Source organism: Lysinibacillus phoenicis (assembly GCF_047238325.1).
Lineage (GTDB): Bacteria > Bacillota > Bacilli > Bacillales_A > Planococcaceae > Lysinibacillus > Lysinibacillus irui.
This window is the reverse complement of the sequence record NZ_JBDFMP010000002.1, coordinates 4124728-4240070: the sequence shown is the minus strand read 5'-3', so window position 1 is coordinate 4240070 and position 115343 is coordinate 4124728. Positions and strand designations below refer to the sequence as shown.

Sequence of the window (115343 nt, the reverse complement as noted above, 5' to 3'; positions counted from 1 at the left end):
TACTCGGCTGTTACAAGGTAGTTGCCATCCTCATCTTTCTTACCATAGCCGCGAATACGTGTCGAAAGATTATTTGTATTCACGTACTTTTCTAGAGTCTTAATATTGTATCCATAACGTATTTGAATTTCAGTATCTGTACCAATTTGGCGGTAAAATTTTAAATGTTTATTATTAATTTGCACCTCTGCCCCAAATACATTTAACGCTTTTTGTAAAAGGCTTAAAGAATTATCTTCACCAAACTTTTCAAAGACTGCACTAGAAAATGAATCGACTATTTCAAATGTGTAACCTGTTCCATCTAAAATGAATGATAAACATGTCTGTAGATACTGCGTATTTTCTAAGTAATCATATTTATACGTATCAACCAAATCAAAAAAGATGTGAGAGGCTTGTACTGTTTTGATAGGCGTAATACCTGACAATACTTCCGTCACATCTTTTATTCGATATTGCTGTCCATCGTATTCAATAATGCTTTCTTCTTCAACAAGTGGATAAGCATGTTGATTTTTCTCGGTTTTTAAAAGAGCGAATGATAATGAATAATCGCCGTTAACCTGCCTAGTTCTTTTTAAACTATTACTAATGAAATCGACAAGTAATTCAGTTTCGCCAGCCAAATTTGTGACAATCATCATTTCACCCCACTTCTTCTTAATTCAGAATTAAAATTATTGCCCATGATGTTTGTTACGAAAGGTGTGACAGCTCTAGCTACCTGTTGCCCTTCCATAGTGATAATTGTTTCAACTGGTCTTGAAGCTAATTGAGTAATAGCAGCTACTAAATTTGATAAATCAATATTGTTTGATTGATTAATAATTTGTTGTTGTGCGATCTGATTTGCTTTAGATTTATTTGCGCTGCTTGCTAATGAACCATACACAGTGTTCATAGCATTGTTTAATCTGTTTTGTGATTGTTCAATACCTTTAATAAGGCCCTCGTTAATATTGACACCAAATCCCATCATGACACGTGAAGGACTGTGGATGTCCAATGCTGATTGAATAGTCTTTTTAACTGAATTAGCAATATCTAAAGCCTTACTTTTAATTGCATTAGATGTGGAAGACAAACCTTTTAATAATCCGTTACCTGCATCCATACCGATTTGTTCAAGTGAAGATAGTTGTGTAGATGTATCTGTTGTAATGGATTTAATCTTAGCATTCCATTCTTTTTGCAATGTATCTAATTGTTTATTAGCGTTTTCTCGTAAACCTTTGATTTGCTTTTCAGTATCGTTTTTCATGCCAATATGTTCTTTTTCCGCAACTTCTCGAGCCCATTTGGACTTAGTTCGGTACAACTCACTGTATTGAGTAAGTTGTGAATCAGTCATGCTGTTTAAAGCAACAATTTCTGCTAATGCATTAGGACCCATTTCACGTAATTCTGCTAAAAGACCATCATCTATCGCTCTAGTTGCTAATTGCTCAATCTCTCTTTGCCAACCTTCGAAATGTACAATTTGGGATTGGAGATTTCGCATGAGCTCTTCACCAGAACGACTTAAATCCACTGTAAATTCATCAAATAAACCCTTTGTATTTTTCAAAGAATTTTCACGTTTAGAAACCGCATCTTCATAAGCCTTATTTAAAGCATCTTCACTCTTGATTAAATCCTCATTTATCTTTATAACTTGGCTTGAGTATTCAGAGTTAATTGCTGTAATCTCTTTACTCACTGCTTCTACAGCTTTTTTGTATTCCTGTTGAGCTTTAATGCGTTCGTTTGTGCCTTCAGAGAACAATTCCATTGATTGCTCCCAGATTTTCGCTTCTTCTAATATAGACAATTGATCTAAGGACTTTTTGTCATCCACATACTTTTTAATGACATCGAGATATTCCTTTTCAGATTTCTCTACGAGCGCTTTGTACTTCTTGTTAAAGTCTTGATCTGCTTTTAACTTAGAATCCTTGTACGATGCTTCTAATAAAGCAATATCTTGCAACTCTTTTTGAGTTAATTTGCGTTTCTTTTTAGCAGCATTATTTTGGATCTATAGATTTTTTCTAAAGTTTTATCGTTTTTGTCCTCATTCTTTTTATTAAATTCATCAAGCAAATTTGAGTACTCTTTTTGATAACTTTTAGAAACACTTAGAATGCCATCACCAATATCAGACATAGCTTTGTTGACTTTAGCACTAGAATCATCCAAACCAATAGCCATACCCTCACCAGTCCATAAACCAATTTGCTTGAATACTCGCGAAGGTGAATGAATACCTAATAAGGATTTTGCCTTGTTAACTACGCCATCCACAACACCAGTGATGGATTGGATTGCATTAGCTGTCATTGCAGTAATACCTTTGATCAAACCGTTAATTATGTCCTTACCAATTGAAATAAATTGAGCTGGTAACGATTTTACCTTCTCTACCATTCCATCCTTTAATTCATTCATTTTGTTAACTACATTAGTTTTCATTGTAGAAATTGTATTAACAAAATTAGTGCCAAGATTCTTCACAAAGTTGATTACTGATGTAACCATGCTTGAAACAATAGATTTTGCTGAATTCCCTAAATTAGTGAAAAATGAAACTGAACTAGTCCAAGTATTTTTAACTGAATTTATTGCGTTAGTAGCTAGATTTTTAAAGAAATTGATAACACCTGATGCGAATCCAGATACTGTGGAAGACACCTGCGAACCCATTGAGGTAAAGAATTTAGCTATGTCATCCCACATGCCTTTTAATAAGCTAACACCTGTTTTAGCAAGGTTGGTAACGACTGTTTTAATACCACCAAAGAATGATAGAGTCATCCAACCAACAACAAGATCAATGGCCCCTTTAAATATTTGTTTAACACCTTCCCACATTTTCGAAAAGTCACCTGTAAAAAGACCAGTGAAGACTTTAATTGCACCCATAATCACATTTAAAGCACCGTCAATGACTTGTTTAATGGCGTTCCACACAGTTTCAATAACAAACTTAACAGCTGGCATTACAAACTCAATAACAGCCTTTATGCCATTAAATACGTTCTCAACAGCTTGTAATATTTGAGTACCGTTTTGGTCCCAGAACTGTTTAATCTGTGCTATTTTTTCACCAATAAAAGAAGCCACTGTTTCAAATACAGTGACTGCTACATCCTTTATTGCTTGAAAAACGTTATTTACATTTTCTCTAAACGTTTCAGAGTTTTTATATGCAGCTACAAGGGCAAGACCTAGTCCTGCTATTGCGGCAACTAACAACGTAATAGGTGCTGATATAGCTCCAATTGCTGCAGCTAAGGCAGGCCATGCAGTGACAAGTCCTCCAACTGCTGGCATTAATGCGGCAAACAATCCAACTAATATTCCTATTACAGCAACAATTGCTACTATTGCTGATGCTAATCCAGCATTATTTGATACCCATTCAGAAATTTTTGCAACAAATTGTGCTAAGCTATCTAATAAAGGTGCAAGTGCTTCTTTAATGCTTCCCATCGCTGTCGAGAGGGCATAAGCAGGATCAGCATTGATTTTAGCAACATCATCGTTTAACTTTTTCTGCATATCATCAGCTGATTGTAAATGTTTATCCATGTTGAGAATAGTGTTAGCAATATTCTCTCCTTGGTCTTCCCACATTGTTCCGAAAAGTTCTACTCCTAGGGCATTTCGTGCAACGTCATCTTCCACATTCATTAAGTATTGAGTCATATCTTGGAATGCTTTATTACCTTTTTCGCCACCTTGGGCAATCGCTACACCCCAGAGACGAAACTGTTCTTCTGAACCACCAATAATTTGCAATGCGTCTGCCATCGATGCGGATAACCCTGCACCCATTTCTGCAGCCTTTATACGACCTTCTTTAAGACCATCTAAAAGGTTGTCGATGTTCCAAGTACCAGTTTCAACACCTGCAGCCATGATTCCTTGAACTTGCTTTGCATCAAAACCTGCTCTTTGAAGTTGTCCACCATATTCAGCAATAATATCTAATTGTTCTGGGGGAAAGCCAACACTTAACAATTGATTAGTTAATGCTAATGCTTCTTTTTGAGATACTTTTAATTCTTTACCGATTTCAAACGATTCTTGGATTAACTCTTTAAAATCGACCTCTTTATAAGCACTTGAAATCATAGCTGCGCCTTTGATTATCTCTTGGTTAGATTCCATAGAAGCATTTTTATTAAGAGTTATTTGTCTTCGGACACCTTCATATGCTGCTTCTTCATCTCCAATTGCAGCAGTTGTTTCCATAATTGATTGACGTACTGCTTGCGCATCTTCTTCATTAAGTGTCATGGAAATATCAATATTAGTATTAAGTTTAGAAACATCTAAAGCTTGTTGTACAGCTCCTGCAATACCGCCACCTGCTGCTAATCCCGCAACAACACCTGATAATTCTTGCCCAAAGCCATTAACAGCTTCCTCGGCTTGATTAGCTTCTTGAGTTATTCTCGCTAAGTCTTGTCTTACTCTATTTAAATCAGCACCTTCAGCAGCTCTTCGTAGTGCTTCCCGCATTTGGTCAATATCAACGCCAGCACCTAAAGCATGTTGACCCATTAAACGTAATGCCCGGTTCATTTGGTCAGTTGTGGCCGAACCATCACGAATTGCATTTGTTAAACGTGTACCTAACAGGTCAGCAAATTGGTTAACATCGGTGCCAGTAGCTTGGAAAAACGCTGATAGTTCACCAGTAGTACGAGCCAATCGGTCTTGTTCATTAGCTGTACTAGCCATTTGAGCATTGTACTGTTGTAACTGTGCTTCAGTAGTAGCTAGTTCACGTTGAAATGCTCGGTATTGCTCTGCTCCGATATCACCACGTTGGAATTGAGCTTCAACCTGTGATTGAGCAGTTCTTAGCACATCTAACTTTTGACTAGTGTTCTGAATTTGCTCTGCTAAAAGCTGCTGTTTTTGTGCAATCAACTCGGTATTACCTGGATCGAATTTTAAAGCTCGTTCAACTTCTCTTAATTCGCTAGTAACTTTACTACTTTCTTTATTTACATCCTTTAATGCATCCGTCAGCCCTGTTGTATCACCGTTTAATTCAATCGTAATCCCTTTAATACGCCCGTTTGCCATTACCCTCACCTACCTTTTGAACAAAAATAAAAAGCCACTCAAAAAATGAGTGACTTATAACCAAGGAACTTCCTCTGCGTATTCAACAATTTTACTATTCATCTTGTTATCTGGATTTTTCGTTTTTAAGTATTCGTCAATGTAATCTAAACACATTCCAAAAGTCATTGTTTCAAGATCATCATGTGTTAGACCACATTCTTTACATAAAACTAAAAATTGTTCCGTGCTAATTTCACCAGATGGATTATTAGCACCATTATTTGTTATTTTTTTTTAGAACCTATCGTCTTTTCAAGTAAACCTTGTAATGGCTCGATAATTTCTAGGATTGGGAATTCATCAAATGTTTCTAGCCAAGACAATGGATCTGGAATCGTATTGTTTGCAGTTTTTGCAAACACCCATGCAATATCGTAAAACATATTAAAATCGATGTTATCTCGCATCCAAACAACTTTTTCGCTTTCTGTCATGTCATCGAACTTTTTCTCTGTGACCCCTAAACTTAAAATATCTTTCAGCATATCACGTTGAAATTGCATCATATAACGTTTTGCAACTGCACCATTTGATTTAAACGGTATTTCTTTACCATCTATAGTTAATGTAATTTCCATCTATTTGTCCTCCACAATTCATTTTAATTAAGGTGTTGGTACCGTTGGAGCTTCTTGAACGTTTTGGAACCAAGCATCAATCACACTACTATTTGTTTCATTAGAGTCCAAACGGTATCTCCATTTACCATCTGCACGTGGCAAGAACTTAGCTGAAATGGTTGGTGTTTGGTATTCTGTAGTTCCTTGTTTCGTTGTATGTTCACTTGATGGAATACTAAATTTGCCTTTATAGTACCAATACATTCTCTTACGACCGCGTGTTAAAGGAACTTCGAATCCTAATGCCACATAAGGTGCTACATTATCGACACTGTCCGTTACACCACCATTTGAATCAACAGTAGCTCCCAATAGAAATGCGTAATCCTCCGCAGATAAATCCGTTACATTAATTTCTACATCAATATCACCTAATGTTTCATCTGACTCAACAGCACGATCATCCCCGTATAAAACTGCGCTCTCAACGTTTGGTGTAATATTTGCTGTAATAGCTTCTGCAATTTTCCGAGGGGCTTCGTACGTTATAACCTCACCTGTTTCTGTGTACTTTGCTACATGAATATTTTTTAAACCAACTGCTGCCATTAAAAAAACCTCCTTATTATTCGTTATCAATTTGTATAGAAAATGTACATTTAAAAACTCCCTCGTCTCTGATGAATAGTTCATCGTAGAGCCAAGAGAGTTCATTTTCTTTTAACATGTCTTTAATTTTTTTCTCTGCTATCAAATCTTTATTGACTGTATATAATTCAATGTCTACATAGGTAAATTCAGAAATAACCTTATCATCAGCGTTGAATGTGTCGCCATCCACAACTAAGTAGCAGATGAAGGGAGGTACTTGTGCTGATTTGAAATGTGAGTAAGCTACTGGATAACCAAGTGCTTTTAGTTGTTGTGCTAGTTCAGGTAACGTCATCCTCTGATCGCCTCCTCAACACCTTGTATAAATTCATCAATCATTTCTTCCTCTACTGGTCTAATATGAACCTGTGCAGGTACACGACCTCCACCAACTTTTGCATGGCCTTTTTCAAGCAAATGAGTAAGTTGATATTCAGTATTGTGGACTACCCATTGATTACCTATTTTTTTCGCTCGCCACCCTTTTGCATATCGATGTCTTACACCAATAGGAGAACGAATTTTAAGTTGTTGTGCACCTTTTTTAGCAACCTTTTCGGCAACCTTCACTATATCTTCCCCAGCACCATGAGCGTAGTTTCTAAGAGTACGGTTAATTTCAGCAGCAAGATTATTTATGTTTGTTGCCATATCATAACCGCCCTTCTACAACGATTGTGACAGTGTTATTCATGTCGTCATCATTAAGAGCACTTTTAACATCATATATGACGCCATTCTGGACCACTTCAAAACTCGTATGTTCACTATCTATAAATTCATCTAGTGATTTTGCATACTTTAATACATAACGTTTCTCGACTTTTGTTTGCTCTCTTCCGGCATCCATTATTTCGCTACCTTTTAGCGTTTTAATCATAGCCCAATAGCGTCCGTAGTCCTCAAACGTTTCGATTTCTTGTAATATTTCATCTGTAGTCAAAGTGCGTTTACGAATTAAAATACGATGACGATACAAGCCACTGTGATTGTTTTCGTTGTATCTAAACTGTTTCATCGACATCACTACTTTCGAGTGCTTTATCAATGTTAAGGTTGTTTAATTGTGTTAGAAAGTTATTGTGGAAGTATTCAAGTGCATCGTTATAAACATAGCGAGAACGCTCGAATACAAGCTCTTTAAAGACTTCGTGAGCGTTTATATCATAGTCACCACAAATGCGCTGTAAATCATCGTGAGATGCTTTTAAAATACGTTTCAAATTGTCGTCTTCATCATCACTTAGTCGCATTCGTAGTTTGAATTCATTTATAATTTCTGAAGTAATAACATCCACATTCATCACTCCTTATCTTTAGGAGTTTCTGTGACTTCCTCAATGAAGATTTGTTGGTACTTATTTTTCGTTGTCGATAATTCTTCAAGTCGTGCTTTAGTCGCCTTCTTGCCCTCCACAGGATAATTATCACCAACCTCATAGATATGTCCGTCATGCTTCGTTTCCTTGAAACGACTAACTACTTTGTGAGTCATTTTATCCCTCCTAAAAGTACAGACTCCCTAAAATTAAGGAGTCGGCACAGATGTATTGAATTGAATATCTAAGTCATAAAGTAAAGCTGTTTTGTTATCTTTTGGCTTACCGTTTGCAAATTGCTTAATTGTATAAAGCATTGCATCTTCAATAGCTAACGTTTGATCAAATTTATTTAGCTTGTAACCACCTGCAATAGCAGCTAAGTAAGCACCTTTTACAAAGAATAGTGCTTTCTTTTCTGGAATTTCTTCAGACTCAACAACTTGAATGTTGTATGGTAAAGCAGTTACCCATTGGCCGTTAGATGTTTGAATAGTATTTCGTGCTTGAACAGAAATTGCATCGATTGGATTCACTAACATAACAATTTTATTTAATACTTTACGTGGCTTGTCTTTTGCATCTTTAGATAATGCTTTGATTACATCATGTAATTCACCTGCAACAACTTGACCAAATTCAGATGGTGCAAATGTTAATGTACCCGAAGAAGTTTTATCAGTAACTGCGCCTGTGGAAGAATCAACATTTTTCATTAAACCAACAGGTTCGTTTTGTGCTGGACCACGACCATTAACTAAACCGTACTCTAAACCTACTGAATATGATTCGACTAATAATTCACGTACATAACGTTCAACGTATTCGGGTCCAAGCTCTAACATATCTTTTGGAATTGCTGCAAAGGCAGTTAGTTTTAATTGACCAATTTGCTCTTCACGGAACGCTGTATTTACTTGACCTTTAATTTCACCAAATAATGCGCCCCATGCATATGTTTTTGTTGGATCAGAATAAATAAAGCGTGTAATAGCTCCTAAATCTTGAAGGCCGATCACAGTAAGTAATGGATGTTCTGTAACTAGATCTTCAAATACACGCTCTTGTGTTGTAATTGGTAAGATTGTATCTTCCTTAAATCCACCTTCAAGCACAACAGCATTGAAGAATTTACGTTCTTCAGATGTTAGTACATTCTGACCACGTGCAGCTAAAATTTGAGCATCGTGTGCTTCGTTGCGTGCTTCATTTGTAATTTGTTCTGTTAAATCTGTTTGCAAAGCAGCGAACATATCATTAAAAGCAACTTCTAATTCTTCAGGTGTTGAATTTTCAGCCTTTACTAAATCCATGTACGCTTGTTTTTTAGCATTGAAGTTTTCCATTTTACCTTTTAATTTCATAGTCATTTAAATGACCCTCCCTGTTTTAAGTATTAAAAAAAGAACCCTTTTCGTTTAGCCGCAACTTTTTGAGTTGGTGCTTCAGGTTCTTCTTTCGAATTATTTATTTTTGTTGTTAAATCAGCAACTTGAGATTTCAAATTATTGATTTCGTTCATTAATTCTTTGTTGCCCTCCACAGTTGAAGAAGAGGCAGCAATGGAATTATTAAACTCTTTGGCTTTATTTGAGAAAATTTCTGATTCCACTTCTTCGATTTCAGTCGAATCAATAATCTCATCGATCAAACCTAACTCTTTGGCTTTTTCTGCTGATAAATAGGTTTCTTCGTCTAACAATTTCTTCATTGTAGCTTTATCAACTCGATGAGTATATGATGCTAAAACAGATTCTCCAATCGAATCTAAGTCATTCGCTGCTTTTCGTAATTGTTTTGCATTGCCCGCAACAATCGTCCAAGCGTTATGAACCATTACTTGTGAATTAGAGTACGCTTTGATAGTGTCAGCACCCATAGCACCTATTGAAGCTGCGCTTGCTATAATACCTGGAACAACAACAGTCACGTGGCCTTTATGTGCTCGCAAGGTATTACATAAATCAATTCCTAGAAAAACATCGCCACCGTATGAATTGATGTGTAGTTCAATGTCTTCATCTTCTTTGATTGTACGCATTTTGTAATTGAAGTCGTAAATAGTTGAGTTCCAACTTGTAAAATCACCTTTAATTTTATGCTTCATCTTTTTCACCTCCTTCTATTGTGCCACTATAGTTTTTAGTCATTACATATTCTTCTAACAATGGATTGTCCACTGGTTCATCACCAAACTTCCTGCGAATTTCATTTCCATTATAGACACCGCTAGCTCTCAACTTATCAACTGCATCAGCAAATTCAAGAGGATTCAATTCAGCAATTCCAATCACTTCAATTTTTGTGCCAGACAAATAATCATCTTTCTCAATAAGTTTTGCATTGAGCTCATCCTCAATTTTCTTGACTAAAGGAGCAATACAAAACTTGATGTATGCTTTAATAGCTGTTTCAAATTCAGCCATATCTCCATGAACTAAAGATGTAGGAATACCTAGAATGTTAGCAACGTCATCAATCAAATCACGTTTTATCTTGGCTAGTTCTTCGACAGACTTACCACTATTTGAGCCATCTGCAATCTCTTCATAATTGAAACCCTTTAATTTAGGAACAATTGCAAATGCATTTTTACGAAAAGCACCAAATAATTTATTGATGAAGTTTTGTAATTTACCCATGTTTTCGTCATCGAGTTTTTGAGTCGAATCCATTTCAGCAGTTGCTCGTATTTGATTAGAAAACATATTGGTTTCAATCATTCGACTAAATAGGTTTGTATAATCTTCGAACATGCCATTCATAAATTCTGTTAACTTTTCATTGTTGTAAGTAATATGAATAACTTCATCCATGTTAAATGATCGCTGGAATGTGTAATCCTTTACTGTCACGCTTTTAAAAATGTCTGGATAAATAGCATACTCAATTCGATCAAAACTATCTGCAATTAATAAATCATTATTGTCTGTTAAAATAACCAACACTTCATTTTCATGAAGCAATTTATAAGCAAAATCTTGCCAAAAGTCTGCAGCTGATTGATCTGTATTTGGCCTTACATTGAGTAAGTAATCCCAATCACTTTTTATCCTCTTCTTAACTTTTGATATTCGAAATTCAGATAACGATATGGTCCTCCCAATAAAGTTAATACAGGTTTCTAAGGCCATCTTTTTTAAATAAGCTCGTTGACTTATTTCAATACCGAAGAAATCATATTCATCAAACATCGTGCCAATTTCTTTATTTTTATTAAGGACATCCTGTAGCCATCCCAAACTTTCACCTCCCTTCTAAAAATTTAATCCATTGAGTGCATCTAAAGCTTCGCTAATATCTCCATCGTCTAAGTCCCTAGAAGCCCATACACCATAAAGAAACATCATAAAACCATCAGTTTTACGCTTCACTTCTTCTTTTTTACGATAAACCTTGTTGCCATTAGGAAGCCGTTTAACAAGCACGTTATTTGTGTACCATCGCATTAATGGATTATCTCCGAATATTACTTGTTCATTTTCAAAAGCAATTTCTATTCGAGGAGCTAACAAACCACTTGCAGCATCTGGATTTCGAATAACTTCAACCTCAAAGCCTTCAGCTTCAAATAGAGGTTTAAGGACATCCATTTTAAAATTATCTCCTACGATTTTTTTAATGTTCCAACCTTCATCTCGTTTATCAACAAACCATTTAACTACAAGGTATGGATCCATTGTTTCGATGTCCAAGACACTCAAAAGACCATCGTTTTCCCACTCTCTAATTGGAGCGAATTTTCGATGATCTTTCATATTGTTGTTTTCAGCTTTTTTCTTTGAGTATGCATAATGTTTATCCGCAAATGGCTTACAAACATACGAATGTGTTAATTCCCTAGGAACAAAATAATTGTCATCTTTAAAAAATAACAATCCCATTGCAACAAAATCACGCACAGCTGCATAATCCAAGCAGCCAATACATTCTCTTTTTTTCAATTCATCTAAATTATAAGGTTGTTCAGTAGCTTTAATTTTCTCCCAAGTTGTTACACTTTTTTCTAAGTCTACTTTTGGTAGATTCATACGTTTTGTAATGAACTCCTCGTAGCCATCTGGATCATGTTCCAATTTGTTGTATTGTTTCATGACAGTTTTATAAAGTGTTTTTGCATAACTAGACAGAGGAGGATGAAATTGCGAATTTGCCTTTTGCCACATATCGGGATTATGCATTTCTGCTTCATCATCCAAATTACACATAAATGCAAAAAGTCCATCGTCTCGGATGCTAACATGGCCATCCAAAATATTGTCCGCCCGATCAAGCAACTTATCTAAAAAACCTTCTCGTACAAATCCATCAGAACCAACATAGAATACACGAGGATTAGAGACTTTACCAAGACCAGAAGTGAATACATTTACAACGCCAGAATCTTCATATCTGTGTACCTCTTCAAAAATTACACATCCATCTCGTAAACCGTCTTTTGTACCTGCATTTGATGTATGGTACTGAAATATCGATTTCGTACTACGTGATTCAATTAAAGCTTTTTTATGATTGAAATGCTCTTTCAATGTGTCATCTTTATCAATTGTGTTAAACACTTCTGTAAAGGACATTTTCGCCTGTTTCTCACTATTTGCAACAACAGACACATTATAGTTATCAATCCCATGTAGTTCACTTATGAAGTAATTTGCTAGTGTTGAAATGCGGCCAGTTTTACCACCGCCACGTCCTTCATAGTCCAAATGCTCATCAAAAACTAAAGAGCCATCTTTGTAATACAAAAAAATAAAACACGTTTTAAATTTTTGAGTCAATGTGAGTGGGAAGTAATACTTTTCAGTAAATGTAATGTAATTTTCAATTTGTTTCTCATCGAAATACATATCATTCGCTGTTAAAATATCCCGTTCAATCAACTCAATTAATTTAATACGTCTTTTATTTAAAATTATTTTGCCGTCACGCCACAGCTTAATATATTCATCAATGTACTTATGACTAATCAAATTAAGCTCGTCCTGCCTTTGTCATCCACAGTCGAAGAAGATGCAGAGGGAGTAGGATTACTATCGTTTTTTATTCCAAGCGCATCCTCTAATTTCTCAATTTCTTTTGAAATAGATAATTTTGTTGCTATGGCAGGATGTTGTTTTAAAAAATTCTGTGTACCATTTTCAATTTTTATTGTTGTACCGTCTTTATCAATATCGGCATCGCATTTTAAATCAATTTTTAGAAATCGTATGTAGCGATGTACTTTTGACAATTTAATTGGATCGTCGGCGTGACGAGCTAGTAACTCTTTTTCGATTTTTTTTATTTCTTTATCCACGTCTCCCCCTCCCTCCTAAAATCGCTTTTTAAAGAAAAATTTTCAGACAATCGAGCCCATCACCGTTTCCCGACTTCCAAATAAATTGGAAAAGTTTTAGGCCGGGGGGTGATACTTTTTACCATCTTTCATCTTCTTCCCATTTGTTTGGTTTACGAGGATACCTACCATGCTTGGCATTATGGTGTGGAATGCAAAGAACCCGCAAATTGGATGGTTCCAATGCGAGTTCTGGATGTGTTGAAATCTCAAGTATATGGTCAACATCTAATGATTTGTGTTTATCTGGATCCGATAAAGTAACGAGTCCTTGTTGTTTGCATTCTTGGCATTCATAGTTTTGTTCTTTAAGAATCTGGGCTCGTAATGTTCGCCATTCTTTTGATTTGTAAAACTTCATTTGCTCTTGCTTTGTTTTGTATTGCTGCATGATGTTAGTCGCTGCCTTCTGGATGTGTTGGCAATTCTCCATCGTAACTGATGCCACACTTATGACATTTCACTTCGTAATATGGACAACCATCGTCATCATAATGTTTTTCTGATGAGTAGTTTGGCTCATCATTTGATTCAGCATTATCAATAGCATCCAACTCATCAGCCAATGCACTGACATGCTTTGCAATTGCTCGTAGCTTTAATTTAGATTTGTCATCAAATTCTAATCCGATTGTGATTCCTCTAACGCTTCCCATTGTTCATCCCTCCACTATTCATCCTGTATATCAAGCAACTCAACATTTCCAATGGCATAAACTGATTCAACTTTTATTGAATACAGTAATATACCTTGCTTGTTGTAAAACAAATACGCACCTTCTTTAACATCAATTGAAGCAACATTATTGATAATGATTTTGTGATACTTACCAAGATTATTAATGAACCCAATACGGTACTTCATTTCATCCCTCCACAATTCATTTACTCTTTACCTTTTCAATCGACTCACATACTGCAATAACAGCAATGGCAATCCATGCTGACGATAAAGCATAAACATCACGCTCATACCCTAGTAGTTGAGCAAGTACATGGTTTATTGCGTTTCCTATTACATACAGCCATAACAATCTTTTTGCCATTCGTACACCACCTTTTAAGGCATAATAAAAAGCCGCAACTCGTAATGAGTGCGACTCGATTTTATACTGTTCTAATATCTCCTATAGAGAAACTGTTAAGTGCTAAATTTTCAGCACTTAAAATTTTCTTTCTTAATATCTGAGAACCTTCAGGTGTATCGTAATATTCAGGTTCATTTTCTAAATCCAATATCACGGTAGTTGTTTTCTCTCACTTAGTATTGTGTATTCAATTAAATACATCATTCTAACCTCCCAACTTAATGGAACATACTATCCTTGTTAGTTAAAAATTCTATTTCTTTATTATTCTTAAGTTCCAAAACCGATTTTTCGCTTTGGTTCTTCAGGATTTAATCGAGGCACAGCCATTAATAAAAAGCTGATTTGTGTAACATGTTGGATTAGTTCAATTTTGTTCCCATCTCCAGTCTTTCCGTAGAATGTAATCAAACTAGGATTATAATATCCAATATTTTCTACATGGAATTGGATTGTTTGTCCAAATGATACTAATCGCATACCAACTTCTTCAGTTTCAGATAGTTTATCATCGAAATCATTAATCATTTCAACTAACCTTTTATGAAATTCACTAGCTAAATTAGGATTAGTAAAATCAATATTCGGTGGTTTAAATATAGATTCAGGCTTTGGTAAATTCGATATTCCTAAATTATTCAAGTTCATACAAACATCTCCCTTCTTTTAGTACATAATAGTACAAAAGGGTCAAATTGTCATTATAAAAAGAGACTACCAATTTAGTAGTCTCAATTGCTTGTTTCCGACATACACGTACAAGCGAACGTGTTTATTTTGTAATGGAAATTTTGTACGCATTTCCGTGCGCTTTTTGATACTCCTATAATATCTCGATTTTTCAATAGGTTCTATAATTTAATTACAACTTAACATTACATTAAGTTAGGTTTGGAATAGTATTTACATATCGTTAGGAATTCTTTTTGACTTTTAACGTCATTCAGCAGGAAGGAAAAAAGCACCCATATTTGGGTGCCCTTTGAATGTTGTTTAGTTTTCATTAAACATTTAAGGTTGGATTGGACATGCCTTTCCAGGAACACATGTTGGAGGTTTAGAAGGATACCCTCCGCTGCTACCTCCTCCTTGATCGTTTGACGCGCTTGCGCCCGCACCAAATGATAAAGTTACAACTAGAAGAGTTGCTGTAGCCACTGACCATATTGTTTTTTTCTTTTTCATTAATACATTCACTCCTTCAACTGTTTTTTTATGTTACATTTACTATATTAGACATTATATGTAAAAAACCTTCAAGTTTTTTAAAAATTTTTTCAAGAGACAAATCTTTTACCCTACTAGAAATTGATTTCTACTTTATGAAAATTCCCTTTCTGCTTTTCTATCTCTTACTGAACATTTTCTTTCAAAGGGGCACGAAGCCCCTACAATCACCCATTTACACTTTCAGCATATTTATACTTAACCATTTTCATAATCTGTGCATGCTTGTTGTAAATGTAATTCGGACTTTTATCTAATTCATCTGCAATGGATATAAGTGTTTTGCCTTCCACATGATGTTTGTACAGGATTTGATTATCCAACCCTCTGAATGTATTAATCAGATTTTTCATTTCTTCTAGGTCATTCATTTTATGTGCTAACTCACGTTCAGCAGCCTCAATAATTTCTTCTAATTGAGCTCCATGGCTTTCTGAAGTTAATTTTACTTTTGTTAGATCGCCTTCCACCCAACGTTTCAATTCCTTCTTATTACGTTCTAAATTAAATTCGATGTCTGCAATCTCATCCTCTAATTTTTGATAGTTTTTTAACCACTCGTAATGCATGTGCAGCACCTACCTTGTTTGTTTATTTCTTCATTATTCTTTAACTACAATCCATAATTTTTATAATACCTATTTCTATATTTGGACCAAAGATCACCAATGCACTTGGAAACGGTGCATTATATTCAGCACCTACAAACTTTAATCTACCTCTTATAAAACGCACTTCTGCATATGGAAATATGACATCATGCCAAACTTTTGTTTCTGGCCTAGCTGGTATTAAACAGACAACTGTAGCCCCTTTTTGTGATTCCTCAAAGGCTTTTTGGATCCATTTGATTTGTTCACGACCATAAGGAGGATTCATCCAACAAACTTCATTCGACCAATCTTGTTCAAGACCATTCATTTCAGGGGTAAAGTATCTAGGATGTTTTGCGTTGTGAGGCAATGCACAGACATCAATAGTAAATTGAAATTCTTTATTTAAAGTATTGTATAAAGTATTTGGTGTTTCCCAGTCTTGTCTTACACTACTTAATAGTGCTGTTTGATTTTGCATTTTTCCACCTTCCTAACTGTTGGATCAGTAACATATTTGCAGTTCAATAGCTTCGAATAATCTTTTTCTAGATACTTCAACATAGTGCTCTTCTTTTTCAATTCCGATAAAATTTCTATTCAAATTTTGAGCTGCAACAAGTGTTGTTCCACTACCAGCACAATTGTCTAAAATTACATCCCCTTCATTGCTGTACGTTTTAATAAGGTACTCGCACAAAGCTAATGGTTTTTGAGTCGGATGAAGGTTCAATCTCTGTTTATCACTTGCGAATTGAAGAACACTTCTTGGATAACGATCCGTATTTCCTCCACCTGAAATTTCTTTAGAAACGTTGTTATAGATTTCTGTTTTATTTTGGACATCCAAATATTTCGTATAACTATTAACAGGTTTATGACCTTGTGTTTTTTGCGGATTATATACAGGCAACTTTTTATAGAAGACCAAAATGTTTTCATGTGCCTTTAATGGCATCTTCTTAGCATTTAGATGTCCAGTTGCTGCAGTCTTTTCCCAAATCCATTCATATCGTAATAATTGCAGATTACTTGCGCCCAAAACTTTATCGAAAGGAGCTTGACCGAATAATACAATTGCACCATTGTCTTTAATTATGCGCTCATAATGTTGCCAAAGCTGCTGCAGATCAATAGGTGTATCCCATTTACAATTAGTTGTCCCAAAAGGGTAAGTCACACAGGATCATATCAATCGTTTTATCATCAATCTCACTCATAATTTCTAAACAATCTCCGTGGTACACTTTGTTATGTTGCATGACATTTTCACCTCTATTCTTGCTGAACATTTTCTTTCTACTGCACCATATCCACACGCTTTTTCCTATCCTCAACATTTATAGATCGCTAGATTTCACAAATACACCATTAACCATTTTTCCTGTGCGCCCTTTTATTTCATCGTAGGCTGTATTTAAACACTCGTATAAGTCCATATCATTTTGTTGGGCCAATATAATGAGTGTTACAACCACATCACCAATCCCATCACACAAAGCATCCTTATCATTACGTGCTAGTGCTGCCGCAACTTCTCCCAATTCCTCTGTACATTTTAAAAAATGCTTGCTAGATTCAGCTTTATCTAATCCTTTTTCGATTGACCATTGTTCAACTTGTTTTATTAATTCATTCATTTCTGCATTTCCTCCAATTTAGATTTATTCAATTCAATTAGCTTTTCTATATAAACAATTGCCTTTTCTAAATCTCGAACGTTATAGCCGTTCTTTTTCCCGTATCGAGTTAAATATTTAATCGCATTGATTCTGTGAAAACCGATACATTCATCTAAGTTGAAATTTTCATCAGCAAATGCCCAAACATCAATCTTGCCTTCATGGTAGTGATCTGAATCTGGTCTGTTTTTCATAACTTGATTCATCATGCCTCGGCTCCCTTTCGTCTAATTGGTTTAGTTACAATTCCGTTTGCCATTTTCCACTTTGAAATAGTACAAGGAATAACATTGCACATCTCTGCAATTTCTTTATCAGTAAAGCCTTTATCCTTCATTGAAAGGTATTCGGATTTAGTCATTTTGAATTTTCTTCTATCAACTGGCTTAGAGTCTTTTCTTTTACTTACTAATCGCAACAACTTTTGGCCAAGCATTGCAATTCGTTTACAGTTAGGACAATTATGAATTTCAATTGCTGTCTCACAACTACATTTTTGCTGTAACGCATCAATTTTCTTTAAGATCTCAATACGCTTTTGTTGCATTTCGGACTTCTTCATAAGGCCCAAACCTCCTTCGTTTCCCATCCCTCGCGCTTATATTTTTGAACCCATTTATGCTTATAAGGCATGATTATACTGGCCTCGCATCCATCAACTATCATTGTCAATTCAATGTAACGCTTGTAAGGATTAGGCTCGGCTTTCCACAATCGCCCTTGTGGTTGTTTCAATTTCCCTGGCTGGATAATAGGTATACCATTCCGCAAGTTCATTTTTTAAAGCCTCCTGCTACCTGACTTGGTTTCAACATGATTACACGTTTAGGAAATCCATATTTCTTTTTCACTTCATCCCTAGTCATGTCATGTTCTAGTTTGCAATGTACTTTGGTAATTACTTGGCCGATATGATTACAGCCCTCTACTGGACACTTTAAGAGTTCATTTCCTTTTGAACTCCAAGAGGAATTTGCCATTTTCTCCACCTTCTTCGCAGTTTTTGGGTATAAAAAATAGGGCCTCAAAAAACAGGCCCTCTATTCAGTTTTTATTTAGTCTCACCAGGTTCCTGATCGACTTCATCCATACTCATTTGACCATCAGGCGCATCGGTATTTTCAGGCTTCTTACCTTCCATCACTTCTTTTGGTGTGCCATATTGATAAGTTAAATCGACTAGGAAGTATTGGCCGTACTTGTTGTATTTCTCGCTGATTTTATTCATGATAAGCGCTTCATTTTCTTTCGCTTCTGTTACAATTTCCTCTGCTTCTTCGCGAGTATCTGCATACCATTGTTCTTTTTGGTTAAGTTGTTTTTTCATTGTTTGTTCTCCTTTTCATCTTTGCGTTTTTTTCGTGCTTCTTTTAGATCTTCATGTGTAATCCAACCACCATCGATTTTCGAATAGGTTAAGAGAATCAATTCGAATGGATACCGATATTCAAATAGTTTTTTCTTAATGTTGAAATCTTTTGTTGGCTGTCCTTTAATATCGATTACTTCTATTCGCCCATCTGGGTAATGTACTTCAAAATCAGCTCTATAAATGATTGGCCTTACTTTCACACCGTTTTTTGTGTAGCCATCAAATATCGTGTAATTCTTTTGCATGATGAATTCGGATATTATCCCTTTGTTCTGCAAATCTATTAAATGATCGTAATAATCTCGCTCCATTTTGCTATCAAACTTAATCCCATCATGTTCAACCTTTTTGTTGTTGTACTTATTACGTTTTTCTTTAACAGGTTCAATGTGAATAATGTGTTTAATAGTGTTAATGGTATGTCTAGCTTTAATTCGTGCTTTCACTTGATCTTCTGCATCAACATGTATTTCTTTATTTCCAGGTACTTTTTTATCGATGTACCTTACTAAAAACTTTTTCATAAGCTACACCTCGTTAGAATGGAAGATCATCTTCATCTACTTCAATCGGGCCTTTGCTATTTGCAAATGGATCTTCATCTGCCCTTGTGTAATTTGGCTGTGTGTTTTGAGGCGTTTTAAAGCCTCCTGTGGCGTTTTGAGGGCTTGCCCCTCTATTTGTATCAGAACGCACGTTCGAACCGTTCTGTGAGCTTTCTGGACCGTTTTTATGCTCTAAGAATTGAACGCTGTCGGCTACAACGTCAGTAGTGTACACACGCTTGCCATCCTGTCCCTCATAACTTCCTGTTTGTATACGGCCTTCAACGCCTATTAAATTACCTTTTCGCTGAAAGTTTGCTAGATTCTCGGCCTGTTTCCTCCAAGCCACACAACTAATGAAGTCTGCTTCTTGTTCTCCGTCCTGCCCTTTGAATGTTCGATTAACGGCAACTGTGAAGCGACATGACGCAATGCCATTTGGTGTGTATCGTAATTCAGGATCTTTTGTAAGGCGGCCAACTAATACAGTGCGATTAATCATGTTGTTCCTCCAATCCTTTCAATGCGATATTATGAATTTTCTCGTATGCTGGGTTCATATCGATTAAACCTTTTGTGATCTCTATAATTTCTTTAAGCGCTGCTTGTTGTTTCATCAGCGTTTCATTTGTTTGTTCAGACATTCGCCTCTATCCTTTCGTGAAAATCATTGCTGTAGCTGGAAAGACTAATGTTTCATCTTTCACCTGGCGTAATGATTTATTTTTTTGTTGTTCAGGAAACCAAAAACTCATATCCATTTTGTTTGATATGTCGAATATCTTTATCGGGATTCTTCCCAACTCTGCATAGACATGTCCTTTCGCTGATTCTTCGTTTTGAGCAAAAATGATAATGTGGTGTCTATTACCAAGTGGAACCGAATAAGTCTTGATCGTTTGCAAATTCAATTCATTCCGTTCTCTCATTTGCTTCACTTCTTCATGGTTTACTAGATTCCAGTTGATATTGTTGGCAAAGTCAGTTCCCTTTACGACATTGTTTTTTATGAGCCAATAGATTGAGTAAGCTAGTAGTTCATCATCACACTTGATTGCTTCAAGTAGTAACTCATTAAACGTCACTCACTACACCTGTCCATCTGTTGAATTTAGAATTTACTGTTCCGACTTCCCCTTCACGATTTTTAGCTAAGATAATTTCTAGCGAATCATCTTCATCATTTTTCGTGTAATAGGCATCACGATAAAGGAAAACTACAACGTCAGCGTCTTCCTCAATACTTCCTGATTCACGTAAATCTGAAAGCATCGGACGTTTGTCAGGGCGCTTTTCTACACTTCGCGATAATTGGGCCAGCGAGATAACAGGACAATTAAATTCTTTTGCTATTGCTTTTAATGCCTTTGATATTTCCGAAATCGATAAGTGCATGCTTTTTGATTCATCTGATGGCTTTATAAGCGTTAGGTAATCGATGAAAATGATTAGTTGCTTATCAGGATTCTGATTCCGTACTTTCCTGATCTTCATTCGCATTTCTGAAATTGTTTGTCCACTCTTATCAAAAATTTCAACGTTTGTTTTAGCAACCTGGGCAATTACTTTCATCCATGACTCTTTTTGGCCCTCTGTTAATCGCTCATATAAATTTTTCATTTTGTTACGGTTATAGTTACCTGTCGATGCAATCAAACGGTCTCTTAATTTGACTGCAGACATTTCTAAACTAAAGACAATTGGTAAACAACCTTGCCAACCTGCTTGCTTCACACAATGCAACATAAAATCTGTTTTACCCATCGATGGCCTTGCAGCTACAATAATTAAATCTGTATTCTGCCAGCCGTTTGTTGCGGTCTGCAATGCCTCTAAGCCTGTGTGGATTCCCTTTGTACCTTTTGTTGGCTTCCAGGGATCTTCTGCAACCTGCATCACTAACTCGTTAATGCGGTTATGATCGTCTGTATTGTTGGATACCAGGCTGTTTAATTCATTTGTGATCTTTTCAAGAGGCCAGTTTTCATGTCTTGCTACTTCCAAGATGTTTTGTTTTTCACGCTCACGCCATTTGTCTAGCAAGATTTCAACGTAACTATCAAACTTTTCTTCATTTGCGAGATTTTGAATTTTATTAAGCTTTCCAGCTCCACCAAATTCTTCGGGATTGCCTTGTGTCAACATAGTGATTAAGTCAACAACCTGACCTTTAGCGTTCAACTCTTTCATAGCCTGTAATACATTGCGATTCTCTGCATATTGAAAATAGTTTGGCTTTAAATCTGTATCTGTCAGTAAGTGAGGGAATTTTAGCAGCGTTCCCAACACGGCTTCTTCTGTAAGCATTAACCTTCACCTCTCGATAAATCAGCATTAATTGGCTTGTACATTGTTGTTTGTACTGTGCCTTGATTTTGTAATGGTGTTGTTTGAACAAACTTGCTTTGCTCATTTAAGTATCCTTCGAATTTTGTTCCGAATAATGTTTCAGGTCGTAGATACACGGACATTTTAGGATCTGCTAACCATTGAGCTGTTTTAATATCAATCACTTGTTTGAAATCATCTAAAGTGAATTTCTCTTTAAACCTAGCTTTAATTAACGTCTGTGTTTTCTGTGATGTATGTTTGAATTTCTTATTAGCTTTTTGGTTGAGATAATCGATAATTTCTTTGTAAGGAATTGAGTCGGGTTTGTTGCCCGACAATATATATTCTTTATCTATATCTTTATCTATATCTGTTGCGTGACGTCCCGTGACTGTCACGTGACATTCTTCTGCCATTTCAATTAGCTCATGATTCCTTGTTTTTTCGCGCTGTCTCTGCTTTCGCAAGCGATTTTGTTCACGTATTCTTTGCATACCATCAGCATTTTGGTGCTTCTCCCAGTTGCTAATTAGAACTACTTCTTGATCGTTTACTTCTAACATTTTGTAACGCTGCAGTATTTGAATGGCATACCTAACTTTTTCTAATGGCCTGTTAAAAATGATTGCCATTTCCTCGATATTCATTGGGATATTTTCACTAAGCATGATATAGCCGTTATAGTTTGCCTTACCTGCATAAGTGAGTAGCTTTATCCAAATGATTAGGATCATGTCACCTTCGGGCATTCGTTCAATAAGTTTGATTTTCTCATTATCGAACATGTCAGTTTTAATTTTTATCCAAGTAATGTCTGCCATCTTGGTATCACCTACTTCAAAAGAAACTCTATTTCAAATGTATTGTTCAGTTGCTTTGTAGCTCGGCAGTATTCGCATACTTCACACCGTTTTGGCTCTTTGTTACCTGTCTTAGCTTCAACAATGTTTGGCAAATGCTCTTTAACATATTCCAATTCAAATCCGAAACGGCTATCGTCAAAGTGCAAAATGGCTTTATCGGGTGGTGTTTCCTTTGTGACTGCCACAATGTAAGGATTGTAATAATAGCCAGTGTTTTGAAAGATTATTTCTCGATAAATAGCCATCTGTAGCACGTAATCAAAGGCTTCAACGAATGAAACATACTTGCCGTACTTGTCGCTCCAATAACGCTTGCTAAGGCTTTGAGTAGTCTTTAAATCGGTGAATGTTTTGCGACCATGATTGATAGCATCAACCTTGATTTTCCAAAGGACACCGAACAATTCACCTGTATAAATAACCTCTTTGTCACCTTCCAGGGCAAACATTGCAAATCGATCATTTTTTATTGCTTTAATCATGGAATCGGCTTGCTTGAAATCAGCGTATTTTCCACCTCGCGTATTGAAAATTACGCCTCTGTTTTCCTCAACAAATTCGTCAAAAACTTGATCGCTTTCAAATGCTGAATGCGTATAAGAACCGACTGTTAATGTAAGGGATGAAGCACGTTCATACTGGCCTTTTAGCTCTGCAATCACACTAGCTTCACACTCTACAGCACTCTTGAATTGTGATACTGACATGTAGTGCTGATTGGCTTCGTTTGAGTGGTAATTATCCTTGTTCAGCTGGAACGGTGTCTGCATCTGACTTCACCTCACCTTGTTCCTTGTTGAAGTCTGCAGCTAGTCCACTTGTTTGTTGCTTGCCAATGTCCTTATTGAACCAATCTTCAACAGTAGACATTTTGTCTTTTAATGAATTTCGAATACTTGTTAGTTGAACTAAATCAAATTCACTGAATGAGCTTGCAGCATAGCCGAAACGATCTTCTATCATTTCTTGTGTTACACCATATTTTTCTTTGAAATGATTTAGTGCTGCGCTTACTCGATCTTTAAGTGGTTTATCTGAATTTCCAGTTAGTGTTTGTCGGCATTGTTCGATTGCCATTTCTACAACATCACCTGGGATAACACTTAAAATACAAGCACGTACCCTACGCGCACCATCATTCGCCACTTTTTCATATATATCTCTCGGATCTGTTAATTGCTTTAATCCTTGTCGTGTTTTTAATGAATGCTTAACAGTGAATGTTTTTTCTTGTCGTACATTGGTTTCTAAATCCCAGCAATACGCTTTAGCAACAGATTCACCGTTTCGCTGTTCTAATTCCTGAATACCGTAGGAAAGGTTGCCCCAATTTTGAGCCAATACCTCGGCTAATCGAATAGATGGCCCTTCTACCTTTGTAGATCCACGGTTATATGTGTACATTGCTGTTTCAGCCAAAGAAGGACGTTTGCAAGCATCTAAAATTCGTTTTTCAGCTTCAAAGTAGTTACGTGGGAACTGTTTTGCTAAGAAGATCGCACCTTTGACTTCTTCCATTTCTCTCGAAACACTCGATTGAGCTAATACACTTTGTTGTTGATCTATATTTGATTGAACAGAATTAAACTGTGTTGTTAAGTCGTTTGTCATTTTTTACCCTCCTGTGGTAAACTACCAATATCCATAGTTTTTCTTTTGTACTTGTCATCGGTTGCAGCCTTTGACAAGATTTTTTTTGGTTCAATTTGGGCATTCTGTGCGTCTTCAATGTCTTGCCAGTAATCTGATTCACGGTCATAAACATCAGCGTGTGTGTGGCCTATACGCATGGAATCACCTACTTCAACTCGATTTCATCGATAAGTTTTTTAGCACCTTCAATACTTAGAACCAATTTGCCACCTAGTAGAACAAGATTGTCTTCTGATACTTCACCAGTAACAGCGCATGCCATATTAGGCTTGTACTCTCCTGACAAATCAACATCCTCTCGCATGTAGTTACCCCGTTTAATGATGTCTACAGCTTCCTGTAGCCCTTCTGCCAAAGTACCAACATTGTCATAACGCTCTTTAATTTCCGTAGGGAATGGCTTATCTGACTGAATGTAATCGTGTGCTAAATCATTTGAAATTTCCTCGTATTCAGCAATTCGTTTTTGAATTGAATTAACTATGCCTTCCACAATTAATTTTGCTTTCATCTTTATTCCTCCTTATATTTCCTTTCTGCTAAACTATTGGTAGAAAGGTGGTGGTAGACTTGAAAATGTTTTTAGGTATAGTATTCATTTTGTTCATGTATCTCAGAAGACCTATAAGGTTATTTTGGAAGAATATGCAATTAAATTACCTTATGAGCCTTTATAACACATATAAAGAAGCACAGACATATGAAGATAAAGTTAATGCTTTTGAGCAAATTGCTAGAAACAGACCCTTAAGTAATGATTTAGCCGGAAACTATAATTTTAGATTTCCAAGTTATAAAGATTTTGATGTCGAACATAAAATTGTTCAGAGTTATTTTAAATTGAATGAACTCTTTGATAGAAATTCGTTTTGGATGAAAAAGTATCTTTTAAATCCTAAATACTTCATAAAAGATATTTTTTATATACCAGTTTCTGTTTTAGGATTTTTATTAAATCGGCAATTCAATAAAATTCCTTCATTATTTCTTAGTTTTTTAGGTTGGATTGCAACTATTCTTATTTCTGCTTATGCAACAGAACTTAGGGTTTTTATTGACGAACTCATTCAGCAGTTTATTTGAATAATAAAAGTAGAACCAATAAATTTAGAACAGTTAATAAAATACGAATGTACTTATCTCTTAAAAGAATCGATTGCATTCCTTGTTCAATGACATTAAGTATTAATTTAATTTCCGCCTCACTTGTTATACCAGCAACTTGTGAGGATTTTTTATTCTTATTGTCTTCCACAATTCCAACCTCCAAATAGTTTGATAGATTTACTTCTGACGTGATGCTACTGCTTTAGCTAATACCTTAGCGATTAACGCAACTGGAACAGGGTTAATTCTCAATAGATTCACCTACATTCATCTGCGACCATCTGGCTGACCACATCGCAGTTGTTTTTGAAATTGCCTCAAGTAATTTTTCTGTTTTGCAATCATCACATTTTTCAGACCGCCATTGTAGATTGGTTGTTTTCATTTTGTAACTCCTCCTCCTTTCTTTGTCGTTCAGCTTCCTCTAAACGTCTTTTATAGATTCTTGGTGCGGATGTTTTCATGAAGAAAGCATGCATACGCTGTTGGGTTTCGATAGATGGAATGGTTTTCATAGTTATTACCTCCTTGACATTTTGGCACCAACTAAACATAAACCTCTTCAATTGTTTCCGTTTCGGAAACATTCAGAGTAAAAAAAATCGAAATATCCTCATGGTTCATACCAAATTTACTTGTAATCAACGAAAACTCATCTATATGAATTGGTAATTTTCCATTCTCTTTCTTTGAGTATGTTCCTTTCGAAACACCTATTACCTCTCCCATTTCTTGAACTGTAAAACCTCTAGCAATTCGCTCTGCTTTTAGTCTATTATGGTTGAACTTCATATTTTCACCTCCATCTTTTGTTAACCAAATAATAGCACTGTCGTTTCCATTCAGTCAACAAAAATATAATAATAGTATAAAAACAATACTTAATTCCTCCTATTGTTTCCTATCAGGAAACATGTTAATATATTTACAGGAGGTGAGAAACTTTGAAATCCATAGAAGTTGCTAAGAGAATAGAGAAAATAGCAGAAGAAAAAGGTATAAGTGGTGCAGAACTAGCTCGAAGAGTTGGAACAGATAGAAGCACCATTACCAGGTACTATAAAGGTACTCGAAAAATATCTATGGAAGAACTACCAAAATTCGCTGAAGTGTTAGAAGTGGATGTCATAGAGTTACTTTTTGGGTCTGAAATTAAAAATATTAGTACTATAAGTAATGAAAAAATTGCGATACCTGTTCTTGGAAAAATAGCTTGTGGTGAACCTATTTTAGCTAAAGAAAATATCGAAAGTTACATATACAAACCAGTAGATAGTTTACCTAGTGGAGAAATATTTGCATTACAAGCAAAGGGTGACAGTATGGAGCCCACTATACCAGATGGAGCCATTGTTCTTCTTCGTGCACAACCAGAAGTCGAAAATGGACAAATTGCAGCAGTTTTAGTGAATGGTGATGAAGAAGCTACATTAAAACGCATAAGAAAAGAGAATGGCTTTATATGGTTAGTTCCAGATAATCCTAAACATGAATTAAAACAAATTACAGAGGATTATCCCGCAAGAATTATTGGTAAAGCAATTAGTTATGAAAAGTTTTTGTAGTAATTCCAAAACGTTTTGAAATTAAAATGAAAGAGCAGACTCATCCGTCTGCTCTGTATTCATATTAGGAGTGATAATAATGAATTTAGTAGATATAACTGCTAAACAATCTAAAGATTCAATAGAACTTATAAAAGCTGGTCGTGATTGCACTTTAAAAATATATTTACTTAATAATGAATATAAAGTCATTCATGTAAATGATTCTCTACAAAATAGAGTAAGTGTATCTCATTTACTATTTAATGAGGTTCCTCAAGTGGTTATTAAATATTTAATTGAGGACTTTCTTGAAACTTATGTAGAAAATGTATATTTATTTACACTCGGGGATAGTCCAATCGTTCACATTCATCACCAAATACTCGATAAATATTTTTATTCAGAAGAAAATGCTCACGATGTAAATAAGGCTGAATAAGTAAACGAATGTAAAGTGGGAGGTATTTTACATGGCTGTAGGTATTTATATAAGGGTATCAACAGAAGAGCAAGCAAATGAAGGTTATTCTATTTCTGCTCAACGAGAACGTTTAAAGGCCTTCTGTACAGCTCAAAACTGGCTCGACTATAAATTTTATGTAGATGAAGGTATTTCTGGACGTGACACAAAAAGACCTCAATTAAAAAAGATGATGGAAGACATAAGAGCAGGACATATAAATGTGTTATTGGTTTATCGCTTGGACAGGCTAACACGATCCGTACGTGATTTACATCGAATTTTAGATGAATTAGAAAAGTACAATTGTACATTTCGTTCTGCTACTGAATTTTATGATACATCTACTGCAATGGGTAAAATGTTTATCACAATAATAGCTGCCATAGCAGAATGGGAAAGTGCCAATTTAGGAGAACGAGTTACAATGGGACAAGTTGAAAAAGCTCGTCAAGGTGAATGGGCAGCACAACCCCCTTATGGCTTTTATAAAGATGAAAATCATAAATTACAAATACATGAAGAAGAAATTAAAGCAGTCAAAATAATGGTTAAAAAGATACGAGAAGGTATGTCATTTAGACAGCTAGCCTTTTATATGGATTCCACAAAATACAAGCCTAAAAGAGGCTACAAATGGCATACACGTACATTATTAAATTTAATGCACAACCCTGCTTTATATGGTGCTATGTACTGGAAAGGGAAAGTCTACGAAAATACACACCAAGGAATAATGACGAAAGAGGAATATGATCAACTCCAAAAAATAATTTCTTCTCGTCAGAATTATAAAAGCAGAAATGTAACAAGTCATTTCGTTTATCAAACTAAATTAATATGCCCAGACTGTGGAAATCGATGTACATCAGAGCGCTATACATGGAAGAGGAAAACAGATAACGTTGTTGAAGTTAGAAACTCCTATAGATGTCAAGTTTGTGGTTTAAACGACCCTACAACAACTCCTTTTAGTGTCAGAGAAGTCAAGGTTGATGATGCTTTAATCGAATACATGAATAATTTTGTAATTGCACCTTCAATAGATGAGGAACCTAATACTGATAATGAACAGTTATTTGAGATAAAAAATGAAATAAGAAAAATAGAAAATCAACGAGAAAAATATCAAAGAGCATGGGCAAATGATTTAATTACTGATGATGAATTTAAAGTTCGAATGGATGAATCACGATTACGTTATGACTCATTACAAAAAGAATTGAAAAATATTGAAGGAGAAAAATATGATGTAGTTGATATAGAAAGATACAAAGAGATAGCTTTATCTTTCAACGAAAATTATATAAATTTAACACAAGAAGAAAAACGTACTTTTGTACAAACATTTATAGAAAGTGTTGCAATTGAAATAGTTGAACAAACAAAAGGTAAAGGTTATCGAAACCAGAAAATACGAATAGCAGATGTGAGATTTTATTAAACCCCAATCTGCTTATATTTATTCGTATTTACGTTAACTTCACTACGACAAAATGTTCCTGATTAAGCGAAGTCATATCAGGCATTAAATAGGCCGCTGCATCTTGTGGAGAGCGAATAGTAAATTTTTCATCATTATGCTTCTGAGCCAGACGTCTTCCAAGTTCAATGGCTGCTAATAATTGAATAGCTTTTACCTCTCCTATTCCTTTAATGGCCACCATTTCTTCGATGGTTGCGTGCTTCAGATGGTGTAGTCGTTCAAAAACATTTAAAACTCTATTGGCAAGAACTAGCACAGATTCTTCCTTTGTGCCTGTCCTTAACAAAATAGCAAGTAGCTCTTGGTTAGACAAACTTTCAGCCCCTTGCCGTAGTAGCCGTTCACGGGGACGATCCTCCATATTGACATCACGTATCATTAAAGTTGGTACTTCTAGCAAACATACTCACTCCTTCGCAAATTGGACTATTTGTAGCGCTACCAATTGCGAAAACAAAGCTGCAAGTGGTAGACCTACAACATTGTTATAATCTCCTTCAATTCGTTTAACTAATAATGTACCGATTGTTTGAATGCCATATCCACCAGCTTTATCAAATGGATCACCAGAATCTACATATGCTTCGATTAGTTTTTGTGTTAATTGGTGAAAAACAACTGTAGTTTCTTCCACAAAAACAGTTTCCTGACCACTTGGCTCAATAATGGCTACAGCCGTCATCACAACATGCTTATTGTCTGATAGACGTTGTAAGTGAGAAATAGCTTCCTCACGAGATTTTGGCTTATGTAGTAGCTCATTGTCGTACACTACGATTGTATCCGCGCCAATAATCGTGGCTTCTGATGCTTTTTTGGCTACATCGCGTGTCTTTAATAAAGCTACTCCTTTTACATAATCCTGCATGGTTTCTGCTCGTACACTTGTTTCTTCCACTTTACTTGTCATAACCTCAAATGGAAGAGCTAACATGCCAAGCAATTCCTTCCGTCTAGGTGAAGCAGAAGCAAGTATAAGCTTATGATTTGTTTTCAACATTATCTGACCATTCCTCCTTATCCTTATGATAGCGAAGAATGGGCTATTTGAAAATTTTTTAAAAATCAAGATAACGAGGATTTCGCTATGTTTTATGATTAAAATTTAACCTGTAGACACGTATTCTTCGATTGATAATGAGAAAAAACGTGCAAGCGGATGATATTAAGATCGTTGGAAATAGTAGAGGCTGCCGCACCAATAGATTGCCAATCCTCAGGTAATGTGGAATCTTTTTCTTTTTCCTTAAAATTTAATTTTGTGGCATTTTTATCTGCTAAAGCTGCAGGTATTTCCGCAAGTGTGGGCTCCTTACAACTTTCACCACTAACACTAAAGGCTTTTTTAAATGTTGCAGGTTCCTGTAAAAATTCAAGCTGACTTTCTTCAGTCACCATGCTTGTCCATACATAAAATTTCCCATCAACTTGAACAATTGCGCTCTCTTTTAACGCAGGGTACTCTGCAACGAATGAACTGGCACTCTCATAATTTGAGTAGACGCCTGCTTGGCTAGCAAAAAACATCGATGCATTCGATGTATTGCTTGTCTCACCGGCAGTTGGAATTGTCTCTGATTGTGATTGATTATTTGCCACTTCACTACCGTTTTTCTTTAATGGTAATTGCGTACTCGCTTGTAAAGCACCCAAAAAAATAGCTACCCCTAATAGACCAACAAATCCACCTATAATCATTGCTCGAAATATTTGTTTTTTCATCACATGATTGACAATTTTCATTCATCTTCACCTCATCCTTCCACCTATCTATCCTACGAGTAACTTTTTCAAACATACTATGATTCAATATGATATAAGTATATGTAGGTTATGAAGTGTAAATGCGAAATTATTGTTTTTTGATACATAACTAGGTTTGCTAGTATATATAAAAAAACTAGGACCCTCTCTCAAGAGCCCTAGTCTTTTCATTCTTTTAATCTATTACGGACAGCAGTTAATAAATATAACGAGCCAGATACAACCGTTCTTTGCTTGCTCTGTGATTGTGCCTGTAAAAAGGAGGCATAATCAACTAGGACGGTCTTTGAAGTTGCATTAGAAAGCTCTAGCATTTTTTGCGCAGTCATGGCACGTGGATTGTCCAAATCAACAAAATAAAAATCATCACTAACCTGCTCAAAAATTTGTAAAATCTGCTGAACATCTTTATCTGCTAGTATACCAATGACAAATGTGATCGGTTCACTAGGAAACTCATTCTTAATCGTTTCTACTAATTTTTCTGCACTTGCTGGATTATGAGCACCATCCAAAATAATAAAAGGCATTATTTCTTCAAAACGTCCTAAAATCGAGGCATTTTGCACCGCTTGTCTAATGGCTGAATGATTGATCGATACATTTAAAACAGAAGCCACTTCAAAAAACGCTGTGATAGCTAGTGCCATATTATTTGCCTGATGTCCACCTTTCATGGAACGTGTTAGGTTTGAAATTTGGCAATGTTGGGCTTCATTCGTATAGCATTCCCCATCAGGAGTGGCCATAATCGCAAAATGATGGCCTAATTCAAAAACAGCGGCTCTTTTGTCAGAAGCTTTATTATAAACAACACGCTTCGCTTCGTCTGGTAATTCACCAATAATGACCGGGCAATGTTGTTTAATAATCCCCGCTTTGTGATGGGCAATACTTTCAAGTGTATCCCCTAAAAACTTTGTATGTTCTAAAGCTATGCTCGGGATAATGGAAGCAATCGGTGTTACGACATTCGTGCTATCCAATAAACCACCCATACCCGCTTCAATCAACGCGATATCCACCTTCTTATTTACAAAATGTAAAAAGGCTACTACCGTTAAGAGCTCAAAATCTGTTAATTTTCCACTAAGTCCTGCTTGCTGCATTTGTTGAAATACTCGGTCCATTTCAGTAGCTGAAATAGCTTGACCATTTACTTGAATTTGATCATGAACATCAACTATACAAGGTGACATAAATTTACCCACTCGTAATCCATGTTTTTGAGCAATGGCCTCTAGGAAGGTTAATGTAGAGCCCTTCCCATTAGAGCCAGCTAAATGGACAACACGCAATGTTTGTTGCGGATTACCTACTAGAGACAAAGCTTGTTCAATGGCCTCTAGACCAGGTTTAATGACATCATCACTTTCGACTTGCCACTTCACTTTATAATGATCAAAGCTTGGTATCATTGTCCATCCCCCTGTAGCCATTGTCGAACTTCCGCTATAAAGTATAAAGAACCTGTAATCACCACAATATCTTCTTTATGTCTCTCATGTAAGACTGTTTGAACGGTATGTTGCCATTCTTGATGATGTCGTTTATTAGGATTTGTTGACAATATCGCTAAGCTTTCGGCATCCATCGCATTTGGTAAATTTATTTGTGTAAAAGCAATAGAAGTTGCAACGGCATCCATTAACGCAATGCTGTTGGCATGATCCTTATCTGCTAATGCAGCATAAATAAAGTGATATTTTTTTTGCGGATAGACTCCTTCTAGTGTTTTAATAAGGGCAGCTGTACCTTCGGAATTATGCGCCCCATCTAGAATTATATGATTAGGCCATTGTTCAAAGCGTCCTGCCCATTGCGCACGACGTAGACCGTGACGTATTGAATCGTCAGCAATGGTGATTGCTCCTTCCTCACGTAAGATGAGCATAGCCGTTATCGCAAGACTTGCATTACTAATTTGATGAGGGCCAGCCATTTTTAAGGATATATTTGACATCCTGAACTGTTCTCTTTCATATGTAAATTGCTGAAAGTCTGTATTTTGGGAAATAGAGGAAACCTTGAAATCTTGCCCTAAAATAAAGCACGGTGCATGTCGTTCTTCTGATGTAGCTTTTATGACAGCCAATGCCTCCTCATGCTCCACACCAACGACAACAGGTACGCCATCCTTGATAATTCCAGCTTTTTCGGCAGCAACCTTTGCAAATGTGTCACCTAAAAATGCTGTATGTTCAAGAGAGATTGTTGTAATGATGGCTAAAAGTGGTGTTACAACATTTGTTGCATCTAAACGTCCTCCAAGACCTGTTTCAATAAGCGCTAAATCTACTTCTCGATCGGCAAAATATTGGAACATTATTAATGTCACTACTTCAAAGAAGCTCGGAAAATCTCCATTGTATTGCTCTTCTATTATTTCGGCAACTTGATTGAAATAGTATAAAAATTGTTCATCAGAGATTTGTACGCCATTAATGGTTATACGTTCATTAACTCGCTCTAAATGCGGGGACGTAAATGCTCCTACTTTGTAACCTGCATGTTGTAGCATTTCTCTTAGTGCATTGACTGTTGAACCTTTGCCATTTGAACCGGCCACATGGATAACGCGTAGTTTGTCTTGTGGATTGTTCAAATGAGCTAGTACTTCCCGCATGAGTACAAGAGGCTGACGTTTATGATCAACTGCTTTTAAAGTAAAGATAAATTTTGTACATTCCTTCATTGTGTTAAACAATAGAAAACACTCCCTCTTACTGCAATACCTTTATTTTAGTACAAGTATCATTTAATAACATAGCTAAATGTCAAAACTCTAAAAAACACGCAGTGAGCGACTGCATGTTAGCACTCTCTTTTGTTTATGCATCTGGTGAGCATCTAGAAAAGCACCCATATTGTCTAAAATAATTTGACGTCATTATTTATCAGTGGAAGTTCTTTTTAGTATTGATATATAAATCCAAAGATTATTGTAAATAACACTATATGTTTTTCCTAAGCCGCACAAAAAAAGCAATGGATGACTTTCCTCATCCATTGCTTCTAGCTTACATATTTTTTAACTCTTCTAAACGTTTTAAAACAACGGCATGTTTACTTTCATAATCCGCTAATTTTTCACGCTCTGCATTCACTAATGCTTCAGGTGCTTTCGATACAAATTTCTCATTTGATAGCTTACCTGTAACAAGCTTCACTTCTTTTGCCCATTTCTCTAACTCTTTTTCAAGGCGAGCGATTTCTTCCTCTAGGTTAATAAGTCCAACAAGTGGTAAGAAAACTTGTGCTCCTGTCACAACTGCCGTCATTGATTGACCTGGCGCTTCTAAGCCTTCACCAATTGTTAGTGTATCAGGATTACAGAATTTTTCTAAATAAGCTTTATTCGCCTCAAGAACCGCCACTGTTGCAGCATCTTTTGCTGAAATAAATAACGGTACTTTTTTGCTCATTGGTGTGTTCACTTCCGCACGAATATTACGTACTGAACGTATAATATCCATTAGGAGCTTCATATTATCTGCTTCATCAGCAAAATGAAGGTCCTCACGTACTGTTGGCCATGCAGCCACAGTAATAGATTCACCATCATGCGGTAAGTGCTGCCAAATTTCCTCTGTAATGAATGGCATAAATGGATGTAATAGACGCATTGTTTGATCTAGAACGTAAGCTAAAATAGAACGAGTTGTCTTTTTAGCTGCTTCATCCTCACCGTAAAGTGGTAATTTCGCCATTTCAATGTACCAAGAACAGAAATCATCCCAAATGAAATTGTAAAGTTCACGGCCTACTTCTCCAAATTCATAGCGTTCTGCAAGAGAAGTTACACGTTCGATAGTCTCATTTAAGCGCGTTAAGATCCATTTGTCAGCAACGGATTTTTCACCTGTTAAGTCGATTTCATCAAATGTCATACCGTCCATATTCATAAGCGCAAAACGTGATGCATTCCAAATCTTATTAGCAAAGTTCCATACTGATTCTACTTTTTCGGTTGTATAGCGCAAATCTTGACCAGGTGATGAACCTGTTGCTAAGAAGTAACGTAATGAATCAGCACCATATTGTTCAATAACATCCATTGGATCAACACCATTGCCAAGTGATTTACTCATTTTACGTCCTTCGCCATCACGTACTAAGCCGTGAATTAATACATCTTGGAATGGCCGTTGACCTGTGAATTCTAAACCTTGGAAAATCATGCGAGATACCCAGAAGAAAATAATATCATAGCCCGTTACAAGTGTATTTGTTGGGTAATAGCGTTTATATTCTTCATTCGCTTCATCCGGCCAGCCCATTGTAGAAAACGGCCATAGTGCAGATGAGAACCAAGTATCTAGGACATCTTCATCCTGTGTCCAATTTTCTGCATCAGCTGGGGCTTCTTTCCCTACGTAGATTTCGCCTGTTTCATTATGATACCAAGCTGGGATTTGATGACCCCACCATAATTGACGAGAGATACACCAATCACGAATATTTTCCATCCAGCGAGAATATGTGTTTTCAAAACGAGCTGGTACGAAGTTTACTTTCCCTTCTGCGTCCTTTTGTAGTTCAAGGGAAGCATCAGCAAGTGGCTGCATTTTAACGAACCATTGTGCTGAAAGATATGGCTCAACAACAGCACCTGAACGTTCCGAGTGTCCTACTGAATGCATATGCTCTTCAATTCGGATTAGCACGCCTGCTTCTTGTAAATCAGCAACGATTTGCTTACGGCATTCGAAACGGTCCATTCCTTTATACTTACCAGCAAGATCGTTCATTGTGCCATCTTCATTCATGACAAGGATGCGCTCTAGATTGTGACGGTTACCTACTTCAAAGTCGTTTGGATCATGGGCAGGAGTCATTTTAACAACCCCAGTACCAAATTCCATGTCAACGTAATCGTCTGCAACAATTGGAATTTCGCGGCCTACAATCGGTAAAATAACCGTTTTACCAATTAAATGCTTATAGCGCTCATCATTCGGGTGAACTGCTACCCCAGAGTCACCTAGCATTGTTTCTGGACGTGTTGTGGCAACTTCCACATATCCTGAACCATCAGCTAAAGGATATTTCATATGGTAAAAGGCACCTTGCACATCCTGGTATATTACCTCGATATCTGACAATGCTGTTTTCGCTGCAGGGTCCCAGTTAATAATGCGTTCACCACGGTAAATTAAACCTTTTTCATATAATTGAACAAACACTGTTTTAACAGCATCTGAAAGACCACTATCTAATGTGAAACGTTCACGCGTATAGTCTAATCCAAGGCCAAGCTTTGCCCATTGATCGCGAATATGTCCAGCATATTCTTCTTTCCATTCCCATGTTTTTTCAAGGAATTTTTCACGACCTAAATCATAACGTGTAATATTATCTTCACGCAGTTTCGATTCTACTTTAGCTTGAGTGGCAATACCTGCATGGTCCATACCTGGTAGCCATAGTGCATCGTAGCCTTGCATTCGTTTCATACGAATAAGAATATCTTGTAATGTTGTATCCCAAGCGTGACCAAGGTGTAATTTTCCTGTTACATTTGGTGGTGGAATAACGATTGAATAGGGTTTTTTCCCGCTTTCAGGCTGTGCCTCGAAAAATTTCCCTTGCAACCACCATTCATAGCGACCTGCTTCTATGGACTGCGGGTCATATTTTGTTGGCATTGAAATGTTTTCTGTCATATTGACTCCTCCTAATGTCTGTAGAATGTTGGTAAAATAACGCTGTTCATTTTTTTACCCAACAAAAAAACTCCTCTCGTCAAAAAGGACGAAGGAGTTTTAGTTCGCGGTACCACCTTTAATTCCAGCAGTAGATAAGATAAATGTAAATAAATCACATTTTCTCAGCCTAAATTACTGGCTCTTAATTCGGTAACGGTGTTTAACCGGCTTTAACTACTATTAGTTCACTAAAGCTGCTCAAGGGCTACCTTCAATTACGTACAAATAGAAACTTCTCAGCAACCGTTTCCTCTCTGAAAATGTAAATATAATTTACTCTTCCCCATCATAGCATCTGTATTTGATTTTCCTTATTGTACCGCAGAAACGTGTCATTTTTCAAGTGATTTAGTCATCTTTTAGTAAGAGTAAAGTAAATAGAAAGGAAGTGAGTATTCAAATGCGACGACGCAAGTATAACCCTTGGCTTTTACCACCTTGGCTACGGCAGGTTCGTTTTTATTGTAGAACTATTATCGTACCCATTTGTGCTTTTCAATTTATCCGTGTCATTATTGTGCCAACATCAGGTGATCTAATCTTCTTATTGCTCCTGCTACTTCTCTGCTATTTACTTTTGAAAGACATCATTTGAAACACGGACTTTAAGCGGTGTATATTCTTCTGTAAGGTCCCAAATCATGGAAGGCACTTCATGCCAGGAGCTAGATTCACGCACAACAATATGACTGGAGGATTCCCTCATCACTGCTTTTTGATCTACTGTTGTCACTTTCTCTTGGCGTGAAGCTGCTGCTACGGCTTGGGGTTGTTCTATATGCATACTTTCTTCAATCGTAGCAATGGCCTTTTCTTGCTCGAAGGCTTGAACAGAGAGGTGTTGACTGTCTAACATATCCTTTTCAACAATGGGCTCATATTCATTAAAAATACTTGTTACTGTCCACTCAAGCTGACACATTTGATTTGTTAGACTAGGACGAATATCTTTGACCATTAAATCTTTAAGATCCGATTCTTTTGGTAAATCCACATGTAAAGGTACAGCATACTCAAAATAACCAGTATCGCCTTGGATATCAAGGGCATCAATTGTAATTAGTTCTTCATCGTCTGTAAATGCTTCCATATCTTGAAAATCAAAGCGAACGTGAGCGGTGATGTGGTAGATGCCCATAAGTCGAAGTGAATCCTCTAACTGCATTGCCTGCCACTGAGGCTTAATTTGCACTGCTGCTATTTCAGTTGGGCAGCCGTATCCAGGAAAACAAAATGTTTCGCGCATATTCCATGTTTTTTGTTCGATAATAATCCCTCCCTTTGCATCATATGACAATTGGGAGGGTAGTATGCTAGAATGCTTCAAGTTACATACAACGAAAGAGCATTCTAGTAAAAAAATGGCATGCTAGAGAATTTCATCTAGCATGCCATTTTATGAATGATCTTCCATTCAATTAAACATGTACTAATTTAATTTTATTCGCTACACGATCTGTTAACATTTGTGTTGCTTTTGGAACGATCGGTTTGAAAATTGGATTTAAAACAGGTCCTGCCAAGCCGCCAGCGACTACTTCTAAAAAACCTGTCATTTTTGTATTTTCAGCATCAATGCTTTCTGCAAGGAAATAGCCATTTCCAGTGAAATTATCAGAAAGCCCCTTTAATTCGAATGTTACTTTTGAGGGCGCTACCCATTCTAAAATGATAATTTCTACTTCTACTGTTTTTTTCAAAACACCAACATTACCTTTAAATGTCCATGTTGAATGTTTATCATCAATCATTTCATGTGCATTATAACCTGGGACAAGTTTTGCCCATTTTTCCATATCACTGACGAAATCCCATACATGATCAATTCCTACGGGTACTTCGACTGTATGTGTGCCTGTTGCCATATCAATTCACTACTTTCTTTTATGAATAGCTATATTATAAACGATATCGCCCACAATTTGGCTATGCTGAAAGATATAATTTTGACAAAAACAGGTCCTTCATCCAGTATAGATGATCTTGCTTACTAGTTAATATATGCTAGTTCCTCATTTTTCTCATTCATTCCTCAAGCACTACCTTATTTTCCATTTTGGTCATCAAAAAAGAGCATGATAGAAATTCTTCTATCATGCTCTCTCATTTTTATCGCGCTAATTGCGCAAACACTTTATAGAATGCATCTACTGTTTTAGTAATGTGTTCTTCCGTATGAGCTGTAGAAATAAATAATCCCTCAAACTGAGATGGTGGCAGGAAGATGCCTTCCTCTGCCATCAATCGGAAGTATTCCGCGAATAATTGTAAGTCAGATGTTTTAGCTGAGGCAAAGTCAACAACCTCATCATTTGTAAAGAAGAAACCAATCATTGAGCCAGCACGATTTACTGTATGTGGAATATTGTATTTCGTAGCTGCTTCACGGAAACCAGCCTCTAGCTGATCACCTAATTGTTTAAAGTAATCATATGTTCCGTGATCTAAACGTGATAACGTTTCATAGCCAGCCGTCATCGCCAACGGGTTTCCTGATAATGTACCCGCTTGATAAATCGGTCCTGCAGGGGCTACTTGCTCCATAATCTCTTTTTTCCCAGCAAATGCACCTACAGGGAGGCCTCCACCAATAACTTTACCTAATGTAGTCATATCAGGCGTTACCCCAAAATAACCTTGTGCACAACCGTAGTCTACACGGAAGCCTGTCATTACCTCATCAAAGATTAATAACGCGCCATGCTCAGATGTAAGTGCACGTAAACCTTCTAAGAAACCTGGTTTTGGTGGTACAACACCCATGTTCCCTGCAACAGGCTCCACAATCACTGCTGCTAGCTCTGCACCAAATTTTTCGAAAACAACTTTTGCCCCTTCTAAATCATTATAGGCAACTGTTAACGTATTCCGTGCAATATCTGCTGGAACACCAGGGCTATCAGGTAAACCTAATGTCGCAACTCCTGAACCTGCTTTAATTAATAAAGAGTCTCCATGACCATGATAAGAACCTTCAAATTTTAATATTTTATCTCGCCCTGTAACCCCACGAGCTACACGTAACGCAGACATTGTAGCTTCTGTTCCTGAAGAAACAAAGCGAATCATTTCCATGCCTGGTAGACGATCTAATACTAATTGAGCTAAACGATTTTCTGTATAGCTTGGCGCACCAAAGGATGAACCTTTTGCTGCTGTGTCAGCAATCGCTTTGACTACCTCTGGATGTGTATGTCCCAAAATTAATGGACCCCAAGATAGTACGTAATCAATATACTCATTGCCGTCAATGTCTTTAATGATCGCACCATGGCCAGATTCCATAAAAATCGGGTCCATATTCACTGATTTGAATGCACGTACTGGGCTGCTAACACCACCTGGCATTAACTGAACCGCCTCAGCATAGGCTTGTTTTGATTTTTCGTAAGAACGTGTCATTTATTTCTCCTCCAACCAACGTGCAACATCTTTTGCATGATACGTGATGATTAAATCAGAGCCTGCTCGTTTCATGCCTAATAATGTTTCAAGCACAACTTTTTTCTCTTCAATCCAGCCATTTATAGCTGCCGCCTTAATCATCGCATATTCACCAGAAACATTATAGGCAACAAGCGGTAATGGATAGTTATTTTTCATATCTCGGATAATATCTAAATAACTAAGAGCCGGCTTCACAATTAAGAAATCTGCTCCCTCTTCAATATCTGATTCTGCCTCACGGAATGCCTCTAGGCGGTTCGATGGATCCATTTGGTAGGATTTACGATCGCCAAATTGAGGAGCTCCATCTGCAGCGTCACGGAATGGACCATAGTAGCTAGATGCATATTTGACTGCATAAGACATAATTGGAATATGTTCAAATCCTGCTTCGTCAAGTCCTGCACGAATCGCTACAACAAAACCATCCATCATATTAGATGGAGCAATAATATCCGCTCCTGCTTTTGCTTGTGATACAGCGGTACGGGCTAACACGTCTAATGAAGGATCATTTAAAATTTGATCGCCTTCTATTAATCCGCAATGTCCATGATCTGTGAATTCACATAAACATGTATCCGCAATAACTAATAGCTCAGGATGACGTTTTTTTATTAAACGAGTCGCTTCTTGAACGATACCATGATCATGGAACGCACCTGTTCCAACAGCATCTTTTTCAGCTGGTAACCCAAATAAAATAACTGCAGGTATGCCTAAAGCTACAACCTCATCAATTTCTACTTCCAATTTATCCAATGAAAATTGAAAAACGCCAGGCATAGAAGGTACTTCATTTTTAATGTTCTCGCCTTCAATTACAAAAATAGGATAGATCAGGTCCTCTTTATGTAAATATGTTTCTTTTACCATTGATCGCATTGTCGCATTCGTACGCAAGCGACGATGTCTTTGAAATTGTAATTTTGTCATGATTTGTCCCCTACTTTCATAATTTCTTCGATGACTGCTTGCATTGTATATACACTTGGCATAATATCCACAGTAGCACCGTATTGTTCAAGAGCCGCTTCTGTAATATGACCGATGGCTGCGATACGCGTTGCTTGCCAGCCAATCTGTGACGCTACATCCTTTGCGTATACATCAACCGCTGAAGGACTAGCAAAAATCACAGTAACATCTTGTTGGTGATGAATACAATTCATAATAACAGATGTCTGATCATGTCTTTCCACCGTTTCGTAAACTGTCCACTCAACTAAATCAAACGGCAGTCCATCCTTTAGTGTACTTTTCGCCTTTTCTCCTCGTATAAACAGGCAACTCGGACAGCTACCCGCTACAGCCGGAAATTCTTTAACGAAAATATCAGCACTAAATACAGAGGGCATAAAGCTCACTTCAAAGCCAAGCTTTTCTAACGCTGATGTTGTTTTTGTCCCTATAGAGGCAATTTTCCCTCTAAAATTATCGACCCTAAATTGGTGCTGTTGCATCTTAGTAGCAAAAGCATCGACAGCATTTTGACTAGTAAATATAATCCAATCAAATTGACATGCCTTTTTCAATTGCTCAGCATCATTACTGCCCAATCGTTCACAAGTTTCAATTAATGGGGCAATTACAGCATGGCCACCTAATGTTGTGATGTCATCTTCAATAGTAGCTGTCTTAGATGTACCAGTTAAAACGATTGTTTTACCCTTTAGAGGTAAATTATTTTGCATCTTGCTCAGCCTTTACGCGCTGAATTAATTCGAATGCACCTTGTTCTGTTAATATTGCTGCAAGCTCTTCTCCAATTTTTTGTGCATCTGTCCCCACTACTGTTTCCTTATAGATAACAGATGCATCTGGAGCGGCAACTAAGCCTGTTAAAGTAATTTCATCCCCATTTGAAGTGGCGTAACCAGCGATAGGTACTTGACAGCCACCATCCATTGCTGCTAAAAATGCGCGTTCTGCATGTGCTTCTTGCCATGTTAATTGATCAGTAAGCTTTGCTAATTCAGCCAATAGCTCCTCATCATCTGCGCGACATTCAATTCCTAGAGAGCCCTGTGCTACTGCTGGTAAGCAATCTTCTACTGGTAAAAATTCAGTAACGACATCATCACTCCAGCCTAATCGTTTCAAACCAGCTGCTGCTAAAATAATCGCATCATATTCTTCATCTTCCAGCTTAGCTAAACGCGTATCAACGTTTCCTCGAATCCATTTTATTTCGATATCAGGGCGTACTGTTAATAGCTGTGCACTACGGCGCAAAGAACTTGTCCCCACTACAGCACCAGCAGGAAGATCTGCAAATTTAATATGTCCTTTTGAAATAAATGCATCACGTGCATCTTCACGTGGAGGAATACAACCAATTACTAAGCCATCTGGCAATACAGCAGGCATATCTTTCATAGAATGAACAGCAAAATCTATTTCTTTATCGTAAAGGGCTTGCTCTATTTCTTTAACAAACAATCCCTTCCCTCCAACTTTAGATAGCTGTACATCTAAAATTTGATCACCTTTGGTCACGATTTCTTTCACTTCAAATTCGAATGGTGCACCAGCCTCTTTTAACTCATTGATAAACCAATTAGTTTGAGTTAGCGCCAACTTACTTCTCCTAGAACCTACAATAATTTTTCTCAACAGTCTCCAACCTTTCTTCTAATACCATAAATGGAATCGCGATAAACTGCTTCCTAAGAAGAAGTTCACAACAACTAATAAATAGGCATATATATGTACCCATGCATAAGTTGTACCTGTCAGCTTGCTTTTGCGATTCACATATAAGATAACGCAATACAAAATTAAAATGATGAAGGACCCTATGATCTTTGCATCGAAAATCGAAAGACTCTCTAATGTTAATAGTGCCCATTCAAAGCCCAATATTAAACTTATAAATAAAACTGGAATTCCAATAAAAAATGACATATTCATCCAGCTACTTGTCTGCTGTAAGGATGGTAACCTTGTCCATAGATGTGACCACTTTTTCTTTTTCAGCAAACGATATAAAACCAAGTATAATATGGCAAACACAAATGTTAACGTGAATGCGGCATAGGACAATATCGCAAATGATATATGAATAAAAAGCATTTCCGAAATTAATGTATCCCCGACAGCGCCTGTAGGACGTTTTGGCATAAAAGTAAATATACTAGCGAATAAAAACCCTAGTATATTAATAATAAATACAGGCAAATCAACCCTAGCTATACAATGTAGAATGATCGATAGCGTCACAAGTAACCAGGAGTAAAAGAGAATCCCCTCTGACAAAGATAAGATCGGAAAACGCTTCGTTTCCACAAACGTTAAAATGATAATAGCGCTTTGAATCATCCATACAAATGAAACAAGCCAAAAAGCTATTCGTCTTGCTCGCACTTGCTTATAGAAATAATCAGTAAAGTAAAAAACTAGACTGATCGCATACAAGACGATCATCACTTCATAAAGCCTCGTCATGGTCAAATCAGCCAATAGACATCCCTTCTTTATAGTGAAATTGTAAAATTACTATACAAAAACAAAAAAACGTTTTCGTATCCTAAGTTTACCATACAGATACGAAAACGCCTCATGTAATATCAGTAGAAATCCAATAGCGTCAACACTATCGTACATTTGTGTATGCGACGCATCAGATATTTAGAAAGAGTACTTTGGTTCAACGGAAGTTTGAGAAGCCTCTGCGCGTTCTTTGCGCTCAAGCTCTTGCTTCGTCATCTCTTGAACTTCAGCTTCCACAGCATCCTCTATACCAAAAATTTGTTGGAATAAACGTAACTGTTCATTTGCTTTTGGTGAATTTGCCATTTCTTTCGCTTGTAAGATTGGCTCTTTTAACAATTGATTAATAATAGATTTTGTATGCTTACTTAAAATTTTACGTTCACGTTCCGTTAAATCTGGCATTTTATTTTCGATACTAGTCATCGTCTCTTCTTGAATTCGATTAGCCTTTTTACGCAAAGCTGAGATCACTGGTACGACGCCTAGTGTTGCTACCCAATCTTTAAATTGCACAACTTCATTACCAATCATATCCGTAATATCAGCAGCAGCACGTTCACGCTCTGCTAAATTCGCCTCGACAATTCCTTGTAAATCATCGATATCATACAAGAAAACATTTGGCAGGTCGCCCACTCGTGGATCAATGTCACGTGGAACAGCAATATCTACCATAAATAAAGGTTTACCTTTACGTAAACGTTCCACAAATTGCATTAACTCATAATCAATGACATAATCTGTTGCACCTGTAGAAGTAATTAAAATGTCTGCTTCTAATAATGAACATTGTAATTCCTTCATTGATTTAGCTTCCCCATGGAATTTAGCGGCTAGGCTTTCTGCTTTTTCAAACGTACGGTTAATGACCGTAACTTTTCCTACACCACTACCATAAAGGTTCTCAATCGCAAGCTCTCCCATTTTCCCTGCACCTAAAATAGCTACATGCTTGCGTTGTAAAGAGCCAAAAATTTTCTTTGCTAATTCTACTGCTGCATAGGAAACGGATACCGCATTCTCACCAATTGCTGTTTCATTATGAGCACGCTTAGCAAATGTTACCGCTTGTTTAAATAGCTGATTGTATACCGTTCCTGTTGTGCCAATCTCTTGTCCACTTAAAAAGCTTTTTTTTACTTGTCCTAAAATTTGTGTTTCCCCAAGAACCATTGAATCGATCCCTGCAGTCACTTTAAATAAATGTTCGATTGCCTCATCTTCTTCTCGAATTGTTAAATAGGAAGAAAATGTCTCCACAGGCAAGTCAAACCAGTTCGCTAAAAATTGTTTCACAAAATGACGTCCAGTATGCAATTGATCCACAACAGCATATATTTCTGTACGGTTACATGTCGAAACAATAACGTTTTCTAATATACTTTTTTGCTTTTGCAGCGCTTCCATTGCTTGTGGTAGTTCACTCTCTATGAATGATAACTTCTCACGTATTTCAACAGGCGCTGTTTTATAATTCAAGCCTACTACGATGGTATGCATGAATAACACCTCACACGTTCTAATTCACAAATCTCATTATAGCACAGTTCGACAATAGTTCACGTATAATTTGTGAACATGTCATGAAGAACTGTCATTCGTCATCTACATTAGAATTATTATAAACTAAGTGTAACAAATTATACGTCTTGTTTCAAATTAAAAAACTGCACCTTCAATTGTTAGATCAATCTAACAATTGAGGTACAGTAAATTTGTGATCAGTATTTTCTTAATTTGTCATTGTGACAGTTTTCATTGCAATAATATTACCATCTTTATCATAGGCTATAAACTCAATGTCATTATTAACTTTAAAGTCCTGCATAGTTTGTACTGTTTTCGTTAGCATATAAACTGAATCACTACGTTTTTGCAAATCAAACTGTACATCTCCACTAACTGAATTGAAGCGTACATTCATCTTTGCAACATTAGAACAATTACCATCAATTCGAGCACTCATAGTAATATAGCCTTTTCGTAGCGAAACGCTTGTTTCTTCAAATAAATCTTCAGGATTGATACAGCTCGAAGCTGGTGTTTTACATAAAATTGTATCAACTAGCTTTTGGAATACTTGATGCAATTGTAAATTATCAATGGCGTGGAAATAAGCGCCGCCAGTTTGCTCTGCTACTTGCATTAACGTAGCATCATTGATTTGTGATTTCTTGCCCATACTAATTGTATAAACTTTCACACCTTGCTTTTTCGCTTCATTGATCGCCTTAGTCATTTTAGATTTACTTGTTTTACCATCCGAAACAACAACAATGGCCTTCGATGTTTTAGTATCATTAGAGAATTTAGTTAAGGCGATATCAATGCCGGCAAAAATATCCGTCGCACCTTTATCTTTGGATGCTTTATAAAGATCTTTTTTCAGTACATTTTCTGTCGTACCTTCACCTAGAACAGTTGCTTTTGTATTCGTTTCAATAACAATATTATTTTTTGCCTTTATTTGATTGATCAATTCAATCATCTTTTTACCACGGTAATTTGTTGGATCAACCGCCTTCATCGAAGAAGAATAATCCACTACATAGGCAATTTCCGTTGCTAAAGAACAAGAGTTTTTACTAAAGTATGGATTCGTAAATATTTCTTTCGTTACTGTCTTATCTTTTAAGCCCTTCAAAATTGTTGCATAGCGTGGATCTAATGGATTAACGAGCGTTGCCTCTACTTTAGATTTTCCATAAATAATTGAGTCAAAGTAAGCGACGGCCGTACCTGGACTACCTGTATTATTTAATGGATCTGAAGTATTTGTTATAAACGACGCTGTTTTTTCCACTCCATCAAATTTAATTTTGACCGTTCCCTGATAGTCCGAAACGGGCTCCCCACCTGGACGAACTAAAGTCACCATAACTTTAGTATATCGATCTTTCCCTGATGGTCTTGATGCAGCATCAGCACTTTCTTTCAATGCTTCAACACGTTTTTTATAGGCTTCCACTTGTCCAAGTAATTTCCCGCCCTGATATTTTAATAACACAGTTCGGTCATAGTTACTTAAGTTTGTGAAGATTGCATAAATCTTCATCACACTATCGTAATGCTCTAATGTTAAATCTTTTTCGTTTGGCATATGATTCATAAGCTGAATGATAGCTCCGACCGGATTAATATTTTCTACCTGAGAAGCAATATCATCATCAATCCCTTGAACACGATAAATTGGTCGTCCATCATCAGAAATCATATACATAATTTCAGTTTTGGCAGGCGTTGTTACTGAGTTATCAAAACGGCGATTTAAGAGCTCTTCAAATAAGTATACTGAGATATCATAGTTTTCAAATTGTAATATTGCATGTTCATATCCTAACGCTGGGTACCTAGGATCAGATCCACCGTAGCGCAAATAAACATTTTGTACGTTCCCTAAAGCATCCGTTACATTTGTTTGCTGACCAATACTAAATAACTTTTCATCAGAGTCAGGATCTAAAGGTACTGGAGCATACACATCAATTAAGTTTTGAGTAAAGAACTCTGGCAATTTTTCATATGGAACATAAGGAGGTGTTACACTACCATTATCATCTGTATTTGTTGGATCATATACTTGGTAATCAATACGTAGTTCTGGCTGTGGTGCATAACGCACTTCTGCATTTAACTTCTCCCCCACTAAACACTTCATAGCAGGGTCTGTATTATTAACTAGCTCAAAAGAAATCGTATCACGGACAGATTTTGTTAGTGATGGTGCGATTACGATAGCAGATACAGTGGAGCCATCAGATTGAACCGTTTTAACCGCTTCACCGGATGTATCCACAATTGTCCCATAGGATGACGTCACTTTGAATGTATACGATTTATCATCCGCAATTGGGTCACCATTACAAGCCTTTAACGATACCGTCACAAGTGTAGAATCCACATCATTTGCGATTAAATCCGGTTTTTCAACTACAATGCTTTGCAATGCATTATTTACATATTCTGGTCCAGTAAAGTCATTTGAGTTATCTTTTGGTTCTTCAAAATCAGCACTGTTAGATCCCATGAAACCTGGTGGTAACGTAATGCTATCATTATCACGGCCAGCAGCACTTCGCTTTAATCCTTGTACAGCAAAATTGCCATTTTGAACAGCTCTATATAAAAATGTAGCAACATCCGCACGTGTTAATTTAGTAGATGGATTAAAGCTAGCAAAAGTCTTTTTACCTGTACCACTGGTAGAAAGATCATTCGAATATAAATATTGTACAGCCTGTGGTTCATCTAAATCTAAACCTTTGAATGCAGCGTAGATCTGGGCAAATTGGCCTCGTGTCACCGCTTTTGAACGATTAGCATTCACATGTGTGCCGTTAAATGGTAAATAAAATTCACTGTAGAAATTATAGGCAACACTATCAATATAAGATAACGCATAATTACGATCTAGCTTGGCAAACATTAGCACAAGCTCTCGATCAGTTACTTGTTCATCTGGTAAAAAGTTATTAGCACTGTTCAAGGACATGAGGTCATTGTCCACTGCCCAGGAAATAGCCTTATAATTATTACTATTTGAAGGAACATCTCTTATTGTGGTAGCTGCTTGCGTGACAACAGGTGTTGCCGTCATCAGTAGTAACATGAAGCAAAGCAAAGAGAGCAATGCTTTTTTTACATATGTCATTAATGTTCAGTCCTTTCTTTAGTTAAAGAACAAGATATCATCACGATAGTTTTGTTTTAGATCATCTTCTAAATATTTTAAGAATCGCTCAAGGACAAGAGAAGCCTCTGCACGAGTTAGCGGCTTATTTGGATTAAAACGGCCAGCGGAATCACCAATCATTAACCCAAGTTCATTTGCAATATAGATGCCGTCTCTAGCATAGTTTGGAATTTGATTGTTGTCTGTAAATTTCGTTAGATAGCCAGGATCAGGCGCTCTATTTTCAAGTCCTAAAGCACGCACAAAAATAGTAGCTGCTTGTGCTCTTGTAATGGCATTATCTGGTTTAAAGTAGTCAGCTGAAACGCCTTTTATTATGCCTTTATTTAATGCCGATTCAATATAGCCATAATCTTTAACCGTACGCTTTAAGTCTTTAAACACACTTGTAGTAGGAGTCTTTTTCGATTTCTTTTCTTCAAATACACGTAAGTCTACGGCTTTACCGATTGCCGTAGTAAAATCTATACGTTTCATTGGTGTATTTGGAGAGAAGAAATTACTTGCATCTGAATAGATACCTAGTGAATACATTTTTTCTATCGCTTCTTTAGCAAAATGGTTTGTTAAATCACGGAATTTAGGGATAATAAGACGTTCAATAGTTGGCATGTATTCTGTATCTAAATCAAGCGTCCCTTTTTGTCCTGAAGATAAGTCGTACGTGTACTCAGAAATAACATCTTTTTCACTTACAACTGCATAGCCACCCTCAAAACTACCCAAGCTTCCAAGATTCTCCTCATAATTTAAAACACGAGATTTACTTGTAGATAAGCGGTTTTTTACATGGCTTGTTTTGCCATCACTGTAGGAATAAACAGACTCTGTGATTTGAGTTTCTGTTGCTCCCCAGAAGTTTTCATAGCCCGCATGGCGACTATCGGTTTCAATCGTTACTGTGTTTTGGACAGCGTTTTTCCCTTTTCCTGTTTCAAAAGCATAGGTTTTTCTAGAGATTACATTCCCCGAATAATAATCAGAGGCAGCTCGATTATCTGTCACCGTTCCTTGAGAAAATTGATAATCAACTAACGTATAAGTAATCGCTCCAATTGTAATTTTTTCAGTGTATTTCTTTACCTCACCATTAGACGTTTTTTGACCAAGAACTGCATAGTCAACAACATCAGATTCATAGGCGATATTTCTTGTCAATGTGGCTCCATTATTACCTGTCAACTTCATGTTATAAGTTTCAGTTAATCTGCCTTTAGATTCCTTTTGTGTAATTTTAATATCTTTACTAGTGCCCTTAAAAATAACAGGTGACCCTGATAGGAAGACAGCTTCTTCATATGTATACTCATTTTTTACTGCACCAGTTGTTTCTAATGAAGCAGCCGATGCATTGAACGAAATAGTAGTTCCCATTAAACAAAAAACAAGAACGACTACCATTAGTTTGGCTAAATATTTTTGCATTCGCTTGTCCTTTCTTTCACTGTGCACTGTTATGCATAATGAAGCATGTTTTAATGACTAAAAATCTGCTCGTCTTTCGAACATTTTGCCTATGCGAAGTAGCCTTCTCATCAAATGTGAATACATCGCCCTTTTGCAAATATTATTCGCCTGAGACTAAGCAGATTTTCAGTCTATATTTACTTTTAATCTACTAGAATAAAATGAGCTTTTACAAATCGATCTGATAATACAACTAAACGGTCGGATGCTTGTAGATCGGAAGGCTGTATCACTTTACCTGCTTTAATGATTGTTGCTTGGTCAATATTCATATCCACCATTTCACCAGCCTCATACCAACGGCCATTCTGCCATTGGCTTACACTTTTTACGTTAATTACAGCTGGATACTTCGATTTTACAGACTGTAGTTTCCCAGTCAGCATTAATGGGGCTACTGGTTTAGCATTATCTAAAATATGAAGTGCTTGTACATGGCCTTCCTTCACATAGAAGTAACCATAATCACCTTCGGATAAATAAAGCTCAATATCTGGCATGACGCTGTATGTTTTATTGCCATCATCGACCATTGCCTTTGTTGAATTACTAACTGATAAGACAGTATCATCTGTTTTCTTGAAAACATTTGGTTCAATTTTCATCGCATCATCAATTTCAATTAAATACCCATCAGCTTGAGATAAGCGTCCATAATATAATTCATGTCCAGCTAAGTTAGGTGACATAAAGCTATCACTTGTCACTTGTACAACCTGCGCATAATGGTCACGTGCAGCACCATCTGCAATGACAAATGCCGTACCATACGCTAAAAGACCAGTTGGTTCAATTAAACGTCCATTACGAATTAAAATAGTTCCATTATGGAAGTACAATGTGCCTGCAGATTTCAGCTTCAATAATTGGTAATCTGTATCTACAGACAACATGGGTTCGTAATATGTTCGTTCATTGTTTTTCAATACTACAATTTTCTCAATGACTTCTTTACCGAATTGTTTAACCGTCGCATAGTATGCTTCACTACCGATATAATTTTTCAGTTGACCTTTTTCGACTTTCGTATTGCCAACATATATTGGTACCTTGGATGTAAAAGACATTGTCGATAGATCATTGGTTGTTTGAGAGCCAAATTGCCAGTTAATAAAGGCATGTTGATTTTTCACCGTTAATTTATTGGCATTAGGATTGACTGCTTGTATTTCGCCTTTGTATAAGTTTTCAACTAGTGTGCCTGTCTCACTAATGGCTACTTTTGTTACGACAGAAGTGTTTTTATTTTTAAAGTTTAGTTTAACTCGATCCCCAACGTATAACGCACTAATATCAGTGGCTGAAGAGCCTTTTTGATAATTAGTCTCTTTGTTAATATAATAAGTCGTTTCTTCACCTACATCTGGCTTCACTATAATAAATAACCCATTTGGATCGATACTCGTTACTACACCAGCTGTTGTTTTACTGCTACTTCCTGATCCTGTGGATGATCCATTCGGTTCTGTTGCTGTTGTAGATGTACCTCGCAGTTCAACAACACTTCTTAGAGAAATTTCAGCTTCAACTTCCATTCCCATCTTAAAGCCCTCGATAGTCGTTGCCGTGTTGTTAATATATAATCGAGTATTTTTATTAATATTAAAAGTCACTGTTCGGCCACGATCATTTTGCAAAGTTACTTTACTAAGTTGTTGTTCTATCGTGCCATCTGGCTTTGTGTATTCTGAAAATGTTACATCCACAAAGGTTCCAGTAACTAATTGGGCAGCTTTAGCCGGTTGGTTAAAGGCTAAACCGAAAACCAGAAGTAACATGATCATGATTATGTATGAATATTTCTTCAAAAATCCTGCCTCCTTACTAAATATTAGTAATCATTATATCGTATTATTGGTAGCTTTTCTTATTTAAAAAGTTACAATTTAGACTATTAATCTTTTCAAGCGATAAAAATAGAGGTAGCTTCCTACTTTCAAGCTACCTGCCTGTTTCATACTTGAATATCAATTGTATGTCCAGCTGTCGGATGTGGAGCATCTAACATTTCAACTAACTGCTCTGTGTTTTGTTGTTGCATCTCCATTGCCTGTTTCGTAACAGCTAAAGAAACGTTTTGCATAAGTGTTGCTTGATTCATTGCCATCGATAAAGCTGCAATATCCATCTAGTCCACCTCCTATCTAATTTATCGGACAAATATTTTAATCATCAAGCATTTTCTACAACTTTCTACATTACCTTCTGTAAAAATGAAAAAAACATCTACTGTCCTAACGACTAGACACAATAGATGTTTTTACATTACATTTTATTTTCAATTGTTCTCCAAGCTTCTTCAAAGCCAAGACCCGTTTCTGAAGAGAAGACAATTAGAGTATCGCCTTTTTCCATTTCCAATGTTTCTTTGACAATCTTTTTATGCTTATCCCATTTACCTTTTGGAATTTTATCTGCCTTTGTTGCAATCACAATACAAGGAATATTATAGTGCTTTAGGAAATCATACATCATGCGATCATCAGCCGTTGGAGGATGACGCAAGTCTATAATTTGTACAACTGCTTTTAATTCCTGACGCCCAGTAAAGTAGCGCTCTATCATTTTCCCCCAGGCTTCACGCTCAGACTTTGAAACCTTTGCATAACCATAACCCGGTACATCCACAAAAAACAATTGCTCTTCAATTTTATAAAAATTAAGGGTTTGTGTTTTACCAGGCTTAGAAGAAATACGTGCTAAAGCTTTACGGCCGATCATTCGATTAATGAAGGAAGACTTTCCTACATTCGAACGACCAGCTAATGCAAATTCTGGCAGTCCATCTTCTGGATATTGGTCTGGCCGTACCGCACTAATGACCATTTCGACGTTATGGACTTTCATTTTTCTAAAAACCTCCGTCCAGTGCATAGGCTAAAACTTCATCAGCCGATGACACTAGTTTAAATGTTAGTTGCTCACGTACACTGTCAGGAATATCCTCTAAATCACGTTCATTATCTTTTGGACATATGATTGTTGTTAAGCCTGCACGATGAGCACTTAATGTTTTTTCTTTTAGACCTCCGATTGGCAATACACGGCCCCGTAATGTAATCTCGCCTGTCATACCAACTTCACGGCGAATTGGGCGATGTAAAATAGCGGAGACAATAGCAGTTGCCATAGTAATACCTGCAGAAGGTCCATCTTTAGGTACAGCGCCTTCAGGTACATGGATGTGAATATCATGTGTATCGAAATATTCCGCATCCACATCAAGATCTTCCATTTTCGTGCGAACATAGGATAATGCTGTTTGAGCAGATTCCTTCATGACTTCCCCAAGCTTACCAGTAAGCTGTAACTTTCCTTTACCAGGTGTCAAGGATACTTCGATTTGTAACGTATCTCCGCCTACAGTTGTATAAGCAAGTCCAGTAGCGACACCGACTTGGTTTTCCTTTTCAGCCTGCCCATAACGGAATCGATGTTTACCGATTAACTCTTGTAGTGATTTTGAGCTAACAGTTACCCGTTTTTTCTCACCAGATACAATGATTTTGGCAATTTTTCTGCAAAGCGTTGCGATTTGTCGTTCTAAACCACGAACACCTGCCTCGCGCGTGTAATAGCGTATAATATCGATGACTGCTTCATCTTTAATCACTACTTGCGTTTTTTTCAATCCATGTTCTTTCAATTGCTTAGGGATTAGGTGATTTTTCGTAATTTGAGTTTTTTCAATTTCAGTATAACCTGCAATAGAAATAACTTCCATACGGTCTAATAATGGACCAGGAATACTACTCAAATCATTAGCTGTTGCAATAAATAACACATTTGATAAATCATATGGCTCTTCAATATAATGATCACTAAATGTATTATTTTGCGCAGGATCTAATACTTCTAGCATTGCTGCTGCAGGGTCGCCTCTAAAATCATTAGACATTTTATCAATTTCATCTAATAAAAATACTGGATTAATGGTACCTGCTTTTTTCATTCCTTGAATAATACGACCAGGCATTGCGCCAACATACGTACGTCTATGTCCACGAATTTCAGATTCGTCACGAACGCCGCCTAACGAAATTCGAATAAATTTGCGATCTAAGCTTTCTGCGATGGAACGAGCTAAAGATGTTTTACCTACCCCAGGAGGTCCAGCTAAGCATAAAATAGGTCCTCTCAGCGAATTTTTCAGCTGACGTACGGCTAAATATTCTAGAACACGTTCTTTCACTTTTTCTAACCCATCATGATCACGATTTAAAATATTCTCGGCATGTGTAATATTCATGCGATCTTCTGTTGCTTTTGTCCATGGTAGTGATATCAACCAATCAATATAATTGCGAATAACGCCGCTTTCTGCACTAGCGCTTGGCACTTTTTCATAGCGATCTAATTCTTTGAGTACAGCTTCTTTTGTTGAATCTGGCATACCTGCTTCATCGATACGCTTACGCAATTCTGCAACTTCTCCAGTTTTCCCTTCGCGATCGCCCAGCTCAGTTTGAATAGCCTTCATTTGTTCACGTAAATAATATTCCTTTTGCGTACGCTCCATGGACTGCTTTACTTTGGAATTAATCTTCTTTTCCAAATCCAATACTTCTTGTTCATCGTGCAAACGGATAATTAAGTGATCAAGACGTTTTTTAACACTTAGCATTTCCAATACTTCTTGCTTATCCGCAATCTTAAACGGTAAATGAGAAGCGATAATATCTGCTAGACGTCCAGGTTCTTCGATATCCGTTACAGTATTGATTGTTTCAGTTGTGATTTTATTGGAGGATTTTGCATATTTTTCGAAATACGTCAATAATGTACGCATCAATGCTAGCGTTTCTACATCTTTATCTACCGATTCCTCTTTAATGTCAATATCCACAACTGTATACTTGTCTAACGCCCGATAATTTTCCCAGGTAGCACGAGCAACCCCTTCTACTAAAATTCGCAGCGTACCATTTGGTAATTTTAGCATTTGTTTGACATATGCAATTGTACCAACGGAATATAAATCTTGCTCCTCAGGCTGTTCATCGTGCATTTCCTTTTGTGTCACCAATAAAATCATTTGGTCCTCTAACATCGCCTGCTCTAGCGCCGCTACAGAACGATTTCTACCCACATCAATATGTAACACCATCGATGGGTATACTAAAAGTCCACGTAAAGGCAATAATGGTACATTTGTTGTTTTTTGTATTGTCACCATGCGGGCATTCACCTCCGTCAAAATTTTCATGTTCACATCCCGCGCTACTAGTATGTGTTTAAAAAATTGATTCACACTAGTTATTGAAGCGAGCCAAAAATTTCTTCAAGTTACAATTAGCTTTATGTAGAAATGAATAAAAAGCTGACTGTCGATATGTGCGAATATTGCACAATCGAAGTCAGCTAATTACTCTCTATCTCACAACGGTAGACAGCCATATCTATTCGTTATGCTGAAGTTTTTGTATCGCTACCTTCATCGAGTTCAGTGCCATCTTCAAGAAGCAATTTCGGTTTTTCTTTATCCGTAATTGTTTTTGCTGTAATGATACATTTTTTTACGTCCTCACGTGAAGGCAATTCGTACATTACATCAAGCATTGTTGACTCAATAATTGAACGAAGACCACGCGCACCTGTTTTACGCTCAATTGCTTCTTTTGCAATTTCAACAAGAGCACCTTCATCAAATTCAAGTTCAACGCCATCTAGTTCAAGCATTTTTTGATACTGCTTGGCTAGTGCATTTTTTGGCTCCGTTAAAATTTGTACAAGAGCAGCTTCATTTAATTGCTCTAGACTCGCAAGTACAGGTAATCGACCAATGAACTCTGGTATTAGACCAAATTTCAGTAAATCCTCAGGAATCAGCTTTGACATGATAGAACCTTCATCTACGTCTACTTTATTCGGATCTGAACCGAATCCAATTACTTTTTCACCCTGACGGCGTTTAATGATCGTTTCAATACCATCAAATGCACCACCAACGATGAAAAGAATATTAGTTGTATCGATTTGTAAAAACTCTTGATGAGGATGTTTACGTCCTCCTTGTGGCGGAACACTTGCAACCGTTCCTTCTAAAATTTTAAGGAGTGCCTGTTGAACACCTTCGCCAGAAACATCACGTGTAATAGATGGATTCTCCGACTTACGTGCTACTTTATCGATTTCATCAATATAGATAATCCCTTTTTCAGCACGCTCAATATCATAATCTGCTGATTGGATTAACTTTAATAAAATATTTTCAACGTCCTCACCTACATAACCTGCTTCAGTTAGGGAGGTAGCATCCGCAATTGCGAATGGAACATTTAGTATACGTGCTAACGTTTGAGCTAATAAAGTTTTACCGCTACCAGTTGGGCCGATTAACACAATGTTCGATTTTGCTAATTCAACATCATCAATTTTACTATTCGTATTGATGCGTTTATAGTGATTGTAAACTGCGACTGCCAATGCCTTTTTAGCACGTTCTTGTCCAATTACATACTCATCTAGAATCGTTAGGATCTCTTTTGGTTTTGGAATATCTTGAAATTCGATTTCCTCTTCTACACCTAGTTCCTCTACAACGATTTCGGAACAAAGCTCGATACATTCATCACAAATATAAACACCTGGACCTGCAACTAATTTACGTACTTGTTCTTGTGGTTTTCCACAAAATGAGCATTTTAAATTGCCTTTTTCATCATTAAATTTGAACAATATGTTTCACCCCTATTCAAGCAACAATCTTACAAGATTATTGAACCTTTATCAAATAAATTGTCTGCATCATTTACGCCAAGGCATTCATGCATGTATAGATTATAACGCATCATCATGTTCTTTTCTTCATTTGCTTACCAAAGTATCCTCTAGGAACGTGTTTACTTCGTGACTTTACATGATTCTTTCGTATGGCACTTCACTTAGATTACACCAAAACCAACTATCCATCGTTATGAATCTACTACATTCATCTACCTAGGGTTTATTCATTCAAAATTAGTAATTTTATTATATATGACTTTTCTGAATGAAGTTTTTAGCATCGTATCAATTTCGCCTTAAATTGTACAGTGTCTAGGTTTTGAATTCCTTGACTCTGGCCATTGGCTTTATCTTCATTCAGTCGTCGTTTAACATACTAAAAAGCTTCTGTGCATACAGTTTACCATCTATTTAGATGGACATGTTTTGTACTTAACATTTTACATTCCGTACAAAACATCTGTTGAATGAAGATAAAAATTAAAACAATACTATGTATAAGTGAAGTATAAAGTGAAAAAAACTATAAGGGGACCATTTTTTAGAGTTTATGTGATAAAACAAGGCACGGTTTAATGCCGTACCTTGTTTTGTTTAGCTATCTAGTTACACAAATCTTATTCAGTAATTTTAGCGTTTTCTACTAAAAATTCAACTGTTTTTTGGATTTTGATGTCGTTTTCAAGTACTGCAGTACCACCTAAAGCACCTGTAATTTGATCTTTAGTCATATTGAATTGAGCAGCCATTTTTTCTAATTCTGCTTCAATATCTGCTTCAGTTGCTTCAATTTTTTCAGCTTCAGCAATCGCTTCAAGTGTTAAAGAGACACGTACACGGCTTTCTGCTTCTTCTTTCATTTGACCACGTAAGTCTTCTTCTGATTGACCAGAGAATTGATAGTAAAGGTCTAAGTTCATGCCTTGCATTTGTAAACGTTGACCAAATTCTTGTAACATACGATCAGTTTCAGAGTTAATCATACCTGCTGGCACTTCGAACTCAGCGTTTTCAGCAGCTTTTTCTACTAGCTCATCACGAAGAGCTGCATCTGATTCTGCTACTTTTTGAGCTGCAGTTTGTTCTTTAATTTTAGCACGTAAAGCTTCTACGCCTTCAACTTCTGGGTCAAGTTCTTTTGCAAATTCATCATTTAACTCAGGAAGAACTTTTGTTTTAACTTCTTTTACTGTTACTTTGAAAGTTGCTTCTTTACCAGCTAATTCTGCAGCATGATATTCTTCTGGGAATGTAACAACCACATCTTTAGATTCGCCAGCTTTCACGCCAACAAGTTGCTCTTCAAAACCAGGAATGAAAGAACCCGAACCGATTTCTAGTGGATAGTCTTCACCTTTACCACCTTCGAAAGCTTCTTCACCTACGAAACCTTCGAAATCGATAACAGCTGTATCACCTTCTACGATTGCTTCGTCTTCTTTAATTTCAAGCTCAGCTTTACGAGCTAATTGGTCTTGAATTTGAGCATCCACTTCTTCATCAGTTACTTCTACAGGAAGTTTAGATACTTCTAGACCTTTGTAGTCACCAAGCTTTGGTTCTGGTTTTACTGTTACTTGTGCAGTAAATGTGAAATCTTGACCATGTACAAAGTTTTCTGTACCAGAAATCTCTGGGTAATCAACTGGCATAATTCCAGCTTCATCAATTGCTTTTGCATAAGAATCAGGAACGATAATTTCTAATGCATCTTGGTATAGTGATTCGATACCAAAGCGTTGTTCAAACATTTTACGAGGCATTTTACCTTTACGGAAACCTGGTACGTTAATTTGTTTTACAACTTTTTTAAATGCTTGATCCATCGCTGCATCTACTTCTACAGCAGGTACTTCGATTGTAAGAGTACCGATATTACCTTCTTGTTTTTCCCATTTTGCTGACATGTATAAATACCTCCAAAATAAATAATCAAGTTTAGATGTTAGACAATTCATTCGTAACTACGATTTTGACAACCATTTTAGTATAACATAGATGTGTATAGTTTCAACTTATTTCATACCTAATGTAGTTCTGTTAGCTTTTCTAACATTTGTAAAAAGTCCATGATTTCATAGTCCATTTCTTGCACATTTCCTAGCATTGTTAAGACAAAATCAATATAACTATAAGCAACATCATCAGCTTGGAATGGATGCCACTCAAACGGATACGTTACAATGGCATGTTTCGCCATTAAATATTGTACCATTTCCAATGTCGTAGGGTCTTGCTCTAACTTCATTTCAATAATATTTTTTATTTCTCCATATTGCGGTAATTGATTAGGCAATACTAGATTGGCTGGATTCACGACTTTTGTTTGTTCAAATTTAGAAACTGTTATGTCTATGGCTACTTCCTGTTCCACTAACAATATTAATGCTAAGCTTTGTACAAAAGGATGAATCGTTGAGCATTCAATAATAGCCTTTAATGCCGTTTTTAATTGTCTTACATTGGTATCCATAAGGCGGTGTAAGCGAATGGATTGTTCATTTGGTGAAAGTGCACTAAATTTCGCAAGCTCATATTCTTGTTCCTCTATTAAATGTTGTGCATTTTCTCTCTTTTCTAGATTTCTAGACACTTCTCTATTCAAACTTTTTAATCGTTCAAATTTTTCAACTTGATCATGCGGCAATACATTTTCTTCAAGTAAAGTCGTTATTAACGTCTCCACTTGATGGTAATCTTTTAACTGCATGCATATGGTAATGTACAATTCCATCACTTCTACATACATTGACGTACCCATCGTAAATAGCTGCTCACATACATTTTTCGCTTTGTCATAGTCCTTTATTTCATATAAAGCAAAGGCATAGGCACTCAGCGCAAATTCATCTCCAGTTTCATATACAAATGCCTTTTCAAAACTCGCCACTGCCTTTTCATATTGATAATTCTCTGCAAACAAATGTCCTTCACGTATTAAAGTTTGGACAGCGCCTGGAAAAACAACAATATTGTCATGTTTAATGACATGACGCTTTCGTTTTGTCATTTTTCTCACCTCTTTATTTCTATTTTTTAATTCGGTTATTTACTAAAAAAATCCACAAGTTTCTTATTTTTAACAAAAAATCATTGCTTTTGGATTCATATTTTGTAATAAATTGTATTATAATTAGAATAATCTAAAATTTATTACAATGACAGACATCCCCTTTATTGTCTGTTTGAATAAAACCAAGTTCTTAACAAGGAGTGGAATCCATGCAATTACTAGATACAATTACTGAATTTAATCATTGTATCTCACCTGCATTCGAGGCATTATCGATTAAAGTCATTTCTTTTTCTACCACAAACGGACCGTTTCAAGATAAGCCGATAGAATTTGATTTTTTAACACGTACTAAAATTGATGTCTATACACAAGAAGCAAGTACCTATATTTTACGTATTCAAGGTTATATTCCAGGTTCTATTTCACTTGGTCACCAAAATGAATCACTCTGCATTATTCCTCAAAAAGTAAACATTGAATGTAACTACAAACTATTACATGTTGATAAAAAAGATATGCAGCAAATTTTACAGCATCCAGAACCAAATCATCATTACAGTGAATGGCTCATTGATGCTATAAAAAACACTCATATTCTTGTCGAGTTACAGACAAATCAGGACTCCCTTATTGAATGGCCAATTGGCATAAAATCAGCTGTCGTCCTCTAACGAGCCAAAGAGACATACTTAAATAGGTATGTCTTTTTTTGCGCTTAATTTAAGCTTTACCATTTTGTTGCGTTTCTATCATAACAACTTTCTATAGGTTCAGGAAATAATATTGTAAAAAATTCCGTTCAAGAGGGACGTTATGTTGCCGTTCTTTCTTTCCGAAGTTTCAAATTTGTCAATTCGAAATGAAAAGCGGCTATAATAATAGAAGAAAAATTATTATGGGGGCTTTTTCAAACATGACTATCAAAGAAACATTACAGTCTTTTTCTACAATGACACTTTCTGAACGCCAAACTTTTATGTCACAACACAGTGATTGGCTATTACAAGAAATGCTATCTCATATAGGCACAATCGATGCAGAATTACGGGATCAGTACATATATCGTACATTCATCGATTTACTGAGCGATAATTTAGTAAACCCGCAACAATTACAGTTTTTATTTGATACAGCAACTAGTGATGATTTCTTGTACTTACAGATAGGTAAAAAATCAACAGATAGCGTCTTTACTCGTTCATTTTCCGCTCTACTAGTTGCAGGTATTCTTGCAAAGGATGCAGAGTTATTGATTTTAAACAATGATCGTTTGCAAATTTTCTTTAAAAAAATCGGACGCTATTTATTATTAGAACAAGATACTAGAGGTTTCGTCCCAGATAAAGGATGGGCGCACAGCATTGCCCATGGTGCTGATTTAGCCTCAACGACCATTAAACACCCAAAATTCGATTTACAATATGCCCCTTCCATCTTACATGCTTTAAAGCTTGTCACTTGGAAAGACACCGTCTATGTCAATGATGAAGAGGAACGTTTAATTAACATAGTAGATGCATTATTAAATAAAAATTACTCCGAGGAAGCACTAATTGAATTTGTTGAACAAGCTTTTGATAAATTTGAAATGCACCTAATGATGCAAGGCTATAATGAAAGCTTTTTTAGCGGACGTACTTGCACATTAAACTTTATGAAAACATTGTATTTTTTCTTAAAAATGAATAATAAAGCTCCTCAATTACAAAACACAATTTATGGAAAGGTAGCCAAATGGCTGAAGCTTGGAGATTGACTGTCAATTTAAAAATTGCTGATTTACTACACATCCTTCTCCATAACATAAAAATTTTCTAAAACACCAGCAAACTAGGACTGCTCTTAGTTTGCTTTTTTACTTTTCGAGTAGAATATATCAAGTAAATATATGGATATTAAAGAAAACAAATTATTATATTAACATAATCAATATGATAAGACAGTTATTCCCTTTCCTCTCATTCCTTTGATTGAAAATTCATCCTAATGTTTCCACACACCTTCATTGCGACTACTCCTTTTTTAAAAAAAAGGCAACCCAAAAGTATTGAAAAGACCGATATTACGTTGATTTTATTACAAAACAGCGTCCAAAATGTGAAATGCAATTTTTCATAAAAAAAATTATTTACTTAGTTAAACATGAGGAATGCAGTATTTTCAACGTTTTCACAGTGTTTAATAATTAAAACCTTTAAATACCAATACTAAAATAACGATTTTTGTTCAAAAAATGTTCAAATTCAACACCTCTTTACTATCTTTTTCATAACAAAATTATGTTTTTTCTTAAAAACAGGGCGTATAATCCAATGTGCAAACAACGACACATTGTGACAATCGTCATTAGGCAAGTACGTATTTAAAACGATTGCACAATCATTAGTTTTGCTAACGCTTGCATCAGATCAATCAACACAAGATTTTATGTTTCATATTGAACCATGCCATTGTAAATTCTTATGTTGTTGATTGATACGCCAAGATAAAAGAGGTGACCTCAGTACCAACTATTTGTAAATGTGAGACTGACAAAAAACACATGAATTTTATGAATAGCCGTTCTATAGAAAGGAGTCAAACATGAAGAAAAAATTAAGTTTAATGTTTGTAGCTTTGAGTGCTCTTGCACTTCTTGCTGGATGTGAACCATTAACAGTGTTCAATCCAAAAGGACCAAATGCCGAAACATTATCAAACACAATTATTTTATCCATTATTACAATGGCCTTTATATTACTAGTCGTGTATGTGCTTTTAGCCTTTATGCTAACAAAATACCGTGCATCAAAAGCATCTGCAGATTATGAGCCTCCTCATGAAGAAGGAAGCCATCTTCTAGAAATTACATGGACAGTAATTCCAATTATTATCGTAGCATTCTTAGCTGTTGTGACAGTTAGAACAACTTCTACAGTAGAAGCTCAACCAGCAGGTTATGACGATAAGGAACCATTAGTTATTTATGCATCATCATCAAACTGGAAATGGCACTTTAGTTATCCAGAACAAGGTGTTGAAACAGTTAACTATGTAAACATTCCGGTGGATCGTCCAATCGAGTTCAAACTTTACTCATTTGGTCCTATTACAAGTTTCTGGATTCCTCAATTAGCAGGTCAAAAATATGCCATGAGTGATATGTTAACAACTATTCACCTTGCGGCAGATGAAGTTGGTTCATTTATGGGACGTAACTCTAACTTTAATGGACGTGGCTTTGCCGAAATGGAATTTGAAGCACAATCTATGACACAAGAAGACTTCGATAAATGGGTTGCTGATGTAAAAGCTAAAGAGGCACCATTAACTGAAGAAAAATTTGATGAGCTATTAAAAGCAGAGCACGTTGGTCGTCAAAGCTTCTCATCTACACACTTAGACTTCAGTCCAGCTCCAATGGAACATGGTAAAAACATGGATATGGATCATGGTGATATGTCTGAAGAAGACATGAATAGCGAACATTCAGGTCACTAATTTAACGTTAACTTCGAACGAATATTTACATTAATTTTTATTTCTGAAAGGAGCGCATCCAATGAGTATGGAAGAATTATTCCATCCAATGCAAGAACCGATGATTTTAGCGGCAGCTATTAGTATCGTAGTTGGTGCAGTGGTTATCGTAGCAGGCCTTACTTATTTTAAAAAATGGGGCTTTTTCTACAAAAACTGGCTATCAACTGTTGACCATAAAAAAATCGGGATTATGTATATCGCAGTAGCATTATTAATGCTATTCCGTGGTGGTATTGATGCACTATTAATGCGTGCACAAACAGCCGTTCCAGATAACGGACTTCTTGATGCACAACATTACAACGAGATTTTCACAACACATGGTTTATTAATGATTCTATTTATGGCGATGCCATTTGTTATCGGTTTAATGAACATTGTAATCCCACTACAAATTGGTGCACGTGACGTTGCTTTCCCACGTCTAAATGCTGTTAGCTTTTGGCTATTTGCAGCAGGTGCTGGTTTATTAAACTTATCTTTCATTATCGGTGGTTCACCAGACGCTGGTTGGACAGCCTACTTCCCTCTTGCAAGTACGGATTTTAGTCCTACTGTAGGGAATAACTATTATTCTTTAGCACTTCAATTATCAGGTATTGGTACATTAATGACGGGTGTTAACTTCATCACGACAATTATTAAAATGCGTGCACCTGGTATGACATTAATGAAAATGCCAATGTTTACTTGGTCAATTTTAATTACAAACGTTATTATCGTATTCGCGTTCCCAGTATTAACTGTAGCGCTTGCCCTAATGATGTTTGACCGTCAATTCGGCACAAAATTCTTTGCGATGCAAGACGGTGGTATGGATATGCTCTGGGCCAACCTATTCTGGGTTTGGGGACATCCTGAGGTTTATATCGTTATCCTACCTGCTTTCGGTATCTTCTCAGAAATCATTGCAACATTTGCACGTAAAAACTTATACGGCTACAAATCAATGGTTATGAGTATGGTTGTCATTTCTTTACTATCATTCTTAGTATGGGCCCACCACTTCTATACAATGGGTCATGGCGTAATGGTAAACAGTGTTTTCTCTATTACAACAATGGCAATCGCAGTTCCGACTGGTGTAAAAATATTTAACTGGTTACTCACAATGCGGCACGGGAAAATTCAATTTACAACCCCGATGCTTTATGCATTAGGCTTTATTCCTATCTTCACTATTGGTGGGGTTACAGGGGTTATGTTAGCAATGGCAAGTGCCGACTACCAATATCATAATACGATGTTCTTAGTTGCCCACTTCCACTATGTATTAATTCCAGGTACAGTGTTTGGTGTACTTGCAGGTTACCACTACTGGTGGCCAAAAATGTTCGGTTTCCGTTTAAACGAAAAATTAGGGAAAGCTGGTTTCTGGTTTATTGCTATCAGCTTCAACGTAACGTTCTTCCCATTATTCATTTTAGGTTTAGATGGTTATGCTCGTCGTATGTACACTTATTCAGAGTCTACTGGTTACGGCCCATTGAATATGCTTTCGTTCGTTGGTGCTCTAGGACTTGCAGTTGGCTTTGCATTGATCGTTTATAACATTTACTACAGCTGGAAACACATGCCTCGCAATGAAAAGGCAGATGTTTGGGATGGTCGTACACTTGAATGGGCTACTCATTCTCCAGTACCAGAATACAACTTTGCTGTAGTACCAACAGTTACTCGCTTAGATGAGTTTTGGTTCGCGAAAAAAGAAGGTCGCGATATTACAGCAGGTACAATTGAAAAAATTCACATGCCAAATAATACAGGCACACCATTCTGGATGAGTGGATTCTTCTTCCTTGCAGCATTCTTCGCTGTATTTAATCTATGGATTCCAGCCATCATCAGTATGCTTGGTGTATTTGGTTTCATGATCCATCGTTCATTCGAAAAAGATCATGGTCGTTACATTTCAGTTGAGGAAGTTATGGCAACTGAGAAAAGCTTGAGAGGTGATAAATAATATGAAAATCGATTCTTCACTTCCATTAGAATATAGTACAGAGGAAAACCGCCTAAAAATCTTTGGTTTCTGGGTTTTCCTTGGCGCCGAGATCGTGTTATTTGCCACACTATTTACAGTGTATTTCACACTTCATACACGTACAGGTAGTGGCCCAGATGGCGCTGAAATTTTCGAATTAACTCCAGTTCTGTGGGAAACATTCTTATTATTAACAAGTAGTTTCACAATTGGTCTTGGTGTTCATGCAATGCGTATTGGTCATAAAAAAGCAATGATGACATTCTTCATCATTACCCTTTTACTAGGCCTAGGCTTCTTAGCTATTGAGATTGATGAGTTTGTCACATATGTACACGAAGGCGCAACGATTCAAACGAGCGCATTCTTATCGTCATTAATGACTTTACTTGGAACGCACGGTGCCCACGTAACATTTGGTTTCTTCTGGGGCTTAGCTATTTTAATCCAAGTAGCTAAACGTGGTTTAAATCCACAAACAGCGAACAAAGCGTTTATCTTCTCATTGTACTGGCATTTCCTAGACGTTGTTTGGATTTTCATCTTCAGCTTCGTCTACTTGAAAGGACTGATTAGCTGATGAAGGAATTATTCCCAAAACAACATGTCATGGGCTTCGGCTTCTCATTATTATTGACAATTGTCGCTTTAGCCGTTGTAACCTTTGATATGAGTTATAAAATGGCATTCGCTATTTTACTAGTAACTGCCCTTGCACAAGCAACTGTACAATTAGTTTTATTCATGCACATTGGTGAATCTGAAGATAAGAAAACGTTATATACAACGATTTTATACTCAGTATTCGTAGGTGTTGTAACAATCATTGGTACATTATTCGCTATGATCTGGGGTTATAATTGATCCATTACGCCTTGGCGTAAAAAAGAAGCTGTCCCAACTATCGTCCTTATGCGATAAGTTGGTGACAGCTTTTTTGTTTTTCCCTTTATTCATTTATTAATTATAACGTTTACTACTAATATCAGTAGGAAAAATGTTGTTTTTTTAATAAAAATCTAGTACTTTTTTAACAATTTACGAAACTTTTCCTTTTCTAGCGCGTATAGTAGTAGATAGTGTTTTTTACCAAGAATAGGAGATGAAAGAAATGAAGAAAGTTTTTAAAGTATTAGCAGTTGGAACACTAGCATTGACACTTGCGGCTTGTAACTCAAGCGCTACCCCTACGAAAGACACAACGAAAACAAGCAAGCTTACTTTAGAGCAAGTGTATGACAAAGCGGTGGACCGCCAGGCTGACATTAAAAGTGCGAGTGCCAAAATGGACATGACACAGGTGACAAAGGTTGGATCTGGAGAAGAGGCAATGGAGTTTTCTATCGACTCTAATATGGAAATGGACATCATTGTTGACCCACTTGCAATGCATTTATCAGGGTCTATGTCGATGCCAGATATGATGAGTGAAGGTGAAGAAACAACGGACATGCCAATGGAAATGTATATGAAAAAAGATACTGGCCTGTTTATGAAAGATACGACAACTGATAGCTGGATGAAGCTTCCTGATGAAAACTTTGAAGCAATTTTAGATCAAACAGCTGCTTCTGCAGATGCGAAAGAACAACTAGAACAACTAAAAAAATTCATTGGTGATTTTTCATTTGAACAAACAGATGATGAATATGTTCTTACATTAGAAGCAAAAGGCGATAAATTTAAAGAGCTAATTGATTCTGAAATTAATAAATCGATGCAAGATATTGGGTTAGAGGAAAACCCGCTGGATCAATTAACAATTGAAAAAATCAACTATGTACTTCATATCGATAAAGAGACTTTCGATACAAACAAAATGGATATGAATTTTGATTTAAAAATGGCAGTAGAAGGTGACGAATTAGTAATGAATACAAAATCAGTCGTTACTTATACTGAATTTAATCATCTAAAAACTATCGATATTCCTCAAAGCATTATAGATAACGCTCAAACAATCCAATAAAATAAAGAACCTGCTTGTTTTCGAATACAAGCAGGTTCTTTTTATGCCGTCTATTTAATAATTACTTTCTCTATACTAGCGAACTAGTAAGACATCACATAGAGCATGGCGTACAATCTTTTCGGCAACGGATCCTAGCATCATCTTTTCCATACGGTTTAATCCAGTCGCGCCACAGACGATTAAATCAACATTCGGTAATTGTGTTAAAATACCCTTCGGTGAACCTGTTTCTACTATTGATTCCACCTCGTTGACACCTAATTGTAACGCCTCTTTTTCTAGTTTTTCCATTTTAAGCATATTTTCTTTCTTTAATTCCTCTGCATATTTTAAATCATAAGCAGATACCGCTCCAAACGATTTCGTATCAATTACGTTCACCAATTGTAAAATAGCCTGATGCTGTATTGCTAAATGATTTGCTCTGTCGAATGCTTTGAGTGATTGCTCTGAGAAATCAATTGCGACAGCGATTTTAAGATAATTAGCCATGTTAGTCCTCCCATTCACTTATCTTCCATGTTTTCACAACTATTATATCACAACGGTGTTCGATAGAGCTTATCGTCACGAGATTGTGGATTTCCACGACCATCCGTATTATTGCTTATAAAATAAAGGTATCCTTCCTCCACAAAAACATCCCGAATTCTACCAAATTCAGTAAAAAGCTCATCTTGTTTATTGTTTGTCACATCGAACTGTAACACAGCTGAGCCTCTTAGTGCTGCAACATATAATTGATTATTGACGATGGCCATACCCGATGGTGCCCATGTTTTAGAAGCACCCGATGTATAGAGTGGTGTTATCATACCTTGCTGTTGGTCCATTCCTTCAATGATTGGCCAACCGTAATTTTTTCCTTTTTCAATCAAATTAATTTCATCATTTGCTGAATTGCCATGTTCACTTGCATACATTGTCCCATCCGCTGCCCATGCCATGCCTTGTGGATTTCGATGTCCATAACTATATACATACGATTTTGGAAAAGGATTATCGTTTGGTACGGAGCCATCCAAATTGATGCGTAAAATCTTCCCTTCTAGGGCATCCAAATTCTGTGCTAAGGATGGTTGTGTCGCATCTCCAACCGTAGCATACAGCTTACCATCAGGACCTATTTGCAAACGACCACCATGATGATAGGTACCACTTCTAATGCGATCAATAATGAGATCCGTCTCTTGCCACCTATTATCGCTCAACGTTAATGTCACAATGCGATTAAACTGTTCCGATCCCTCGACATACGTATAATAGGCATAGGCAACCTGTGCTGTAGAAAAATTAGGTGCTAGTACAAATCCCAACAATCCGGCCTCTGGCGCTGTTGAGAGCTCTTTCTTTAGCATGACCTGTTGCCTATCCACAGCCCCTTCCTCAATCTTCACAATATTTCCCGGCCTTTCAGCTATATAAAAAGCAGTTCCACTTTTTTGAATAGACCATGGTGTTTGCAATTGATCTGCTACTATCTCAGCAGTTGAATTGGTTGTGAGTTTAGAACGCGTGTCTTCGTTATCAGGCCTTTTATGCTCCTTATCTTTGATTGAAGTACAAGCAACACATAAAACTATTAGTAGCAGGAAAAATGGCATGAGTTGTTTCATTGTTTATCATCCTTTCCTTGATATTCTAGCGATACGTTATAAAAATAGAAAAAGACGTCATCTAGACGCCTCTTTTATTACCTTTTATACTATCAAACATAATTATTTCACCATATGCTTTTGTTTTTTCTAATACTTCAAGATACGCTTCTTTCCGATGGATGAGTCGTTCTTGTTGCAATTTTTGATGGGAATGTTGAAAATCATCAATAGCTACTTTGTCCATAAACTCACCTCTTATAGTAGTATAGAATATCACTATTATAATATTGGAAAATTCTTACGACAATTCTATTTCTATTTTTGATTACAAGTTCCCAATCAGAAAAAGGATAAAAGACATAAAAATGTTGTTAATAGCTATTCAAATTTATCTAGCTAATGCAGGAAATAAGGCAGCACTTTCTCTTCTACTGCTTGTTCTCCTGCCTGAATCCATCTACTTTTATCATGAATGTGTCCATCTGTATCAAGTGGTGTTTGGAATTGGCTAGCACCAGTTGCGTCTAGTAAAGATCCCTCGTCATAATCTAAGCCAATATTGGCAACATGCTTAATGACAAACGGCTTTTGAAAACGAATTTGGCAATCTTCATTATCAAGTTCTCCAGATGTTACGATGAAGGGGACGCGTAAATATATAGTTTCGCCCGCTTCTTTCCATAATACCGAATCGAAACTGCCTTTATAATACTCCCAATTACCTCCGATTGTAAAACCACGATCGGCAATTTTATCTCGTAAATAACCAAAACCAATCTCTTTCCCAACAATTTTTGAATCAAACTGTAACAATTTGCACTCTCCTCCTTTCACTCAATAAAAGTCTAACCTAAAAGGTGGAATTACAAACTTGCTATGTACTAATTAAAAATTGGTGAATGAACACTATCAAAAAATCTCGAAGCTTGATAGATCAAAGCTTCGAGACATTCTAAAATTTTTATAGAGGAACCGAAATATTGCGGTTTAAAACATATTTAGCTGCTTCTATATACTCCGTAACAGCTCTTTGACTTATATCAGCAGTTGGAACAATGCTTTCAAAGCCATGATAGCATCCAGGATATAAGTGGAATTCTACATCTACTCCTGCCTGGCATAACTTTGTGACATATTGTAAAGTCTCATCACGGAATGGATCTAATTGACCAACACATGTATACGTAAACGGTAAACCTGATAGATCTTCTGCTCTAGCTGGAGCGGCATATTGAGACACATTAGCACTGCCGTTTTCTCCATTCAAATACATTTCCCATCCCTTTTGATTAAGATCATGGTTCCAAATCATATGCCCAGTAATTTCTAATGAGGATGGTGTATTATTACGATCATCTATCATTGGATATAGAGGCATTTGGAAGCTAAGCTTTGGATAGTTACGATCACGAGTAAGTAATGCAAGGGCAGCTGTTAGCCCTCCACCAGCACTTGCGCCTGCAATGCCTAGACGATTAGGATCGATTCCTAGTTCATCTGCATGATCCGCTACCCATTTTAATGCGGAATAACAATCTTCCAGCGGTGCAGGATATGGGTGTTCAGGTGCAAGTCTGTAGTCTACAGATACAACGACACATTTTGCTTCATTGACAAAGCGCTGACATAGTAAATCATCCCCCTCCGGAGCACCTAACACATACCCACCACCATGAATCCATAGCAGCCCTGGGTAAATCTCATTTTGCTCTTTTGGCTTATAAATTCTAACGCGCAGTGAATCATGATGATCAGCAGGCCCCTGAATCATTTTATTCTCAACTGCAATATGTTCATCTATTGGTGCTGGTACGGCAACTGCCGCCATTCCCTCTCGTGTAGCCTGTACATTGTCTAAATCTAAAGGGGGAAATAAAGCTAATGTTTCTTTTAGTTCTGGATTAATTCGATGTTCCATTCTGATCCATCCTCTCTTATTTAGCTATTTTTCAAGAAGTTAATCCGCCATCAATAGTTATGACAGCGCCGTTTACATAGGAAGCTTCTGGTGAAATTAAGAAAGCGATTACATTTGCAACTTCAATAGGGTCCGCTAATCTTCGCAATGGCCCATTTTCTTCTGGGCTTGATGCTAATCCCTTTGTCATGTTTGTCATCACACCACCAGGACAAATTGCATTAACCCGAATACCACTTGGTCCATATTCAATAGCAGCTGTTTTCGTTAGCCCAACAACACCGTGCTTACTAGCTGCATAGCCACCTAAATAGGGTTGTCCTTGTATACCTGCTGCTGATGCGGTATTGACAATAACACCTGACTGTTGTTGCTCCATTTCTTTCAACACATACTTTAAACCTAAAAAAGCCCCTTTAAGATTGACCGAAATTACTCGATCAAACGTCTCTTCATCTAAATCTCCAAGAAGTGCTGGAGGGCTTAAAACACCTGCATTATTAATAAAGGCATCAATCCTGCCAAATGTTTCTTTTGCAGCGTCCACATACTTTTTGACATCTTGGCTTTTTGCCACATCAGCTTGGACAAAAATTGCGTGTTGTTGATGTTTCTTCACTACGCTTAATGTATCTTGACCATTTTTTTCATCAAAATCTACTAATACTAAAGCCTTGTCCTTTTTTGCAAGTAGTTTAGCAGCCTCTCTGCCTATACCACTTCCGGCACCTGTAATAATGACTACTTGTTGCTCCATATTTATATATGCTCCTCTCTCTCAAACTATGATATCGATTTTAATTTCATTAGCTTAAAGCCCTCATAATGGTTTTGAGCAACTTCATTGCACCGTTTTGTATAATAATCAAATCCTCCAAGATAGATTAAAAAACTTCGAGGTTTCCCTTCAATATTAGCTCCTGTATACCAGGAATCACCTTTGACGTATAGTGTTTCATTAGCAATCTCTCTACAATGCTTGCTCCATGCTATTTCTGCTTCCTCAAAGGGTTCCATTATTTCAATGTCGTGTTCACGTAAGTAGTTAATGCATTGTGCAATCCATTCTACATGCTGTTCAATAGCGACTGGCATATTCACAAGTACAGAAGGGCTTTCTGGTCCCGTTATCATAAATAAATTTGGAAAACCAGCTGTTGTAAGTCCGAGGTAGGTTTGAACAGATGCACCATTCTCCCATTTTTCTTTCAGTGTCACGCCACCCCTTCCCCGAATATCAATTTTAAATAACGGCCCCGTCATACCATCATAGCCAGTAGCAAAAATGATGATATCTAAATCGTACTGATCGTCGGATGTCTGAATACCTGTTTCGGTTATTCGTTGAATAGGTGATGCTTTCACATCCACAAGTAAAACATTATCTCTGTTATAGGTTTCAAAATAATCGCTATCTAAAACTTGTCTTTTTGTCCCATACATATATGTAGGACATAATCTTTCAGCTACAATTGGATCTTTGACAGTTTGACGTATTTTGGAGCGAATAAATTCCGCTGCTTGTTCATTGGATTGTTCATTCGTTAACAAATCATGATAAGTCACTGAGAAGGCAAAGCCACCTTGTGCCCAAGCCTCTTCAAAAACCTCTAGCCTTCTATCATCACTATCCTCCATGGCAGACTGCTGATTTTGTGCAAAGGGTGTACCCGAAACAGAATTTCTCATCGCATGCTTTAACGTTTCGAAGTTTTGCTTTGTTTCTTTTATAAAGTCGTTATCATATGGATGATTACGGGCTGGGATCGTGTACTGTGGCGTCCGTTGGAATACGGTTAAATGTGCTGCTTCTTTTGCTATAACAGGTATTGCTTGAATGCCACTTGAGCCTGTCCCAATAATCCCTACTCGTTTTCCCTTAAAGTTAACTTTTTCATGTGGCCAATGCCCAGTATGATACCATTTTCCGTGAAATTGTTGTAACCCTTGAATGTTAGGAATATTAGCAGCAGATAAACAACCTATTCCTGTTATAAAGTACTTTGTTAAAATCTGCTGTCCATCATTTAAATGAATGAGCCATTTATTCTGTTCCTCATCAAAATGTGCTGCATGGACACGTGTGTTGAATTGGATACTTTCTCGTAACTGAAAACGATCTGTCACATAATTTAAATAGCGCAATATTTCTTCTTGTTCTGGGAATCTAGATGTCCATGTCCATTCTTCATATAATTCCTTTGAGAAAGTATAATTGTAATAGATGCTTTCGATATCACACCTAGCACCAGGATAACGATTCCAATACCATACCCCTCCTACACCATCTCCAGCCTCATATACAATGGTAGAAAAACCATTACTCCTTAGCTGATGTAACATATACAAGCCCGCAAACCCTGCACCTAAAACAACTGCGTCCACCTCGTTGACTGTTTGACTCCCCAAATTTTGTGCCCCCTCATCTTCATAATTTACTTAATACGAACTAAGAAAATAATGGATTTTCTTAACTTAAATACTACAACTTACAGAATATATTGAAAATTCCTTATTTTAAGGGTAGTATATACCTAAAAAAGGGGATAAATCATGTCCAATCTTTATACCATTCAAAAACGTTTCGACACGATCCAAAGTTTTGCTAATCATGAAGAGTTGTTGATACACATTTTGCAGGTATATTTAGATTCTTTTCCTCTCAAGGATGCCTATTTATTAAGGTATTCTCCAATAGGCTTTGTAGCTGAAGGTATAATTTTTTTGAATGAATCTGGTGGTAGTCATATCGGTGAAATTCGAGAAGAAATTCGTAGTTTTCCTATTATTTACTCTGCTATCGAAGATAAGAAAGCTAAATTTTGTACAGGTATCGATTATTTAAAGAATATTAGTATTAAATATTCTATTCACTCGCAAAATAATTCGTTTTTAATTGTCCCCATTTTTATAGGTCAATATGTTTTTGGATATATTTGTAGTACACAAATGGAGGAAGGGACTACTATAACGGAAAAGATCTTAGAAGACTTAACGACCTTTGGGAACATTATTGGTCAGCTTTTCATTCAAGCAAGAAACGGTAAAAAAGAAGTCTCACTTAGCAAAAGAGAGCTTGAGGTAATGCGACAGGTAGCAATAGGAGAAAGTACGAAGGAAATTGCAGGTTTTATGAATCTTAGTGAATTAACTATTACTCAATATGTTAAATCTGCTATCAAAAAATTGCATGCTAAAAATCGCTCTCACGCCATTAGCATTCTTTATCAGGAAGGCATCCTTCTATAAAAATAAGGGGAGCTAGTTACTCCCCTTATTTTTATTAACTTTTATATTCAAATTGAGTGTCAGGAACTCTATCAAAATAAATAATTTCTAATGAGAAAAAAATCTTCCTTTTAAAGTGGTTCATGCATATGGTCAATGAGTTCAATCGATCTCCGTTTCCATCATATTCCGACTCAAAAAAGGTGATTAAACAAGTTAATCACCAGACGTGCCGTAATCCTTGATGGATATAGTAACATCACATGTAATTGGAACTTCACTAAAAATTTGATCCCAATCTTTTTTTACTTTTTTCCATACCTTTGGATACTCAATTCTCAATTTATTGCCAAACCCTGCAACATCCGTCTGATATTCTTGTTGCAACTTATCCAATGTTTTCATCACTAAACGTTCAATTTCTTTCTCGATTATTTTCTCTGCTTTTTTCAAAAATTGATTATTAAATGTTTTGTCTGCTAGTACCCAATGCTCCGCTATTCTGCCTTCGGAATTTATTTTGATTGTAAAAGAAATACGATCCCCTTCAACATGCGGGATAATCTTAGTTTTCAAAGACAATATTTCATATACGATAGGGGAATTCGACGCTTCATCAAAACCCTTTACTAAGCCTCCCTTTCCTTCACCCGTAATCCATGCAATACCCTCTAAGTCACTTTCATTTAAAAAACCTTTTAGTTTTTTGGATTTCCCTTCAATGACCGCAGCTCCTGAAAATTTTACTTCCTCATCTTCTACCACCACATTTTGTAATAAGAAGCTAGAATGTGAATACAGTTTCCCTTCTAATTTAGCTATCGTCATAGGAGGCAAAATCTTTGTCGTTCGTTCGTGTCCACGCATCATTTCTACCAATTGAAAGGCTGGAATTTTAGTTGGTTCATTTGTTTCAAGCACCTGCCTTGCTTGCCCCTGAGCAATTAGCAATATTCCGCTTGGTCGTATTTCCAACTCTCTTAGAAAAAAATCCAACGTTTGTTGCAAGTTGATAGTACTTGCAAGGTCCTCTCCAATCACAATCACTTTGGAATGTTCAGCAAAAGCACGTTTATCAATCTTTAACACCATATTCCGTAGTGTAGGCAAAACGGCATCTCCTGTTTCCGAAACGTTTTTGTAGGCTTTCTGATGTATTGGCCCTGTTTTGGTACCCGTAGAAGTTGTCTCTGAAGTGACAAGTTGATTCGTGACCGTAAGCAGCTCTCTATTAGCATATCTAGCCTCTTGTTGCTCTTCTGACGTAACGTCCCCAGTTTCTAAATCCAAGGACGTACCTACAATTAGCCCTAAGTCTTCAATCTCTTTACTACTCCAGCAGCCTGTGAGAAGTAGGGCAACCATCATCACTAGTAAAAGATGCACATATCGAAGAGTTCGCTTCATGTTTTATGTCCTCTCAGTTTTGATATAAGGAGTAAGGTTATAGGGATTACGCCAAATAAAATTAATGCAACATTGCCAATTTTATCTCCAAATTTAAACAGTTCATTAATATTCTTTGGCGTCATAGCAATGATATAAATAACAGGCAATAAGCCATATAGGAAAGGATGTATAGTTTTGTTAAAAAGCTGAGCTAATCCTAAGGCAGCAGCATAATAAGTAATCGTAAAGGTCGCAAATATTTGCATAATCCATATGACAAGCAAAAATGATTCAAAGCGTTCAAAAATTAAGCCAGGAATTTCAAAACTTCTCATTAGTTCAATTGTTGGCCATGTCCTTGTCACTACCCCATCAATAGATAGAGCACCTATCACCATCACGACAGTAATGACATAAAAAAGTAAAGGTACTGTGATGCCAACTAAAACTACCTTAATCGCTTTCGATTTATCTGATGGATACATAAAAGCAACTAGCAACAGCATAATTTCAGGTCCTAAAAAGGCTAATGTAGCTGTTTTTACACCTTTTAACATCGGTACTAATCCTAAACCTAATACGGGTCTAAGATTATCAATCTCAAATATGCCTATGCTTAAAAAAGCAACTAGTAAAAAAATAACAAAGGTTATGGGGAAAATGATTTCGAATAATCGTGCGATTGAATTGATGCCACTACTAATCAAATACAGCCCAACCCATAAGAAGGGTAAAATAATGGCCCATGTTGGCGTTCCCTCCAATAAAAAGAGGGAGGTCACTTCAGCCATTATCCGAACCTCAAATGCAGAAATAGTAAAAAAATAAACAATGACACAGGAGCTAATCAACCAGCCTAGCCATTGGCCAACAATGTCTTGAGTATATTGATAAAAAGTTTTATCTGAATATTGTTGACTAAGCTTGACAATGATAACGCCCGCTATCATTGCGACGATGCCACCTAAAAAAACACTTATCCAAACATCTGGCGTTTTCACCTTCTCTACCGATGCACGAGGTAAGGTAAGAATCCCAGTTGCTAGAATATAGTTAATAATAATAACAACTGCTTGTGACGTTGTTATTTTATCTTTTGAACGATCGGACATGGCAATTATTCTCCCTTCCTCCTAATTCCCTTTGCGAATAGTGTCTTTAGGCTTTAACAATTTTGGTCGACGTTTCATCATCTTTAACGGCATACGTACCATAAAATCCTTCCAATCCCCTGCTCGATAAGGAACGGTTGGGCTAACAAAAGGTACACCAAAACTTTTCAACTTTACTAAATGACTGCACAGGAAAAGGAAAAATAGAATAATTCCATATAACCCAAATAAAGCAGCAGAAAGCATTGCAATAAAGCGTAGCATACGTAACGAAATCCCTGCATTATATTGTGGAATAGCGAAGGATGAAATAGCTGTTAATGCTACGACTATGACCATAATGGGGCTAACAATTCCTGCCTGGACAGCCGCTTCTCCGATGACAAGTCCGCCAACTATTCCCATTGTGGGACCAATCGGCTTAGGTAAGCGAAGTCCAGCTTCTCGTAGGATTTCAATCGCTATTTCCATGATCAGTGCTTCGATTAATGCAGGAAATGGAACACCTTGCCTTGTCGACATCATCGATAAAGCAAGTTTAGTCGGGATTAGCCCCTGATGAAATGACACAAAAGCAATATATATGGATGGTCCAAACAATGTAATACCTGCCGCAAGAAAGCGAAGCAAACGAATAAGTGAGCTAGGTAACCAACGTTCGTAATAATCTTCCGGAGATTGTAAAAGCATATTAAAGGTTACTGGCACAATGAGAGCAAAAGGGGTCCCATCTAATAAAATGGCGACACGTCCTTCCATTAAGGCTGCAAAAACACGATCAGGACGTTCGGTGCTTTGAACTTGCGGAAAAGGACTAAGATAATTGTCCTCAATCAATTGTTCAATATAACCAGATTCAGGTAGATTATCTAGATTTATTTTGCTGATTCGTTTCTTCACCTCTTCAATTAAATCGGGCTCAGCAATTTCATCTATATAGGCTATTACTAGCTCTTTTTTGATACGCGTGCCAACTTCCATTTTAATGATAGCTAAATGCTGATTTTCCCCTTGTTGCCTTAATAAGGAAGTATTCACGCTTAAATTTTCTGTGAAGCCTAATCTTGGTCCGCGCACCAATGCTTCTGAAATAGGCTCATCAAGATTGCGTGTCTTTCCTTGTGCAGTACCAAGGATAAATACACTTGGTATACCATCAATAATTAATGCTGTTGCCCCAGTTAGTACCCCCCCTACAGATTTCATCACGGTTGATTCCTCGAATAGATCGCTCACAGGAAGAACTTCATTTTTTATTAATTGCTGCAATTCATAGCCTTTTATAATCGTAGGATTTTCAGTTAGTCCCTCCATTAATGATTTCAAAATATGCTTATCGATCATTTCTTTATCGCATAATTCTTTTAGAAAGACGATGGCTGCACGAATACCTGTATTCCCTATGTGAAACTCTCTGAATTGTACATCCCAATTATGTTCCAATTCTTTCTTTATTTTTAAAAGATCAACATCATAAACTCCTGTAAATTGGTCAAGCGTTTTTGAAACAGATTCGTACTGCTCCTCACCTTGCACAGTTTGTTCTTTCATATCAATCATTCCATTGTTCTTTTTTACAAATAAAAAACCATTAAACAGTTTGAAAATCAAAAATGGAATTAAAAATGCTAAAAAGGCCTGCATAAAAACTTGCCAATGTGGCATGTAGGAAATCACTTTTTCCCACACAAATCATCACCCTCTTTAGTAGACATCATACATAGTATCTCTACATGTTTTTATCATTATCTAAGCCACCATATTTTAAACTTCTAACCATCAATATTCTGAACAGGAACCTAAAAAAACCAGCCCCCAAAAATTGGAGTACTGGTAGTGGATTTAGAATACAATACTATATTGAATGAGTTGACTGGTTTCCCCTAAATATTCCGACTTCCCCTTCTACTTATTTCTCTAAACCCTATTTTCTCTAATATGGCTCTTGCTCGCCAATTTGTTTCGTGTGTTTCTGCTAGCAACTGATCAATCCTATTGTTTTCAGAGGCAAAAGCTAGCATGCATTTTGTCGCAATCGTACCAAACCCTTTTCCCCAATAGGAACTATCTCCAATAGCAAGTCCTAGCTCAGCTGTCTGCTCCTTCATATCCACTAAATCGGCATAACCTATGAGTGTACCATTATACGCTATCCCCATTCGTACAAAATCAGCAGAGTTATTTTCCACATATCGGAGCCACCATTCATAAAGTTCTTCATAACTGCTATTAATATTCCATCCATTGGCTGAACAAAACCTATCATCTTTACTCCATTTTAAAACACTAGGAAAATTCTCTATTGTAATCGCTCTTAATTGAATGCCTTTTGAGTTTATTTTTGACTGATCCATCTTATCCTCCCAACATTTTAGAACATGATAAATGAAATCTATTAAATAGAATATGGTATACTAGCTACTATGAAAAATTAGAAGGTGGAATTTATGCTTGAAGTTAGTGAAAGTAAATTAGCACAATATAGTCTACATTTTTTGAACGAGACACTTATTTTGGGTGAAGAAGCCTTTACTCAGCCCGAGGTCATGTTAGAAGCAGCCTTTACACAGCTTGCATTTAGTAAGATTGATTTAGAGCAACAATTCGAATTTTTCCATGAAACAAATATTGCTCTCAATGAAATTTATACGTACGCCAAGGCCATTTTTGAACAAAACAGTAGCTTTCTAGAACAATCACAAAATATAGCTAGACACTTACATAGTGTGTCACAGCATCCCAATATTAAAAGCGGTGAACTGTTTATTGGCTTATTTGAAAACTGTTTACTATTGAATGAGGAAAAAAAGATTATTGCCATTGTTAAAATTGATGAAAAAGAAATATTTTTAGATGTTAAAAATGATCAAAATCAAATGATTGTCAACGGCATTGATGGCATTAACGTCAAAAAAATTAATAATATGGCCATTATTGTGGATATGGGGCCAGAACAACCTCCTGCTGTATTTATGAAAACAAAGCGTAAAGAGGATATCATTTATTGGCAAGAACGTTTTTTAAAAATTAAAGTTGCAGATGAATATTATCATAAAACAGATTTAGCGCTCACTGAATGTAAAAAATACATTTTAAAGGAAGAAAATTATTCAAACACAGAGAAGCTAGGACTTTTGAATAAAACATTGGATTATTTTAGAAATGAAGAAAAGTTTCAAGTAAACCATTATATTGAAACTGTATTTGAGCAAGCTGATGCTACACAAAAGGATATACTGATCAACTCAGTCAAACCCTATGAAACGGTTATATCAGATAGTGCATTAGAAAAGGCCGAAAAAAAATATAAACGTAAAATTAAGCTCGATGCCAACATTGAAATACAAGTAAATATTCAACATATCGACCAAATAGATGAACTGATTGAAGTAGGATATGATGAAGCAACAAATCGAAAATTTTATAAAATTTATTTCCAGGATGAGATGTAGAAGAGGCATTCCCTTAAAGGGATGCCTCTTTTTTAATGTACCATCCCTTTTAAATAGCAGGCAAGCTGAAGCCTTAATACATCATCTGCATTTTGAAAAGAGATCGTTAACTTTTCTTCGATTTTTTTTAATCGCTGATACAAAGTATTGACATGAATGTGTAATTGTTTAGCAGTCTCCCCTACAGAGCCATTTTGCTTTATATACATAAGCAAGGTTTCTTCTAGTAGGTGATGCTTTGTTTTCTCGTTTCGTAACGGTAGGAACACTTCATTCACGAAACCTAGAAGTTCCTCCTGTGTTTGATGGATAAATAGTCGATTCACACCAATCTCCTGATAATGCATGATACCCCAGCGCTGGCGGGTCATTAAAAACGACAGTGCTTTATCTGCTTCATTATAGCTTTTTGCTATTTGATCCATCCCCGAATACAATGTACCAACTCCAATTTTCAATGAATTGTTCTTAACCTTCTCCCAGCTTCCTTGAAATTGCTGCACGAGGTGTAGTAGCTCATTACCTATACGTTTAAATTGGCAAAGGACCGTTATTTTATGACCAAAACCAAACACTATTGGGGCATGATCCTGAAAATGTTTTTTAATTTCACTAATCAACAGATGTACTTGCATATCCATTGCTTGAATATCTGTGCCCGTAGATAATTGAATTAAAACGACAGCATAATTGGCATTTGACTGAATACCAAGCTCTTCCCCTTTTTTCATGAGTTGCCCAGGGTCCTTAGACGTTAAAAAATCATGAAAAAGGTCATGTGTTTTTTTATAAAACGAATCTACTATTGTTTGCTTCCGTATCAGCTCTAGTGCAATAATGGAGCTTGCCTGTTCAATAATTAATTTGTGAATGGATTCTAGCTTTTGTTCATTAATCTCGATAAGCAGTAAGCCAAGAATTTGACCAACACCGATGATAGGCTGAATATAGTAATCAACTTGCTCATTCTCTACTTCAAGTGAATAAAATGCTGGCGTTTCTGTTAAATGTACAAAACGGAACAAATCACCCTTTTCAATCCAATGACGTGGACTTGCATAAATTGAATCATCCATTAAATCCATAATAACGAGGCGTAAATTTAACATATGTCTTATTTCATTAACAATGACTTGCATACCTGCATTTTGCAAGGAAAGTTTCATAAAGGTGTGGTGGATTTGATCCCGTTGGAGTAGTAATTCATTTTGAAGTTTTAAATTCTGAAATAGTTTTGAATTCGTAAGTGCAATGGATACTTGATCCGAAAAGCTTTCTAACAGTTGTTTATCTTCTATAGTTAGTAAGGCATTTTCTCCATTTTGATAAATAATAACCACACATAATGTCTGCTCTTCTACAGCAATTGGAACAGCAATAACCGATTGTAAATATTCAAAAGTATAGGCATTTAATAAATGACGTAAATTCTCTTCTGTCACAGAAGAGGAGGCTTTTAAAACGTCTGTATACGAATTTAAAATCATAGATTGGTTATCTTTGAAAGTCTTTCCGATAATCCCTTCGCCAACTTTCATGCGCATATTTTTAATGTCCTCACCAGGTCCCCCCACCCAAGCCTTTGGTACAAGTGCAGCTTCACTTTCATCATACATCCATAAAACTCCAAAGTCTGCAGACGGTATAACCGATAGCGCATTCTCCAAAATCTTCGTCAACAATGTGTGTATATCATTTAGTACTGAAATTTCCCGTATACTTTCCATCATTTTGTCTCGAATAAATTGCTCTTTTTCTAACATTAATTCCAAATAATAAGCATGAAGTAATGTTTCGATTGCTTGGTTTTCCGTAGCTGATAGTGCTCTATGGAGCCGTAAGACCAATTGTCTTTTTTCATGGAATTGAAATTGATACTCATATACGTCTATATTTTTCTTGTCATGTGAAGGAGCCAGTTGTTCTTCCATCCCCTGAGAAATGACAAGAGAGAAACGATCCTCATTGATATTTTTCCATACCTGAAATTGCGAAAGATTGCAAAAGTCAGATAGAAATTGTTGTAGCCTATCTACTATTAGCATCACGATATACCTCACCCTTTATGTATATATATCTATATTTAACGCCTTTATTATATGAAAACATACATTGTTAGAAAAGTCTAAATTTTTTATACTTTGCAATATAACCAAATTTACTATAGCTAGGAGGACAAACGATGACAGCAACAACTAAAGCTCGAAATACAAAATATATTGTTATAGCCATGTTATTTTTAGGATGGTCGTTAGGGAATTTTGATCGTTTCATCATAAACTTTGCCATTCTTGATATTTCAAAGGAATTACAATTAACTGAAGCATTAACTGGCATTGTTTTAAGTAGCTTTTTTGCAGGCTATGCTTTAATGCAAATTCCTGGTGGCTGGTTAGCCGATCGCTTCGGCTATCGAAAAGTGCTCATTTCAACCATTTTAGTGTGGTCAATCTTCACCGTATTAACGGGAGCTGCCTGGTCTTTCCTTTCTATCATTGTCATTCGATTCCTGTTCGGGGTTGGTGAAGGTAGCTATTTCCCTGCTGCTTCAAAAGGTATTGCCAATTGGTTTCCTGTCGATGAGCGCAGTAAAGCTATGTCCATAATGTTAACATCCGGCTCCATTATGGGCGTCGTAGCACCCATTGTAGGAACATATCTCATGCTGGCATTAGGCTGGCGAGATATTTTTTATATCGTAGGGGCCATCGGTATCGTTGTTGCACTTTGTTTCTTCTTCCTAGTGAAGGAAAAAGAAATACCAGCTATCCATCAAGTACAAACACAAACTTCAAAAGCACCATTAAGGGATGTCTTAAAGACACCTATGATATGGAAGTTGTTTATTGCCTACTTTAGTATTTATGCAGTGAACTGGGGCTTAACCTCTTGGATGCCTACGTATTTATCTAAAGTAAGGGGTTTGGAGTTGACTGCTGTCGGTATCTACTCAGCCATTCCTCCGTTTGTAGGAATCTTTGCAATGCTGTGTAGCGGTTATATTCTAGATAAAATGCCACAAGGACGAGATAAACTTGTAGCAGGAATTTTCGCTATTATTGCAGGTATTGGTCTTTTACTCATGGCGAATGGACCGAGCATGCTAGTCTTTACAATATGTCAAAGTATTGTAACCGTCATGCTATCCTTTAATATTATTTTAATTACCTCTGTGCCACTGAAGATTTTACCAGAGGCAGTTGTAGGAACGGCAAATGGCTTTATTAATACCGGTGCACAATTTGCAGGCGTACTAACACCTATGCTTATTGGATTTTTAGTGGAGGCTTTCGGTGGTTCATATAGTCCCGCATTTGCTATGTTAATTGGCTTTACCATTGTGTGTGCTGTGTCATTATTCATGATTCGTCCAACTAAACAAACAGTTGTTATCAATCCCCCTTCCATAAACGAGATCATTGACTAAGGAGTGAAAGATTATGAGTTTAACTGAAAAAATTGCAAACTATATCGATCAAAAAAGTGGGCTGTACAAAAATGTAAGCGATAGCATCTGGGACTATGCTGAAACAAGATTTGATGAAGTACGCTCCGCTGATTTACTATGTAAAACATTAGAGAATGAAGGTTTTCATGTCGAAAGAGGTGTTGCGAACCTTGAAACTGGCTTCATTGGTACCTTCGGAAATGGGAAACCTGTAATTGCCATTCTTGGTGAATATGATGCACTTGCAGGTCTTAGCCAACAGGCAGGGAGTGCGAATTATGAACCGATCATTCCGAATGGTAATGGCCATGGCTGTGGTCATAACCTTTTAGGTGTCGGGGCACTTGCTGGAGCCATCGCTACTAAACAATACTTAGAAGATAACCACTTAACGGGAACTGTCAAATACTTTGGCTGTCCAGCTGAAGAAAGTGGCTATGGCAAATCCTTTTTGGCAAGGGATGGTTATTTTAAAGATGTAGATGTTGCTTTTTCATGGCATCCAGGAACGATTAACACTGTTATGCATGCGAGAGCAAATGCCGTTATTAATGCTACTTTTAAATTTAAAGGACGTAGCTCCCATGCTGCGGCATCCCCTCATTTAGGGAGAAGTGCATTGGATGCCGTAGAGTTAATGAACGTTGGTGTTAACTATTTACGTGAGCATATTGTAGATGAAGCGAGAATTCACTATGCCGTAACAAATACAGGGGGCGTTGCACCAAATGTAGTACAAGCAGAGGCTGAGGTGACTTATTTGATACGAGCACCTAAACCAAATCAAGTCAAGGACTTATATAAGCGTGTCCTCAATTGCGCACAAGGAGCTGCTTTAATGACTGAAACAACTGTAGAAGAGCAAATTGTTGGCTCTTGTCATAATTTAATCCCTAATAAAACATTGGAAAAAGTGATGCATCAGCATATGCAGGATTTGGGTAGTGCAAAATTAACAGAAAATGATATTCATTTTGCCAAGGACATCTATAGCACGCTATCCGAAGAGGAAAAGAAGGTAGCGGCTTTACAAGTAGGAAAAGAAGTAGCACAGATGCTTGTTGACCGACCTATTATTGATTTTCTTGCACCACTTCCAGAAGAACCATTTTTCATGGGTGGCTCAACAGATGTGGCAGATGTTAGCTGGAATGTCCCAACGGCTCAATGCTCGACAGCTACATGGGCATTTGGCACACCATTCCACACATGGCAGGCAGTCGCACAAGGAAAATCATCCTATGCTCATGAGGCGACGATGCTAGCTGGAAAGGCGATTGCTTGTACAGCCATTTCTGCGCTAGAAAATCCTACATTGATCGAAAATGCGAAGGCAGAATTAGTGGAACGTCTCGGTGGTGAAACATATGAAGCTTTGATTCCAAAAGATTTAGTCCCTCCTAAATCAAACCGAGAATCAGCTGCAATAATGGCATAACTTGTACAAAATAAGACTTTCTATCATCAACAATAGAAAGTCTTATTTTTTATCGGTTTATATTTGTTATAGCCTCTCTTTCTAGGCCAATCATATTATTCATTTAGTTGTTGTCCAGGATGGCATAGATACACTGCTAGGGGAAATGTTCGATAAATGACATGAGTTTTTTTTAATTCTTTTTTAAAATAATTAAATTTTTTTCTTAAAAGTTAAAACTTTTTCAATTGGTAAAACGTCTAATAATTGGTAACAGAAGTTAACCTAAAGGAGAATGGATAAACATGAAAAAACCTGTTAAAAAAACATGGCTTTTGGCTTCAGCGCTTACACTAGGAATGGCTGTCTTAACACCGCTTCAGGCTGGTGCGACATCTGTAGAAACAACAAAAAATGTCACAATTCAAATAGAACACCAAATAAAAGGGACCATTAAATATTTTGATGGCTATGGCTTAACTATGAAAGGAACAGATGGAAAAAATTATTTCATTGGCTTACACAAGTTCTCTGATAAGCAAATCGAGCAATTAAAGCTTGTAGAAGGTCAAGAAATTTCTGTTGAGGGCACTATTCTAAAAGATTACTCAGACTTCTTTACCTTTGACGTATTCAAAAAAAGTTTACCTAAAGGGGTAACAAAAGAAGAGATTGTCCAATTAGAAAAGCTTTTTAACGACTTAAAAAAGTTTGAAAAAGAAGAGAATTATGAGGAAATGGATCGAATCTATGAGGCGATGAATGCCATTACAAGACCGTATGAATTAGCAAACTGGCAACCAGAGCCCTTTGAGGAATTTATCAATGAAGCAGCTTTCGCTGAAAAAAATATCGTTATTAAAGCACAAGATAAAGAGCAGCTAAAAACACTTTATTCAGAATGGATAAAATTTGTAAAAGAAGATAATATGGATGCAGCTCAAGAAAAAATAGATAAAATTTATTCGATTCTTGATATTTATTACGCAGAACTATATCCACCACTTACGTTTGAACAATATATGGCAGACTTCGAAGTAGAATTAACAAAAGAGGAACTAGCAGAACTAAAAATGGTCTATGAAGATGCTCAAAAAGCAGACAAAGAGAAAAATGAAGAGCTTTCAACGAAGCTTTGGGAGCAATTTTACGAAATGCTAAACTCACACTTTAAATACGAGCCTATTTCTTTTGAAGAATATATGGCTGATATTGAATTCGACATTAGTCAATCAGATTACACTAAATTAAAACAGCACTACGAAGAAGCCGTGAAACTTGAGCAAAATGGCGAAGAAGAAAAAGCTGGCGAGCAATGGGAGGCCTTCTACAAAATTTTAGATCCTTATTATGAAGCTAATAGAGACATCCTAATCTCAGCATCTAAACTAACAATAAATGGGCAAGTTGTACTTCCAGAACCAGAGCTAACTCAATAAATTTTTAAGGGCTCTCCTATTGATATAGGAGCAGCTCTTTTTGATGTGACGAAATTGTCATGTTATCCCTTAAATAGTCATGTTAATCGATGGTTTGACCATAATTTGCTTGTTATAGTAATCCATGTTGAAACAAACAAATTACATCTTAAGGAGAAAATCTACATGACATTGTTCATAAAAAAATTCGTGATGATGGCTGTAATGTTCGTATTTTTTACTTTCATACCCGAAGTAGTACAGGCAACATCGAGGGATACTATTCATAAAATTGACCAATTTATTGAGGAACAACAAAACATTAGTAAAATCCCAGGTCTTTCAGTCATCATTGTTGATAAGGGCGAAACCGTATATCAAAAGAGCTTTGGCTTTGCTGACACAGAAACAAAAACGCCTGTCACATCTGATACCCTTTTTGAGCTAGGGTCCACATCTAAAGCATTTACAGGGCTTGCTATTTTACAATTAGAAAAGCAAGGTTTGTTAAAACGATCAGATGATGTTCGAAAGTATATCCCGTGGTTAACATTAACCTTTAATGGCGAGGAACAGGTTATTACCATTCAGCAGTTATTGTCACATACCAGCGGAATTCCCTCAAATTCAATTACTCAGATTCCAGAAAGTACGGCTGATAACGCCCTTGAGCTAACGGTCAAAACATTACTGGACCAACAGCTAAATCGTAAACCAGGTAGTTCTTTTGAATATGCAACAATTAATTATGATGTCTTAGGATTAGTAATTGAACAAGTTTCAAAACAGCCATTTGATCGGTATATCCAACAAAAAATTTTACAGCCAATTGGTATGAATGAATCTTTTGTAGGAATTCACCAGGTACATTCTTCAAAAATGGCTTCTGGTTATAAAATAGGTCTGATGAAAGAACAGCCATACATACCACCTGTCTATCGCGGCAATATCCCTGCAGGCTATGTCATCAGTAACGCCAATGATATAGCGAGATGGTTAAAATTACAGTTAGGGAACAGTAGCATCTATTCTATCAGTAACCATGTAATACAAGAATCACATACTCCAGATCAAACAGTGGAGCCTTTTGATACCAATACTTATTATGCAAACGGTTGGGCCATTGTGGAGAAGGATAAAAAGCCATACATTTACCATGCTGGTGAAAACCCAACCTTTACCTCGTACTTCATCATGCAACCTGATGAACAAATAGGCGTAGCTATTTTAGCCAATATGAATACAAGCTTTACGACAGCGATTGGACAAGGTGTCATGGATATATGGGAAGGTAAAACGGTTCAAGGACAACATGTTAGTAGCTATCAAAAACTAGATAAAATTGTAACTATTATAAGTGCCTTCGTCATCGTAATCAGTATGATATTCTGTTATCTATTATTTAAAATTGCACAAAGATTTTATAAAAAACAACGTGAGGTCGCAACATTAAATTATAAGAGAATTTTCCTTATTTCTGTCCATATAGTAATTGTTGCTTTGCTAATGGCAGCTATATTTATAGTCCCAAATATTGTCGGCTTAAATTGGACATTTATAAAAGTTTGGGCACCTACTTCTATCACGGTATTATTGTATAGTACCATTATGGCAAGCTCCCTATATTTATTATTAGGTTTATCACTCACTGTTACTAAAAAGAATATCTAAGAAGATTTATTTCAAAGGAAAGCTTCCATTATGGAGTATGGTCTACATCAGTTCATTTGTGCTGCCATTCACCATTGCCATTCTTGATCGGTTTTCTTTTGTCCAATATAGAATCATCGACTAGACGAAAACCCCCTCTCCTTTCAACGTCTTGACATACAATAAATTGAAGAAAGGAGAGGTCTTTATGGGATACTACGGAAATGCAGGCAATTATAATTGTTGTTACGGCGGCTATGGTCATGGCTATGCTGGAAGTTATGGTGGAGGCTATGGTAACGAGTATGGCGGTGGTTATTGCATGGACTATGGTAAGAATAATAGTTCACCATTCGTATTAATTGTTGTACTATTTATTCTGCTCATTATTGTAGGCGCAACATTCGTAGATAAAGAATATTAATTTTTAGCATCTTTCATTACTGGTAAGAAATCTCATATTCTAACGCAAAAGGGTCGCTGTCAGGTGACCCTTTTTATTTATAAAATTTACTTTCAGCCCGTCTCCCCTAGTAGCTTAAAACCATATGTTTATTTCAACAAAATCGTCAGAAAATGAAACGAACTACAACTTTGAAACGTAAATATACTTAAGTAAAGTTAGTAACTATTATTGAAAAAGGGGATGAGTTCCATGATCGAATGGTGGCAAAAAAGGAAAAAGAAAACGAGAAGAAACAGAAAGAGTTATAATAAGTCCCCTCTAGTAGAATTATTTATTAACGTACTATTTTTGATACCTGAATTGTTTTTATTCCCATTCAGATTAATTTATTGGTTGTTAAGAGGGGTGGGAAGATTTATTGGAGAGGTCATTTAATTTTTTTCTTGAACTTGGATGCTGTGATCTCTTATTTTAATTGTTTTACACAAAAAACACTCAAAAACTTGTATTCATAAGATTTTGAGTGTTTTTTATTTTTCAAGGAGTGAATTTTGAATGGACAGCATCCTACTGTTTTTTTATATAGAAAATAAATGCATCAAATTGCTGTATCACAAGCCATCATAAATACCATATAAACTTATGCAAACAGCTGTTAGAGAGAACACCTTTTTATCTTCTATCCAAAACAGCCCATACAAAAAGGCAATTCAAGAAAACGGTAAGATATCATAAGTTACTTAAACTTTTGAATATATCCACCATATTTTCTTAAACTGCCCATTAAAAATCAATTAATTAGATTCTACAGTCGTGTTCTTAGTGTCTTTAGAGTAATTATACTTTGATGGATCTACAGGTGTATACCCTGTTGGTGTATAGAATCTCAATAAGTCACCATTGACGACTTGATCCGATAATTTTAGTTTATGATCTACTTCGTTTTTCATCGACTTAGCAAAGTCTAATTGACTATCATCTAGAGGCAAACCTGTTTTATTATCATAAAATTTTTCATTAATTGAATAAATCGTAGGACTAACAAAATCTCCATTTCTGAATGGTACGATTTCATCATGCTCTTCTGATAATAAATCAGAACCAAATTGAATGAAATTTTGCGTATCAATTCCTAGTAAATGCAATAACGTTGGAAGAAGATCTATTTGGCCACCATAAGTATGGTTAGTTCCACCTTGCATTCCTGGAACATGGATAAATAATGGTACGCGTTGCAAATTAGCACTTTCATAAGGTGTAATTTCTTTGCCAATCACTTGCTCCATTGCTCTATTATGATTATCTGAAATACCGTAATGGTCACCATAAAGAACAATCATCGAATTATCATATAGGCCCGACTCTTTTAATTGATTGAAGACCTGTTTGATTGCTTCATCTGCATAGCGTGCTGTTTGGAAATAATTATCAACACTTGCATCGCCAGTATTCGCTTTATCAATTGTTACTAAATCTTGACTCATTTTATACGGATAATGGTTACCTACTGTAATTAATTTTGTATAAAAAGGTTGTGGTAACGAACTTAAAAGACTTTGTGATTGTTCAAAGAACGGTTTATCTAACAAACCATATTCAGCCATATCACCTGAAGAACCAGTATTATAATAACTTGCATCAAAGAAATGCTCGTATCCAAAGGACTTATAAATCACATTTCGGTTCCAGAAGCTTCCGTTATTCCCATGGAATACAGCTGATGTATAACCATGATCTTTTAAAATGCTTGGAGCAGCCTGGTACGTATTTTGTGCTTTTGTAATATAAGCAGACCCTTGTGGTAACCCAAATAAAGAATTTTCTAGCATAAATTCTGCATCTGAAGTTTTACCCTGACCTGTTTGATGGAAGAAATTATCAAAATACATTGTATTCTTATCTTTTGTTAATGAGTTTAAAAATGGTGTAACTTCCTCACCGTTTAATTTATAGTTAATAAGAAAGTTTTGGAACGATTCTAAATGTAAATAGATAACGTTCATGCCTTTTGCTGCACCAAAATAGTCTGCATTAGGTTTGGCGTAATTAGATTTTGTATAATTAATTACTTCTGTCGTATCACTACTATCTGCCAAAGCTCTCTGTGAAGAAGCTTTCATAGTTTCTACTGAATCATAAATCGTATAGTTATACATCCCTAAATACTTCACAATATAGTTTCTATCAAAACCTCGTGTTAACAATTGTGGACGACTAGTTTCAGCTAGGCCTAAATTTACAATGGATACTGCTAATGCTAATGCAATAATTGCCGTTGCTTTTTTATACCCTACACGTTCAGTTTCTTTTTGTATTTTTCTTGAGAAACGTAGATAGAACATGACAAGAACATCCACAAAGAACAAGATATCATAAGGCTTAAGTAAAGAAAGAACACTACCACCTAAATCGCCAAAGTTCTGCGTTTGGAAAATTGTTGGTAATGTAATGAAATCACTAAAAAATCGGTAATAAACAATATTGGCATATAAAAGAATAGACATCAAGGTATAAACTATTACTAAAGATGAATATTTTCTTTTTCCTTTAAATAAAAACGAAAATCCTAGAAACAGCATGGCTGATCCTAGTGGATTTAATAGTAAAAGGAATTGTTGAAGAGCTCCTTCTACACCTAGTTCAAATTGTGTTATTTGAGTGATATAAGTTTTAATCCATAACATTAAAACAGCTATAAAATATATTCCTAAAAAGTTGTTGAATAGGTCATCTTTTTTACTTACTAGATTTTTCATTACTACACCTACCTTCTACTTATTAAATTAAAAATCTAGTTGTATATGAACGTAGACTATAAGTATTGTAATGCATTGCATTAGAAAAATGTTACTTCACAATAACTTTTTTTAGTAGCTAATGTATAGTACTCCCCATTTAGAAATCTGTCAAGTTGTTAACTAGCACTAAAGACAATTAGTATAAAAATTTCTAGTTACTGTAAATATCATCATAAAAAATACCCTGCAAATGTTAGCCTGTTGACTATTATTTACCGGGCAATATTAACTATCATATTCTTTTTATCTCCTTTCAGTTCAAGCATGCAATTGTTTCATTGCTGTGCACACTTTTTTTGTAGAAAGTTGAAATTTATTGCATGATCAACTAATTTATTTATCCTAGCCTATGTATATCTATTTACTGGATGCTCATGTATATTTTGATCATTTACTCACTTAAATATGGATAAATTTTTCTGCTAAACTTATTTATAAAAACAAAAAGCCATACAACCATTGTTGCTATATGGCTTTGCTAGAAATCCATGCAGAGAATTTTTGTGGCTCTTATTGAGTCTCTACACTATTTCTTATTCGCTATCATTCATTTCTAATTTTTTTTGTACAGCTTTAATCATTCGAGCAGACCCATAGCAAATTTCCCCATTTTTCATTAGAATTTCTTTGTTCTTAAAGTCAACTTCCTGTATATTGTCAATATTCACTACGAAAGAATTATGGCAACGAATGAAGCCTTCATACTCTTTCTCTACATCTTTCAACTTCCCATAGAACTCTACTTGGCGATTGTCCAAATGTAAAACAACTTTATGTAATGGGGAGGATTCAAAAAACATGATATCATCATAATTGACACTAATAATTTTATCTGCAATTCTCTGAACAAATTTTTTATTAGATGTCCTGTTTGTTACTTGCTTTCTTTCATTTGCCACCTTCAAACAGCTAACAACTTTGCTCTGTATAGAATTAACATCATCTTTAATAATAAAATCCATCGCGGCTACCTTATAAATGAAATTTAAATAAGTAAGTTCGGAGTGAGTAGTGACAAAAACAATATCACCTGTTGGATCAATTTTTCTAATTTCCGCGCCAAGTGTGATGCCATTCATCTCATGATTCAAGTCGATATCAAGAAAATATAAACCTGATCGATTGCTCTCTTTTATATACGTTAATACTTCTTCTGGATTTGCGGTTGTTAGAACCAGTTGCATATCAAGGTTTTCAATCATAATATAATTAGAGACATACCTGGCTATCCTTTCTCTTTGTTCCTTTTGATCTTCACAGATAAAAACATCAATCATCTTGATCCCTCACTTTAAAATTACAATTTCCTGCTTAAAATAATTATCCTCTATCACTGTATCCAACCGTGTCTTATTTTCTTGATCTACCATTTTCTTCAGACTATTCAGCCCCAACCCTCGATTTTCTCCTTTTGTTGAGAAACCTTTTTCAAAATATTGAAAGAGCTTATGCCCAGTATCTCTAAACGTATTCCAAACCACAAAGGATACTGATTGTTCAAGTTCTACAAATCCAACTCGAACCATCCCCTTTTCTACTTCTTCTGCTGCTTCAATTGCATTGTCTAAAATAATTCCGATACAGCGGCACAACAGTACACTATCCATATTCAGATCATGTATTTCGTTAGGACATTCAAAAACCACATCTATCCCCTTTTCCTGTGCAGTAATCAATTTGGAGGATACCAAACCTTTTACTTCAGGAATTTTAATTTGAGACAAACCCCTCATCTTAAAATCATTGTCACGAATCTCTTGACTGACACGCATTATATTGTCATTAAAATAGCTCTCTAAAGCTGTCATATCACGATTGGTGATGTATTCAGACATAGAAGACAGGATATTGATGTAATCATGGCGAAAAGTTCGCATTTCATAATAGTTTTTTTCCAGCTGTTCCGTGTACATTTGTATACTGTTTAGTTCAATTTCTTTTTCCCTCATCTCAAACTGCTTTCTGAAGGTATATACTAGAAACGACAAGCTGACAGCAAAAATAGCAAAATAGATAAATAAGTACATGGTATTCATCAATACCAGCGTATTTTGGTTTCCCGTTAATCTTACATACACAATCATTGTAAAATAAATCACATATGTAAAAAGCCCCAGGAAAGCTAAAATACGCTGTAAATTCCTGTCATTCTCATCCTTTTCAAAAATCCGAATATTCAATCTTTTCCAAAAAGTTATAAAGATAAGCCCAGTAATTAGGGTAATAAATTGATGAAGTAATATCACCGGAAAAATGGTTTCATTTGATTCTGAAACAGTACTAATCTCTAAGACTTTTCCCATAATAAAAGTTGTTAAATGATCAATCAGAATCATAGCAATCAATAAAATTGATGCGTCGTACAATGCAGGTATCCATTTTCGATAGGTATGCTTTAAAATAGCTAGAACAAATGCAAATATTAATAATGAACCAAAAATGTCTAAATAAGGATATAGCCAGGCCATCATTAAACTAAATAAGATGACTGCAATAATATTTTCCTTTTGAAAGAAACGTTTACCTAAAACAAAGCTTACCAAAATACAATAAATTGCTACTTGTATGAATGCTAATATAGTCAATCACTGACCCCTCATTTCTATATAGTAAACTTTCACTATATATTATACTATAGATCAGTAAATTGTAATATCAGGTAAATTTATACTTTTTGCTTAAAATCTACTTCTTTAATTCCTCTGGAATTTCTGGTTCAAAATTATACAACAAACAGAAATTCTCCACGCTTAACGCACCTACTCCAATAAATAGATTGATTAAACCTTCAGTAAACATTCTTTGAATTTTTTTCATTTTCATCTTCCTCTCTTATTTATTAATATTTTATATGTTATTGGAAGGATACAAATTACAGCTAGTAAACTTCCAAAAAATACTTGATTGATTACTACTTGTGAACTAGTACTAACCATAACTGCCACACATATCGAATAACCTATAATGGCTCTGTTTCTCAGCCTTGCTCTTAACACCTTATCGTTAATGCGGTTCTTTTCTGTATCTTGGGGGGCATACTTATAAAGACAGCTATATACAGCTAGAATAACAATCCAGATAATCGGTTCTGATAGTGAAATATCTGGTACCATTATCGGTAATATTCCGAATAGGAAAACACTTATTAAAGTGCAGGTACTACTTTTTTGAGCATGAATACCTCTAGCATTTAGCCTTATCAAGAAATAAGCACTGTGAAAAATAAATGTCAGCCAAATAGAATGAAGTAAAAATGCTGTCATATAAACTGGAATTGCTTTACCCATATTTATGAGGCAAACTTCAATACCTAATTTACACTTCAACTCTTGAATTCTAGTCAGGTTATGTCTTTTTTTTAATTTCCTAACCATATATTCTGACAACACTTCTTCTCTGAATCCCCTTAGCAAGACTTCCATTTTTACCCCTCCCTTGTTTTTCTTTACAATTATAGGATAACCTTCTTTACTCTATTATTATCAAAAGTATATTAGGTTATTCATTTCATTACATAAATGTTAAAAAAAAATAGGAAAATACACAGTTATGAGTATTTTCCTTACAATCATGATTTATTTTATACAAGCGACTAACTCATTACTTTCGAGTGGTTCCACCCTAGTTATACAAACTCAACTAAATATTTTGGATAAAGTGTAACCGCTTCACTGTACCCTTGGAGATCCATTCGATTTATACAGACTTTGTTTCTAGTTGGGAAAAATTCATTTTGCCGCATTTTATTATATAATTTGAATAACTGAATAAATAGAATTCTCTCTAAGAAGAAACACATCAGTAATTCTTCATGATGCATTATTGCTGCATTCTGCTCTCCTTCTAATGAAAACTTAGGAATCTCGAATTTGGTTGTATTAATTAATGGACCTATCTCCAAACTATTTTCCTGACAGCTCAATGCCAGTACATAGTTTGCAAAAGAGTCTATTTGAGTTGTCTCTACAATTTTCTTTTGTGTTCCAATTAGCAAATCAATATTGTTCTGTTGTTTCTCATCGTATACAGTTTGAATAAACGGTGATTTTTCCAGAAACTCTTGAACATTTGGGAATTTATCTTCTAAAAAGACTTGAACGTTAAATATTTTCCCCGTCTCAATAATTTTTTCTGCAAAAATCACGTATTCACTAATCGCTTCTGTTGATATAAAATACGGGGTAAAGAATTCCGTATAGCTTCTAACTAGATTCAAAAGATCTCTAGATTTTTGTTTTTCATAGAAAGTAAACAGTTTAGAATCCTTTTCCAACAGTTGCTTCCCAAGCCTATTCTCCGAACTGTCTGTTGTTTCATCTATACCATGATAGACAATTTCTTTTAATTTATTAAACTCCATATCTTTGACTTTAAAAGCCATGACGGTTTCTAATGTTACACAATCCTGAATCATAAAGAAATCGTTGACTTTTTTTACTTGATATTTCAATTTTAAGCAATACATATTCCATCTCAGCTCCTTTCTAGCCTAAAAGAAATGCATACAAAGATGTTTGATTATCTCTCAAAAGTCTTGATAACTCAATATCATAAAAACCGCCTAAGGGTACACTTTCCAATCCTAGATAGTTCGCTACTAACTGAATATTCTGTCCAATATGTCCAGCCTCTTGTTGCACCAACTTGTACGAGATATCTGTATACTTCCCAGAGATCTCAGACATGTCACAACTTAATGCAATAGCGAACTGTGCTGTATTAGCAAGATACTTTTGAATAAATACGTTACTGATTTCATTCCACGGCTGATATTGTTTAACCAATAACTTGTGAGTATCACTATTCAGCCGCATAATATTTCCCTGCTCTATTAAATCAATATCTACCAATTGCTCGTTGAATAAAAAGTAAATGTTGACATAATACTGTGCCCCACCGGAAGGGTATGTACGACTCTCTCTATCTCCGCCAATCATAGCCAATTGAGCAAATTGTGCCATTAACTTTCTATCAACCTTTACCTTGGCTTTGAATGGTTCCCTTGCCGAATATCTTGTAGCTAAAATTCTTTCAAATAAATTTTCTTGGTCAACTGTATAATCCAAATCAATTAGTGGATAATTACCATTTCCCTGTATTTCCCTCGGTCTGTGAGCATATACTTGAGTATTGGTGAATTCAGGTTCATTGATCGACATCATATGATAATCCATGAATTTTTTTTCAATATTCCGCTCACCTTTAAAGTTCCACAAATTAAACTCCCCCTTTTAAGAAATCATCCAGCTTTAAGGAAAGCATCTGAGAAAATGAATTCAAATTCCGGAGAAACGCCTAATCGATTATTCAGCATATGAAGATGAGAGATGACTATATAAAAGGCGTACTCTGGCTCGTAAGTCGTTTGACATAGTTTTATTTGGGCAAGCAATGACTTAAAAACCTTGAGATACGGCTGATAGATTGCAGTCGCAAGTTCTCCCTTTTTCAAGCTACTAATTCTGTTGCTAATCACTTTGTATAAATTCTCCGAAGTCTTATTCTTAGAAAATTGTGTCCATATTTCTCGATACGCAAGGAACATTGTCTCATGCTTCTCAATATATCCTAATTCTTCAGCAACTTCTGTACAGAGGTACATGAGATCAATTGCTAATACATAACGTTGATTTCGGTTTAGCTTTTGAATAATTTGCCCAGCAAATCTTGACGAGTGTACAAACATTTCTTCGGACAGTCCCATCGCTTTCTCTCCCCCATAACGGTTAAGCTCTGGTACATAATCAATTGTTTGAATTGAAAAATTCGGATATGGAGCAGTTGGTTTAATGCCTTCTGTCTGTACAATCGCATCATCATATGAAATAGGTTGGAACGTATGATTCTTATGCTTTTGATGAAATCTCTCCAGTAATTGATTTAAATCTTTTTCAAATTTATCTGCTACTTCAGGTTCTGTTTGGTATCTCAATCGGATATGAGGACCCCCATCCCAATAGCGAATGAAGAAATATCGAACCTTTTCTTCATCTAAATAAGGCAACAGACAATCTTTTAAAAATTCCTCAATTAATAGATAATCATGAATGAATAAGTGTTTAGATATCCACATACTACTACTCCCCTTTATTTTAAAAATATACTGTGACTTGTATTCCAGCTCTTAAAAAGATTTAATGAGTAGCCAATCTGTTTATTTTCTTCTAAATTGAATTTCTCTTTTATTGTAGTGTCATTATAATTTTTAATCCCACGAGCAGCTAATCCATATTTCGCTGCAATAATGGATAAACGTTGAGCAAAATGACCAATCTTCAAAAACATTTCATCATAATCATGTCCCGTATTTTCAAATGTAAAGAAGAACCAATAATTCATTCCCTCTAGATTAGTGAAATCTTGATATTCATGTAACATCTTCTTATACATAAATTTTTCATTGGGTTGAATAAATTCACACTTTTCTCCAATCTTGTAAAACCCGCTTCTGAAATCAGTAATATTATCTATAAAACTCCACAAACCTATTTCAGGATAGTCTTGCACAGCTACTTGACACTCCTTCAATAACTGACGATGAGTATCAGCAGACAAAATCTTTCTTACGACTGCGTCACCTCGAATATTTTGCTCCGATACCCTTTTCCTGAAAAATTCTGTTTCTGGTTGCTCTTTTATATCTTCTGTACTCAAATGATATTCTTGATCCATAGCTATTTCTAAAACAAGAGGAATTGTGACAAATTCACGTGGTTTCTCCAACGAAATCGTTGTTAGTCTACGATGCCGAATTTGATGACCATTTAAAACAAAGTCAAGATTATAGAGATAGTGGCCTGTATTCAGTAAACCTAGCATCGTTGAAAAATCACCATAGATTTTTTGGAGCTGACGATTATCATTTACTATGACTAGATAGTCTTTTTCAGCATTCAATCCTTTAAAATACTCTTGCTTATACACATAAATTTTGTCTGTTAATGCATTGTAAACAAACATATGTGTCTTATGGACAAACACCAATTTGAGACTATCAATATTTCTAGCTTTTGGAGAAAAAGAGTGGAAATAGTATTTGCTGAAAAAATCTATCCGTTGTATCATTTCTAAATAATAGTAGAGATCATAAATAATCGAACTCCAGCCATCACTTTTTCCAAGCTCTTTCAAAAATTTCATGTCAATCACATCTATATGATTTTTAAACAACAAATCTCCATCAATTTTTGCAGCAGACAATGTTTGCTTATAACAATCCTCCCCGAATCGTTCTAAATAATGTTGATCAATCATCCTTATTCCTCCCATTCATTTATGGAAATGGATGCGGTGTCTTTTCTATCCAGTCTTTATCTAACTTCCCTTTCTTCTTAAACTGAATAGCCTTTTCAATACGCTGATTTACGACTCGTCTATTTTGATGTCCAAAGGTCATCGTCAGCATACCAGGTACTATATATTTTACGTTCACAAATCCTGCAGAAAATAAATTCGGATTCTCTGTCTTAGCCCGATATGCTTTACCAGAGATGATGACCAATTGCTCTTCAAGCGCTCGAACAACCTCTAAAAATTTCCCTTGATATGTTGTATACCCTGCTTCTAATTGCTCGAAGGAAGAAACCATTTCAGTATCTAATGCAAATTTAAATGCATTTTTCATTTCCTTATTTGAATAAAGAAGCAAATGGTCTTCTAACCTGTGAACGGATTGAGGATTCTTCAACAATTGTCTTTTTCTAGTCTGATATTCCTGATTATTGAATACATTTGTAAAAACAGTAATCGCTGTTGTAGCTTCAATCAATGCTCGTTCTATAGACTCTTCCAAGTCAAAAGAGGCAGCTGCAGCTGTATAGAAGGCCATTTCATTTTCCTTAGGCTCCTTCTTTTCTAATAACACCCAGATTGTCGGGATTCTCACTTCCATAGATATATCAAACAAATGAACACGGATATCTTTTCGCTTGAGAGATTCTAGATAAGCCTGTATTTTTGTAGAATAAATGCTTGATTCATCAATTCTGACAGGTGGAATCTGTCCATACCATGTAGCTAAAAAAGCATCTCTTTCAATTAGTTCTAGCATCGCATGCAGACTCGCTTCAGCCTCTGTTGAACCGAGAGCACTACCATTGGAGCTTTCATAAATATATCTCTTTTCATCAGAAACAACATGAGAATTGTAATAAATCAACTGCTCGGGAATTAAAACTTCTTTTTCACTGTGCAATGCCCAAACTTTTTCATAGTTCAAAGGCTGATCTTCTGTATAATTCTCTGGATTACCATAATCGCATTGTGTCATTACTTCACTCAGCGTAAGATCAATAATTTCACAATCCTTTTCCCGTATCGCGTTTTTTTGTTTTTTATAAGGAAACGCTGTAGCATAACGCTCCAACGATTCCAGAATAGAAATATATTTTGATTTTTCAAAAGTCCCTGTTCGACCATAGGAAAGCATTGAAATCCCCTTATACAGTACCTCGGTCTGTACCATCGGTGTCCCGTAGGAATCTCCTGAACGCGTTAATGCATTCACAATCGACGATGGATGCGCATAGATTAACCTCTTGTTTTTTTCAATTTTCTCCCGAACCTTTTCAAAGCTCAGTTGTCGGTTATCTTTTGGATCGAAAATCGTATCCAATTCAATGGGCTGATTCGAACTTGTGTTTACATTACACTCACAATCTCCTCGCTTGAAGGTTGCTTTCGCCTGAATTTCCAATGTATCCCGATTGAGCTCATATAGGAACGGTTCATTACTTTTTTCAAGCTTCTGAACAAGCATAGCGATTAATTCAGATTCTAGCTGGTTTGGCTGATCCTCTAGCCAACCGAAATACTGTTGATAGCATTTTAATTCTTTTGTTCGCTCTTTATAGCAGTTGAAACAAAAGGAAGAGTCATTCTGTGATGAATGAATAAAAATATACTTTTGGTTTATCAGAATTGTAGTAGCTGCAATTGTTTGTATGGACATTACTCCACCTCCAAAAGTTCATATTCAAAACCATTTTCATCGAGAATTTTTCCCACAGTAGTCTGCTGTCCGCTTACTTGTTTTTCTTGAATAGATATGTTCCAATTTAAAGAACCATCTTCCTTGAATCGGAACTCATTTAAATCTACAGATTTAAAGAATGACTCTTTGACAGATACATCGTTTTTATACATACTAATCCAAGTCAGTATGACTGTTGTCAGCTGAGCAGCTGTTCTTACAGGGATTTGGAAAATTAGTGTCTCTGAATCGTTATTTACAACATATAAGTAATACCCTCCACCTACACAAGACTGGAGATAGAAATTTACTGATAGCTTTTCTTGATTCAGTAAACTACTGATAAGGTCGGATTCCTCTAACTCATTCAAATCTAATCTGAAAAGTTCTCCTGTCTTATCGTGTTGGGTACTATATATGATTTTTTCCTGTTGCTTCAGTAAAAGTTCTTTTGAATAACTGTTTTTTAGGATCTCAAGAAATGCTGCTTCTGCAAGAAATTGTGCCAGCCTTTCATAAGAAATATCTGCGAAATAGTAATTTTCTTCGTCCTCTGTTTGTACGGTAATAACCTGCAATGGAGATTGGTTGTAATTGAAATATGCTTTATCATTATTAAAGGAAACGATCTTTGAATCATATTTCTTTACAAAGATTTCAAGCGAATTAAAATTCTTTATAGCGTCTTGATGCGTCCGTCCAGAAAATTGATAATCCACTTTTTCAATTCCGTCAAAAGCCACTTTTCTTTCAACTTCCATCATAGTATTTATATTGAATACAGGGGAATTTTTACCAATAACAGATATAATGGCGCTATAAAATAGGAAACCTGACAGAAGTTTCTCTGAAATATCCTCTGCTGATACCTCTTCAAAATTCCTATGGTTTCTTGTTGAAACCCAGATTCTTTCTCCTTTTTTTCCAATATGATATTTTGCAACAATTTTTCCATCTGTCAGAACTTCAATATTCTCTACATTTGTAATTTCACTTTTAATTTGATTCTCTTCCAACAATTCTTTTAGGCAAGTTGCACCAAAAAACGATTGGGGAATATTTACACAGATTTTTTCAATTTCTTTTAGACCTTTTTCCACGGATAGACAATGCTCTTCTACCCATGGCAAATAGATACTGCTTTTGTGAATGTTATAGATTTCCGGATCAACCAGATAAAAAATATGTTTTTCTATAAGAAACTGAGTCAATTTCCTATAGCGCATAAACTCTTCAAACAGTTCTGTTTCTTCACTTCCTTGGTATGCCTTACTAATCAAAGAAGTAATGTTTTCATATTCAGAAACGCTCAATTTTAATTTTATTTTTTCGTTTGGCCCATATATAAATAAATCTGGTTCATTATAGTGATATCGAATATTTCTTCTAGCTTTAATAATCATAATAATCACTCCTTCTTGTTGTTGAGCTTAATAACAACTAATGAAATAATGAGGAGAGCCGAAGCGTAACCAACCGAAATTAACATATCTTGATTAAGTTCAAATGACTGATTCCAAACAGAAATATATATGTTATTTAAATGATAGAACGGATTCGCATAAGATACATATTGAATAAAATTAGGCAGACTCTCCACAGGAACAGAAAAGCCACCAGTAAACATAACAATTTGGAATAAAACAATAGAAATAATTAATGCTGTTTTTACTTCTTTGAAATTTGAATAAATGGCATGAGAATAAACCAACATTACTGCATTGATAAGCAGCAAGCTTAGATATGAAACCAAAAAGTTAACAATAGAAAGTTTCAAATCATAAACAAGAAGGCCAATTAATGTTATTAAGAAAAATCCTGCAGTGGCAATAATGAATGACTTAGCAATACTGGACATTAAAAGAATTTTATCTGTTATTGGTGTAATGAAAAGCCTTTTTTCAATCCCAGCTGCACGATTCATTACCTGATCAAATCCAAAGGCAAAAAATACTACTGAAAAGCTAATTAGGACAATAAACGATGGCGTATATACTTGAACATAGTTCATTCCCCCGCTATAGGTTGCATTACTGAACATTTGTCCCATTAAAATATAAGTTACGGGTGGTACAAAAACTGTGAATACTAAATAGAATAGCTCTCTGAAGAACATCTTTAAGTCATATTTAATTTGCGTTAATAACATGTTTATTCCTCCTTATTTGGCGATTTTATCAAGATAGAAGCTATTAATTGATTTATGACCGGATTTCAGTATATTTTCAGGAGTATCAAATACTTCTGTTACACCGTCATTAATGAAAAGAACTTTATCACAGTAAAGTTCGATTTCGTCCATGTAATGCGTTGATAAAATCACTGTACTGTCATTTTTTTTAATATAGCCTGTAATGCTTTCCCATAAAATGTTTCGCATATGTGGATCCAGACCAGTTGTCGGTTCATCTAAAATAATCAAACGTGGTTTTGAAGAAAAAGCAATTGCAAGGCTAACCTTTTGCTTCCATCCCCCTGATAAGTTATCAAAAAACGTATTTAAATGCTCTTGTAGTTCAAATTCTTCTATAATTTCTTTTAAATCCACTTTGCTTCCATAATAGGAACGGAAAAGATCTAGTAATTCTTTTACTTTTAATTTTTTATAAAACTGTGTTGGCTGAAGTACAGCTGAAATATTACTTTTGATTTTTCCCAAATCAGCTTGATCAATTTCCTTCAGGTTATTACCAAAAACAACGACCTTCCCGTCATTATAATCTTTAATCGTCATTAAAATTTCCAAGAATGTCGATTTCCCAGCACCGTTTTTACCGATAACACCTATAATTTCACCTTTTTCAGCAGTAAAGTCTATTCCTTTCAAAACAGCTTTTTTTCCATAATTCTTTGTTAATTTTTCTACCTTTACATTATAGTTTTGCATGGTTCACCCTCCTAATTGTCAATCGTATATTCAACAACATATTCTTTAAGCTTATTTTCAAATTCAGGTAACACCTCTTCGATATAAAACATAGGATCTTGATTTTCTTCATGTATAATTTCATTAATAAAATGTTTGAATAATATTGGTACTGTGATATCAATAAACAATGGCTTCATTGCAGAGATTTCTTCACCCCTACGGTATTTCTTTAAAAAGAATGTTTTAGGTAACTGCTTATTTAAAAAATAGTCATTAATAAGTAAATACAGCTCTAATTCATTTGAAGCCTCTTTGTTTATATTTGCAAAGTCTTCAAGTTTTAAATTCCACTTCTTTCTGTACATCACAATATTTTCAAATATTATTCTTGGCATATCACTTCTTTTTTTCAGGAAATAATTAATATCAAAATTAATTCTCCCGCTTTGAAACAGAAGTAGTAATACAGATAGAACACCTGGGAGAAAGACAGGAACTAATGACGATTTGTAGGCCACCTTCGCTTCTTTCTTTTGATGATCAAACACTTTCAGTTTTTTCGTTTGCTCATCATATTTAACAGAAAATTCAGATATACTCGGATGCCCTACATCATGAAACCTCTGATTTCCAAATTCCAAATTCAATTTTTGATCATAATATCTATCATGAATTCCACCATTAAAACCAAACAGCTCTGTCACTTCATAATAATTCTTCTCATAATAATTTTTTTGAACATATTCTTGATATAGTAAATCGTCATTCAAATTCTCAAAAAAGTCTTTAAATCTAGATAGAAATTTTTCCTGACCATCATAAATATCGTTTAAAATTACTTTGTCCTGAAAAAGTTGATAAAAAAACGTCATACTAAATTCATTGCCGTATTTAATATACTCAGGAATTTTTTTAGAAAATGGTTTGATAAGTTCTTGAAAATCTATTTCTTTAGTGTTATTTTCATCTAAGTATTGAGAAAAGAATGCCTTGAATTCATCTCTAAGATCATCCAAAATCTTTATTTCAGGGGCAATTGCTTCATCATAGCGGTAATCCATGTCTTGGAAATAAGGGAAGAAGTATCTCAATTTTTCAAAGAATACGTTGTTTAATAAATTGCTGTCAGATAAACTGGTTTCTGAATCCCCATATAATTTCTTATAAAGCGCAGCAACTTCATATTGCACACGAATATTCACATCAAACAACAGTAAGAATGCTGTAATTTCTTCAAAAAAATGATTAGAAAATTTATTTTCGATATCTTTAAGACTGCTCTTATTATTTTGAGCATCAAACAATATATCTTCATAAAGAATTTCTGTACCAAAATTCGGAATGTTTTCACTCAAATTTTTAATAACATCCTCAATTTTTTTCCAAAGAACTAACCGCTCATTAGTACCTGCCTCCTCGAACTTCTTTTTTAATTCATTCATAAACTGAAGCTGGAGTGATAGATCTTCACATATGCCCTGTTCTTTTAAATAGGCAATCATTTCTTCAACAAGATTTCTTTTAGCATTTACTGTAATTTTTTGAACTAATATTTTTGTGGAAACAAGTCTTTTAAATACATCCAACTCGTGTTCCGAATATAGTTCATTTTCTCTAAGAAATTGAGCAAAGTCTTTATAAAATATCGTTTGACCCTGATTTTTCTTTAGAAATTGAATTACTTCTTCCGCAATTCCCATTTCAACCAGCTTATCTCTTGTTTCATATATTTTCTTAGATTGCGGAACATTTTCTTGAGTAACATAGAAAATCTTGGAGTCTCTTTGGCCAAATTTAGAAACATGGACTGGAATTTTTTCTAATGCTTCTTTATCCGAACGAATGATTTCCAAAAATATTCTAAAAAGTAACGCATGGTTCAATTCAATGTTTGCTTTCTTTTTAATTAAAAATCGATTTCCAGAGGAGCCCGTTTGAGTAAGATAAGAAAACGGACTAGTTTTCATTGAGCTACGCATTAACAAATTGATAATAAAATTATCCAACTTTTTTTCTTTTTTATTATGTGTCTGTACAGGTTTTGATAAGTATTTTTCAATGTTCTTATAAATTGTTTGATTGAAAAATAAAACTGTCTTTTGCAATTGGTCATTTGCTATTTCTCGCTGAAGAATCTCTCTTGATTTCACTACCGCTTCTTCATAACTTTGTTGCAGCATTTCTTGATATAAATCTAATTGATTTAAAAGTTCTACTAGACGACTCAACAGAATGGGTCCTTCGTATTTCTTTAAACGAACGCTGCGTAAATTATGAACATCTCGTTTCAAATTCAATAATTTTGGATCTTTTTGCAAAGAAAATTCTTCTTCGATTTGACTAACTACATTTTCCTTCTCTCTTTCAATTTTTTCGTAAATTTTGTTAATCTCGTCTATAAATGTATGAATTTCCTTTGCTTTATCTCGCATTTCAAAATACCACTGATCAGAGGTATTGGTTCCTCGATAAACGCTAAATGGATTTTGAGTAACTGTTATAGTCAAGATTTAACTCCTCCCTCCAAGTCTTCCCTTTATTTTTTTCCACTTCTCTGTACGCCATATAAATATACTTTTGCTTCTTCAAAGCACTAATATTAAAATAAGGGAGTATTAAATACAGCAAATTTACAGTAAATCGATAAGCCGTTGCTTCGGGATTTTCCATAAAATTATTTCTTTTTGAATAGCCAACAAAGTTTCTATGAAAATCATTTTCAAAATTCTTCTCTAATTCCTCAATCGTACGAGCCAATTCCGCTTTATAGTGATCATCTATTAATTCATCCATCTGGCTTAAACAACATCCATAAAACTCCGAAAAATACTCAAACCATCTATTAATTAATTGTGAATGTGCTTGCTTAGAGTCCTTAAAACCCGTTTGTTTTTCTAAATAAAGTGCCTCAAATGATTTTTCGGTATAAGGTTTCTTTTGCTTGGCTGAAAGCTCAAAGAAGCCTTGAACATGCGAGACAAATGAAAGGTAACCTTTATTGTTATTTTCTTCATGATAAATATCTGAGACCCTTGAAAAAATAAGTGGGAATAGCTCCTCAACACTTACTTTCTGCGTTTCTAGATATTTTCTGGTATCTAGTAGCAGTTGGTAATGTCTGAATCGTTCAGCCACATATAAGCTAGTTATTCTTTCATTATGAAAATGAAAAGAATATGGAAAGATGTCTATTTCACCATGTTCTCGAATCACTCGTTCATTTTTCTTACTCTCCAAATTTGAAATCAATTGGAAACTTTGATGATATTTTTTCTTTACTTTTTCAATGTACGATTTGTCTAAAGGGTTTTCTTCAATGAGACGGCCGACTCTGTTTTCCAAAGCTGTATACTCAAAATCCAATATTTTATTTTTTGTAATCAACTGAATATGTGGCCCGCCTTCCCAGCCTTTTGAAACAAAATATGGAGTACCTTTCCACATATCATCAATAAGTGATAGCAATGATTGTTCTAATGTACTGTCATAGTTATATATACAGGTTTGATACACAACAACACATCCTTACCTTTATGTAATTTTTCTAAAAGGCAATAATCTACTCGAAAAATTAATTTTTTCACTCTTCTTTAGTATAATCAGGCGGTTGTCACAATTCTTTGTTTCAACCGCCTGATAATAATAGTCAAGTCATTAACAAGAACCACAGCACGATGTTGAGCCGCATGTAGACGATGCTGAACAGCTTGTTGAGCCACTGCTAGCTGTTGTCTCTGGAATCGCTGATACTTCATCAAGATCTAATAGCTCTACTTCTAAATCGAATTCTTTTGTATTTACTTCCTTAGTATTCATTGGTTTTGTCATCATTTGTTCCTCCTATAGAATAGTAATTTTTTTGTTTATATTGTTTTACAAAACTGACTCTTGACCTTCAATAACTATTAACAAGAACCGCAGCATGATGTTGAGCCACATGTTGACGATGCCGAACAGCTTGTTGAGCCACTGCTAGCTGTTGTTTCAGGAATGGCTGACACTTCATCCAAATCTAATAGTTCTACCTCTAAATCAAATTCTTTTGTGTTTACTTCCTTAGCATTCATTGGTTTTGTCATCATTTGTTCCTCCAGTTCAAAAGTAATTTTTTGTACATCTTTTCCTTCAAAAACTGACTCTTAGCCTTCTAGATGATTATTAACATGAACCGCAGCATGATGTTGAGCCGCATGTTGATGATGCCGAACAGCTTGTTGAGCCACTGCTAGCTGTTGTTTCTGGAATGGCTGATACTTCATCCAAATCTAATAATTCTACTTCTAAATCAAATTCATTTGCATTCAGTTCTTTTTCTCGTATTTCTTTTGGCATCTTTTTTTCTCCTTTCATTTTTACTACATACATAACATAACCCGAGACTTCTACAGTTTTTCATTTCATTCATACAAACCGCTCCTCAATACTTAAATGTCCTAAGTATCTGATTTAGGTGTTATATTTTCCTTCCTAACTGTCATCAAAATACCATGTGACTTCACTTGTTTTATAAGTTCAGCTGTTTTGAAGAGGCTGATGGTTTCATGATTCCGACTTCCATTTGTCCTGAACGATAGCAATATAAACATTATTGTTTCAAATTAAAATACCCGCTTAAGAATTTTTCTTAAGCGGGACGGTATGTTTCTCTTTAAGAATGATGAATGAATTATACTATCGTTGGAGCTAATAAACCTAAACCGAACATTGTTTGACTCCGATGAGAATGTATAGAAACTTTTCATTTTCTATCTTTTTCCAATATATTCTCAAAAAAAGAAAAGCGCTTCAAACCCTTGAGATTAAAGGATTTGAAGCGCTTTTCAGTTGGTTCAAGCTTATTCTATCTGAACCTTTTGACGTCCCAGGAGGGATTCGAACCACCGACCGACGGCTTAGAAGGCTGTTGCCCTATCCAGCTGAGCTACTGAGACAACACAGTCATACCAATGATTTGAGACGTTTTTAAACTCTACTAGGGATTCGGTCAAATTACGTTTTTAGACCGAAACTATCTTTGAACCAATGATAACATTATACAAGCCCCTTGAAAAGCTTCGTTAGTTTCGGTAGTAATTCCAATTCGTTTGGTTGATACAGGTCACCCATTAATCGGGAAATAATCCATCCAAATATCGGTAACTCCCCCTAACAGAAGCTCCTTTCAACACTAGATACAACCTATTAGTTCATCAAATATCGAATCAACCTTTCTCTTAGAAATACTCTATATCTCTTTTCCGTAAGATAAAATTATCCGCTAGCCAATATAAAAGTTCTTTAGATATTAAATAACTTAATATCGGAGTATATATCTAGATAAAATACCATTAAATTGTTATTATGACTTATATACGCAAAATACTATATAGTTCTATTTTATTTATTAATATATATATATAATAAAGGATGTTCTTTATGAGAATTAGACATAATATTTCATCATTAAACACTAACAATAAGCTAGAAATTAATAGAGGAAAAACCGAAAAAGTCTTAGAGAAGTTATCTTCAGGATTTAAAATTAATCGTGCAGGTGATGATGCGGCTGGTTTAGCAATCTCAGAAAAAATGCGTGGTCAAATTCGTGGTCTTGATATGGCTTCAAAGAATATTCAAGATGGAATTTCTCTTATACAGACGGCTGAAGGTGCTATGAATGAAGTACACTCACTTCTTCAACGTGGAAGAGAGCTATCTGTTCAGGCCGCAAATGATACCAATACATTTGAGGATAGAATAAATTTACAGATAGAGATAGAACAAATTAAAAATGGAATTGATCGAATAGCCCAAGATACAGAGTTTAATACAAAAAAACTTTTAAATGGTGGTAAAGATAATTTTGTTGAAGGTACTATAGAAAATAAGTTACTTTTAACTACTTCAAACGATGAAAGAATAATGGTGTATGATTTTTTTTCTAATGCTACTATCTCTAGCGGTTTTGGTATTAGTGGCGATAATCCTATGGGTGGCGAAGGGTATCTGACTTTCAGCTTTAATCCAAATACCGTATGGGACTATGTACCATTAGGAACCACGCTGGAGGAGTCATTAGACAATTTGTTGACGGAATTTAATAATATAAAAAATGGTATATCAGGCACTGCTAACAAGCAAAAATTGATAAATGATTATTCTATTAGAATGGAAAAACACGGAAACGTAATATTGTTGATTAGCAAACCTAATGTTAAATATACTGGAGGAACAGCACAACCTTATGACTCTTTCCTAATAGAGCCTAATCAAAGCCGTGAAATAATTTATAAAAAGAAAGGCATGATACTAGATACGGATGGAATAAATTCACAACTGAATTTTCAAATTGGTGCTAATTCTAATCAAAGTTTTCGTTTCAAACTTCCAAATATAACAGTTTCAAAACTAGCAATAAATGAAGTCAATGTATCAACACAACTTGGCTCTAATTCTGCAATCAATACTTTTGATAATGCAATTAACCTTGTTTCAACTGAACGTTCTAAACTAGGAGCTATTCAAAATCGACTTGAACACACTTATAATTCTGTTACAAACACATCTGAAAATCTCCAATCTACTGAATCACGCATTCGGGATACAGACATGGCTGAAGAAATGATGGAATTAACTAAGAATAATATCCTAATGCAAGCAACACAAGCAATGTTTGCACAAGTCAATCAGCAACCAAATAGCGTATTGCAATTACTTCAATAATTGAAGAGGGCTTTTAGAATAGCCCTCTTTTATAATCAATAAATTAATAATAAAAGTATGATTTTATTTGCTAGTAAAATGAGCCTCAATGAATGAAGATTTTTTACTCTCCACTTTGAGGGGAGATAAAATACTAAGACCATGCTCTTGTCTATAGTCCCACATTTTTACCCAAGGATATGTGTTTTCAGGTAGAATAGTCCGTTCATCTAATGGATAAATTGTCGGCATATCACATTTTGTGCCATGTACCTCAGTTGCTGGATAGATACTTATTTCTCTACCAGTATCGTTAAAATATACAATTTTCAAGTTTCACCCCTCCATTTTATAACACCTAATCAGATTCACTAATATAGTTATATACCAATTATATTGATTACATCGAGTATGTGGTTATTCGTTTCGTTAGCAACCTCATGTTGTGTGAGTACAACATGTCACTTATATATAAGAAGAAACCATCCCTCAATATCGGAAAACACCCCCCCTTTACTCCCACACTCTGTAGCGCTCCATTCGTTCACCTAGCACGCTTCCATCCTTCACTGACCAATTGTCAATTCGTCTTCTAGGAACCGCTTTGTGACACTCCTATAACTCCACGAGTTGCTCTGTCGCTCCTGTGTCACACTCAAAATAAAATGATATTTTATTTTTTCTTTTGTAACTATTTTTTCCTTTTACTCTTTGTAAGCAATCATGATTCCGATTCTAATTCAGAATTTTGATTTTATCTAAATCATAAAAAGTAAGTTTAAAATAATCATAAACAAGGTCTTCTTCACCCAATAATATCGCTACTCCAAGTTATATAAAAAAGGAACGTATCTATTTATGTATGCTCCTCTATCATTATTATTAAATTATTTGGGCTTTACGCTTCTTGCTCTCACGCTTCAAGGTACTCATACTGATTCCTGTTGCTTCTTCCACTTGCTTGAACGAATGAGTTTTTCCTTTAGCTTCATAGCGTGGTCAAGCTGTGCTTTTGTGTATGTAGGCTTTCTACCTTCACGATAGTTTCCCCAATCAATATATGATTCTCTTAACTGCCCTAGAGTGTTAATGCGAATCCCTGTCTTGTACATCGTTAAAATAGCTGTTACATCTCTCAGACCAATGAATGTACTTTTATCAATTAACGACACTAAGATTGCAATGTCTTTTAGCTTTGCTCCCTTTTTACCCTCTTATCTACCTTCACATTGATTGATTGCCAAAAGTTCAAGCTCAGCCAACCATTGGTGAAACACTTGCCTAAGAAAGATTTCAATACCTTTATACGTGTTAGCTTTGTTTGATTCACTTCCTGCATACTATCAAGCCACGAGTAAATCTTGTCTACTGTTGTAAGCTTTGATAGTTTGAGGACGATAACCACTCACCTCCATTTGATTAACTATAGTTCCTAACGCTTCTGAAAAGGGCTTGTAGCGAGCTGTGACAATCTTTCCTTCTTCGAAAGAAGCTGTAAGCTCTTTGGTTGTTGTCAGTGTGAAATCCACATCAAACAATCCCGTCTTTTTAGTCATAAAAAAATCCTCCATTCAATTGAATTGGAAGATAATTTCGGTACGCTATTTACGTAATTTCTTTGGGTAATAAAAAAGGGATTCTGCATCAGTGACCGAAGCCCCGACCGAATCCCTAGTTTCTCACAAATCCAATTGTATCAATGGTTTGTGACTGATTTTTAGACGTCCCAGGAGGGATTCGAACCCCCGACCGACGGCTTAGAAGGCCGTTGCTCTATCCAGCTGAGCTACTGAGACATGATGTCGTTTCTTATGTATTCCATAGGAAGGACAATATTTATTATATGTACTTTATAGCATAATGTCAACATTAATTTTACTATGTAGGCAAGGTTTGCCTCATATTTTTTATCATATGCTGTGATAGTATCAATTATACCATCTCTTCACCTTCTAAAGGGACGAATATAAAAAATTTTGCTACACTATTGGCGATAAAAACTTGGAGGTATGTTTGATGTTTAAGGATTCAGTTGTTATTGTCACAGGTGGTGCACAGGGGATTGGGAAAGGTATTGTTCATGCCTATGCACGACAGGGAGCAAAAGTAGTGATTGCCGATTTAAATGAAGGGCTTGGTCAACAATTAGAACAGGATCTGCTTGCTAAAGGCTACTCTGTATTATTTGTTCACACGGATGTGACGAAGGAAGAGGAGATCGTTCATTTAATGCAACGAGCTGTTGAGCAATACGGGACGATTCATATTTTAATTAATAACGCTGGAAAGTTTCAGCATAAATCTCCTTATGATGTGACGTTTGAGGAGTGGAGTGATCTTTTGCATACGAATTTAACGAGTACCTTTTTTTGTGCAAGAGAGGCAGCAAAGGTGATGAGACACAATGCGAAGGGTGGTGCGATTGTTTCATTGGCTTCGACGCGAGCGGAAATGTCTGAGCCTGATACAGAAGCCTATACGGCTACAAAAGGTGGGATTGTGGCATTAACCCATGCTTTAGCCCGATCTTTAGGGCCTGATCAGATTACTGTGAATTGTATTTCGCCTGGTTGGATTGAAACTGGCGATTATGCAGCTCTTCGTCCAATAGATCATGCGCAGCATTTGTCGGGAAGGGTTGGTGTACCAGAAGATATCGCACAGGCTTGTCTCTATTTAACTAATCCGCAGAATAATTTTGTGACAGGCATTAATATTACCGTTGATGGTGGTATGACCAAAAAGATGATTTACGAAGAGTAATCATAATCTCCTTTACTTTCTTGTTCTTCATACTTAGAGATTGTGCGGAGTATGCTACTGTAGGAGAAAAAACAAGAAGGAGTGAAGCCTTGTACCCCTATTCAAATGGTTTTACTTTAAGCCAGCTGTACCAAGGTCCCTATGGTCAATATACGGCACCGATTCGACACATTTTAAATTCCAATGATTATCGTCGTTGTATCAGTAAAAACGAAGCAGATTTTATGGCCATGAATCGCTTACTCTGGATGGAGCATGTGAATTGGACACGGATGACGATCATCAGCATTGTCTTTAATTTACCTGATTTACCTTTTGTGCAGCAGCGTTTGCTACGAAATGCAACCGATTTAGGTAATTGTCTACGGCCCTTTTACGGTGACTCTGTAGCAGATCGCTATGCGGCCTTAATTAAGGAGCATTTACTTATTGCTGCACAATTAGTAACAGCAGCTGCTAAAGGCGATGCTTCAACAGCGGAAGTGAAAGAAAAAGAATGGTATCGCAATGCAGATGATATTTCCATATTTTTGCATACAATCAATCCTTATTTAAGTAGAGAAGCTGTACAAAAAATGTTTTATACGCATTTAGCTTTAACGAAAAATGAAGCGGTGACGATGATACAAAAAGATTATCAAGCAGATGTAGAGGTTTTTGATGAAATTGAAGCAGAGGCACTTGCGATGTCTGATATGATTGCCAGCGCCATTGTGATGCAATTTTGTTACCTCTTTTAATTACGTAAGCTTTTTATGTTCCATTACTGGTGGGAAAACTCTAGCCACCTTGTTCTTGGCATAATGGGCAATAGGCTCCATATGTTGAAAAGTTTTTTTCATAAAGGAAGCGAGTGAATTGCTTTGAATGGTTACTCTGGCTCGTTGCAACTCCCAAGGTGAGTGGTGGATATCAATACGAAGCAGTTTATTGTTGTATTTTGACCATGAATGATAACGTTCTACGATCCAGTGATCAAAATTCGTGGCTGTATGATCCCCCAATGTAAAAGTAACTTTTAATCTTTCATCACATGCCTTGTAATGGCTTGTATAAGAAAAGTGATGATCAATTTGTTTGCCTACTAATTGTGAATAACGATATGGTAAGCTCCCGATTGCCGTTACCTTTGATAGTAAATAATTAGTCACATCTAGATGAAAAAAATAGATTCCTTTCCTACCGTTATACTTGACATATGTTCGGACATTCAACTGTAAATAGTTATTCATGCCAGGGATGGGCGGTAGAAAGCGAAGTCGATGTCGATGAACTTTAAAAAGGACAGCACTAAGCCAAGCATTCTCTTCAAAGAGATCGAGCTGTAACTCATTCGGTATATATTTTTGTAGTTCTTGGGGAGATATAGGCCAATGTAAGAATAATACATCTTGCCATGTTTGTGTCATCATCCACATAATAAAACTCCTTTCTAACGACTAGTTTTTCCTAGAAAGGAGTTATTCAAACAAACGAACTATTTATCTTGCTCAGCAGATTCTATTTCAACATAACGATAATATAAATTACGTAATTCAGATTCTTTATACAAACCTAAATGACTTTTGTATTGGGGATGAACCATTATCCCCTGTGCTCGTAATTTTTTGACAAACCAACCTTTTGAATATTGATGCACCGAACCCATTCTCCTTTATCTTTATTCATACATAGGGTATGCACTTGAATTCTTGAGGGTGCCTTTGTGCAATAAAAAAAGAGAGGCGGTATCCTCTCTTTTTTAAGTGCCACAAAAAGTGCGATATGGTTGACTACACGATTCAGGCAATGAAGCATAGTTCTGTTGCTCTTTTGTATGGGCGTAGGGCTGCGCAAGGACTTTTAATAAGTTGTTCATCACACTATAATCCCCTCGTTCTACTGCCGCTTCTAATGCCTCTTCTACTCTGTGATTGCGTGGAATAACAGCAGGATTATGCTGTTGCATTAATTGTTGTGACATTTCTTTCGTCTGCTGCTGCCTCTCTAATCGCGCTTGCCATTTTTGATACCATTCTTTAAAAGCTGATGCAGTAAATAACTCAGATTCATCTACCTGGTCAAATGTTAACGCGATAAATGTATTTGTATAGTCTGCTTTGTATTGTTGCATGAGCTGCAAAAGTTCTTCAATTAATGCTGCATCCTCTTGTTCTTCAGTAAATAATCCTAGCTTAGCACGCATCCCCTTCATCCAATTTTGAGTATACAGCTGGGGATATTGTTGCAGAACATCCTGTGCCAGTTGAATAGCTTCCTCCTGATCTTCGTGAATTAAAGGGAGTAACGCTTCAGCCAAGCGTGTGACATTCCAGCCACCTATATTTGGCTGGTTGCCATAAGCATAACGACCTTGATGATCAATTGAGCTAAATACTGTCGCTGGATCATAGGTGTCCATAAACGCACAAGGGCCATAATCAATCGTTTCACCACTAATCGTCATATTATCTGTATTCATCACACCATGGATAAAGCCAACTAATTGCCACTTAGCTATAAGAGACGCTTGTTTTTTGATTACTTCCTGTAGTAAATAAAGATAACGATTTTGGTCTCCTAAATCTGCTTGGAAATGTCGCTCTAATGCATAATCAGCTAAGAGCTGAAGCTCCTCATCCGTCCCCCAGTTTGCGGCAAATTGAAAGGTTCCTACACGCAAATGGCTACTGGCAATTCGTGTGACAATCGCACCTGGCAATTCAGTTTCACGCATAATCGTTTCACCGGTAGTCACGACTGCTAAACAGCGGGAAGTAGGAATTCCTAACGCGTACATCGCCTCACTTATAATATACTCCCTTAACATTGGACCCAATGCAGCTCTTCCATCACCACCACGAGAATAAGGTGTTCTACCGGAACCTTTTAATGCGATATCATAGCGTTCATTATGGGGGGTTATTTGTTCACCATATAGCAGCGCCCGACCGTCACCTAGCATATTAAAATGACCGAATTGATGTCCTGCATAAGCCTGCGCAATTGGTTCGCCACCTTCTGGGATTTTACTACCAGCCAAAATGGCTACTGCCTCCTCATCTTGTAAAGCTTCAATGTCTAGGCCAAGTGATGTTGCTACTGCTTCATTAAGCAACACCAGTTTTGGTGAACGTACAGGATTTAATGAAATGTCGGAATAAAAAATACTTGGTAGTCGAACATAACTATTATCAAAATGCCAGCCAATTGTCTTTTTCATGATGTCTCCTTTGGTTCCTTTTGAGTTTATTTTTTCTATTTCATCATCTTTCATTCATAGACAATTTTACCACTATTCATAGTCAATATAAAAATCCGCAATAACTTCGGAAGTCTTGCGGATTCATTTCCTCTTATTTTCTTTGAAATGTATGACTAGCTATACATTGGTGATCGTCAGTCCAGAATGCCACTTTAAAAGAAGAAGCCTCTATTTCCACAATAGCAAAGCTTTTCTCTTTACGACCACGTGGTTTTAATAAGCTTCCAGGATTTAAAAATAAAAT

Annotated in this window: 123 protein-coding genes, 1 tRNA gene, 1 pseudogene and 1 other annotated feature (2 of these 126 only partly in view); of the genes and pseudogenes, 21 read left to right on the top strand and 104 right to left on the bottom strand. The window is 35.9% G+C overall.

Annotated features, from left to right (window positions below; translation table 11 throughout):
• From ABC382_RS22720 to ABC382_RS22530, 39 genes are all read right to left on the bottom strand, one after another.
• Window positions 1–647, bottom strand: the beginning of a protein-coding gene (locus ABC382_RS22720) for a phage tail protein (RefSeq protein WP_412927186.1). It extends 1384 nt beyond the left edge of the window; only the first 647 of its 2031 coding nucleotides appear in the window; the start codon lies at window positions 645–647; its stop codon lies off the left edge, out of view.
• On the bottom strand, window positions 644–1972 hold the full coding sequence (locus ABC382_RS22715) for a phage tail protein (protein WP_412927185.1): 1329 nt from the start codon (window positions 1970–1972) through the stop codon (window positions 644–646). Before ABC382_RS22715 ends, ABC382_RS22720 begins: the two co-directional genes overlap by 4 nt.
• An 11-nt stretch (window positions 1973–1983) precedes the next feature.
• On the bottom strand, window positions 1984–5082 hold the full coding sequence (locus tag ABC382_RS22710; RefSeq protein WP_412927184.1) for a hypothetical protein: 3099 nt from the start codon (window positions 5080–5082) through the stop codon (window positions 1984–1986).
• A gap of 266 nt (window positions 5083–5348) precedes the next feature.
• Window positions 5349–5702, bottom strand: coding sequence for a hypothetical protein (locus ABC382_RS22705; protein ID WP_202342528.1), 354 nt, complete (start codon window positions 5700–5702; stop codon window positions 5349–5351).
• A 27-nt stretch (window positions 5703–5729) separates the two neighbouring features.
• Window positions 5730–6293 carry a major tail protein gene (locus tag ABC382_RS22700; protein WP_412927183.1) on the bottom strand — a complete coding sequence of 188 codons (564 nt, stop codon included), beginning with the start codon at window positions 6291–6293 and terminating at the stop codon, window positions 5730–5732.
• Between the two features lie 16 nt (window positions 6294–6309).
• A complete protein-coding gene (locus tag ABC382_RS22695) occupies window positions 6310–6630 on the bottom strand; it encodes a hypothetical protein (RefSeq protein ID WP_412927182.1) in 321 nt (106 codons plus the stop codon).
• Entirely contained in the window at window positions 6627–6974 is a 348-nt protein-coding gene (locus tag ABC382_RS22690) for an HK97 gp10 family phage protein (protein ID WP_412927260.1), read from the bottom strand. The genes ABC382_RS22695 and ABC382_RS22690 overlap by 4 nt, the downstream gene beginning before the upstream one ends.
• Before the next feature lie 13 nt (window positions 6975–6987).
• Window positions 6988–7353 (bottom strand): phage head closure protein, encoded by a 366-nt coding sequence (locus ABC382_RS22685; protein WP_412927179.1) that lies wholly within the window; start codon window positions 7351–7353, stop codon window positions 6988–6990.
• On the bottom strand, window positions 7340–7639 hold the full coding sequence (locus ABC382_RS22680) for a hypothetical protein (RefSeq protein ID WP_412927175.1): 300 nt from the start codon (window positions 7637–7639) through the stop codon (window positions 7340–7342). The genes ABC382_RS22685 and ABC382_RS22680 overlap by 14 nt, the downstream gene beginning before the upstream one ends.
• Complete coding sequence (locus ABC382_RS22675) at window positions 7639–7830, bottom strand: termination factor Rho (RefSeq protein WP_412927172.1); 192 nt, start codon at window positions 7828–7830, stop codon at window positions 7639–7641. The genes ABC382_RS22680 and ABC382_RS22675 overlap by 1 nt, the downstream gene beginning before the upstream one ends.
• A gap of 33 nt (window positions 7831–7863) precedes the next feature.
• On the bottom strand, window positions 7864–9024 hold the full coding sequence (locus ABC382_RS22670; protein WP_216486947.1) for a phage major capsid protein: 1161 nt from the start codon (window positions 9022–9024) through the stop codon (window positions 7864–7866).
• 26 nt (window positions 9025–9050) lie between these two features.
• Window positions 9051–9761, bottom strand: a complete 711-nt coding sequence (locus tag ABC382_RS22665) for a head maturation protease, ClpP-related (protein WP_412927169.1) — start codon at window positions 9759–9761, stop codon at window positions 9051–9053.
• Window positions 9751–10896, bottom strand: coding sequence for a phage portal protein (locus tag ABC382_RS22660; RefSeq protein WP_412927167.1), 1146 nt, complete (start codon window positions 10894–10896; stop codon window positions 9751–9753). Before ABC382_RS22660 ends, ABC382_RS22665 begins: the two co-directional genes overlap by 11 nt.
• Window positions 10897–10911: 15 nt before the next feature.
• Window positions 10912–12624 (bottom strand): terminase TerL endonuclease subunit, encoded by a 1713-nt coding sequence (locus ABC382_RS22655; RefSeq protein ID WP_412927162.1) that lies wholly within the window; start codon window positions 12622–12624, stop codon window positions 10912–10914.
• Window positions 12621–12950: a P27 family phage terminase small subunit gene (locus ABC382_RS22650; protein WP_412927161.1), complete on the bottom strand. Its 330-nt coding sequence runs from the start codon at window positions 12948–12950 to the stop codon at window positions 12621–12623. The genes ABC382_RS22655 and ABC382_RS22650 overlap by 4 nt, the downstream gene beginning before the upstream one ends.
• Before the next feature lie 118 nt (window positions 12951–13068).
• Window positions 13069–13380: an HNH endonuclease signature motif containing protein gene (locus tag ABC382_RS22645; protein ID WP_412927160.1), complete on the bottom strand. Its 312-nt coding sequence runs from the start codon at window positions 13378–13380 to the stop codon at window positions 13069–13071.
• A gap of 4 nt (window positions 13381–13384) precedes the next feature.
• On the bottom strand, window positions 13385–13645 hold the full coding sequence (locus ABC382_RS22640; RefSeq protein WP_412927159.1) for a hypothetical protein: 261 nt from the start codon (window positions 13643–13645) through the stop codon (window positions 13385–13387).
• A 14-nt stretch (window positions 13646–13659) separates the two neighbouring features.
• Window positions 13660–13854 carry a hypothetical protein gene (locus tag ABC382_RS22635; RefSeq protein ID WP_412927157.1) on the bottom strand — a complete coding sequence of 65 codons (195 nt, stop codon included), beginning with the start codon at window positions 13852–13854 and terminating at the stop codon, window positions 13660–13662.
• Window positions 13855–13870: 16 nt separating this feature from the next.
• Entirely contained in the window at window positions 13871–14035 is a 165-nt protein-coding gene (locus ABC382_RS22630) for a hypothetical protein (protein ID WP_412927155.1), read from the bottom strand.
• Between the two features lie 312 nt (window positions 14036–14347).
• Entirely contained in the window at window positions 14348–14725 is a 378-nt protein-coding gene (locus ABC382_RS22625; protein ID WP_412927154.1) for a DUF6173 family protein, read from the bottom strand.
• Window positions 14726–15471: 746 nt separating this feature from the next.
• Window positions 15472–15873 (bottom strand): hypothetical protein, encoded by a 402-nt coding sequence (locus tag ABC382_RS22620; protein ID WP_412927153.1) that lies wholly within the window; start codon window positions 15871–15873, stop codon window positions 15472–15474.
• Between the two features lie 40 nt (window positions 15874–15913).
• Window positions 15914–16378 (bottom strand): DNA N-6-adenine-methyltransferase, encoded by a 465-nt coding sequence (locus ABC382_RS22615; RefSeq protein WP_412927151.1) that lies wholly within the window; start codon window positions 16376–16378, stop codon window positions 15914–15916.
• 24 nt (window positions 16379–16402) lie between these two features.
• Complete coding sequence (locus ABC382_RS22610; protein ID WP_412927150.1) at window positions 16403–17077, bottom strand: DNA-methyltransferase; 675 nt, start codon at window positions 17075–17077, stop codon at window positions 16403–16405.
• A 160-nt stretch (window positions 17078–17237) separates the two neighbouring features.
• Window positions 17238–17537, bottom strand: a complete 300-nt coding sequence (locus ABC382_RS22605) for a MazG-like family protein (protein ID WP_412927149.1) — start codon at window positions 17535–17537, stop codon at window positions 17238–17240.
• Window positions 17534–17788 carry a DUF3310 domain-containing protein gene (locus tag ABC382_RS22600; protein ID WP_412927148.1) on the bottom strand — a complete coding sequence of 85 codons (255 nt, stop codon included), beginning with the start codon at window positions 17786–17788 and terminating at the stop codon, window positions 17534–17536. Before ABC382_RS22600 ends, ABC382_RS22605 begins: the two co-directional genes overlap by 4 nt.
• Window positions 17785–18141: a hypothetical protein gene (locus tag ABC382_RS22595; protein ID WP_412927147.1), complete on the bottom strand. Its 357-nt coding sequence runs from the start codon at window positions 18139–18141 to the stop codon at window positions 17785–17787. Before ABC382_RS22595 ends, ABC382_RS22600 begins: the two co-directional genes overlap by 4 nt.
• Entirely contained in the window at window positions 18138–18356 is a 219-nt protein-coding gene (locus tag ABC382_RS22590) for a hypothetical protein (protein WP_412927146.1), read from the bottom strand. Before ABC382_RS22590 ends, ABC382_RS22595 begins: the two co-directional genes overlap by 4 nt.
• Window positions 18353–18559: a hypothetical protein gene (locus tag ABC382_RS22585; RefSeq protein ID WP_412927145.1), complete on the bottom strand. Its 207-nt coding sequence runs from the start codon at window positions 18557–18559 to the stop codon at window positions 18353–18355. Before ABC382_RS22585 ends, ABC382_RS22590 begins: the two co-directional genes overlap by 4 nt.
• A gap of 71 nt (window positions 18560–18630) precedes the next feature.
• Window positions 18631–18906, bottom strand: a complete 276-nt coding sequence (locus ABC382_RS22580) for a hypothetical protein (RefSeq protein ID WP_412927144.1) — start codon at window positions 18904–18906, stop codon at window positions 18631–18633.
• Window positions 18903–19475: a DUF1064 domain-containing protein gene (locus ABC382_RS22575; protein WP_412927143.1), complete on the bottom strand. Its 573-nt coding sequence runs from the start codon at window positions 19473–19475 to the stop codon at window positions 18903–18905. Before ABC382_RS22575 ends, ABC382_RS22580 begins: the two co-directional genes overlap by 4 nt.
• Window positions 19476–19488: 13 nt before the next feature.
• Window positions 19489–19998 carry a single-stranded DNA-binding protein gene (gene ssb / locus ABC382_RS22570; RefSeq protein WP_412927142.1) on the bottom strand — a complete coding sequence of 170 codons (510 nt, stop codon included), beginning with the start codon at window positions 19996–19998 and terminating at the stop codon, window positions 19489–19491.
• Entirely contained in the window at window positions 19991–20140 is a 150-nt protein-coding gene (locus ABC382_RS22565; protein ID WP_412927141.1) for a hypothetical protein, read from the bottom strand. Before ABC382_RS22565 ends, ssb begins: the two co-directional genes overlap by 8 nt.
• Window positions 20141–20146: 6 nt before the next feature.
• Window positions 20147–20581 carry a hypothetical protein gene (locus tag ABC382_RS22560; protein ID WP_412927140.1) on the bottom strand — a complete coding sequence of 145 codons (435 nt, stop codon included), beginning with the start codon at window positions 20579–20581 and terminating at the stop codon, window positions 20147–20149.
• Window positions 20571–21803 carry a replicative DNA helicase gene (locus ABC382_RS22555; protein ID WP_412927138.1) on the bottom strand — a complete coding sequence of 411 codons (1233 nt, stop codon included), beginning with the start codon at window positions 21801–21803 and terminating at the stop codon, window positions 20571–20573. The genes ABC382_RS22560 and ABC382_RS22555 overlap by 11 nt, the downstream gene beginning before the upstream one ends.
• The gene (locus ABC382_RS22550) at window positions 21803–22648 is read right to left on the bottom strand and encodes a phage replisome organizer N-terminal domain-containing protein (RefSeq protein WP_412927137.1); all 846 of its coding nucleotides are present in this window, start codon (window positions 22646–22648) and stop codon (window positions 21803–21805) included. The genes ABC382_RS22555 and ABC382_RS22550 overlap by 1 nt, the downstream gene beginning before the upstream one ends.
• Window positions 22649–22659: 11 nt before the next feature.
• Entirely contained in the window at window positions 22660–23460 is an 801-nt protein-coding gene (locus ABC382_RS22545; RefSeq protein ID WP_412927136.1) for a PD-(D/E)XK nuclease-like domain-containing protein, read from the bottom strand.
• Complete coding sequence (locus ABC382_RS22540; protein ID WP_412927135.1) at window positions 23429–24301, bottom strand: hypothetical protein; 873 nt, start codon at window positions 24299–24301, stop codon at window positions 23429–23431. Before ABC382_RS22540 ends, ABC382_RS22545 begins: the two co-directional genes overlap by 32 nt.
• On the bottom strand, window positions 24298–24480 hold the full coding sequence (locus tag ABC382_RS22535) for a hypothetical protein (RefSeq protein WP_412927134.1): 183 nt from the start codon (window positions 24478–24480) through the stop codon (window positions 24298–24300). Before ABC382_RS22535 ends, ABC382_RS22540 begins: the two co-directional genes overlap by 4 nt.
• A gap of 8 nt (window positions 24481–24488) precedes the next feature.
• Entirely contained in the window at window positions 24489–24854 is a 366-nt protein-coding gene (locus ABC382_RS22530; protein WP_412927133.1) for a hypothetical protein, read from the bottom strand.
• A gap of 59 nt (window positions 24855–24913) precedes the next feature.
• On the opposite strand from ABC382_RS22530, the gene ABC382_RS22525 reads away from it, so the two are divergent.
• Entirely contained in the window at window positions 24914–25426 is a 513-nt protein-coding gene (locus ABC382_RS22525) for a hypothetical protein (protein ID WP_412927132.1), read from the top strand.
• Here the strand turns inward: ABC382_RS22525 and ABC382_RS22520 are convergent.
• From ABC382_RS22520 to ABC382_RS22505, 4 genes are all read right to left on the bottom strand, one after another.
• Complete coding sequence (locus ABC382_RS22520) at window positions 25419–25598, bottom strand: hypothetical protein (protein WP_412927131.1); 180 nt, start codon at window positions 25596–25598, stop codon at window positions 25419–25421. The genes ABC382_RS22525 and ABC382_RS22520 overlap by 8 nt on opposite strands.
• Window positions 25599–25691: 93 nt before the next feature.
• On the bottom strand, window positions 25692–25835 hold the full coding sequence (locus ABC382_RS22515; RefSeq protein WP_412927130.1) for a hypothetical protein: 144 nt from the start codon (window positions 25833–25835) through the stop codon (window positions 25692–25694).
• Window positions 25804–25965 (bottom strand): hypothetical protein, encoded by a 162-nt coding sequence (locus ABC382_RS22510; protein WP_412927129.1) that lies wholly within the window; start codon window positions 25963–25965, stop codon window positions 25804–25806. The genes ABC382_RS22515 and ABC382_RS22510 overlap by 32 nt, the downstream gene beginning before the upstream one ends.
• Before the next feature lie 31 nt (window positions 25966–25996).
• Entirely contained in the window at window positions 25997–26242 is a 246-nt protein-coding gene (locus ABC382_RS22505; protein WP_412927128.1) for a helix-turn-helix domain-containing protein, read from the bottom strand.
• A 152-nt stretch (window positions 26243–26394) separates the two neighbouring features.
• Between ABC382_RS22505 and ABC382_RS22500 the strand changes: the two genes are divergently transcribed.
• The 3 genes from ABC382_RS22500 to ABC382_RS22490 all read left to right on the top strand — a co-directional run bounded on the left by ABC382_RS22500 (window position 26395) and on the right by ABC382_RS22490 (window position 28901).
• Window positions 26395–27015: a LexA family protein gene (locus tag ABC382_RS22500; RefSeq protein WP_412927127.1), complete on the top strand. Its 621-nt coding sequence runs from the start codon at window positions 26395–26397 to the stop codon at window positions 27013–27015.
• Window positions 27016–27094: 79 nt separating this feature from the next.
• Window positions 27095–27436, top strand: coding sequence for a hypothetical protein (locus tag ABC382_RS22495; protein ID WP_412927126.1), 342 nt, complete (start codon window positions 27095–27097; stop codon window positions 27434–27436).
• Window positions 27437–27467: 31 nt separating this feature from the next.
• Window positions 27468–28901 (top strand): recombinase family protein, encoded by a 1434-nt coding sequence (locus tag ABC382_RS22490; protein ID WP_412927125.1) that lies wholly within the window; start codon window positions 27468–27470, stop codon window positions 28899–28901.
• 34 nt (window positions 28902–28935) lie between these two features.
• Here the strand turns inward: ABC382_RS22490 and ABC382_RS22485 are convergent.
• The 23 genes and pseudogenes from ABC382_RS22485 to ABC382_RS22375 all read right to left on the bottom strand — a co-directional run.
• Window positions 28936–29322 (bottom strand): annotated as a pseudogene (locus ABC382_RS22485) (UPF0758 domain-containing protein); the annotation flags it as partial.
• 27 nt (window positions 29323–29349) lie between these two features.
• Window positions 29350–29943: a Maf family protein gene (locus ABC382_RS22480; protein ID WP_341386627.1), complete on the bottom strand. Its 594-nt coding sequence runs from the start codon at window positions 29941–29943 to the stop codon at window positions 29350–29352.
• A gap of 98 nt (window positions 29944–30041) precedes the next feature.
• Window positions 30042–30686 carry a hypothetical protein gene (locus ABC382_RS22475; RefSeq protein ID WP_412927124.1) on the bottom strand — a complete coding sequence of 215 codons (645 nt, stop codon included), beginning with the start codon at window positions 30684–30686 and terminating at the stop codon, window positions 30042–30044.
• Between the two features lie 188 nt (window positions 30687–30874).
• Window positions 30875–32125: a bifunctional folylpolyglutamate synthase/dihydrofolate synthase gene (locus tag ABC382_RS22470; protein ID WP_412927123.1), complete on the bottom strand. Its 1251-nt coding sequence runs from the start codon at window positions 32123–32125 to the stop codon at window positions 30875–30877.
• Window positions 32122–33402, bottom strand: a complete 1281-nt coding sequence (locus tag ABC382_RS22465; RefSeq protein ID WP_319023464.1) for a bifunctional folylpolyglutamate synthase/dihydrofolate synthase — start codon at window positions 33400–33402, stop codon at window positions 32122–32124. Before ABC382_RS22465 ends, ABC382_RS22470 begins: the two co-directional genes overlap by 4 nt.
• Before the next feature lie 325 nt (window positions 33403–33727).
• Window positions 33728–36373, bottom strand: coding sequence for a valine--tRNA ligase (locus ABC382_RS22460; protein WP_412927122.1), 2646 nt, complete (start codon window positions 36371–36373; stop codon window positions 33728–33730).
• 81 nt (window positions 36374–36454) lie between these two features.
• Window positions 36455–36714, bottom strand: a binding site (T-box leader).
• Between the two features lie 272 nt (window positions 36715–36986).
• Window positions 36987–37742 carry a valyl-tRNA synthetase gene (locus ABC382_RS22455; RefSeq protein WP_312506764.1) on the bottom strand — a complete coding sequence of 252 codons (756 nt, stop codon included), beginning with the start codon at window positions 37740–37742 and terminating at the stop codon, window positions 36987–36989.
• A gap of 91 nt (window positions 37743–37833) precedes the next feature.
• The gene (locus ABC382_RS22450) at window positions 37834–38280 is read right to left on the bottom strand and encodes an SRPBCC family protein (RefSeq protein WP_274793948.1); all 447 of its coding nucleotides are present in this window, start codon (window positions 38278–38280) and stop codon (window positions 37834–37836) included.
• A gap of 244 nt (window positions 38281–38524) precedes the next feature.
• Window positions 38525–39817: a glutamate-1-semialdehyde 2,1-aminomutase gene (gene hemL, locus ABC382_RS22445; protein WP_412927121.1), complete on the bottom strand. Its 1293-nt coding sequence runs from the start codon at window positions 39815–39817 to the stop codon at window positions 38525–38527.
• Window positions 39818–40798 carry a porphobilinogen synthase gene (gene hemB / locus ABC382_RS22440; RefSeq protein ID WP_274793950.1) on the bottom strand — a complete coding sequence of 327 codons (981 nt, stop codon included), beginning with the start codon at window positions 40796–40798 and terminating at the stop codon, window positions 39818–39820.
• The gene (locus ABC382_RS22435) at window positions 40795–41556 is read right to left on the bottom strand and encodes a uroporphyrinogen-III synthase (protein WP_412927118.1); all 762 of its coding nucleotides are present in this window, start codon (window positions 41554–41556) and stop codon (window positions 40795–40797) included. Before ABC382_RS22435 ends, hemB begins: the two co-directional genes overlap by 4 nt.
• On the bottom strand, window positions 41546–42478 hold the full coding sequence (gene hemC / locus ABC382_RS22430) for a hydroxymethylbilane synthase (protein ID WP_322611645.1): 933 nt from the start codon (window positions 42476–42478) through the stop codon (window positions 41546–41548). The genes ABC382_RS22435 and hemC overlap by 11 nt, the downstream gene beginning before the upstream one ends.
• Window positions 42479–42496: 18 nt before the next feature.
• Entirely contained in the window at window positions 42497–43324 is an 828-nt protein-coding gene (locus tag ABC382_RS22425) for a cytochrome C assembly family protein (protein WP_274793953.1), read from the bottom strand.
• A gap of 168 nt (window positions 43325–43492) precedes the next feature.
• Window positions 43493–44857 carry a glutamyl-tRNA reductase gene (hemA, locus tag ABC382_RS22420; protein ID WP_274793955.1) on the bottom strand — a complete coding sequence of 455 codons (1365 nt, stop codon included), beginning with the start codon at window positions 44855–44857 and terminating at the stop codon, window positions 43493–43495.
• A 232-nt stretch (window positions 44858–45089) separates the two neighbouring features.
• The gene (locus ABC382_RS22415; RefSeq protein ID WP_274793956.1) at window positions 45090–48008 is read right to left on the bottom strand and encodes an S-layer homology domain-containing protein; all 2919 of its coding nucleotides are present in this window, start codon (window positions 48006–48008) and stop codon (window positions 45090–45092) included.
• Window positions 48009–48026: 18 nt separating this feature from the next.
• Window positions 48027–49475 carry an S-layer homology domain-containing protein gene (locus ABC382_RS22410; RefSeq protein ID WP_412927116.1) on the bottom strand — a complete coding sequence of 483 codons (1449 nt, stop codon included), beginning with the start codon at window positions 49473–49475 and terminating at the stop codon, window positions 48027–48029.
• A gap of 185 nt (window positions 49476–49660) precedes the next feature.
• Window positions 49661–51325, bottom strand: coding sequence for a hypothetical protein (locus ABC382_RS22405; protein WP_412927115.1), 1665 nt, complete (start codon window positions 51323–51325; stop codon window positions 49661–49663).
• A gap of 146 nt (window positions 51326–51471) precedes the next feature.
• On the bottom strand, window positions 51472–51645 hold the full coding sequence (locus tag ABC382_RS22400) for a YjfB family protein (protein ID WP_081011007.1): 174 nt from the start codon (window positions 51643–51645) through the stop codon (window positions 51472–51474).
• Window positions 51646–51782: 137 nt separating this feature from the next.
• Window positions 51783–52364 carry a ribosome biogenesis GTP-binding protein YihA/YsxC gene (yihA, locus tag ABC382_RS22395; RefSeq protein WP_274793959.1) on the bottom strand — a complete coding sequence of 194 codons (582 nt, stop codon included), beginning with the start codon at window positions 52362–52364 and terminating at the stop codon, window positions 51783–51785.
• Between the two features lie 4 nt (window positions 52365–52368).
• Window positions 52369–54693, bottom strand: a complete 2325-nt coding sequence (lon, locus tag ABC382_RS22390; RefSeq protein WP_312506783.1) for an endopeptidase La — start codon at window positions 54691–54693, stop codon at window positions 52369–52371.
• 230 nt (window positions 54694–54923) lie between these two features.
• On the bottom strand, window positions 54924–56195 hold the full coding sequence (gene clpX / locus ABC382_RS22385; protein WP_274793960.1) for an ATP-dependent protease ATP-binding subunit ClpX: 1272 nt from the start codon (window positions 56193–56195) through the stop codon (window positions 54924–54926).
• A gap of 665 nt (window positions 56196–56860) precedes the next feature.
• On the bottom strand, window positions 56861–58150 hold the full coding sequence (gene tig / locus ABC382_RS22380; protein ID WP_274793961.1) for a trigger factor: 1290 nt from the start codon (window positions 58148–58150) through the stop codon (window positions 56861–56863).
• A 119-nt stretch (window positions 58151–58269) separates the two neighbouring features.
• Window positions 58270–59253, bottom strand: coding sequence for a hypothetical protein (locus tag ABC382_RS22375; RefSeq protein WP_412927113.1), 984 nt, complete (start codon window positions 59251–59253; stop codon window positions 58270–58272).
• Window positions 59254–59465: 212 nt separating this feature from the next.
• On the opposite strand from ABC382_RS22375, the gene ABC382_RS22370 reads away from it, so the two are divergent.
• The 7 genes from ABC382_RS22370 to ABC382_RS22340 all read left to right on the top strand — a co-directional run bounded on the left by ABC382_RS22370 (window position 59466) and on the right by ABC382_RS22340 (window position 66734).
• The gene (locus tag ABC382_RS22370; protein WP_412927112.1) at window positions 59466–59930 is read left to right on the top strand and encodes a hypothetical protein; all 465 of its coding nucleotides are present in this window, start codon (window positions 59466–59468) and stop codon (window positions 59928–59930) included.
• Between the two features lie 242 nt (window positions 59931–60172).
• Entirely contained in the window at window positions 60173–61015 is an 843-nt protein-coding gene (locus ABC382_RS22365) for a DUF2785 domain-containing protein (RefSeq protein ID WP_412927111.1), read from the top strand.
• Window positions 61016–61842: 827 nt separating this feature from the next.
• The gene (gene qoxA, locus ABC382_RS22360; RefSeq protein WP_322611650.1) at window positions 61843–62739 is read left to right on the top strand and encodes a cytochrome aa3 quinol oxidase subunit II; all 897 of its coding nucleotides are present in this window, start codon (window positions 61843–61845) and stop codon (window positions 62737–62739) included.
• 61 nt (window positions 62740–62800) lie between these two features.
• Window positions 62801–64744, top strand: a complete 1944-nt coding sequence (gene qoxB, locus ABC382_RS22355; protein WP_312506772.1) for a cytochrome aa3 quinol oxidase subunit I — start codon at window positions 62801–62803, stop codon at window positions 64742–64744.
• A gap of 1 nt (window position 64745) precedes the next feature.
• Complete coding sequence (gene qoxC, locus ABC382_RS22350; protein WP_274793967.1) at window positions 64746–65345, top strand: cytochrome aa3 quinol oxidase subunit III; 600 nt, start codon at window positions 64746–64748, stop codon at window positions 65343–65345.
• Window positions 65345–65629, top strand: coding sequence for a cytochrome aa3 quinol oxidase subunit IV (gene qoxD, locus ABC382_RS22345; protein ID WP_274793968.1), 285 nt, complete (start codon window positions 65345–65347; stop codon window positions 65627–65629). Before qoxC ends, qoxD begins: the two co-directional genes overlap by 1 nt.
• Window positions 65630–65876: 247 nt before the next feature.
• A complete protein-coding gene (locus ABC382_RS22340; protein ID WP_412927109.1) occupies window positions 65877–66734 on the top strand; it encodes a DUF6612 family protein in 858 nt (285 codons plus the stop codon).
• A gap of 75 nt (window positions 66735–66809) precedes the next feature.
• Here ABC382_RS22340 and ABC382_RS22335 read toward each other — a convergent pair whose 3' ends face one another.
• The 7 genes from ABC382_RS22335 to ABC382_RS22305 all read right to left on the bottom strand — a co-directional run bounded on the left by ABC382_RS22335 (window position 66810) and on the right by ABC382_RS22305 (window position 72662).
• The gene (locus tag ABC382_RS22335; RefSeq protein ID WP_274793971.1) at window positions 66810–67229 is read right to left on the bottom strand and encodes a universal stress protein; all 420 of its coding nucleotides are present in this window, start codon (window positions 67227–67229) and stop codon (window positions 66810–66812) included.
• Window positions 67230–67276: 47 nt separating this feature from the next.
• Window positions 67277–68353, bottom strand: a complete 1077-nt coding sequence (locus tag ABC382_RS22330) for a PQQ-dependent sugar dehydrogenase (protein ID WP_412927107.1) — start codon at window positions 68351–68353, stop codon at window positions 67277–67279.
• Between the two features lie 61 nt (window positions 68354–68414).
• Window positions 68415–68579 carry a hypothetical protein gene (locus ABC382_RS22325; protein WP_274793973.1) on the bottom strand — a complete coding sequence of 55 codons (165 nt, stop codon included), beginning with the start codon at window positions 68577–68579 and terminating at the stop codon, window positions 68415–68417.
• Window positions 68580–68731: 152 nt separating this feature from the next.
• Window positions 68732–69148 (bottom strand): YugN family protein, encoded by a 417-nt coding sequence (locus ABC382_RS22320; protein WP_274793974.1) that lies wholly within the window; start codon window positions 69146–69148, stop codon window positions 68732–68734.
• A 148-nt stretch (window positions 69149–69296) separates the two neighbouring features.
• Window positions 69297–70253, bottom strand: a complete 957-nt coding sequence (locus ABC382_RS22315) for an alpha/beta hydrolase (RefSeq protein WP_412927106.1) — start codon at window positions 70251–70253, stop codon at window positions 69297–69299.
• Window positions 70254–70284: 31 nt separating this feature from the next.
• On the bottom strand, window positions 70285–71016 hold the full coding sequence (locus ABC382_RS22310) for an SDR family NAD(P)-dependent oxidoreductase (RefSeq protein WP_274797360.1): 732 nt from the start codon (window positions 71014–71016) through the stop codon (window positions 70285–70287).
• Between the two features lie 20 nt (window positions 71017–71036).
• Complete coding sequence (locus ABC382_RS22305) at window positions 71037–72662, bottom strand: flavin-containing monooxygenase (protein ID WP_322606151.1); 1626 nt, start codon at window positions 72660–72662, stop codon at window positions 71037–71039.
• Window positions 72663–72806: 144 nt separating this feature from the next.
• Between ABC382_RS22305 and ABC382_RS22300 the strand changes: the two genes are divergently transcribed.
• The gene (locus tag ABC382_RS22300) at window positions 72807–73502 is read left to right on the top strand and encodes a response regulator transcription factor (RefSeq protein WP_274793977.1); all 696 of its coding nucleotides are present in this window, start codon (window positions 72807–72809) and stop codon (window positions 73500–73502) included.
• Window positions 73503–73697: 195 nt separating this feature from the next.
• On the opposite strand, the gene ABC382_RS22295 is transcribed toward ABC382_RS22300, so the two are convergent.
• The 4 genes from ABC382_RS22295 to ABC382_RS22280 form a co-directional block, all read right to left on the bottom strand.
• Window positions 73698–74888, bottom strand: a complete 1191-nt coding sequence (locus tag ABC382_RS22295) for a Ger(x)C family spore germination protein (protein WP_274793978.1) — start codon at window positions 74886–74888, stop codon at window positions 73698–73700.
• Window positions 74885–75982 carry a spore germination protein gene (locus tag ABC382_RS22290; RefSeq protein ID WP_407134068.1) on the bottom strand — a complete coding sequence of 366 codons (1098 nt, stop codon included), beginning with the start codon at window positions 75980–75982 and terminating at the stop codon, window positions 74885–74887. The genes ABC382_RS22295 and ABC382_RS22290 overlap by 4 nt, the downstream gene beginning before the upstream one ends.
• A gap of 21 nt (window positions 75983–76003) precedes the next feature.
• Entirely contained in the window at window positions 76004–77533 is a 1530-nt protein-coding gene (locus tag ABC382_RS22285; protein ID WP_322611666.1) for a spore germination protein, read from the bottom strand.
• 332 nt (window positions 77534–77865) lie between these two features.
• The gene (locus tag ABC382_RS22280) at window positions 77866–78336 is read right to left on the bottom strand and encodes a GNAT family N-acetyltransferase (RefSeq protein ID WP_412927104.1); all 471 of its coding nucleotides are present in this window, start codon (window positions 78334–78336) and stop codon (window positions 77866–77868) included.
• Between the two features lie 93 nt (window positions 78337–78429).
• On the opposite strand from ABC382_RS22280, the gene ABC382_RS22275 reads away from it, so the two are divergent.
• Entirely contained in the window at window positions 78430–79434 is a 1005-nt protein-coding gene (locus ABC382_RS22275; RefSeq protein ID WP_341386641.1) for a nucleoid-associated protein, read from the top strand.
• Between the two features lie 32 nt (window positions 79435–79466).
• Here ABC382_RS22275 and ABC382_RS22270 read toward each other — a convergent pair whose 3' ends face one another.
• Window positions 79467–81479, bottom strand: coding sequence for a helix-turn-helix domain-containing protein (locus tag ABC382_RS22270; protein ID WP_412927102.1), 2013 nt, complete (start codon window positions 81477–81479; stop codon window positions 79467–79469).
• 137 nt (window positions 81480–81616) lie between these two features.
• Between ABC382_RS22270 and ABC382_RS22265 the strand changes: the two genes are divergently transcribed.
• From ABC382_RS22265 to ABC382_RS22245, 5 genes are all read left to right on the top strand, one after another.
• Window positions 81617–82861, top strand: a complete 1245-nt coding sequence (locus tag ABC382_RS22265; RefSeq protein WP_341386642.1) for an MFS transporter — start codon at window positions 81617–81619, stop codon at window positions 82859–82861.
• Window positions 82862–82874: 13 nt separating this feature from the next.
• Complete coding sequence (locus tag ABC382_RS22260) at window positions 82875–84320, top strand: M20 family metallopeptidase (protein WP_341386643.1); 1446 nt, start codon at window positions 82875–82877, stop codon at window positions 84318–84320.
• Window positions 84321–84604: 284 nt separating this feature from the next.
• The gene (locus ABC382_RS22255; protein ID WP_412927101.1) at window positions 84605–85738 is read left to right on the top strand and encodes a hypothetical protein; all 1134 of its coding nucleotides are present in this window, start codon (window positions 84605–84607) and stop codon (window positions 85736–85738) included.
• Between the two features lie 165 nt (window positions 85739–85903).
• Window positions 85904–87388: a serine hydrolase domain-containing protein gene (locus ABC382_RS22250; RefSeq protein ID WP_322606147.1), complete on the top strand. Its 1485-nt coding sequence runs from the start codon at window positions 85904–85906 to the stop codon at window positions 87386–87388.
• A gap of 187 nt (window positions 87389–87575) precedes the next feature.
• Complete coding sequence (locus ABC382_RS22245; protein WP_396631778.1) at window positions 87576–87791, top strand: YjcZ family sporulation protein; 216 nt, start codon at window positions 87576–87578, stop codon at window positions 87789–87791.
• A 776-nt stretch (window positions 87792–88567) separates the two neighbouring features.
• Here the strand turns inward: ABC382_RS22245 and ltaS are convergent.
• From ltaS to ABC382_RS22155, 18 genes are all read right to left on the bottom strand, one after another.
• Entirely contained in the window at window positions 88568–90529 is a 1962-nt protein-coding gene (ltaS, locus tag ABC382_RS22240) for a lipoteichoic acid synthase (protein WP_313469768.1), read from the bottom strand.
• A 575-nt stretch (window positions 90530–91104) separates the two neighbouring features.
• The gene (locus tag ABC382_RS22235) at window positions 91105–91848 is read right to left on the bottom strand and encodes a LytR/AlgR family response regulator transcription factor (RefSeq protein WP_274793988.1); all 744 of its coding nucleotides are present in this window, start codon (window positions 91846–91848) and stop codon (window positions 91105–91107) included.
• Window positions 91849–91857: 9 nt separating this feature from the next.
• Complete coding sequence (locus tag ABC382_RS22230) at window positions 91858–93156, bottom strand: sensor histidine kinase (protein ID WP_274793989.1); 1299 nt, start codon at window positions 93154–93156, stop codon at window positions 91858–91860.
• Between the two features lie 100 nt (window positions 93157–93256).
• Window positions 93257–93388, bottom strand: a complete 132-nt coding sequence (locus ABC382_RS22225; RefSeq protein ID WP_274793990.1) for a cyclic lactone autoinducer peptide — start codon at window positions 93386–93388, stop codon at window positions 93257–93259.
• A gap of 2 nt (window positions 93389–93390) precedes the next feature.
• Window positions 93391–93993 (bottom strand): accessory gene regulator AgrB, encoded by a 603-nt coding sequence (locus ABC382_RS22220; RefSeq protein WP_274793991.1) that lies wholly within the window; start codon window positions 93991–93993, stop codon window positions 93391–93393.
• Between the two features lie 203 nt (window positions 93994–94196).
• On the bottom strand, window positions 94197–95036 hold the full coding sequence (locus tag ABC382_RS22215; RefSeq protein WP_274793992.1) for an ABC transporter permease: 840 nt from the start codon (window positions 95034–95036) through the stop codon (window positions 94197–94199).
• 19 nt (window positions 95037–95055) lie between these two features.
• Window positions 95056–95787 (bottom strand): SagB/ThcOx family dehydrogenase, encoded by a 732-nt coding sequence (locus ABC382_RS22210; protein WP_274793993.1) that lies wholly within the window; start codon window positions 95785–95787, stop codon window positions 95056–95058.
• Window positions 95788–95810: 23 nt separating this feature from the next.
• Complete coding sequence (locus ABC382_RS22205; protein ID WP_274793994.1) at window positions 95811–96644, bottom strand: thiopeptide-type bacteriocin biosynthesis protein; 834 nt, start codon at window positions 96642–96644, stop codon at window positions 95811–95813.
• Between the two features lie 14 nt (window positions 96645–96658).
• Window positions 96659–97825 (bottom strand): hypothetical protein, encoded by a 1167-nt coding sequence (locus ABC382_RS22200; RefSeq protein WP_412927098.1) that lies wholly within the window; start codon window positions 97823–97825, stop codon window positions 96659–96661.
• Between the two features lie 19 nt (window positions 97826–97844).
• Entirely contained in the window at window positions 97845–99521 is a 1677-nt protein-coding gene (locus ABC382_RS22195; RefSeq protein WP_274793996.1) for a YcaO-like family protein, read from the bottom strand.
• Window positions 99521–100945: a hypothetical protein gene (locus ABC382_RS22190; RefSeq protein ID WP_412927096.1), complete on the bottom strand. Its 1425-nt coding sequence runs from the start codon at window positions 100943–100945 to the stop codon at window positions 99521–99523. The genes ABC382_RS22195 and ABC382_RS22190 overlap by 1 nt, the downstream gene beginning before the upstream one ends.
• 5 nt (window positions 100946–100950) lie before the next feature.
• Window positions 100951–101691 carry an ABC transporter permease gene (locus ABC382_RS22185; protein WP_274793998.1) on the bottom strand — a complete coding sequence of 247 codons (741 nt, stop codon included), beginning with the start codon at window positions 101689–101691 and terminating at the stop codon, window positions 100951–100953.
• Window positions 101692–101703: 12 nt separating this feature from the next.
• Window positions 101704–102429 carry an ABC transporter ATP-binding protein gene (locus tag ABC382_RS22180; RefSeq protein ID WP_274793999.1) on the bottom strand — a complete coding sequence of 242 codons (726 nt, stop codon included), beginning with the start codon at window positions 102427–102429 and terminating at the stop codon, window positions 101704–101706.
• Between the two features lie 11 nt (window positions 102430–102440).
• Window positions 102441–104918, bottom strand: a complete 2478-nt coding sequence (locus tag ABC382_RS22175) for a lanthionine biosynthesis protein (RefSeq protein ID WP_412927095.1) — start codon at window positions 104916–104918, stop codon at window positions 102441–102443.
• The gene (locus ABC382_RS22170) at window positions 104887–105924 is read right to left on the bottom strand and encodes a hypothetical protein (RefSeq protein WP_412927094.1); all 1038 of its coding nucleotides are present in this window, start codon (window positions 105922–105924) and stop codon (window positions 104887–104889) included. Before ABC382_RS22170 ends, ABC382_RS22175 begins: the two co-directional genes overlap by 32 nt.
• Before the next feature lie 141 nt (window positions 105925–106065).
• Window positions 106066–106239 (bottom strand): thiazolylpeptide-type bacteriocin, encoded by a 174-nt coding sequence (locus ABC382_RS22165; RefSeq protein WP_312507378.1) that lies wholly within the window; start codon window positions 106237–106239, stop codon window positions 106066–106068.
• A gap of 77 nt (window positions 106240–106316) precedes the next feature.
• Window positions 106317–106490 (bottom strand): thiazolylpeptide-type bacteriocin, encoded by a 174-nt coding sequence (locus ABC382_RS22160; protein WP_100795899.1) that lies wholly within the window; start codon window positions 106488–106490, stop codon window positions 106317–106319.
• Between the two features lie 79 nt (window positions 106491–106569).
• On the bottom strand, window positions 106570–106743 hold the full coding sequence (locus ABC382_RS22155) for a thiazolylpeptide-type bacteriocin (protein WP_312507379.1): 174 nt from the start codon (window positions 106741–106743) through the stop codon (window positions 106570–106572).
• A 1083-nt stretch (window positions 106744–107826) separates the two neighbouring features.
• Here ABC382_RS22155 and ABC382_RS22150 point away from each other — a divergent pair.
• On the top strand, window positions 107827–109113 hold the full coding sequence (locus tag ABC382_RS22150) for a flagellin N-terminal helical domain-containing protein (protein ID WP_412927093.1): 1287 nt from the start codon (window positions 107827–107829) through the stop codon (window positions 109111–109113).
• Window positions 109114–109176: 63 nt separating this feature from the next.
• On the opposite strand, the gene ABC382_RS22145 is transcribed toward ABC382_RS22150, so the two are convergent.
• From ABC382_RS22145 to ABC382_RS22130, 4 genes are all read right to left on the bottom strand, one after another.
• Window positions 109177–109425 carry a hypothetical protein gene (locus ABC382_RS22145; RefSeq protein WP_412927092.1) on the bottom strand — a complete coding sequence of 83 codons (249 nt, stop codon included), beginning with the start codon at window positions 109423–109425 and terminating at the stop codon, window positions 109177–109179.
• 596 nt (window positions 109426–110021) lie between these two features.
• Window positions 110022–110264: a site-specific integrase gene (locus tag ABC382_RS22140; protein ID WP_407134030.1), complete on the bottom strand. Its 243-nt coding sequence runs from the start codon at window positions 110262–110264 to the stop codon at window positions 110022–110024.
• Between the two features lie 171 nt (window positions 110265–110435).
• On the bottom strand, window positions 110436–110648 hold the full coding sequence (locus tag ABC382_RS22135) for a hypothetical protein (RefSeq protein ID WP_407134028.1): 213 nt from the start codon (window positions 110646–110648) through the stop codon (window positions 110436–110438).
• A 166-nt stretch (window positions 110649–110814) separates the two neighbouring features.
• Window positions 110815–110888 (bottom strand) — tRNA-Arg (locus ABC382_RS22130).
• A 220-nt stretch (window positions 110889–111108) separates the two neighbouring features.
• On the opposite strand from ABC382_RS22130, the gene ABC382_RS22125 reads away from it, so the two are divergent.
• Both ABC382_RS22125 and ABC382_RS22120 read left to right on the top strand, forming a co-directional pair.
• Window positions 111109–111855 carry an SDR family NAD(P)-dependent oxidoreductase gene (locus ABC382_RS22125; RefSeq protein WP_322611828.1) on the top strand — a complete coding sequence of 249 codons (747 nt, stop codon included), beginning with the start codon at window positions 111109–111111 and terminating at the stop codon, window positions 111853–111855.
• An 89-nt stretch (window positions 111856–111944) separates the two neighbouring features.
• Window positions 111945–112595, top strand: coding sequence for a hypothetical protein (locus tag ABC382_RS22120; protein ID WP_322606064.1), 651 nt, complete (start codon window positions 111945–111947; stop codon window positions 112593–112595).
• Here the strand turns inward: ABC382_RS22120 and ABC382_RS22115 are convergent, their stop codons facing one another.
• The 4 genes from ABC382_RS22115 to ABC382_RS22100 all read right to left on the bottom strand — a co-directional run.
• Entirely contained in the window at window positions 112596–113273 is a 678-nt protein-coding gene (locus ABC382_RS22115; protein ID WP_274794006.1) for a YqjF family protein, read from the bottom strand.
• A 59-nt stretch (window positions 113274–113332) separates the two neighbouring features.
• The gene (locus tag ABC382_RS22110) at window positions 113333–113503 is read right to left on the bottom strand and encodes a DUF2639 domain-containing protein (RefSeq protein WP_274794007.1); all 171 of its coding nucleotides are present in this window, start codon (window positions 113501–113503) and stop codon (window positions 113333–113335) included.
• Between the two features lie 93 nt (window positions 113504–113596).
• Entirely contained in the window at window positions 113597–115057 is a 1461-nt protein-coding gene (locus ABC382_RS22105) for a protein adenylyltransferase SelO (protein ID WP_412927091.1), read from the bottom strand.
• Between the two features lie 133 nt (window positions 115058–115190).
• A protein-coding gene (locus ABC382_RS22100) for a metallophosphoesterase (protein WP_412927090.1) crosses the window boundary here: on the bottom strand, window positions 115191–115343 show its end. The gene runs 351 nt beyond the window's last position; only the last 153 of its 504 coding nucleotides appear in the window; its start codon lies beyond the right edge, outside the window; the stop codon is at window positions 115191–115193.

What these genes read in the sequence shown, in the direction of transcription:
- ABC382_RS22115 (WP_274794006.1), bottom strand. Translation starts at nt 113,273, where the DNA reads ATGTGGATGATGACACAAACATGGCAAGATGTATTATTCTTACATTGG.
- ABC382_RS22285 (WP_322611666.1), bottom strand. Translation starts at nt 77,533, where the DNA reads ATGAAAGAACAAACTGTGCAAGGTGAGGAGCAGTACGAATCTGTTTCA.
- ABC382_RS22105 (WP_412927091.1), bottom strand. Translation starts at nt 115,057, where the DNA reads ATGAAAAAGACAATTGGCTGGCATTTTGATAATAGTTATGTTCGACTA.
- ABC382_RS22530 (WP_412927133.1), bottom strand. Translation starts at nt 24,854, where the DNA reads ATGAAAGCAAAATTAATTGTGGAAGGCATAGTTAATTCAATTCAAAAA.
- ABC382_RS22270 (WP_412927102.1), bottom strand. Translation starts at nt 81,479, where the DNA reads ATGCTAATAGTAGATAGGCTACAACAATTTCTATCTGACTTTTGCAAT.
- ABC382_RS22625 (WP_412927154.1), bottom strand. Translation starts at nt 14,725, where the DNA reads ATGAACTTGAATAATTTAGGAATATCGAATTTACCAAAGCCTGAATCT.
- ABC382_RS22435 (WP_412927118.1), bottom strand. Translation starts at nt 41,556, where the DNA reads ATGCAAAATAATTTACCTCTAAAGGGTAAAACAATCGTTTTAACTGGT.
- ABC382_RS22325 (WP_274793973.1), bottom strand. Translation starts at nt 68,579, where the DNA reads ATGGACAAAGTAGCTATTGATGATTTTCAACATTCCCATCAAAAATTG.
- ABC382_RS22280 (WP_412927104.1), bottom strand. Translation starts at nt 78,336, where the DNA reads ATGGATCAGTCAAAAATAAACTCAAAAGGCATTCAATTAAGAGCGATT.
- ABC382_RS22290 (WP_407134068.1), bottom strand. Translation starts at nt 75,982, where the DNA reads ATGTCCGATCGTTCAAAAGATAAAATAACAACGTCACAAGCAGTTGTT.
- qoxC (WP_274793967.1), top strand. Translation starts at nt 64,746, where the DNA reads ATGAAAATCGATTCTTCACTTCCATTAGAATATAGTACAGAGGAAAAC.
- ABC382_RS22460 (WP_412927122.1), bottom strand. Translation starts at nt 36,373, where the DNA reads ATGACAGAAAACATTTCAATGCCAACAAAATATGACCCGCAGTCCATA.
- ABC382_RS22205 (WP_274793994.1), bottom strand. Translation starts at nt 96,644, where the DNA reads ATGTGGATATCTAAACACTTATTCATTCATGATTATCTATTAATTGAG.
- ABC382_RS22680 (WP_412927175.1), bottom strand. Translation starts at nt 7,639, where the DNA reads ATGAATGTGGATGTTATTACTTCAGAAATTATAAATGAATTCAAACTA.
- ABC382_RS22165 (WP_312507378.1), bottom strand. Translation starts at nt 106,239, where the DNA reads ATGACAAAACCAATGAATACTAAGGAAGTAAATACAAAAGAATTCGAT.
- ABC382_RS22585 (WP_412927145.1), bottom strand. Translation starts at nt 18,559, where the DNA reads ATGGCAAATTCCTCTTGGAGTTCAAAAGGAAATGAACTCTTAAAGTGT.
- ssb (WP_412927142.1), bottom strand. Translation starts at nt 19,998, where the DNA reads ATGATTAATCGCACTGTATTAGTTGGCCGCCTTACAAAAGATCCTGAA.
- ABC382_RS22195 (WP_274793996.1), bottom strand. Translation starts at nt 99,521, where the DNA reads ATGTCCATACAAACAATTGCAGCTACTACAATTCTGATAAACCAAAAG.
- ABC382_RS22705 (WP_202342528.1), bottom strand. Translation starts at nt 5,702, where the DNA reads ATGGAAATTACATTAACTATAGATGGTAAAGAAATACCGTTTAAATCA.
- ABC382_RS22370 (WP_412927112.1), top strand. Translation starts at nt 59,466, where the DNA reads ATGCAATTACTAGATACAATTACTGAATTTAATCATTGTATCTCACCT.
- ABC382_RS22295 (WP_274793978.1), bottom strand. Translation starts at nt 74,888, where the DNA reads ATGAAGCGAACTCTTCGATATGTGCATCTTTTACTAGTGATGATGGTT.
- ABC382_RS22665 (WP_412927169.1), bottom strand. Translation starts at nt 9,761, where the DNA reads ATGAAGCATAAAATTAAAGGTGATTTTACAAGTTGGAACTCAACTATT.
- ABC382_RS22340 (WP_412927109.1), top strand. Translation starts at nt 65,877, where the DNA reads ATGAAGAAAGTTTTTAAAGTATTAGCAGTTGGAACACTAGCATTGACA.
- ABC382_RS22260 (WP_341386643.1), top strand. Translation starts at nt 82,875, where the DNA reads ATGAGTTTAACTGAAAAAATTGCAAACTATATCGATCAAAAAAGTGGG.
- qoxA (WP_322611650.1), top strand. Translation starts at nt 61,843, where the DNA reads ATGAAGAAAAAATTAAGTTTAATGTTTGTAGCTTTGAGTGCTCTTGCA.
- ABC382_RS22470 (WP_412927123.1), bottom strand. Translation starts at nt 32,125, where the DNA reads ATGATACCAAGCTTTGATCATTATAAAGTGAAGTGGCAAGTCGAAAGT.
- ABC382_RS22465 (WP_319023464.1), bottom strand. Translation starts at nt 33,402, where the DNA reads ATGAAGGAATGTACAAAATTTATCTTTACTTTAAAAGCAGTTGATCAT.
- ABC382_RS22555 (WP_412927138.1), bottom strand. Translation starts at nt 21,803, where the DNA reads ATGCTTACAGAAGAAGCCGTGTTGGGAACGCTGCTAAAATTCCCTCAC.
- ABC382_RS22510 (WP_412927129.1), bottom strand. Translation starts at nt 25,965, where the DNA reads ATGAAAACCATTCCATCTATCGAAACCCAACAGCGTATGCATGCTTTC.
- ABC382_RS22685 (WP_412927179.1), bottom strand. Translation starts at nt 7,353, where the DNA reads ATGAAACAGTTTAGATACAACGAAAACAATCACAGTGGCTTGTATCGT.
- ABC382_RS22185 (WP_274793998.1), bottom strand. Translation starts at nt 101,691, where the DNA reads ATGTTATTAACGCAAATTAAATATGACTTAAAGATGTTCTTCAGAGAG.
- ABC382_RS22495 (WP_412927126.1), top strand. Translation starts at nt 27,095, where the DNA reads ATGAATTTAGTAGATATAACTGCTAAACAATCTAAAGATTCAATAGAA.
- ABC382_RS22415 (WP_274793956.1), bottom strand. Translation starts at nt 48,008, where the DNA reads ATGACATATGTAAAAAAAGCATTGCTCTCTTTGCTTTGCTTCATGTTA.
- ABC382_RS22620 (WP_412927153.1), bottom strand. Translation starts at nt 15,873, where the DNA reads ATGCATTACGAGTGGTTAAAAAACTATCAAAAATTAGAGGATGAGATT.
- ABC382_RS22410 (WP_412927116.1), bottom strand. Translation starts at nt 49,475, where the DNA reads ATGCAAAAATATTTAGCCAAACTAATGGTAGTCGTTCTTGTTTTTTGT.
- ABC382_RS22160 (WP_100795899.1), bottom strand. Translation starts at nt 106,490, where the DNA reads ATGACAAAACCAATGAATGCTAAGGAAGTAAACACAAAAGAATTTGAT.
- yihA (WP_274793959.1), bottom strand. Translation starts at nt 52,364, where the DNA reads ATGAAAGTCCATAACGTCGAAATGGTCATTAGTGCGGTACGGCCAGAC.
- ABC382_RS22635 (WP_412927157.1), bottom strand. Translation starts at nt 13,854, where the DNA reads ATGAAGTACCGTATTGGGTTCATTAATAATCTTGGTAAGTATCACAAA.
- ABC382_RS22245 (WP_396631778.1), top strand. Translation starts at nt 87,576, where the DNA reads ATGGGATACTACGGAAATGCAGGCAATTATAATTGTTGTTACGGCGGC.
- ABC382_RS22490 (WP_412927125.1), top strand. Translation starts at nt 27,468, where the DNA reads ATGGCTGTAGGTATTTATATAAGGGTATCAACAGAAGAGCAAGCAAAT.
- ABC382_RS22645 (WP_412927160.1), bottom strand. Translation starts at nt 13,380, where the DNA reads ATGCAGCAATACAAAACAAAGCAAGAGCAAATGAAGTTTTACAAATCA.
- ABC382_RS22255 (WP_412927101.1), top strand. Translation starts at nt 84,605, where the DNA reads ATGAAAAAACCTGTTAAAAAAACATGGCTTTTGGCTTCAGCGCTTACA.
- ABC382_RS22700 (WP_412927183.1), bottom strand. Translation starts at nt 6,293, where the DNA reads ATGGCAGCAGTTGGTTTAAAAAATATTCATGTAGCAAAGTACACAGAA.
- ABC382_RS22315 (WP_412927106.1), bottom strand. Translation starts at nt 70,253, where the DNA reads ATGGAACATCGAATTAATCCAGAACTAAAAGAAACATTAGCTTTATTT.
- ABC382_RS22580 (WP_412927144.1), bottom strand. Translation starts at nt 18,906, where the DNA reads ATGAAAAAACAACTTAACCAAAAAGAACAATGGTATGCAGATACTCGC.
- ABC382_RS22225 (WP_274793990.1), bottom strand. Translation starts at nt 93,388, where the DNA reads ATGAAAAAAATTCAAAGAATGTTTACTGAAGGTTTAATCAATCTATTT.
- ABC382_RS22300 (WP_274793977.1), top strand. Translation starts at nt 72,807, where the DNA reads ATGTCCAATCTTTATACCATTCAAAAACGTTTCGACACGATCCAAAGT.
- ABC382_RS22135 (WP_407134028.1), bottom strand. Translation starts at nt 110,648, where the DNA reads ATGACTAAAAAGACGGGATTGTTTGATGTGGATTTCACACTGACAACA.
- ABC382_RS22515 (WP_412927130.1), bottom strand. Translation starts at nt 25,835, where the DNA reads ATGAAAACAACCAATCTACAATGGCGGTCTGAAAAATGTGATGATTGC.
- ABC382_RS22615 (WP_412927151.1), bottom strand. Translation starts at nt 16,378, where the DNA reads ATGCAAAATCAAACAGCACTATTAAGTAGTGTAAGACAAGACTGGGAA.
- ABC382_RS22630 (WP_412927155.1), bottom strand. Translation starts at nt 14,035, where the DNA reads ATGGCAAAAAGATTGTTATGGCTGTATGTAATAGGAAACGCAATAAAC.
- ABC382_RS22540 (WP_412927135.1), bottom strand. Translation starts at nt 24,301, where the DNA reads ATGACAAACGACTTAACAACACAGTTTAATTCTGTTCAATCAAATATA.
- ABC382_RS22235 (WP_274793988.1), bottom strand. Translation starts at nt 91,848, where the DNA reads ATGATTGATGTTTTTATCTGTGAAGATCAAAAGGAACAAAGAGAAAGG.
- ABC382_RS22600 (WP_412927148.1), bottom strand. Translation starts at nt 17,788, where the DNA reads ATGATGAATCAAGTTATGAAAAACAGACCAGATTCAGATCACTACCAT.
- hemA (WP_274793955.1), bottom strand. Translation starts at nt 44,857, where the DNA reads ATGCATACCATCGTAGTAGGCTTGAATTATAAAACAGCGCCTGTTGAA.
- ABC382_RS22595 (WP_412927147.1), bottom strand. Translation starts at nt 18,141, where the DNA reads ATGAAGAAGTCCGAAATGCAACAAAAGCGTATTGAGATCTTAAAGAAA.
- ABC382_RS22590 (WP_412927146.1), bottom strand. Translation starts at nt 18,356, where the DNA reads ATGAACTTGCGGAATGGTATACCTATTATCCAGCCAGGGAAATTGAAA.
- ABC382_RS22215 (WP_274793992.1), bottom strand. Translation starts at nt 95,036, where the DNA reads ATGTATTGCTTAAAATTGAAATATCAAGTAAAAAAAGTCAACGATTTC.
- ABC382_RS22365 (WP_412927111.1), top strand. Translation starts at nt 60,173, where the DNA reads ATGACTATCAAAGAAACATTACAGTCTTTTTCTACAATGACACTTTCT.
- ABC382_RS22675 (WP_412927172.1), bottom strand. Translation starts at nt 7,830, where the DNA reads ATGACTCACAAAGTAGTTAGTCGTTTCAAGGAAACGAAGCATGACGGA.
- ABC382_RS22640 (WP_412927159.1), bottom strand. Translation starts at nt 13,645, where the DNA reads ATGGGAAGCGTTAGAGGAATCACAATCGGATTAGAATTTGATGACAAA.
- ABC382_RS22250 (WP_322606147.1), top strand. Translation starts at nt 85,904, where the DNA reads ATGACATTGTTCATAAAAAAATTCGTGATGATGGCTGTAATGTTCGTA.
- ABC382_RS22150 (WP_412927093.1), top strand. Translation starts at nt 107,827, where the DNA reads ATGAGAATTAGACATAATATTTCATCATTAAACACTAACAATAAGCTA.
- ABC382_RS22670 (WP_216486947.1), bottom strand. Translation starts at nt 9,024, where the DNA reads ATGACTATGAAATTAAAAGGTAAAATGGAAAACTTCAATGCTAAAAAA.
- qoxB (WP_312506772.1), top strand. Translation starts at nt 62,801, where the DNA reads ATGAGTATGGAAGAATTATTCCATCCAATGCAAGAACCGATGATTTTA.
- ABC382_RS22220 (WP_274793991.1), bottom strand. Translation starts at nt 93,993, where the DNA reads ATGGAAGTCTTGCTAAGGGGATTCAGAGAAGAAGTGTTGTCAGAATAT.
- ABC382_RS22505 (WP_412927128.1), bottom strand. Translation starts at nt 26,242, where the DNA reads ATGAAGTTCAACCATAATAGACTAAAAGCAGAGCGAATTGCTAGAGGT.
- qoxD (WP_274793968.1), top strand. Translation starts at nt 65,345, where the DNA reads ATGAAGGAATTATTCCCAAAACAACATGTCATGGGCTTCGGCTTCTCA.
- ABC382_RS22330 (WP_412927107.1), bottom strand. Translation starts at nt 68,353, where the DNA reads ATGAAACAACTCATGCCATTTTTCCTGCTACTAATAGTTTTATGTGTT.
- ABC382_RS22200 (WP_412927098.1), bottom strand. Translation starts at nt 97,825, where the DNA reads ATGATTGATCAACATTATTTAGAACGATTCGGGGAGGATTGTTATAAG.
- ABC382_RS22180 (WP_274793999.1), bottom strand. Translation starts at nt 102,429, where the DNA reads ATGCAAAACTATAATGTAAAGGTAGAAAAATTAACAAAGAATTATGGA.
- ABC382_RS22550 (WP_412927137.1), bottom strand. Translation starts at nt 22,648, where the DNA reads ATGGCAGACATTACTTGGATAAAAATTAAAACTGACATGTTCGATAAT.
- ABC382_RS22475 (WP_412927124.1), bottom strand. Translation starts at nt 30,686, where the DNA reads ATGAAAATTGTCAATCATGTGATGAAAAAACAAATATTTCGAGCAATG.
- ABC382_RS22605 (WP_412927149.1), bottom strand. Translation starts at nt 17,537, where the DNA reads ATGAATGAATTAATAAAACAAGTTGAACAATGGTCAATCGAAAAAGGA.
- ABC382_RS22575 (WP_412927143.1), bottom strand. Translation starts at nt 19,475, where the DNA reads ATGAAAAAGTTTTTAGTAAGGTACATCGATAAAAAAGTACCTGGAAAT.
- ABC382_RS22565 (WP_412927141.1), bottom strand. Translation starts at nt 20,140, where the DNA reads ATGTCTGAACAAACAAATGAAACGCTGATGAAACAACAAGCAGCGCTT.
- tig (WP_274793961.1), bottom strand. Translation starts at nt 58,150, where the DNA reads ATGTCAGCAAAATGGGAAAAACAAGAAGGTAATATCGGTACTCTTACA.
- ABC382_RS22545 (WP_412927136.1), bottom strand. Translation starts at nt 23,460, where the DNA reads ATGCAGACACCGTTCCAGCTGAACAAGGATAATTACCACTCAAACGAA.
- hemB (WP_274793950.1), bottom strand. Translation starts at nt 40,798, where the DNA reads ATGACAAAATTACAATTTCAAAGACATCGTCGCTTGCGTACGAATGCG.
- ABC382_RS22155 (WP_312507379.1), bottom strand. Translation starts at nt 106,743, where the DNA reads ATGCCAAAAGAAATACGAGAAAAAGAACTGAATGCAAATGAATTTGAT.
- ABC382_RS22535 (WP_412927134.1), bottom strand. Translation starts at nt 24,480, where the DNA reads ATGCGTATAGGCCACACACACGCTGATGTTTATGACCGTGAATCAGAT.
- ABC382_RS22335 (WP_274793971.1), bottom strand. Translation starts at nt 67,229, where the DNA reads ATGGCTAATTATCTTAAAATCGCTGTCGCAATTGATTTCTCAGAGCAA.
- ABC382_RS22400 (WP_081011007.1), bottom strand. Translation starts at nt 51,645, where the DNA reads ATGGATATTGCAGCTTTATCGATGGCAATGAATCAAGCAACACTTATG.
- ABC382_RS22375 (WP_412927113.1), bottom strand. Translation starts at nt 59,253, where the DNA reads ATGACAAAACGAAAGCGTCATGTCATTAAACATGACAATATTGTTGTT.
- ltaS (WP_313469768.1), bottom strand. Translation starts at nt 90,529, where the DNA reads ATGAAAAATCTAGTAAGTAAAAAAGATGACCTATTCAACAACTTTTTA.
- ABC382_RS22265 (WP_341386642.1), top strand. Translation starts at nt 81,617, where the DNA reads ATGACAGCAACAACTAAAGCTCGAAATACAAAATATATTGTTATAGCC.
- ABC382_RS22275 (WP_341386641.1), top strand. Translation starts at nt 78,430, where the DNA reads ATGCTTGAAGTTAGTGAAAGTAAATTAGCACAATATAGTCTACATTTT.
- ABC382_RS22125 (WP_322611828.1), top strand. Translation starts at nt 111,109, where the DNA reads ATGTTTAAGGATTCAGTTGTTATTGTCACAGGTGGTGCACAGGGGATT.
- ABC382_RS22480 (WP_341386627.1), bottom strand. Translation starts at nt 29,943, where the DNA reads ATGTTGAAAACAAATCATAAGCTTATACTTGCTTCTGCTTCACCTAGA.
- ABC382_RS22695 (WP_412927182.1), bottom strand. Translation starts at nt 6,630, where the DNA reads ATGACGTTACCTGAACTAGCACAACAACTAAAAGCACTTGGTTATCCA.
- hemL (WP_412927121.1), bottom strand. Translation starts at nt 39,817, where the DNA reads ATGACACGTTCTTACGAAAAATCAAAACAAGCCTATGCTGAGGCGGTT.
- lon (WP_312506783.1), bottom strand. Translation starts at nt 54,693, where the DNA reads ATGGTGACAATACAAAAAACAACAAATGTACCATTATTGCCTTTACGT.
- ABC382_RS22710 (WP_412927184.1), bottom strand. Translation starts at nt 5,082, where the DNA reads ATGGCAAACGGGCGTATTAAAGGGATTACGATTGAATTAAACGGTGAT.
- ABC382_RS22190 (WP_412927096.1), bottom strand. Translation starts at nt 100,945, where the DNA reads ATGATTATTAAAGCTAGAAGAAATATTCGATATCACTATAATGAACCA.
- ABC382_RS22110 (WP_274794007.1), bottom strand. Translation starts at nt 113,503, where the DNA reads ATGGGTTCGGTGCATCAATATTCAAAAGGTTGGTTTGTCAAAAAATTA.
- ABC382_RS22450 (WP_274793948.1), bottom strand. Translation starts at nt 38,280, where the DNA reads ATGGCAACAGGCACACATACAGTCGAAGTACCCGTAGGAATTGATCAT.